The sequence below is a fragment of the Enterococcus sp. AMC2644 genome, assembly GCF_058216475.1.
Window position 1 is genome coordinate 1 of record NZ_CM177095.1, and the last position, 115,343, is coordinate 115,343.

At 35.0% G+C, this 115,343-nt stretch carries 99 protein-coding genes, 3 pseudogenes and 1 other annotated feature (1 of these 103 running past the window's edge); of the genes and pseudogenes, 30 read left to right on the forward strand and 72 right to left on the reverse strand.

The window, feature by feature from the left end; genetic code table 11:
* Positions 1-7: 7 nt before the first annotated feature.
* From AC4BC5_RS00005 to AC4BC5_RS00015, 3 genes are all read right to left on the reverse strand, one after another.
* Positions 8-892 carry a fructose bisphosphate aldolase gene (locus AC4BC5_RS00005; protein ID WP_490496138.1) on the reverse strand — a complete coding sequence of 295 codons (885 nt, stop codon included), beginning with the start codon at positions 890-892 and terminating at the stop codon, positions 8-10.
* A 250-nt stretch (positions 893-1,142) separates the two neighbouring features.
* Positions 1,143-2,270 (reverse strand): M20/M25/M40 family metallo-hydrolase, encoded by a 1,128-nt coding sequence (locus tag AC4BC5_RS00010; RefSeq protein WP_490496139.1) that lies wholly within the window; start codon positions 2,268-2,270, stop codon positions 1,143-1,145.
* 91 nt (positions 2,271-2,361) lie between these two features.
* A complete protein-coding gene (locus AC4BC5_RS00015; RefSeq protein ID WP_490496140.1) occupies positions 2,362-3,192 on the reverse strand; it encodes an exodeoxyribonuclease III in 831 nt (276 codons plus the stop codon).
* 307 nt (positions 3,193-3,499) lie between these two features.
* Here AC4BC5_RS00015 and AC4BC5_RS00020 point away from each other — a divergent pair, with 307 nt between their 5' ends.
* Positions 3,500-4,171, forward strand: coding sequence for a type 1 glutamine amidotransferase (locus AC4BC5_RS00020; protein WP_490496141.1), 672 nt, complete (start codon positions 3,500-3,502; stop codon positions 4,169-4,171).
* Positions 4,172-4,675: 504 nt separating this feature from the next.
* On the opposite strand, the gene AC4BC5_RS00025 is transcribed toward AC4BC5_RS00020, so the two are convergent.
* From AC4BC5_RS00025 to AC4BC5_RS00035, 3 genes are read right to left on the reverse strand one after another with little or no spacing between them, the layout of a single operon-like run.
* On the reverse strand, positions 4,676-5,518 hold the full coding sequence (locus tag AC4BC5_RS00025) for a M55 family metallopeptidase (protein ID WP_490496142.1): 843 nt from the start codon (positions 5,516-5,518) through the stop codon (positions 4,676-4,678).
* Position 5,519: 1 nt separating this feature from the next.
* On the reverse strand, positions 5,520-6,620 hold the full coding sequence (locus AC4BC5_RS00030) for a M42 family metallopeptidase (protein ID WP_490496143.1): 1,101 nt from the start codon (positions 6,618-6,620) through the stop codon (positions 5,520-5,522).
* A 31-nt stretch (positions 6,621-6,651) separates the two neighbouring features.
* Positions 6,652-8,268: a peptide ABC transporter substrate-binding protein gene (locus tag AC4BC5_RS00035; protein WP_490496144.1), complete on the reverse strand. Its 1,617-nt coding sequence runs from the start codon at positions 8,266-8,268 to the stop codon at positions 6,652-6,654.
* A gap of 78 nt (positions 8,269-8,346) precedes the next feature.
* On the opposite strand from AC4BC5_RS00035, the gene AC4BC5_RS00040 reads away from it, so the two are divergent.
* Positions 8,347-9,045 carry a MurR/RpiR family transcriptional regulator gene (locus AC4BC5_RS00040; protein ID WP_490496145.1) on the forward strand — a complete coding sequence of 233 codons (699 nt, stop codon included), beginning with the start codon at positions 8,347-8,349 and terminating at the stop codon, positions 9,043-9,045.
* A gap of 285 nt (positions 9,046-9,330) precedes the next feature.
* Here AC4BC5_RS00040 and AC4BC5_RS00045 read toward each other — a convergent pair whose 3' ends face one another.
* The 5 genes from AC4BC5_RS00045 to rhaB form a co-directional block, all read right to left on the reverse strand.
* Positions 9,331-9,498 carry a hypothetical protein gene (locus AC4BC5_RS00045; protein WP_490496146.1) on the reverse strand — a complete coding sequence of 56 codons (168 nt, stop codon included), beginning with the start codon at positions 9,496-9,498 and terminating at the stop codon, positions 9,331-9,333.
* A 173-nt stretch (positions 9,499-9,671) separates the two neighbouring features.
* A complete protein-coding gene (gene fucO / locus AC4BC5_RS00050) occupies positions 9,672-10,823 on the reverse strand; it encodes a lactaldehyde reductase (RefSeq protein ID WP_490496147.1) in 1,152 nt (383 codons plus the stop codon).
* A gap of 94 nt (positions 10,824-10,917) precedes the next feature.
* Complete coding sequence (gene rhaD, locus AC4BC5_RS00055; protein ID WP_490496148.1) at positions 10,918-11,739, reverse strand: rhamnulose-1-phosphate aldolase; 822 nt, start codon at positions 11,737-11,739, stop codon at positions 10,918-10,920.
* Positions 11,740-11,758: 19 nt separating this feature from the next.
* The gene (gene rhaA, locus AC4BC5_RS00060) at positions 11,759-13,006 is read right to left on the reverse strand and encodes an L-rhamnose isomerase (RefSeq protein WP_490496149.1); all 1,248 of its coding nucleotides are present in this window, start codon (positions 13,004-13,006) and stop codon (positions 11,759-11,761) included.
* The gene (gene rhaB / locus AC4BC5_RS00065) at positions 13,003-14,472 is read right to left on the reverse strand and encodes a rhamnulokinase (RefSeq protein ID WP_490497569.1); all 1,470 of its coding nucleotides are present in this window, start codon (positions 14,470-14,472) and stop codon (positions 13,003-13,005) included. The genes rhaA and rhaB overlap by 4 nt, the downstream gene beginning before the upstream one ends.
* 129 nt (positions 14,473-14,601) lie before the next feature.
* On the opposite strand from rhaB, the gene AC4BC5_RS00070 reads away from it, so the two are divergent.
* Positions 14,602-15,471, forward strand: a complete 870-nt coding sequence (locus tag AC4BC5_RS00070; protein WP_490496150.1) for an AraC family transcriptional regulator — start codon at positions 14,602-14,604, stop codon at positions 15,469-15,471.
* A gap of 284 nt (positions 15,472-15,755) precedes the next feature.
* A complete protein-coding gene (locus AC4BC5_RS00075) occupies positions 15,756-17,000 on the forward strand; it encodes an ISL3 family transposase (RefSeq protein WP_490497570.1) in 1,245 nt (414 codons plus the stop codon).
* Between the two features lie 100 nt (positions 17,001-17,100).
* On the opposite strand, the gene AC4BC5_RS00080 is transcribed toward AC4BC5_RS00075, so the two are convergent.
* Together AC4BC5_RS00080 and AC4BC5_RS00085 are read right to left on the reverse strand one after the other, a co-directional pair.
* The gene (locus AC4BC5_RS00080; protein ID WP_490496151.1) at positions 17,101-19,902 is read right to left on the reverse strand and encodes an alpha-L-rhamnosidase; all 2,802 of its coding nucleotides are present in this window, start codon (positions 19,900-19,902) and stop codon (positions 17,101-17,103) included.
* Positions 19,903-20,020: 118 nt separating this feature from the next.
* On the reverse strand, positions 20,021-21,718 hold the full coding sequence (locus tag AC4BC5_RS00085; protein ID WP_490496153.1) for a glycoside hydrolase family 3 protein: 1,698 nt from the start codon (positions 21,716-21,718) through the stop codon (positions 20,021-20,023).
* Positions 21,719-21,836: 118 nt separating this feature from the next.
* Between AC4BC5_RS00085 and AC4BC5_RS00090 the strand changes: the two genes are divergently transcribed.
* Entirely contained in the window at positions 21,837-22,838 is a 1,002-nt protein-coding gene (locus tag AC4BC5_RS00090) for an AraC family transcriptional regulator (RefSeq protein WP_490496154.1), read from the forward strand.
* A 46-nt stretch (positions 22,839-22,884) separates the two neighbouring features.
* Here AC4BC5_RS00090 and AC4BC5_RS00095 read toward each other — a convergent pair whose 3' ends face one another.
* The 6 genes from AC4BC5_RS00095 to AC4BC5_RS00120 all read right to left on the reverse strand — a co-directional run bounded on the left by AC4BC5_RS00095 (position 22,885) and on the right by AC4BC5_RS00120 (position 31,039).
* Positions 22,885-24,315: a glycoside hydrolase family 1 protein gene (locus AC4BC5_RS00095; protein WP_490496155.1), complete on the reverse strand. Its 1,431-nt coding sequence runs from the start codon at positions 24,313-24,315 to the stop codon at positions 22,885-22,887.
* Entirely contained in the window at positions 24,299-25,600 is a 1,302-nt protein-coding gene (locus AC4BC5_RS00100; RefSeq protein ID WP_490496156.1) for a PTS sugar transporter subunit IIC, read from the reverse strand. The genes AC4BC5_RS00095 and AC4BC5_RS00100 overlap by 17 nt, the downstream gene beginning before the upstream one ends.
* Before the next feature lie 579 nt (positions 25,601-26,179).
* Positions 26,180-26,497, reverse strand: a complete 318-nt coding sequence (locus tag AC4BC5_RS00105; RefSeq protein ID WP_490496157.1) for a PTS sugar transporter subunit IIB — start codon at positions 26,495-26,497, stop codon at positions 26,180-26,182.
* An 11-nt stretch (positions 26,498-26,508) separates the two neighbouring features.
* Entirely contained in the window at positions 26,509-26,829 is a 321-nt protein-coding gene (locus AC4BC5_RS00110) for a PTS lactose/cellobiose transporter subunit IIA (protein ID WP_490496158.1), read from the reverse strand.
* Between the two features lie 21 nt (positions 26,830-26,850).
* Positions 26,851-28,254, reverse strand: a complete 1,404-nt coding sequence (locus tag AC4BC5_RS00115; RefSeq protein ID WP_490496159.1) for a glycoside hydrolase family 1 protein — start codon at positions 28,252-28,254, stop codon at positions 26,851-26,853.
* 4 nt (positions 28,255-28,258) lie between these two features.
* Positions 28,259-31,039, reverse strand: coding sequence for an alpha-L-rhamnosidase (locus AC4BC5_RS00120; RefSeq protein ID WP_490496160.1), 2,781 nt, complete (start codon positions 31,037-31,039; stop codon positions 28,259-28,261).
* Positions 31,040-31,077: 38 nt separating this feature from the next.
* Here AC4BC5_RS00120 and AC4BC5_RS00125 point away from each other — a divergent pair, with 38 nt between their 5' ends.
* A complete protein-coding gene (locus AC4BC5_RS00125) occupies positions 31,078-32,094 on the forward strand; it encodes an AraC family transcriptional regulator (RefSeq protein WP_490496161.1) in 1,017 nt (338 codons plus the stop codon).
* 49 nt (positions 32,095-32,143) lie between these two features.
* Here AC4BC5_RS00125 and AC4BC5_RS00130 read toward each other — a convergent pair whose 3' ends face one another.
* Positions 32,144-33,409: a PTS sugar transporter subunit IIC gene (locus AC4BC5_RS00130; RefSeq protein ID WP_490496162.1), complete on the reverse strand. Its 1,266-nt coding sequence runs from the start codon at positions 33,407-33,409 to the stop codon at positions 32,144-32,146.
* A 290-nt stretch (positions 33,410-33,699) separates the two neighbouring features.
* Between AC4BC5_RS00130 and AC4BC5_RS00135 the strand changes: the two are divergent.
* A pseudogene (locus tag AC4BC5_RS00135) lies at positions 33,700-34,697 on the forward strand (IS30 family transposase).
* Between the two features lie 103 nt (positions 34,698-34,800).
* Here the strand turns inward: AC4BC5_RS00135 and AC4BC5_RS00140 are convergent.
* The 16 genes and pseudogenes from AC4BC5_RS00140 to AC4BC5_RS00215 all read right to left on the reverse strand — a co-directional run bounded on the left by AC4BC5_RS00140 (position 34,801) and on the right by AC4BC5_RS00215 (position 53,266).
* A pseudogene (locus tag AC4BC5_RS00140) lies at positions 34,801-35,953 on the reverse strand (IS3 family transposase).
* A gap of 78 nt (positions 35,954-36,031) precedes the next feature.
* Complete coding sequence (locus tag AC4BC5_RS00145; RefSeq protein ID WP_490496163.1) at positions 36,032-37,036, reverse strand: SIS domain-containing protein; 1,005 nt, start codon at positions 37,034-37,036, stop codon at positions 36,032-36,034.
* Positions 37,037-37,047: 11 nt separating this feature from the next.
* On the reverse strand, positions 37,048-38,097 hold the full coding sequence (locus AC4BC5_RS00150) for an SIS domain-containing protein (RefSeq protein ID WP_490496164.1): 1,050 nt from the start codon (positions 38,095-38,097) through the stop codon (positions 37,048-37,050).
* Positions 38,098-38,111: 14 nt separating this feature from the next.
* Complete coding sequence (locus AC4BC5_RS00155; protein ID WP_490496165.1) at positions 38,112-38,930, reverse strand: PTS system mannose/fructose/sorbose family transporter subunit IID; 819 nt, start codon at positions 38,928-38,930, stop codon at positions 38,112-38,114.
* Positions 38,914-39,693, reverse strand: coding sequence for a PTS mannose/fructose/sorbose/N-acetylgalactosamine transporter subunit IIC (locus AC4BC5_RS00160; protein WP_490496166.1), 780 nt, complete (start codon positions 39,691-39,693; stop codon positions 38,914-38,916). Before AC4BC5_RS00160 ends, AC4BC5_RS00155 begins: the two co-directional genes overlap by 17 nt.
* A gap of 18 nt (positions 39,694-39,711) precedes the next feature.
* Entirely contained in the window at positions 39,712-40,182 is a 471-nt protein-coding gene (locus tag AC4BC5_RS00165; protein WP_490496167.1) for a PTS sugar transporter subunit IIB, read from the reverse strand.
* A 12-nt stretch (positions 40,183-40,194) separates the two neighbouring features.
* On the reverse strand, positions 40,195-40,614 hold the full coding sequence (locus tag AC4BC5_RS00170; RefSeq protein WP_490497571.1) for a PTS sugar transporter subunit IIA: 420 nt from the start codon (positions 40,612-40,614) through the stop codon (positions 40,195-40,197).
* Between the two features lie 72 nt (positions 40,615-40,686).
* A complete protein-coding gene (locus tag AC4BC5_RS00175) occupies positions 40,687-43,461 on the reverse strand; it encodes a sigma-54-dependent transcriptional regulator (RefSeq protein WP_490496168.1) in 2,775 nt (924 codons plus the stop codon).
* 367 nt (positions 43,462-43,828) lie between these two features.
* Positions 43,829-44,884 (reverse strand): SIS domain-containing protein, encoded by a 1,056-nt coding sequence (locus AC4BC5_RS00180; RefSeq protein WP_490496169.1) that lies wholly within the window; start codon positions 44,882-44,884, stop codon positions 43,829-43,831.
* A gap of 26 nt (positions 44,885-44,910) precedes the next feature.
* Positions 44,911-45,711, reverse strand: coding sequence for a PTS system mannose/fructose/sorbose family transporter subunit IID (locus tag AC4BC5_RS00185; RefSeq protein WP_490497572.1), 801 nt, complete (start codon positions 45,709-45,711; stop codon positions 44,911-44,913).
* Positions 45,701-46,486, reverse strand: coding sequence for a PTS mannose/fructose/sorbose/N-acetylgalactosamine transporter subunit IIC (locus AC4BC5_RS00190; RefSeq protein WP_490496170.1), 786 nt, complete (start codon positions 46,484-46,486; stop codon positions 45,701-45,703). Before AC4BC5_RS00190 ends, AC4BC5_RS00185 begins: the two co-directional genes overlap by 11 nt.
* A gap of 22 nt (positions 46,487-46,508) precedes the next feature.
* Positions 46,509-46,991, reverse strand: a complete 483-nt coding sequence (locus tag AC4BC5_RS00195) for a PTS sugar transporter subunit IIB (protein ID WP_490496171.1) — start codon at positions 46,989-46,991, stop codon at positions 46,509-46,511.
* On the reverse strand, positions 46,966-47,397 hold the full coding sequence (locus AC4BC5_RS00200) for a PTS sugar transporter subunit IIA (RefSeq protein ID WP_490496172.1): 432 nt from the start codon (positions 47,395-47,397) through the stop codon (positions 46,966-46,968). The genes AC4BC5_RS00195 and AC4BC5_RS00200 overlap by 26 nt, the downstream gene beginning before the upstream one ends.
* 53 nt (positions 47,398-47,450) lie before the next feature.
* Entirely contained in the window at positions 47,451-50,174 is a 2,724-nt protein-coding gene (locus AC4BC5_RS00205; RefSeq protein WP_490496173.1) for a sigma 54-interacting transcriptional regulator, read from the reverse strand.
* 342 nt (positions 50,175-50,516) lie between these two features.
* Positions 50,517-51,818, reverse strand: a complete 1,302-nt coding sequence (locus AC4BC5_RS00210) for a PTS sugar transporter subunit IIC (protein WP_490496174.1) — start codon at positions 51,816-51,818, stop codon at positions 50,517-50,519.
* A gap of 2 nt (positions 51,819-51,820) precedes the next feature.
* Positions 51,821-53,266 (reverse strand): glycoside hydrolase family 1 protein, encoded by a 1,446-nt coding sequence (locus AC4BC5_RS00215; RefSeq protein ID WP_490496175.1) that lies wholly within the window; start codon positions 53,264-53,266, stop codon positions 51,821-51,823.
* 169 nt (positions 53,267-53,435) lie between these two features.
* Between AC4BC5_RS00215 and AC4BC5_RS00220 the strand changes: the two genes are divergently transcribed.
* Complete coding sequence (locus AC4BC5_RS00220; RefSeq protein WP_490497573.1) at positions 53,436-54,128, forward strand: GntR family transcriptional regulator; 693 nt, start codon at positions 53,436-53,438, stop codon at positions 54,126-54,128.
* Positions 54,129-54,459: 331 nt separating this feature from the next.
* Here the strand turns inward: AC4BC5_RS00220 and AC4BC5_RS00225 are convergent, their stop codons facing one another.
* On the reverse strand, positions 54,460-54,672 hold the full coding sequence (locus AC4BC5_RS00225) for a cysteine-rich KTR domain-containing protein (RefSeq protein ID WP_490497574.1): 213 nt from the start codon (positions 54,670-54,672) through the stop codon (positions 54,460-54,462).
* A gap of 251 nt (positions 54,673-54,923) precedes the next feature.
* Here AC4BC5_RS00225 and AC4BC5_RS00230 point away from each other — a divergent pair, with 251 nt between their 5' ends.
* Positions 54,924-56,138 (forward strand): IS110 family RNA-guided transposase, encoded by a 1,215-nt coding sequence (locus tag AC4BC5_RS00230; protein WP_490496176.1) that lies wholly within the window; start codon positions 54,924-54,926, stop codon positions 56,136-56,138.
* Positions 56,139-56,641: 503 nt separating this feature from the next.
* Here AC4BC5_RS00230 and rlmD read toward each other — a convergent pair.
* The 8 genes from rlmD to AC4BC5_RS00270 all read right to left on the reverse strand — a co-directional run bounded on the left by rlmD (position 56,642) and on the right by AC4BC5_RS00270 (position 68,592).
* Positions 56,642-58,009, reverse strand: a complete 1,368-nt coding sequence (gene rlmD, locus AC4BC5_RS00235; RefSeq protein ID WP_490496177.1) for a 23S rRNA (uracil(1939)-C(5))-methyltransferase RlmD — start codon at positions 58,007-58,009, stop codon at positions 56,642-56,644.
* A 97-nt stretch (positions 58,010-58,106) separates the two neighbouring features.
* Complete coding sequence (locus AC4BC5_RS00240) at positions 58,107-59,144, reverse strand: diacylglycerol kinase (RefSeq protein ID WP_490496178.1); 1,038 nt, start codon at positions 59,142-59,144, stop codon at positions 58,107-58,109.
* An 11-nt stretch (positions 59,145-59,155) separates the two neighbouring features.
* Positions 59,156-60,586: an Asp-tRNA(Asn)/Glu-tRNA(Gln) amidotransferase subunit GatB gene (gatB, locus tag AC4BC5_RS00245; protein WP_490496179.1), complete on the reverse strand. Its 1,431-nt coding sequence runs from the start codon at positions 60,584-60,586 to the stop codon at positions 59,156-59,158.
* Positions 60,586-62,055 carry an Asp-tRNA(Asn)/Glu-tRNA(Gln) amidotransferase subunit GatA gene (gene gatA / locus AC4BC5_RS00250; RefSeq protein WP_490496180.1) on the reverse strand — a complete coding sequence of 490 codons (1,470 nt, stop codon included), beginning with the start codon at positions 62,053-62,055 and terminating at the stop codon, positions 60,586-60,588. The genes gatB and gatA overlap by 1 nt, the downstream gene beginning before the upstream one ends.
* A complete protein-coding gene (gene gatC, locus AC4BC5_RS00255) occupies positions 62,055-62,360 on the reverse strand; it encodes an Asp-tRNA(Asn)/Glu-tRNA(Gln) amidotransferase subunit GatC (protein WP_490496181.1) in 306 nt (101 codons plus the stop codon). The genes gatA and gatC overlap by 1 nt, the downstream gene beginning before the upstream one ends.
* Before the next feature lie 333 nt (positions 62,361-62,693).
* Positions 62,694-64,718, reverse strand: a complete 2,025-nt coding sequence (gene ligA / locus AC4BC5_RS00260; RefSeq protein WP_490496182.1) for an NAD-dependent DNA ligase LigA — start codon at positions 64,716-64,718, stop codon at positions 62,694-62,696.
* Positions 64,719-64,736: 18 nt separating this feature from the next.
* The gene (gene pcrA / locus AC4BC5_RS00265) at positions 64,737-66,995 is read right to left on the reverse strand and encodes a DNA helicase PcrA (RefSeq protein WP_490496183.1); all 2,259 of its coding nucleotides are present in this window, start codon (positions 66,993-66,995) and stop codon (positions 64,737-64,739) included.
* A 133-nt stretch (positions 66,996-67,128) separates the two neighbouring features.
* Positions 67,129-68,592 carry an alpha-amylase gene (locus AC4BC5_RS00270; protein ID WP_490496184.1) on the reverse strand — a complete coding sequence of 488 codons (1,464 nt, stop codon included), beginning with the start codon at positions 68,590-68,592 and terminating at the stop codon, positions 67,129-67,131.
* 157 nt (positions 68,593-68,749) lie between these two features.
* On the opposite strand from AC4BC5_RS00270, the gene AC4BC5_RS00275 reads away from it, so the two are divergent.
* Genes AC4BC5_RS00275 through AC4BC5_RS00285 form a run of 3 tightly spaced genes read left to right on the forward strand, consistent with a single transcriptional unit; the run spans position 68,750 to position 72,345 of the window.
* Complete coding sequence (locus tag AC4BC5_RS00275) at positions 68,750-69,505, forward strand: DeoR/GlpR family DNA-binding transcription regulator (RefSeq protein WP_490496185.1); 756 nt, start codon at positions 68,750-68,752, stop codon at positions 69,503-69,505.
* Positions 69,502-70,413 (forward strand): 1-phosphofructokinase, encoded by a 912-nt coding sequence (pfkB, locus tag AC4BC5_RS00280; RefSeq protein WP_490496186.1) that lies wholly within the window; start codon positions 69,502-69,504, stop codon positions 70,411-70,413. The genes AC4BC5_RS00275 and pfkB overlap by 4 nt, the downstream gene beginning before the upstream one ends.
* A gap of 12 nt (positions 70,414-70,425) precedes the next feature.
* Positions 70,426-72,345, forward strand: a complete 1,920-nt coding sequence (locus AC4BC5_RS00285) for a PTS fructose transporter subunit IIABC (protein WP_490496187.1) — start codon at positions 70,426-70,428, stop codon at positions 72,343-72,345.
* A 19-nt stretch (positions 72,346-72,364) separates the two neighbouring features.
* Here AC4BC5_RS00285 and AC4BC5_RS00290 read toward each other — a convergent pair whose 3' ends face one another.
* Positions 72,365-73,687, reverse strand: a complete 1,323-nt coding sequence (locus AC4BC5_RS00290; protein ID WP_490496188.1) for a hypothetical protein — start codon at positions 73,685-73,687, stop codon at positions 72,365-72,367.
* Positions 73,688-73,817: 130 nt separating this feature from the next.
* On the opposite strand from AC4BC5_RS00290, the gene AC4BC5_RS00295 reads away from it, so the two are divergent.
* The gene (locus AC4BC5_RS00295) at positions 73,818-73,970 is read left to right on the forward strand and encodes an SPJ_0845 family protein (RefSeq protein ID WP_490496189.1); all 153 of its coding nucleotides are present in this window, start codon (positions 73,818-73,820) and stop codon (positions 73,968-73,970) included.
* A 44-nt stretch (positions 73,971-74,014) separates the two neighbouring features.
* On the opposite strand, the gene yihA is transcribed toward AC4BC5_RS00295, so the two are convergent.
* From yihA to AC4BC5_RS00315, 4 genes are all read right to left on the reverse strand, one after another.
* Entirely contained in the window at positions 74,015-74,599 is a 585-nt protein-coding gene (yihA, locus tag AC4BC5_RS00300) for a ribosome biogenesis GTP-binding protein YihA/YsxC (RefSeq protein WP_490496190.1), read from the reverse strand.
* A gap of 62 nt (positions 74,600-74,661) precedes the next feature.
* On the reverse strand, positions 74,662-75,906 hold the full coding sequence (gene clpX / locus AC4BC5_RS00305) for an ATP-dependent Clp protease ATP-binding subunit ClpX (RefSeq protein WP_490496191.1): 1,245 nt from the start codon (positions 75,904-75,906) through the stop codon (positions 74,662-74,664).
* A 198-nt stretch (positions 75,907-76,104) separates the two neighbouring features.
* Positions 76,105-77,178, reverse strand: a complete 1,074-nt coding sequence (locus tag AC4BC5_RS00310) for a zinc-ribbon domain-containing protein (protein WP_490496192.1) — start codon at positions 77,176-77,178, stop codon at positions 76,105-76,107.
* 18 nt (positions 77,179-77,196) lie between these two features.
* Positions 77,197-78,012, reverse strand: a complete 816-nt coding sequence (locus AC4BC5_RS00315; RefSeq protein WP_490496193.1) for a serine hydrolase — start codon at positions 78,010-78,012, stop codon at positions 77,197-77,199.
* A 203-nt stretch (positions 78,013-78,215) separates the two neighbouring features.
* Here AC4BC5_RS00315 and AC4BC5_RS00320 point away from each other — a divergent pair, with 203 nt between their 5' ends.
* Together AC4BC5_RS00320 and AC4BC5_RS00325 are read left to right on the forward strand one after the other, a co-directional pair.
* Positions 78,216-78,656, forward strand: a complete 441-nt coding sequence (locus AC4BC5_RS00320) for an NUDIX hydrolase (RefSeq protein ID WP_490496194.1) — start codon at positions 78,216-78,218, stop codon at positions 78,654-78,656.
* A gap of 209 nt (positions 78,657-78,865) precedes the next feature.
* Positions 78,866-79,039, forward strand: a pseudogene (locus AC4BC5_RS00325) (transposase); the annotation flags it as partial.
* A gap of 114 nt (positions 79,040-79,153) precedes the next feature.
* Here AC4BC5_RS00325 and tig read toward each other — a convergent pair.
* The 5 genes from tig to AC4BC5_RS00350 all read right to left on the reverse strand — a co-directional run bounded on the left by tig (position 79,154) and on the right by AC4BC5_RS00350 (position 83,578).
* Complete coding sequence (gene tig, locus AC4BC5_RS00330; RefSeq protein ID WP_490496195.1) at positions 79,154-80,434, reverse strand: trigger factor; 1,281 nt, start codon at positions 80,432-80,434, stop codon at positions 79,154-79,156.
* Positions 80,435-80,550: 116 nt separating this feature from the next.
* The gene (locus AC4BC5_RS00335) at positions 80,551-81,468 is read right to left on the reverse strand and encodes a hypothetical protein (protein ID WP_490496196.1); all 918 of its coding nucleotides are present in this window, start codon (positions 81,466-81,468) and stop codon (positions 80,551-80,553) included.
* A 150-nt stretch (positions 81,469-81,618) separates the two neighbouring features.
* Positions 81,619-82,272, reverse strand: coding sequence for an RDD family protein (locus tag AC4BC5_RS00340; protein WP_490497575.1), 654 nt, complete (start codon positions 82,270-82,272; stop codon positions 81,619-81,621).
* On the reverse strand, positions 82,256-83,278 hold the full coding sequence (sppA, locus tag AC4BC5_RS00345; protein ID WP_490496197.1) for a signal peptide peptidase SppA: 1,023 nt from the start codon (positions 83,276-83,278) through the stop codon (positions 82,256-82,258). Before sppA ends, AC4BC5_RS00340 begins: the two co-directional genes overlap by 17 nt.
* A 15-nt stretch (positions 83,279-83,293) precedes the next feature.
* A complete protein-coding gene (locus AC4BC5_RS00350) occupies positions 83,294-83,578 on the reverse strand; it encodes a hypothetical protein (RefSeq protein ID WP_490496198.1) in 285 nt (94 codons plus the stop codon).
* 383 nt (positions 83,579-83,961) lie between these two features.
* On the opposite strand from AC4BC5_RS00350, the gene glmS reads away from it, so the two are divergent.
* Complete coding sequence (gene glmS / locus AC4BC5_RS00355) at positions 83,962-85,773, forward strand: glutamine--fructose-6-phosphate transaminase (isomerizing) (protein WP_490496199.1); 1,812 nt, start codon at positions 83,962-83,964, stop codon at positions 85,771-85,773.
* Between the two features lie 40 nt (positions 85,774-85,813).
* Here glmS and namA read toward each other — a convergent pair whose 3' ends face one another.
* Both namA and AC4BC5_RS00365 read right to left on the reverse strand, forming a co-directional pair.
* Positions 85,814-86,830 carry an NADPH dehydrogenase NamA gene (namA, locus tag AC4BC5_RS00360; protein ID WP_490496200.1) on the reverse strand — a complete coding sequence of 339 codons (1,017 nt, stop codon included), beginning with the start codon at positions 86,828-86,830 and terminating at the stop codon, positions 85,814-85,816.
* A gap of 57 nt (positions 86,831-86,887) precedes the next feature.
* Positions 86,888-88,309, reverse strand: a complete 1,422-nt coding sequence (locus AC4BC5_RS00365) for a glycoside hydrolase family 1 protein (RefSeq protein WP_490496201.1) — start codon at positions 88,307-88,309, stop codon at positions 86,888-86,890.
* Positions 88,310-88,466: 157 nt separating this feature from the next.
* Between AC4BC5_RS00365 and AC4BC5_RS00370 the strand changes: the two genes are divergently transcribed.
* The 3 genes from AC4BC5_RS00370 (at position 88,467) to AC4BC5_RS00380 (ending at position 90,892) form a co-directional block, all read left to right on the forward strand.
* Complete coding sequence (locus AC4BC5_RS00370; RefSeq protein WP_490496202.1) at positions 88,467-89,225, forward strand: tyrosine-protein phosphatase; 759 nt, start codon at positions 88,467-88,469, stop codon at positions 89,223-89,225.
* A 178-nt stretch (positions 89,226-89,403) separates the two neighbouring features.
* Positions 89,404-89,645 (forward strand) — a binding site (T-box leader).
* Between the two features lie 48 nt (positions 89,646-89,693).
* The gene (locus AC4BC5_RS00375) at positions 89,694-90,518 is read left to right on the forward strand and encodes a MetQ/NlpA family ABC transporter substrate-binding protein (protein WP_490496203.1); all 825 of its coding nucleotides are present in this window, start codon (positions 89,694-89,696) and stop codon (positions 90,516-90,518) included.
* Positions 90,519-90,709: 191 nt separating this feature from the next.
* The gene (locus AC4BC5_RS00380; RefSeq protein WP_207940770.1) at positions 90,710-90,892 is read left to right on the forward strand and encodes a hypothetical protein; all 183 of its coding nucleotides are present in this window, start codon (positions 90,710-90,712) and stop codon (positions 90,890-90,892) included.
* A gap of 86 nt (positions 90,893-90,978) precedes the next feature.
* Here AC4BC5_RS00380 and thrC read toward each other — a convergent pair whose 3' ends face one another.
* Entirely contained in the window at positions 90,979-92,463 is a 1,485-nt protein-coding gene (gene thrC, locus AC4BC5_RS00385; RefSeq protein WP_490496204.1) for a threonine synthase, read from the reverse strand.
* 104 nt (positions 92,464-92,567) lie between these two features.
* The gene (locus AC4BC5_RS00390; RefSeq protein WP_490496205.1) at positions 92,568-93,788 is read right to left on the reverse strand and encodes a M28 family metallopeptidase; all 1,221 of its coding nucleotides are present in this window, start codon (positions 93,786-93,788) and stop codon (positions 92,568-92,570) included.
* 124 nt (positions 93,789-93,912) lie between these two features.
* Between AC4BC5_RS00390 and queG the strand changes: the two genes are divergently transcribed.
* Positions 93,913-95,070 carry a tRNA epoxyqueuosine(34) reductase QueG gene (queG, locus tag AC4BC5_RS00395; RefSeq protein ID WP_490496206.1) on the forward strand — a complete coding sequence of 386 codons (1,158 nt, stop codon included), beginning with the start codon at positions 93,913-93,915 and terminating at the stop codon, positions 95,068-95,070.
* Here queG and AC4BC5_RS00400 read toward each other — a convergent pair whose 3' ends face one another.
* Positions 95,071-95,598 carry an ECF transporter S component gene (locus tag AC4BC5_RS00400; RefSeq protein WP_490496207.1) on the reverse strand — a complete coding sequence of 176 codons (528 nt, stop codon included), beginning with the start codon at positions 95,596-95,598 and terminating at the stop codon, positions 95,071-95,073.
* 119 nt (positions 95,599-95,717) lie between these two features.
* Between AC4BC5_RS00400 and AC4BC5_RS00405 the strand changes: the two genes are divergently transcribed.
* On the forward strand, positions 95,718-96,656 hold the full coding sequence (locus AC4BC5_RS00405; protein WP_490496208.1) for a magnesium transporter CorA family protein: 939 nt from the start codon (positions 95,718-95,720) through the stop codon (positions 96,654-96,656).
* A gap of 66 nt (positions 96,657-96,722) precedes the next feature.
* Positions 96,723-96,953, forward strand: coding sequence for a hypothetical protein (locus AC4BC5_RS00410; protein WP_490496209.1), 231 nt, complete (start codon positions 96,723-96,725; stop codon positions 96,951-96,953).
* A gap of 38 nt (positions 96,954-96,991) precedes the next feature.
* On the opposite strand, the gene AC4BC5_RS00415 is transcribed toward AC4BC5_RS00410, so the two are convergent.
* The 4 genes from AC4BC5_RS00415 to AC4BC5_RS00430 form a co-directional block, all read right to left on the reverse strand.
* Entirely contained in the window at positions 96,992-97,885 is an 894-nt protein-coding gene (locus AC4BC5_RS00415) for an SDR family oxidoreductase (RefSeq protein WP_490496210.1), read from the reverse strand.
* Positions 97,886-98,018: 133 nt separating this feature from the next.
* Positions 98,019-98,684 (reverse strand): DUF2238 domain-containing protein, encoded by a 666-nt coding sequence (locus AC4BC5_RS00420; RefSeq protein ID WP_490496211.1) that lies wholly within the window; start codon positions 98,682-98,684, stop codon positions 98,019-98,021.
* A complete protein-coding gene (locus AC4BC5_RS00425) occupies positions 98,681-99,175 on the reverse strand; it encodes a nucleoside 2-deoxyribosyltransferase (protein WP_490496212.1) in 495 nt (164 codons plus the stop codon). Before AC4BC5_RS00425 ends, AC4BC5_RS00420 begins: the two co-directional genes overlap by 4 nt.
* Before the next feature lie 29 nt (positions 99,176-99,204).
* Positions 99,205-100,419: a GNAT family N-acetyltransferase gene (locus AC4BC5_RS00430; protein WP_490496213.1), complete on the reverse strand. Its 1,215-nt coding sequence runs from the start codon at positions 100,417-100,419 to the stop codon at positions 99,205-99,207.
* Positions 100,420-100,561: 142 nt separating this feature from the next.
* On the opposite strand from AC4BC5_RS00430, the gene lepA reads away from it, so the two are divergent.
* Positions 100,562-102,394: a translation elongation factor 4 gene (gene lepA, locus AC4BC5_RS00435; protein ID WP_490496214.1), complete on the forward strand. Its 1,833-nt coding sequence runs from the start codon at positions 100,562-100,564 to the stop codon at positions 102,392-102,394.
* Positions 102,395-102,530: 136 nt separating this feature from the next.
* On the opposite strand, the gene ykzS is transcribed toward lepA, so the two are convergent.
* Complete coding sequence (gene ykzS, locus AC4BC5_RS00440; RefSeq protein WP_490496215.1) at positions 102,531-102,716, reverse strand: protein YkzS; 186 nt, start codon at positions 102,714-102,716, stop codon at positions 102,531-102,533.
* A gap of 122 nt (positions 102,717-102,838) precedes the next feature.
* Between ykzS and AC4BC5_RS00445 the strand changes: the two genes are divergently transcribed.
* The 7 genes from AC4BC5_RS00445 (at position 102,839) to AC4BC5_RS00475 (ending at position 105,568) form a co-directional block, all read left to right on the forward strand.
* Positions 102,839-103,072 carry a hypothetical protein gene (locus AC4BC5_RS00445; protein ID WP_490496216.1) on the forward strand — a complete coding sequence of 78 codons (234 nt, stop codon included), beginning with the start codon at positions 102,839-102,841 and terminating at the stop codon, positions 103,070-103,072.
* Positions 103,069-103,356, forward strand: a complete 288-nt coding sequence (locus AC4BC5_RS00450) for a hypothetical protein (RefSeq protein WP_490496217.1) — start codon at positions 103,069-103,071, stop codon at positions 103,354-103,356. Before AC4BC5_RS00445 ends, AC4BC5_RS00450 begins: the two co-directional genes overlap by 4 nt.
* 111 nt (positions 103,357-103,467) lie before the next feature.
* Positions 103,468-103,893: a hypothetical protein gene (locus tag AC4BC5_RS00455; protein ID WP_490496218.1), complete on the forward strand. Its 426-nt coding sequence runs from the start codon at positions 103,468-103,470 to the stop codon at positions 103,891-103,893.
* Positions 103,894-103,992: 99 nt separating this feature from the next.
* Entirely contained in the window at positions 103,993-104,250 is a 258-nt protein-coding gene (locus AC4BC5_RS00460) for a hypothetical protein (protein WP_490496219.1), read from the forward strand.
* 40 nt (positions 104,251-104,290) lie between these two features.
* Positions 104,291-104,791, forward strand: coding sequence for a hypothetical protein (locus tag AC4BC5_RS00465; RefSeq protein WP_490496220.1), 501 nt, complete (start codon positions 104,291-104,293; stop codon positions 104,789-104,791).
* Positions 104,788-105,096 (forward strand): helix-turn-helix domain-containing protein, encoded by a 309-nt coding sequence (locus AC4BC5_RS00470; protein WP_490496221.1) that lies wholly within the window; start codon positions 104,788-104,790, stop codon positions 105,094-105,096. The genes AC4BC5_RS00465 and AC4BC5_RS00470 overlap by 4 nt, the downstream gene beginning before the upstream one ends.
* A gap of 7 nt (positions 105,097-105,103) precedes the next feature.
* Positions 105,104-105,568, forward strand: a complete 465-nt coding sequence (locus AC4BC5_RS00475; protein WP_490496222.1) for a hypothetical protein — start codon at positions 105,104-105,106, stop codon at positions 105,566-105,568.
* Positions 105,569-105,620: 52 nt separating this feature from the next.
* Here the strand turns inward: AC4BC5_RS00475 and AC4BC5_RS00480 are convergent, their stop codons facing one another.
* From AC4BC5_RS00480 to AC4BC5_RS00510, 7 genes are all read right to left on the reverse strand, one after another.
* Positions 105,621-106,595, reverse strand: coding sequence for an N-acetylmuramoyl-L-alanine amidase (locus AC4BC5_RS00480; RefSeq protein ID WP_490496223.1), 975 nt, complete (start codon positions 106,593-106,595; stop codon positions 105,621-105,623).
* 165 nt (positions 106,596-106,760) lie between these two features.
* On the reverse strand, positions 106,761-106,970 hold the full coding sequence (locus AC4BC5_RS00485) for a phage holin (protein WP_490496224.1): 210 nt from the start codon (positions 106,968-106,970) through the stop codon (positions 106,761-106,763).
* Between the two features lies 1 nt (position 106,971).
* Positions 106,972-107,325 carry a hypothetical protein gene (locus AC4BC5_RS00490; protein WP_490496225.1) on the reverse strand — a complete coding sequence of 118 codons (354 nt, stop codon included), beginning with the start codon at positions 107,323-107,325 and terminating at the stop codon, positions 106,972-106,974.
* A 98-nt stretch (positions 107,326-107,423) separates the two neighbouring features.
* Complete coding sequence (locus AC4BC5_RS00495; RefSeq protein WP_490496226.1) at positions 107,424-110,471, reverse strand: CotH kinase family protein; 3,048 nt, start codon at positions 110,469-110,471, stop codon at positions 107,424-107,426.
* Between the two features lie 15 nt (positions 110,472-110,486).
* Positions 110,487-112,886, reverse strand: coding sequence for a phage tail spike protein (locus AC4BC5_RS00500; RefSeq protein ID WP_490496227.1), 2,400 nt, complete (start codon positions 112,884-112,886; stop codon positions 110,487-110,489).
* A complete protein-coding gene (locus tag AC4BC5_RS00505; protein ID WP_490496228.1) occupies positions 112,886-113,602 on the reverse strand; it encodes a phage tail protein in 717 nt (238 codons plus the stop codon). The genes AC4BC5_RS00500 and AC4BC5_RS00505 overlap by 1 nt, the downstream gene beginning before the upstream one ends.
* Positions 113,599-115,343, reverse strand: partial view of a hypothetical protein gene (locus AC4BC5_RS00510; RefSeq protein WP_490496229.1) — the 3' end only. 2,995 nt of this gene lie beyond the right edge of the window; 1,745 of the gene's 4,740 nt are visible here — the last part of the coding sequence; the start codon falls outside the window, past its right edge — the gene reads right to left on this strand; its stop codon occupies positions 113,599-113,601. The genes AC4BC5_RS00505 and AC4BC5_RS00510 overlap by 4 nt, the downstream gene beginning before the upstream one ends.

A 115,343-nucleotide genomic window follows, 5' to 3' on the forward strand; every position in this document is an offset into this window, starting at 1 on the left:
TTTACCTTTACGTATTTGATGCTTCATAGATGGATTGAATAGAAGCTTCTAAACCTTCATTGAATGCTTGATCTGATTGTTGTACTGTAAGTTTTTCGACGAGTGCTCTTGAAAAACTAGCAATAAGGTGATGGTTTCGTGCCAATCGTTCATTTGCTTCCTCTCTAGAATAACCACCAGATAAGGCTACAATACGCACTACGTTATTTTTATCGATTAAATCCTCATAGAAGTTATCAATTGTTGGAATCGATAACTTAAGCATCACTTTCATATCTCCTAAAGTATCAAGGTGACGAATCAAGGATTCTTTAAGAAGTTCTTCGGCTTCTTTTTTATCTGGAATTGTAATATCTACTTCAGGTTCAATAATAGGAACTAAACCATATGCAGCAATTTTTTTAGCCGTATCAAATTGTTGCGCAACAACTGCTTCAATTCCTTCTGCTGTGGCTTTTTTAATAACCGAACGCATTTTTGTCCCAAAGATGTTTCGTTCCACCGCACGTTCTAGTAATTCTGTTAGTTGAGGCATCGGTTTCATTAACTGTACACCATTTTCCAAATCAGCTAAACCAGCATCAACCTTCAAAAATGGCACTATGCCTTTAACATTCCAAAGATAATCCGCTGTGTAGGTGTCTTCTATTTTACGATTCATTGTTTCTTCAAATAAAATAGCACCTAAAATTTTTTCTGAACTAAACGCAGGTGACGTAATAATACGCGTTCTCATTTGATGCACAAGATTAAACATTTCTTCTTCATTTTTATAAGATGTTTCCTCAATACCATACAGCTTCAAAGCTTTCGGAGTACTTCCACCACTTTGATCCAAGGCTGCAATAAATCCAGTACCTTCTTGCATTCTCAATAATTTCTTTGTATCCATTTCATTCACCCTTTCTAACACCATTATAGATCAATTATGATTTTCTTAAAAGAAATGACCCTTTTTTGATATTTATTCAGCCCATAAAAAATAGGGCCTGTAACACAAGGAAAAACATGACGAAAATATCCGAACGAAAAATCAAGGCGAAAGTTTGCCGAGAAACCAACTGAACCGCAGAAACAAGCTGTTATTGTTTGGATATTTCACTGTCAATCTACTTATATTACAGACCCTATAATCATCTTATTTATTCAGTCACAAGCCAAATGACTTGCTGTGTATTTCCTATAAATTCATCAATAATTAATCGTTCTTGCAATTCATGCGCATTTTCGCCACCAGCTGCTAAGACAATTGCATCAATCCCATTAAAGGTAAGTCCACTGACATCTGTACCGCCACGCATCACTAAGCTCTTATACTCGAGATTATGTCGCTCGCACATTTCTTTAAAACGTTTAATCACAGGATTATCGTCGGTATGATGATAGGCATGAAGGCTCTGCGATAGGTCATATTCCAATTTTGCTCCAAATTTATCAGCTGCACGTTCCAGTTCTTCAATAACATGCGCCAGTTGTTTCTTTCCGCTTTCATGGTCAAGACTTCGGACTTCCATTGCAAACGTTGTAATTTCTGGTACAACGTTTGTCGGATAATTGCAAATGACTTTCCCAATATTTGTGGTCGTATTATCATCGATTTTTAAAAGATTCATGTTAGAAATGGCCTCTGACATTACTTGTATTGATGAAATACCTAACTCAGGCGCTGCTCCAGCATGAGAGGCCTTTCCAGTGATTTGTCCGGTTATGTCATAATAATCTGGACCACCGATAACAGCAGTTCCTGGTCCACCACCGCCGTCTAATACAAAAGCAATTTTTCCTTCCAACAAATCTGTATCAACCGCAAAAGCTCCTAAAATCCCCACTTCTTCACAAATTGTAAATAATAATTCTAACGGTGGGTGAGCGATATTATTCTCACGTAGCACTGCTTCAACCTCAAGAATTTGAGCAATTCCTGCTTTATCATCGGCTCCTAGAATAGTCGAACCATCTGAGACAATATATTTCCCATCTTCTGTAATCGATGGTTTTACACTAATGCCAGGTTCTACGGTATCCATATGTGCTTCAAGAATCAATGGCTCGTTGTTTGCTAAAGTACCTACGCCTGGAATTTTAACAATCACATTTCCTGCATTTGACAAAGGTACTCTTTCGTTTGACTTTTTATCTTCGATGACTTCATAACCTAAACCATCAAAATGTTTGATTAAATAGTCGGCCACGCCCCGTTCGTTGTAGCTGACACTATCAATTTGGACAAGCTCCAAAAATTTATTAATCGCCCGCTCTTTATTTATCATTCTATCACCCTCCATTATTAAAAGGGTATCAACTAAGATACCCAACAAATTCTTGTTACCTAATATAAGGTTGAAGTTTACCTGTTCTTAATCAGTCTAACTCAATATCAAGCAGCAAAGGTGTATGATCTTGTCGTACTCCTGAATCAATCATTTCTGATGCTTGTATCTTGTCCGCTCCGTAATCGCTGACCAACCAATAGTCAATTCTCCAACCAGAGTTGTTCACCTTACTTGTTTTTACGCGTTGATTCCACCAACTATAAGCACCGGTTTTCTCTCCATTTAGATAACGAAAAGTATCTGTAAAACCAGCTTGCAAAAGATTCGTAAACCCTTGACGTTCTTCATCTGTAAATCCTGCTGAAAGATGATTTCTACTAGGATGAGCCAAATCAATTTCTTTATGAGCAACATTAAAATCACCGGTAGCCAAAACAAGTTTTTCTTTAGATAAAGACATCAAATACTCTTTATATTTTTCATCCCAAATTTGACGTTCTTTAAGACGAACTAATTCTGATCCCGAATTTGGAGTATAAACTTGCGTAACATAAAATTGTTCAAATTCAAGTGTTAAAATTCTTCCCTCTGCATCCATCGTACTCGGTGCACCAATTTCGGGAAATGAAACTTTTGGTTCTAAATGATTCTTATATAAAAACATTGTTCCAGCATAACTCTTTCTTGCTGGTTCATGTGAGCTATTCCATACTAAGTTATATTCAGGAAATTTTTCATTTAAAATTTCTAAATGTTTTTTAGTTGGACCCTTAGCAGATAATTTTGTTTCTTGAATTGCAATAATTGCCGGATCAAAATCAATAATCGTATCTAAAACACCTCTAGATAACACTGCTCTGGCTGAATCGCTAGTTAATGCTGCATTTAATGAATCAATATTCCATGAAATTAATCTCACTGTCATTCTCCTCACCATATAAAGTTGCAAATACATACTTTCGTTATATCTACAATTCTTTTATACTACTTTTTCTATAAATCTTCTACTTGAATAATATGATACCATAAGAAGAAGGAATATATTCGAGTGTTCTTATAAATCATTAGCAATAGATTGTTTTGAATAGATAATTCTAATCCCCAAAACCGCATCATTAAATCGAGCTTCTCATCAACTTACTTTCTTTAAATATCAGCGTTTCTTTAGAATTATGATATAATAATAAAAATTTTATTCATTAATTACTTTTACAAGGAGGATTATCATGCGAATTAATGTCTTACAACACACCCCTAATGAGGGACCTGGCACTATTAAATCATGGTCACAGGCACATAATCACGAAATGTTCACTTATCATCCTTATCAATTTGACGGTAATTTGCCTCGAGCAGAAGAAACTGACTTTTTAATTATTTTAGGTGGGCCAATGAGTCCAAATGATGATATTAGTTGGGTTAAAGCAGAAAGAAATCTAATTCTTGATTTGCTTAGCCAGGGGAAGCCTATCCTCGGTATATGTTTTGGTGCTCAACAAATTGCTAAAGCTTTAGGATACGAGATATCAAAAGCACCCTATAAAGAAGTTGGTTGGGCACCGATTTATCTTCAATCGCAAACAATCCCTAATCTTCCCGACGAACTTTTAGTCTTACATTGGCACGAAGACATGTTTGAGGTCCCACAAGAAGCCGAGTTATTATTCAGCAGTGACTTAGTTCGTAATCAAGGATTCTTACTTAAACCCAATGTGCTTGGATTACAGTTTCACTTTGAACCAGAAGCTGATAACGTCAGAGAAATTGTAATAAATGATGGACAATATGCTGAAGAGAGAAATTCTTTAAAACAGTCCGCTGAAAAAATTATTCAAACTGAAGTTCCCATAGAAAACAAGAAAGTATTGTATCAGTTGTTAGATTATATCAGCAACTAGCAACACTTTTTCAACAACTTTTGTAAGATGTATGACTGAAGTTCCTATTCTTTTCCTGACGATGACCTACTTCGCTAATCTCTTGTAATGGTGTATCTTTCATAAAACAATCAAATCCCCATTTTGCAAAATAAAAGTACAAATCCCTGTTATTTATCTCTAACTTTTTAAATGAAAAACTTAAGAGAAATTTTTTAATAAATCTTCAAGAAACTAAATTCATATAAACTATTTTCTCTTTATCGCGGGACAATAAATACTAAGCAAATACTGGTTTGAAGATAAGTTTGTTTACTTATTACATACTTTTACGATTATTTAAACTTATTTATACAATTTTCACAGAAATTTGATAGGAACTTATTTGGATCTTACACTTGATAAATAAGTCTATCAGATTTATTAAAGATTTATTTATATCTATAAATAAAGAACATCTAGAAACAAACTTTAATTTGCTTCTAGATGTTCTTTACTTGCTAATTCCTATTCAATTTATAACTACTAGTACGTTGTTCCACCTAACCCCACAACTGCTACAATCTCATTCATTGTTTCTTTCATTGTTGAACATTGAAATTCAATATTTCTTCCATCTAATCGCTCAATGTGTGATAACATTTCAATTCTATCAGCTTGAGCTGTTGTCGCACATTGAAGAGTTACCTTTGCAGGCATTTCAAAAGTGAAGAGTGATTTTTTATTTTTTTCTTTAGTAAACAGTTCTTTAGTTTTTTCAATAATCTCCAAACGAATTTTACGAATTGGATAAGATTGAATAGCATATCTCCCTAGAGAATGCTTTGTTGAAACATAAGAAACGTCTGCAAACATTCCTTCTTCGTGAAGTTGTTCTTTCAAGGCTGAATCTCCAATAATTAAACCCACTGGTACTCCTAGTTCGCCTGCATAAGCCGCGTTAATCGTTGTTTCATTAACATATTGTTCATTAATTTTTAAATCATACGCAACTTTAGCACTATAACCATGATCCATATTGCCATATTTTTTGCCTATTCCTGAATGATATCCTAAAAATATAACTGTATCATAGTCTGGAGTTAATCCACTCATCATATAATCCATGCGAGGGAACCCATTAATTAGTGAAATCCTTTCATCCATTTCTGATAATCGTAAATAAGACAAATTGACTCCTCGACTATGTGAATCAGAGAAAGTAATTTCTTCGATTTCATCGTTGCGTTCACTTGCTTGAATTCCTTCTATTAACCACTGAACATGTTGGTGGTACAATTCTTTGAAAGCAGTTGTATCTTCTTTTTCCATGTCAAAATCTGCAATGCCAGCTAAACCTTCAATATCACATGAAACATATATTTTCAACTTACTCACCTTCTTTTTCTAATGGATTAGTTAATATATCAAAAGTCTTTTGGCTTAAAGAGTTGATAATTTCTAAAACTAATTGTTTCGCATGGTAATAATCTTGATAATCAATATAACAATGATGTGTGTGTGCATAACGAACAGGAATTCCCACAACAATTGTAGGCGCTCCGTTCACTTGATTAATTGCAGCCCCATTGGTACCACCACCTCTTCTTACAGATACCTGTAGAGGAATACTATTTTTATTGCCAATTTGAATAGCATATTTTTGAAATTCAGGATTGGTAACCATTGAAATATCAAAATGACGAAGCATCGGGCCTTTACCCATAGCAGATTGAATCATATGTTCAGGCTCTAAACCATCATCAGCTGGACAACCTTCAAAAACAATTGCCAAATCACTTTGAATATGTTTTGCGGCAACGACAGCACCACGTTCTCCAACCTCTTCTTGAGAACTTAATGAAGCAACAATATCAAAATCGAATAATTTACCAGCTAACTCATCAAGAACATCAATCATACACGCACACCCAATACGACAATCAAATGCCTTCCCAAGAAATCTATCTGTCGTTTCCTGGTATTCACAATTTACAGCAGGCACAACCGGTGCACCAATTTCTATTTTGTATACACTATCTATTTCTTTGCTAGAAACAGCTCCAACATCAATAAATAATTCATTAATTGTTACAGGTTGATTTCTCTCTTCAGCCGTCATAAAATGAGGTGGTTTGCTCGTCACAACTCCACTTATATAATCCCCATCGCGATTCCTCACATGGATTTTTTGTGCAGAAATATTGTGTGGAATCCACCCACCTAAAGGGAGAAAATGCATTAGACCATTTGGCTTAATTGCTTGAATAATAAAACCTACTTCATCACTATGTGCATCTAATTGTAGGACTGGACGATTTTGTGTATTTTCATTTCTGTTAATATATAAATTTTTAATTGCATCTGTTTCTTGTGGTCCAATATGCTTAGTATTTTTTTTTACTAACTTGACAACTTCCTCTTCGAATCCAGAAACACCAGGTGCATCTGATAATTCCTTAATCAAAGATATCGCTTGTTTTTTTTCCATTAGTTATCACCTCTAGTTAATTTTATCTTTATCAATTTATTAAAGCATTTTTATAATAAATAGACCCCAACGGGCCAAATTCTATTCCTTCCACATGCTCATTAACAAGATATGCTTCTGAAATTTGATAAAGAGGGACTAGTGGTGCTTCTTCAGCTATGATTTTATCTGCATCTACCATCGCTTCCCACCGTTTTTGATTTTCAGTTGCAAAAGTTATATTGGCATCATCTACTAACTTATCCATTTTTTCATTTGAAAATTTACCAAAATTATTACTATTTTTTGAGTGTAATAAATTAAGGAAATCTACAGGATCTGCATAAACGGGTGTCCATCCGCCAATAACCATATCAAATTCACCTTCACGACTTTTTTCTAATCTGTTATTGAAAGGAACCGCTGAGATTTCTATATTAAGACCATCCAATTCACTTGTTGCACCTTGAATATATTCTGCTAATTTTTTAGCATTTTCACTATCTGAACACAAAAGCACTACATTAGTTTCAGTAATCTTTAGTTCTTTTTTTGCAACTTCCCACAGCTCTTTTGCTTCATCTAAATTATAATTGTTAATGTCCCCCACTTCTTCAGCAAAATCTTTCTTTGTTTCATGATTCAGAAAACCAGTAGGTACAAAACCTAAAGCTTTTTTTGACCCGTCATTTAAAACTTTAGTAGCAATTGCTTCTGAATCAATGGCTAATGAAATTGATTTTCTAGCATTTTTATTGCTAAAAATTTCACTTTGAGAGTTCAATTCAACATAATATGTTCCTGGAATTGATCGAATAGTTAATTCTTTTGTATCTTTTTTATGAGAAACAAGTTCCCCTGTTATTTTAACAAAATCTAAACTACCTGTTTCAAATAAATTGACTCCTGTAGCATTCTCTTTAATGACTTGTACATCAACTTGATCAATATTAACATTTTCTTTATCCCAGTATTGAGCATTTTTAATATATTTCCAGTTAATATTAGAACCTTCCCATCCTTCCATAGTAAAAGCACCATTATACAATGTTTTCTCAGAGCTCGTTCCATACTCCTTACCTTGTTCACTCACAAATTTTTCATTTAAAGGAAAGAATGCTGGGACTGCTAGTAATTGTTGGAAATAGCTCATAGGATACGCTAAATTAACTTCTAGTGTATGTTCATCTAGAGCTTTTACTCCTAAATTATCTGGTTCTATCTCACCACTTTCAATCTCTTTATAATTTTCAATCCCTTCAAAATAATAAGCTTGTGGCGAAGCTGTTTCTGGTGTTACTGTGCGTTTCCAAGAATATTCAAAATCATATGCAGTTACCGAGTCACCATTACTCCACTTTGCATCTTTTCGAAGAGTGAAGGTATATGTTTTTCCATTATTTGTGGGCTCAACAACTGATTGTGCTATCGCTGGTGAGGCTTCTCCAAATTCATTAAAAGAAAAAAGACCCTCTCCAACTTGACTCATTACACCAGCCGCTGTATTATCCATAGCTAAAGAAATATCTGCAGTTGAAAGTTCTGTCTCAATTCCAACTTTTAAAACTTTTTGTTCTTTATGATTACTTTGTGTATTATTGTTAGTAGAACAAGCAGTTAAAGTGACAACTGCTCCCAACATTAATGAAATAGCCCATTTTTTTTTCATTGTTCAAACACCTCTATTTTTATTTTTATGCAAAGTTTGTTAAAATTATTTTTATTTAGTAAATAAGGAGCGTACAAAATGAACTTAAACTATTTACAAGAGACCTATCTTTTAACTGCTAATGAGCTATCAATTCTTTCTTACCTAGACAAAAATTTAAATATGTCTACAGCACCTAGTATTCGAAGTGTAGCAAAAGATTGTTATACCTCTCCTTCTTCTATTGTTCGAATGGCTAAGAAATTAAATTTTTCTGGTTATAATGAATTGATTTACAAAATGAAAGAATCTCATTTACCTGTTCCTAAAAATACAAAAGATACTCCTACAGAAAAAGAAGTGATAGCATTTTGCACTCAAATGAAGGCAAACAGTGAATCTTTACTAGTAATTCTAGGCACTGGATTTTCATCTCAATTAGCTTCATTTATGAGTGAAGTTATGAATTTCCATCAAATTCCTAATGTAAATACAGAGCACACACAATTGCTTAATAGTCAGAAAAATCAGAAATTTCTTTTTATAACTGTCTCTCACTCTGGAGAAGATGAGTCATTAAAAAGAACAATAGATTTGGCAAAGAAAAAAGATTGTACAATTATTTCATTTGTTGGAAATAGAAATTCAACAATTGCTCAACTATCTAATTTAGTATTTTCTACTAATTCATATAGTCCGTTTTCCACTGATATTGCTCAACCACAGCTTTTTTTTGGGAAGACGCTGATTACTTTTGAATTTTTAATATGCGCATATATTAATTCAAAAAAGAAATAAAATAATTTCCTTCATTATAAGAGAATATAAATTAAATGAAAGGATTTACTACTAAATAGGAACAAGTACCTTTAGTAATGAAACCTGTTCCTGAGTAAAAAGTATATATTAATTGATGAAAGGTATCCTTTCTTTGAGATCTTAGAGACTCTGTTAGCTTTTTAATACTATCCTACCTATGCTCCTAAAGTGTAAGCTTCCTTTAAAATCGCCTATATTTAAAACTACAATTGCTTTATTTGAAATAGACATGTTTTCTCTGTTACATTTTATAGATATTTTAACTTATTCTACTTTACTCAAAAGAGATTTATTGACTTGTGCTAAATGCTCTTCTGAAACTGTGATAAACAGTAGCATCCCCAATCTACTATTTAATACTTCAGGATCTTTAAAAAAAGAGAAAACTAGATTCATCTTATCTAGTTCATTGACCAATTCAGCATCTTTCATAATGTATCCACTAAATAACATTCAACATAGTCGCTCGTAGTTGTAGGCTTATAAGAAATAGTATAGTTAAATTGAGCGATGACTTACTATAATTGTGACTTTATAATATCTTTGTTTCATCTTATAAAAAGCCAAATGACAGGACGTCATCTGGCTTTTTATTGATAATCGCTTTACATCAAACTCTGATATAGTTCAATAATTTCAGCAACTGTGGTTTCCCTAGGGTTTCCTGGCGTACACACATCTCTCAATGCATCTTCTGCAATTTGTGGTAAATCCTCTTCCTTCACACCTAATTCTGAAATAGTAAATGGGATGCCTACATCCTTGCTTAATTGATCGATAGCCAAACAAGCGACATCTCGAACATCTTCTATACTCATTGAATCAGCTCCATCAATTTTCAAAGCTTTAGCAATTTCACGGTATTTTTCACCAGTAAAGTCTTTATTGTATTTCATAATGGTTGGTAATAATGAAGCACAAGCTACACCGTGGGGAATATTGTACCAAGCAGATAATGGATGAGCCATCCCATGAACTAAGCCTAATCCCACATTTGAGAATCCCATACCTGCGATATATTGTCCAAGTGCCATTTCTTCTCGAGCTTCTTGATTTCCTGCTACGGAATCACGTAACGCTGCGCCAATGATTTCAATAGCTTTCAAATGAAGCATATCCGTCATTTCCCATGCACCTTGTGTAATAAAACCTTCAATTGCATGCGTCATCGCATCCATACCTGTTGCTGCGCACAATCCATGAGGCATCCCCATCATCATATCGCTATCTACAAACGCTACGATTGGAATATCGTGAGGATCCGCACAAACAAATTTACGATTATTGGCTTTGTCAGTGATTACGTAATTAATAGTCACTTCGGCTGCTGTTCCAGATGTTGTAGAGACGGCTAAAATTGGTAAGCAAGGATTTTTTGTGTTAACTACTCCCTCTAAGCTAACCACATCTGAAAATTCAGGATTTCGTACAATGATTCCAATAGCTTTAGCAGTATCGATTGGTGAACCTCCCCCAACTGCAATCAAACAATCTCCTTTTGCTTCTTTAACAAATGCCACACCTGCTTGAACATTTTCAATCGTTGGATTTGGTACAATGCCATCGTAAGTCACATAACTAATATTCGTTGCATCTAAATGCTTTGTTACTTTTTCAACAACTCCTAAGCGAACTAACTCTGTATCTGTAATAATCACTGGATGTTGAAAACCTCTCGCTAGAACTTCTGTTGCAACATGCGCTACCGCTCCTTTTCCAAAAAAAGATGTTTCATTTAAAATCATTCTGTTTACCATATTTATCCCTCCAATATACTTTATAATGTTAAAAAAATCACAATAAATTATATGAAACTTCCAATATTCAATTAGAAGATTGGAAGTCTATTTATTAATCTATATATCCTTCGCGAGGTTTCACGCCGAAGCCTTTTGCTAATTTCCACAAACTTTCATCGGTTATCGTTTGTTTCACACCACCTTGTGCTTGAACATACGTGTAAACCTTTGCTGCTTTTTCAGCAGTTTCAATTAAGCCAAATACTTCATCCATATCTTTACCTGCGCCATAGACACCATGTTGTGGCCACATTACCAAGCGTGTTTCTTTCATTTTCGTTGCAGTTGCTTCACCAATTTCATTGGTTCCTGGCACCATCCAAGGAATAATAGATACGCCCTCTGGAAAAACAACAAGACATTCTGTACACATTTGCCATAACGTACGAGTAAAAGCTCTTTCATCCAATTCATGAGTGAACGTCATTGCTAATAAATGTGTCGCATGATTGTGCATGATAATGCGATTTTCAGGATCCACTTCCAAACGAGAAATATGACTCATGAAATGACTTGGTAGTTCACTAGTTGGAACGGCATTATTTTCAAGTCCCCATAATAAATCAAGAGTTTTTCCATCCTCGCCAACACGAACAATGCCTAAGTTTGCAGCTGGATCTTCGACAACATTTTTGAAATATTTACCTGAACCAGTCACGATAAAAAATTTCCCACTTAATTGACTTGCATCAAAAATCATCGGAATCTGGCGAATCACATGAGTGACATCTAAAAATATTCCTACTTCTTCTTCTGTTAGCAAGTAAGAAATATTCCCCCCATTGCGTTCATCCCAACCAAGACGGTATAAATTTGAAGTTGTTTCCATCATTTCTTTGACAAAAGGTGCTTGTAAAATATCGATTTTTTTCATTTTTTATATCTCCTCTTTATTAACGTTTTAACAAAACATCTTTTTCGTATTGCTTTGCTTCTTTCAACCAATCCAATCCAATTGGAACTCCTTGTTGTTCACAGTAATAATTCCAGACATCGGCGTATGGGAAATCTTTCAACTCTTCAGTTAAAGCTAAACGAGTCGTAAAGTCTCCAGTTAATTCGACTTCTTTCAAGTATTCTGTGGGTTCAAGCATTGCCTTCATCACTGATTTGATGGTATTTCTAGTTCCAATTGCCCATGCAGCTACACGATTAATAGTTGCATCAAAGAAATCCAAACCGATATAAGTTTTTCCTAGTAAATCATTGCGAACCAGTTCTTTTCCAATTTCTTGTAGTTCGTCATCCATAATCACTACATGATCGGAATCCCAACGAACAGGTCTTGAAACGTGCAATAAAATTCCATCACCAAACAATGCTAAAGAAGATAGCTTGTTAGAAATGACTTCAGTTGGATGGAAATGTCCCGCATCCATACAAACTAATTTATCACGAGTTAAGCCATAGCCCATATAAAATTCATGAGATCCGACAGTATATGCCTCTGCTCCTAAACCAAACAATTTACTTTCAACGGCATCTAGCGTGTATTCTTTGTTTAATTTTTCAGCAAAGATTTCATCTAACGCTTCCATTAAACGTTTGCGAGGAGTATAACGATCAATTGGGTTGTCTTTGTATCCGTCTGGCATCCAGAAATTATTGACACAGACTTGTCCTAGTTCTTTTCCAAAATATTCGGCAATTTTACGGCTGCGTTTTCCGTGTTCAATCCAAAAATCACGTACTTCTTTATCAGGAGAAGCTAAGGTGAATCCGTCTTTAAACATTGGGTGCGAAAAGAAGGTTGGGTTAAAGTCTAGGCCTAGATTATTTTCTTTCGCCCAATCTACCCATCTAGCAAAATGTTTTGGTTCAATTTCATTTAAATCTACTTTTTCATCTGTATCTAAATAAATAGCATGTAGATTCACTTTGTGGTTTCCTGGAATGAAAGAAATTGCTTTTTCTAGATCTTGACGTAACTGATCGGGTGTTGTTGCTTTTCCTGGATAATCTCCTGTAACCGAGATTCCACCAGTTAACTCACCATCATTTAAAAAACCTTGCACGTCATCACCTTGCCAACAGTGCATCGAAATTTTCACTTTTTCAAGGTCTTTTAATACAGCATCTGTATCTACTCCAAGCTCTGCATATTTGGCTTTAGCTGCTAAATATTTTTCTGTTGTGTTCATTTACTTTCCTTCTTTCTTTGATATTCTTTCACACTTTGTTTATATCTTTTTACTAGAGATGAATCATACTGATTTGGACTGTGCGTTACAAATACAAAGGAGTGATGAATACATTCTCTCGCTTCTTCCACATTTTTCAGTTCTCCACTACTAATCATCTGTAACACAATATTTCCAATTGCTGTCGCCTCACCAGGTCCCGCTTCAACCATTATCTGGGCAACATCAGCCGTTAATTGGTTCAGCAAACGATTGTTCGATCCCCCTCCTACGATGTGTAGTTTATTAATCTTTCTAGTCGTCAATTCTTCCAGTTTTTCTAATTCCACTGCATAACAAAGTGCTAAGTTGTCATAGACACAGCGCGCAATTTCAGCTGGTGTTTCAGGAATTTTCTGATTGGATTCGCGACAATAATTTTGTAATTCAACAATCATATTTTCTGGATTTAAAAAGCGTGCATCATTCACGTCAATAAATTGTTGAAATGCAGGAACACTCATTGCTAGCTCCGCTAACTCTGCATAACTGTATTGGTAATCTTGCATTCGAGCAACTTCTTGAATTAACCACATTCCCATAATATTTTTTAAAAAACGAATCGTGTGATGCGCACCCCATTCATTGCTATAGTTGGAAGTAAAAGTGTCCGAGGAAACGATAGCTTCTGTACTTTCAATCCCTAATAAAGACCAAGTTCCACTACTAATATATGCCCAGTCATCTTCTTTTCCTGGAGTACCTAGCACTGCTGAGGCTGTATCATGACTGGCAATCGTAACGAATGTTGCATTCGGTAAATCATACTCTGCAAACTTTGCTTGATTAATTTCGCCTAAAATCGTACCTGCGTTTACTAATGGCGGAAATAGCGATTCAGTTACACCTACAGCTGCTAGCAATTCAGGATCCCACTGTTGCGTATCCACATTTAACAGTTGCATAGTGGAAGCATTCGTTTTTTCCATTACAGCTTTCCCCGTAAAGAAATAGCCTAAATAATCAGGAATGAGCAATAAAGTTTGTGCCTGCTGTAATGTTTCTGCCGTTTCCATAAATAATTGGAAAATAGTATTAAAAGGTTGAATTTGAATCCCTGTTTTCTCATATAATTTATCCAAAGTTATTTGATAGGTAAAATTAGACACTGCTTTATTTGTTCGGGCATCTCGATAAGCAATGGGTAGTTCAATGAGTTCACCTTTATTATCTAATAAACAATAATCAACCGCCCATGTATCAATACCTACGTAGCATTCTAAAACTCCTTGTTGTTTCGCAATAGCTAATCCTTTTAAAATTTCATCGGCTAAATAATTGACATCCCAACGATAATGATCATCTATCAAGTTGAAATCGTTCTTAAAACGATGAATCTCTTCCATGACAATTTGACCATTGACTAACTGACTTTTAATTAAACGTCCGCTAGAAGCACCTATGTCTACAGCAATATATGTTTCCATCATTTTTTCCTTCCTATTATTGTATATATATTTATCTATAGCCCTATAATAATCAATATGTTTACGTTTTCCATTAGATGATTTTGGTGTATAATTGCACTATCTTGGTAAATTATAGGAGGGATAAAAATGGCCTATTGGGAAAATGCCAATCATTCGTGGACACAAGATTCAGAGAGAGTTATCAATACCCCTTCAAATAAAAGCAAAGGACTTTTTTTCTATATTCAAGAAATTGGTTCTTTTAAAGCCTACAAACCTTATTATACTGAACGGGAAAATCTTCCTTCTTTTTTAATGAAATTCACACTGAGTGGAAAAGGCTTATTAAGCTATCGTGGGAAAGAATACATGTTGGAACAAGGGGATGTATTTTTAATTGATTGTCAACATTATCAGCATTATCAAACTATTAGCGAAGAACCTTGGGAGATGGACTGGATTCATTTTTATGGGGGGCAATCTATTCAACTGTATCAAGAGTTTATAAAAGATGGTCAACCTGTTTTTCACATTTCTGGTGTACCTACTGATAATGTCATCCATCATTTAATTCATCGAATGATTAAAGTGCAAACTCAAGCAAATGCCCGCACTGACTTTCAAAATTCAATTCTAGTCCACGAATTGTTAAATGAATTAATTGTTCAAAAATATCATCTTGACTTTCATGTAGATGATATTCCAGATTACGTGATTGCGTTAAAAAATTATTTGGATGAGCACTTGCATGCTGCAATTACTTTAGATAACCTAGAATATTCTTTTCATTTAAATAAATATCAATTGAATAAGGACTTTTCAAAATATATTGGCATCCCTCCCATTGATTACCTAATTACTAAAAAGATATCCTATGCCAAAGACTTACTAAGATATACGGACCTTTCTATTCAACAAATTTCTTTACAAATTGGCATAGAAAACTTTGCCTATTTTAGTCGTTTGTTTAAAAATAAAACTGGAATGACTCCGACATTTTATCGGAAGCAAGGGTAAAAATGTTTCTTCACTATTTTTAAACTAAATAACTTCAATAACTATAAAAACACGTCTCTAAATCAACAGAAGTTGCTACTTAGAGACGTGCTAAAATGGCTCTATAATATATGGGACTGATGAATCAGAAATGATTCTCCAGTCCCATCTTTCATTTTAGGTATTAAAAAACATATCGTTCTCTAGTATGATTAAATCACGACAAATAATTAACTGAGAGGACGATATGCTCTATGAATAATTCTATCAAAAAAATGCTACGAATTACAGACAAATAGTTAACAATTAATGATGTGACGTATGAAATGTGCCATCGTAAACAACACCTTGTCATTGAAGCCACCCTTTCTCCCTCTGCTCATGCTTGTACGAATTGTGGTTCTTCAGTGATTGATGGGGCAGGCAAGACCATCGTTGTCAAAAATGGCACAAAGAAAACCGTCGTCCGTTTTGATCAGTACCATCACATGCCGCTAGTGATGCATCTGAAAAAACAACGATATACATGTAAAAATTGCCACCATCATTGGACTGCCCAAAGTCACTTCGTTCGTCCAAGACATTCTATTTCCAATCAGGTGAAATTCAAAATTATCTCTTTATTGACCGAGAAGGTTTCATTGTCTTTTATTGCCAAGTTGTGTCATGTTTCTTTACCCACTGTCATTCGTACATTAAAAGAATTAAAAAGCTATTTACCGAATCATTCAAAGAAGAGCCTTCCTAAAGTGCTCATGGTCGATGAGTTTCGCTCGCATACTTCTTTAGAAGACAAAATGAGTTTCATTTGTGCAGATGGGGAAACTGGTCAATTAATCGATATTTTGCCTTCAAGAAAACTGACACGATTAACCACCTATTTTCTACAGTGTGCCAACCCCAAAGCCGTGGCGTTTTTAGTGACCGATATGAATGCCGCTTACTTTCAACTAACAAAAACCGTTTTTCCCAATGCCAAATTAGTGATTGATCGTTTTCACATCGTCAAACACATGAATCAAACATTTCAAGATTTTCGTGTCCGGTTGATGAAAGAACTCGACACATCCGGGCGTAAAACGGAGGCTCAAAAATTAAAAGCGAACTGGCGCTACCTTACTAAAAATAGGCAAAGAATCAATCACTCCAAATACAAGACATGGCGGAGTTTCCGTGCACCTAAATATCCGTTCCTTACCGAAGCAATGATGATAGACCGACTACTTGCCTATTCCGCTCCTTTGAAGGCAGCCTATGATATCTTTCATGAATTGACAGATGCTTTTCGAGACAAGGATCCTCAGCTTTTTTTCACACAGCTAAAAGAACTTCCAGAGACATTAGACGAGACGTTTCGAAACAAACTACAAAATCTTTTGGATTATGAAGAAGGGATTCGAAATGCCATGATTTACTCTTATTCGAATGGGAAAATAGAAGCGAAGAATACACATATAAAAACCTTAAAACGCGTATCTTATGGATTTAAATCATTTGAGAACATGAAAATAAGAATCTTTCTAATCAATCAATTGATTAAAGTAACATAACAAAAAAATCCAAACCAGAAGTTCTCACGTTCTGGTTTGGATTTACCTCAATCGAACTCATCAGTCCTTATTGACAAAGAGCCGCTAAAATTAAATTATTTCATTTTAAGATTTTTTTACTCACTATCGGCGTCTTAGCTAATAATTGATGAATTTGTTTCAAATTTTCATCAGAAATATTAACGAATGGAAGTATCTCGTTCAATTTCATCAACGACATCATTCCCAAACCATCTTCTAAAGCATCGTAATTTGTTTTAAAAAAAGATAGAACTGGATCAATCGCATCGATTTTTTTGACTAATTCTGTGTCTTGCATTATTTCAGATACAGATGTTCCTTCATGGTATCGCTCAATATAATCTCCGGTTGGTTGATAAGAAATAATGTATTGACCACCTACCAAATGAAGCGGACCTTCTTGACAAAATCCATTAACAACTACTTGTCTTGCTCTAGGTAACTCGACTTGCACATTCATTCCAAATGGGATTGAAAGATTTATTTGAATCGTATGTTCTTTATCTGTTTCAATCTGATAATCCATTATTAATTTACCATACGCTGTTTCGTAGTACCCTGTTACTTGATTGAATCGATAATCAAAACAAGGTGCTAAAATAATGGCCTGATAGCCAGCTTCTTTTCTTTGTATACCTAATAAATAACAATAGGCCCATTCCATTACAGCACCAATACTGTAATGATTTAAAGAATTCATCCCTGATGGATTTAGTGTTCCGTCAGGCTGAACAGAATCCCAACGTTCCCAAATGGTTGTAGCTCCTAAATTGACTGCATATAGCCAACTAGGTAAATCCTCTTGCAAGAAGATTTGTACTGCTCTTTTATGTTCCCCGTATTTTGATAACACTTGACAAATAAATGGCGTACCTACAAATCCCGTTTGCAAGTGATTTTGGTCTTTATCTAAACGTGTGAGTAAATCTTTGACTACTCGAGGTATATATTGTTCCTCAACAAGTTCAAAGTACAAAGCCAAAGCATAGGCAGTTTGGGTATCGATTGTTAAACGCCCTGTAGCTGAAATAAACTCTTCTCGAATGGCACGTTTGATACTATGCGCTAATTCTCGATAAGCTTGAAAATCTTGTTTTTTCTCTAACAAAATAGCCGTGTTAGCAACGATTTGTGCAGAGTAATAGTAATACACAGAAGCAATAAAATTTTCGTCCGTTTTTCCAGTTGGCAGAGCAGGATTCTCACCATCTAAAGCTAACCAATCTCCAAACTGAAAACTTCCGGTCCAAAGATAGCTAGTTGTTGTTTGGTGACTAATCCAATCCACCCATGCTTTCATTTCTGAATAGTTTTGTTTTAAAATCGCCAAATCTCCAGTTGTTTGATACATTTGCCAAGGAATAATAGTTGCAGCGTCACCCCAAACGGCTGGGCCACCACTAAGATTTCCAAATGCTGGGGCATACATTGGGGTACGTCCCTCATGTAGTTGTTGTTCGATAGCAATATCCTTCATATATTTTTTGAAGAAGGCAAATACATCCATGTTAAACGCAGCTGTACTAACAAAGACACTTGCATCCCCTGTCCATCCTAAACGTTCATCTCGTTGTGGACAATCAGTTGGTACATCAAAGAAGTTACTTTTTTGCCCCCACATCACATTTTGAAACAAACGATTTACTTTTGGGTTATTGGTAACAATGCCTCCTGTTGTTTTCATTTCTGAATACATCACTGCTGCGCAATAATCTTCTGGTCGTAAAGGTAAGGTTGTTCCCGACACTTTTACATACCGATAGCCATAATAAGTGAAATGTGGGCGAATCCAGCCATTTTCCCCATCCGAAATATACACAAATGCGGCACGAGCTTCTCGCAAATTTTCTCGATAAAAATTACCATTTTGCAAAATTTCGCCCATTTCAAAAATAATTCTCGTTCCTTTGGGTTCTCGATTATAAAACTCTATCCACCCTGCCTGATTTTGACCAAAATCAAGGACTTGCTCATTCAAAGGAGTTTCAATTATTTTTTCAACTGGTAAGCTATCCATTTTTTTAATTGGAAGACTTAAACGATCTTGCAATAGTGTTTTATCCTGCGAAAGAATATCCGCTGATTGCCAACCAGTCACTTCTTTAGTAGCGTCAAAGTCTTCCCCATAATAGATAGCTGATTTTGTTATCTTTCCATCGGTAGTTTGCCAGCTAGTATCCGTTCCGATAACTTCTTCCTGGCCATCTTCGTAGAGCAAATGATATTCAGCGATTGCCATTTGTTGTGAACCATATATTTTTTCTTGTCCACCTTCAAAACCCATTCTGCCTTTGAACCACCCATCGCCTAAAGAAATACATAATTCATGAATTCCAGAATGATCAAAGTAGCTGGTAATATCATATGTTTGAACCTGAATCCATTGATCATAAGCTGTGATTCCTGGTGCTAAAAACTCTTCTCCAACTTTTTGTTGATTAATCAATGTTTCGTATACACCTAATCCAGTCATATAAAGACGCGCTTGGATAATCTTCTTTGTTGTTCTTATTGCTTTCTTTAACAGTGTGTTTTGAAATTCTCCTTGAACTGAACCAATCCATTCGGCTTGAAAGGGTTCCTCTATTTTACCTGTTTCAAAAAAACTTTCGCCTTGAATAGTTTTCTCCGACGTAATCAATTCAACACCAACAAAATAACGCGTGCGAGGCTGTAAAGCTATCTCAATATCGAAAAAATTATTCGTATACTTTTCTTCCTTCTGAAAAATTGGTTCTTGAGCATCTGCTGTCCAAATCGATAGTTTTTTCTTCGCTTCTACAAATTCTTCAGCTATCACTTGAAATTCAATTCTTAAATCTTGTAACTGAAATCCCATAGGTTCATGCATATGATTGATTAAAATTTCTGAAATCTCCATAAATAATCCCTCATTTCTATTTTCACTGTTAATCTATCGTTAAAAAATTCTAATTTTACTTAGAATTTTTTATCCTATACAGTTTTTCGTAAAGTTTCTTCGATATTCGCATCTACATCTAGATAAAAGGATTTCCACAAAATGGATCAATTGGATTTATCCCTTCAAAAGGCTCTCTTCCTGAAATTTTATTCAAAACAGCATCAATACTCGGCTGATTTCCACTGTATGCATTGATATAAGTAGAAACATAGGGCACATCAAAGAGATGATAAGGATTGGCCATAGAGACAAATATAGTCGGAATCGATTGCACAAACCACGGAGCATCAGCTGCCATCAAATGAATCCAATCAATACGTGTTGTAGTTTGATTGCTAGCAGTTTCAACATTCGCTACATACAATGCCAAGTCAAATTTCTCTTCTAAATCACTGACTCCTTCTTCAAATATTTCATGAAAGTCCAATTTTTGATGATTAAACAAAGTAATCTTGAAGCCTAGTTGCTCCAATCCTTCTGCAAATTGCTCCGTAACTGAACCGCCTTCTTTGAATCCACCCGTATTTTGATCTCCAAGGACAATCAAACGGATTCGCGGATACTTCTCAGGTGTGATAGGTAGTAATTTTTTTGAATCTTTAACTAAAGTAACTGATTTTTTGGCTATTTTTTTAGCAATTTCTTGATGATTTATCAAAGGTAAGTTGATTTTATCAGGGACGAGAACTGTATACTTTCTGTCAGTATCCATAATTTCTTGTGCTACTTTTGTGCCAATGATTCTAGTTACCGCTTCGTCGAGTCTCTCATAGGAAATGTTGCCACTTTCAACTGCTTGACGAATAATTTGATAGTCTTCATCAATATTTTTATTAAATAACAACATATCTACACCCGCATTGATTGTTGCTGGTAGCAGCTCATGTCTTGGCAAAGCAACATTGTAGCCAATCATGGGGGTCGCATCACTGATTGCTAAGCCTTCAAAGCCAAGCTCTTGACGTAACAACCCATTAATTAGTAACGAAGATACCGAGGCTGGTAAATGTTCATGATTTGATAATTGTGGATTCAACGCTCGTTCCCAAGCAGGTTGCATGATATGACCAATCATAATACATGGAATCCCATCATCAATAAATTTTTGATAGAGGTGACCAAAAGTAGCAGACCATTCTTCTTTTGATAACGAATTAACTGAAGTAACTAAATGTTGATCGCGCTCATCCACTCCGTCTCCCGGAAAATGTTTGATAACAGGAACCACCTGATTTTCGACTAAACCTTTCATCTGTGCCGTCGCCATTTCTGAAATTCGTTGGATATCATTTCCAAACGTTCGAGTATTCGTTATGGGATTACGAAAATTTAAATCAATATCAATAATTGGTGAAAACGACATGTTACAAGCAACTTGATTGGCTTCAACACTCGAAATTCTACCAAGCTGATAGGCACTTTCTACATCATCTGATGCTGCTATCTGCAACGGCATTCCCACCCATGTTCCTTCTGTAATAATCCCATTACCACCAGATTCGAGATTGGCTGCTGTAAACAACGGCAAAGAACTTGATTGTTGAGCAACAGTTAACTTCCGTTTGATTTTTTTGGCAGAATCTGGTCGATACATCATACCACCCGGTTGATATTTTTGAACAAATTCTGCAATATTGGTTTGATTTTCATCTGGACCAATAACAAAAAAGAGCTGTCCTATTTTTTCTTCTACGCTCATTTCTGAAACAATTTTTTTGACTTTTTGAGAGTCCATTTGTGATAAATTATATGGTTTTAAAGTTAAGTCTATCATTCGTAGCTTACCTTCTTTCTTGATTGACTATTTTATTTATAAGTGACATACAAATATGATACTATTATAAAAAAGATGTATGGAATTGTATTATTTACAATAAAAAGGAGGAGTCTTTTTGAATTTAAATATTTTCGACATACTCAACAAATTAAAAGCACCCCGTGATTGGAATATATTGGTTCCTTCGATGAGTCCAAAAATTATAAGTCAGATAAATCAAGAACCTGTCTATGAATTTTTTTATACATTTGATAATTCTTTGGAAATTAGTCCCCATTCCATTGCTATTTCTGTTCAACCGGTTATTTCATATATTCCTTATCATATCCATAATTATGTAGAATTGATCATTCCTTTACAGGGAGATTGTACTGTACTCACTAAAAACGAATCGATTCATGTGAAACAAAATGATATTCTCATTGTCGGAAATCGAACAATTCACCGAGTAAAGACTATTCCCAAACAATCACTCGTTATGAATCTTACATTAAAAGATTCAGCTTTTTCACTTAACGATTTTGATTTCATGCGTAAAAATAAAAATATGCCTACTATCTCTACACTTTTATTTTCTCTACTTTCAAATGAAAATTTAGGCGATGAAACCTATAGTCTTTTTCAAACAAATCAGGAACAGAAAATCATAGAAAACGTTTTTTCAATTTTAGAAGAATACTATCAACCAGATGCGCAAAGCAATCAGATTATCCGCTTTGAAATTCTAACTCTTTTTACACGGTTAATTAGGGTAGCATCAAAAAATTCAGATATTGTAAAAACTCAAAAGAAAGACTCTAGTAACGTGTTGTCTTTACTTTTATATATTGAAAAAAATTATGCTACAATCACACTAGAACAAATGGCTACAGACTTCGGCTTTAATCCTAATTATCTTTCTTCCTATTTGAAGAAAAATACCGGCTACCCATTCATCAAACTGGTTCAAATCCAACGTGTGAATGTAGCAGCCGATTACCTTAGCTATACAAATGCTCCCATTGAACAAATTTCTTTAAAAGTAGGATATGAAAACCCATCCTATTTTTACAAAGTTTTTCGCAGGCAACTAGGCATTTCTCCAAATGAATATCGCGAGCGCAATCGTGATGCTTAAAAAGTGTTTTAATGGATAATCTTTTACACTAATTATGTTTCATCTTTTACTTTCTTTCAGAAAAAGTACTCATTCCGGTAATATTTTGTGCATTTGTTGCAATAACTTGTTGATAGAAAAAATAACTATCCTTTTTATAGCGCTTCAGATCAATTTCAGAATAATTGTCACGGTTGACAAAAACCAAGCCATACCGTTTATCCATTCCATCATTCACACTTAGCAAATCAATGAATGACCACGGATTGAAACTAATAACGTTTATACCATCTTTTATTGCTTCACGTAATTGGTAAATATGGTCATTTAGAAAAGCCACTCTTGTTGTATCATGAATATGACCATCCTCTGTTAGTTCTTCATGAGCCGACCATCCACATTCGGTAATCATGAGTGGTACACCTGGATAACGATCATGCACAACCTGCAAAGCATAACGTAACCCTACTGGATCAAAAGAAAAATCCCAATCAGTTTGGTGTAAAGCTGGATCTTTGAAGCGTTCGATTCCCCCCATAACTCCTTTAAGCATTTTAGAGTCTGCATCCGGTTTTTGTCGAAAAATACTTGTACAATACCAATTCAAGCCTAAGAAATCTGCCCTTCCTTTCGCAAAAGCTACTTCATCTTCAGGTTCGATTGGTAAAACAATTCCTTCTTCTGCTATTCTTCGCAAATAGTAGGTCGGAAATTCTCCTCGTATCGCTACATCCATGTTGATGAATCCAACTGTATCTTCGAGTGATTTTGATAAAAGAGCATCCGCCGAAGTATGATTATAGGGTAAATTCGTCATATAGGAAACAGCTGGACCAATAAAAGCACCTGGCAACATCTCATGACACAATTGAAAAGTCTGCGCTTGCGCTAAAAACATATGATAATTCGCTGATTCTCCAAGTTGTCGTAATTCTTTCATATTTTCAGCATGTAATCCAATCATACTTGGAACATTAGCTAATAAAGAATGCTCATTAATGGTAATCCAATAGCGAACTTTAGAACCAAACTCTTCAAAAAGAACTTTTGCATATTTCACATAATCAGCCACACAACGTCGATCAGCCCAACCATTGTATTCCTCCACTAACCCTTGAGGTAAATCGAAGTGAAAGATTGTCACGATTGGCTCAATGTCATTTTCTATTAACAGATTAATCAATTTATGATAGAAAGCTAAACCATTTATATTCGGGGTTTCTTCTGTCCCCCTTGGAAAAATTCGTGTCCAACTTATGGAGAAACGATAGGATTTTAGACCTAGTTCCTTCATCAAGAGAACATCCTCTTCTACACGATGGTAGTGATCTACACTAACTGATGTATCTAAATACTTACTTTTTCTAGAGCGCAAATCAGCAACGCTCTCACCTTTACCACCTTCAGAAGTAGCTCCCTCTACTTGAAAAGCAGAGGTACTGGCACCCCATAAAAAATCTTCTGGAAAATCTGATAATAGTTTAGTTACTAGACTCAATTTTTGCTTCCTCCTCTACTGCTTGGTTGTCTAAAACTTTGAAAAATGGATAATACAATACAGCTAACAAGAAGAAATTAATAATCCAAATAATTGGGCCTTGCCAGCCAACAGTAAATACACTTTGAATGACTTTGGGTAATGTCCAAGGCATTCCCAGACCAATCATTGGATTGTAATTAGTAATAAATCCAATTTTTACAGCTAAAAATGCAATTCCTCCAGAAACCAGACTTGATAGCGCAAAAGGAAGGAACATTAATGGATTCAAAACAATCGGCATTCCGAAAATAACCGGCTCATTGATATTGAATAAATTAGGGATTAATGAAATTTTGAAAAATTCTTTATAACGTTTGGATTTACCAAAAATAAGACCGACAAATAGTAGACTTAATGTTCCACCTGCAGCATCATTATTTACAAATCCAAAAACTGCCAAATTAGCTAAGTCAGGAATTCTTTCTCCAGCTTGAAATGCTGGTGCATTTCCAACCATCATAGATATGATAATTGGCATAATTGCTGCTTGAACAGCAGCTGGATGTATTCCAAATAAAAAAAGAATGTTAGACAAGACAAAGATAAGTAAAATGGCCGGTACAGAGCCACCAATATTCATTAATGGTTGAGCAATAATTTGATTGATAAAACCAAAAATAGTTTCGTAACTAGTATAATCAAAAATTGCACGGAGAATAAATACACCAAAAAATATTAGAATTCCTATCAAAAGAGGTTCTAAGGAAGAACTCACCATCGTGGGAACAGTTTCAGGCAACTTAATTTTTAAGCGTTCAATTTGACTTAATTTTGCATATAGAATGGCCACAACTACAGAAACAATAATGGCTACAATAATTCCTTCGCTACCTAAATAAATCATTGAAAAAGCATTGACTGCATTGTCACCTTCACCTACACTTTGAGGTGCTAACATGAAAAAACTAGCTAAACTAATAAGTCCTGAAACTGTCGGGTTTACTGAACTTCGTTGCGCATAAGCATACGCAATGCAAAAAGCAATAAAAACAGCTAAAATACTGGTTGAACCATTAACAATGGCATTCATTGAAGCAGAAATACCTATTGATTGAAACCATTCGTTGACTGCTTTAATCGGAAAATTAGCTAAAATAGAAAAAAATGAAGCGCCAATTGTCACTGGCAATGTCATAATCATTCCGGCAGAAATACTCTGCATCACTTTATTTTGACCTAATTTATTTGAGAATGGAACCAATGTTTTTTCCAATAATTGCTGGAATTTGTCTAAAAATTTCATATTGTTTTATTCCTTTCAAAACTTTTATTAGAATCTGACCGCGCTTTCAAATATCTATCGTTAGTATACATAACCAACAAGCGTTTCTCCATAGCCAAAATTCATGTAAATTGTGTTCATTTCACAGATGCCAACAAACTGTTAAAAATCATTTAAACCACTGATATAACAGCAATTACATTAATAATATTTTCTATTATAGTTCTTTATCGTTGATATATTTACTCTTGTTTATGAGCTATATTTTATTTAAAGTTATGCCCATTCAACTCTCAATCTAATTCGGCTTCCATATAGTATCCTTTCCCTTTTCAAAAGCGTTGATGGTAATTGTTGGTTCATTTGTATAAAATTCAGAAGTATAAGCTGCATTGACTTTTTCAGATACTGAAACTAAAATATCCGTTCACTTACTTCCAGTAAATAATTTTCTTGGTAGCATTTTGGTTCTTAATGCCTATTTTTATCGTTACAGTTAACTTCCTAATCATCATGTAAAAAAGCCTGTCTGATATTAAAAATCAAACAGGCTTAAATATTTGCTAGAATTATAGTTTTCAAAAGAATCCTACTCTAATTCTATGGTATCAATTCCAATGCTACTTTCAAAACATTTTCCCCATTCATCATGCCATAATCAGACATATTAATAATCGCACAGGGGATTTTTTTAGGTGCTAATTTTTCCTTAAATTGCTTCTCCATAAAGCGAACTTGAGGGCCTAACAAGACAACGTCAATTGCTTTACTCTCCAAATTTTGATCTGCTTCTGAAGCAGATGTTGCAAAAATCTCAGTATCAACATTTTTGGCTTTGGCCGCTTGCTCCATTTTTGTGACCAACATGCTTGTACTCATACCTGCTGAACAAACCAACATAATTACTTTTTTTTCCATAATATTTCCTCCTAAAATTCTTTGCTAATTTTCCGATAAATATCAATAACTTCTTTGGCTAAATCAGTAAAGGCAATTGCTGTCATCAAATGATCCTGACTATGAACTGCTAATAAAGTGACCGTCATATGATTTCCTTGTGCTTCTTGAGTTAGTAGACCTGTTTGTGAATGATGGGCTAAAACCAAGCTATCATTGGCTGATTTGATTTTTTCGTCGGCTAATTCAAAATTTCCTTCCTTAGCGGCTGCAATTGCTTCCATTGCATCACTTTTGGCATTGCCACTATTCATAATTAAACCCATTATCGATTCTAAATTTTTTTCGTCCATTTCTGATTCTCCTCTTATTTTTTAGTTGAACAGTTTATCATTTGAAGCTAAATATTCTTTGTACCAATAATAGGACTTTTTTGGGATACGTTTAAACGATCCCTTGCCTTCATCGTCTAAATCCACATACACAAATCCATATCTTTTTGACATTTGCCCGGTTGAAGCACTGTTGATATCGAGACCACTCCAATTTAAGTAACCTAATAAATCAACGCCATCTTCCTCTACAGCCAATTCAACTTGTTGCAAATGAGCTTTTAAAAAATCAATTCGATAACTATCATCAATCTGACCCTCGATTACAACATCTTTTGCTCCTAAACCATTTTCTACAATCATCAATGGTTTTTGATATCGGTCATACAATGTGTTCATTGTAATTCTTAAGCCAACTGGATCAATTTGCCAACCCCAATCAGTCTCTGAAAGATAGGGATTTTTTAGTGTTGCAAATACATTTCCCGATTGATTGCTTTCTTGATTTTTATCACTGGAACACATTCTAGAGTTGTAGTAGCTGAATGAGATGAAATCAATTGTATTTTCCTTCAACAATTTGATATCTTCCTCAGATATTTCAAATTCAACTTCTTTTGACTCTAATTGTTTTAAATAATAGCTTGGATACATTCCTCTACTTTGAACATCTAAAAAGATCAAATTTTCCTGATCCTTTTTAATTGAAAGTAGCACATCTTCGGGATTCGAAGTAGCAGGATAAGTATTTCCTGCTGCTACCATTCCTCCAATTTGAATTGCTGGATTAATTTCTTTAGCTATCTTTTTAGTCATAGCATTTGCCGTGAGCAAATGGTGGATTGCTTGGACAACATGGTCATTGCTATGATTTTGTAATCCTGCTCCGACATAAGGTAAATGACTGGCCATATTAATTTCATTGCATGGAATCCAGTACTTTACTTGTTTTCCATAACGAGTTAACAAGACTTTTGCATATTTTATAAAGGCGTCTTTCGTTACTACATTGGACCAACCATTATATTCTTTTGAAAGGTAATAAGGCGTATCAAAGTGATTCATTGTAATAATAGGTGTAATTTGATATTTTTCTAATTCTTGAAATACCGAATCATAAAATAACAACCCTTGTTCATTTGCTTCTTCCTCAATTCCGTTTGGAAAAATTCTTGGCCAACTAATCGAAAGACGTAAAGCATTAATTCCCATTTCACTGAGCAATTTGATATCTTCTTTATAAAATTCATAGAATTTTATCCCGTGATGACTAGGATAAAATGTATGAGTTGTCTCCGCATTGTTTTCTGGATTACTCATTACTTTAAATCGTTCTTTACCAGCTGGTAATCTATCCACGATACTTTCGCCCTTACCATCTGAAAGGAATGCTCCTTCGGACTGATTCGCAGCCAAAGCAGTTCCCCATAAAAATTTTTTCTTCATGACTCTACCCTCTCATCCGATTTAGTTTATCAATAAAATGCAACATATCTTTTTCTTCAATGACATGAATCGCTACTAGTTCTTTTAACGAATGCTGTTTATATCTTCTTTTCGAACTATCAGATAGTAGTTTATGGCTCTTAAAATGTTGGTGTAAATAACTTGAAGTCAATGGGTCCTCTAACAAATGTACTAGTAAAACTTCGCGATCAAAAGGTCGTACTAAATTTTCAGTAGATGGATAATGGAAACTATATTTTCCGTTCACTAATTTTAATTGTTTTTTCTCTCTATCATATTCAGCTATTTGTTGAAGATTTTGCTCAGAAATATACGGTAATTGAACAATCGCTTCCGTATTAAAAGGAATTTCCATGTTCATCGTAATATTATTTTGATCATCTAGTTGCCAATGGACAAACACTTTACCATTTGCTGTCTCAAAAGATCCTTTTGCCTCACTCAAACTCCAATGAATTTCTGGGGCAATAATGATTTCATGAAAACCCGCACTAGCTGAGCGAATTCCTAAAACATATTCATATAACCATTGTCCTATCGCTCCATAGGCATAGTGATTCAAGGAGTTCATTCCTTGTGGATTCATCGTACCGTCAGGCAGCACGGAATTCCATCTTTCCCAAATAGTAGTAGCTCCAAGGTTAATTGCATAGAGCCAACTAGGGTAATCCTCGTTTAATAATAAAGTGTAGGCAATATCATTTAAACCTGAATCACTTAAAACTAAATTTAAAAACGGTGTTCCTACAAAACCTGTTTTCAGGTGATAGTTATCTTTTGCTAGTCTTATTCTCAATTTTTCAATCATAGCTAGTCGTGCATTTTCAGGAATTAAATCAAAATATAATGTTAAGACATAACCGGTTTGTGTATCCATCGCTAGTCGACCATTTTTAGTTAAATATTCATTTTGAATTGCTTTTTGTAATTCTTCACTTCTCTCTTTGTATACAGAACTGTCTTCTCCTATAATTCTAGACACTTCTTTCATAATTCTTAAAGAATACAGAATAAAAACATTTGCAACAAATTGCTCTTCGGTTCCTCCAAAAGGCGACAATAGACTTTCACCATCTAAAGCTAACCAGTCGCCAAACTGGAAGTCATTTACCCATAAGCCTTTATAAAATTCACGAGAATATACGTAGTCGATCCACGCTTTCATACTATTAAATTGTGATTTAAGAATACGGATATCTCCAGTGACTTGATAGACATTCCATGGAATAATTGTTGCTGCATCGCCCCAAACTCCGGCAGCTACACTTCCTTTATTCATATCTGATGGGACATCTGGAATAGTCATTGTTGGGGCGCCTTGATGATTGATTTGTTCTGAATACATATCTCGTCCGTATTTTGCAAAAAAAGCTGCTGTATGATAGTTATACATGGCTGTTTTAGAAAAAATTTGCGCATCCCCTGTCCATCCCATTCGTTCATCACGTTGTGGACAATCCATTGGTACCTCTAGAAAGTTTCCTTTTTGTGACCAAATAATATTTTCATATAATCGATTCAATTTTTCATTACTTGTTTCAAAGGTACCTGTTCGCTTCATTTCAGAATAAATTACTTGCCCAATTACTCTTTTTGTATCAAATTCAATGTTTTCTGGCCAACCGCTAACTTTCACATAGCGAAAACCAAAAAAGCTAAAGTGCGGATGTACCCACTTTTCTTCGCCATTCGATACATAATCAAATGCTGCCCGTGCTTCACGGAGATTTTCACGGTAAAATTGACCATTTACTAATGTTTCAGCAAATTCAAATTTTATCTTTGCCCCTTTTGGTAATGTATTAAAGAATTTAATCCAACCTACCATATTTTGTCCCATATCAAGAACCATCTCTGGATTATAACTAACTGATTGGACCGGTAATTCTTCCATAATTTTTACTGGAGGACTCATTCTTTCTCGTAATTTACTTGTTGGCCCATTCACAACTTCTACATCTGAAAGAAAACGATTGTCAATAGTATCATCAATATCCTCACCATAATAAATTGAATTCTCTTGAATAGTTGATTCAGTTGACTTCCAACTTGAATCAGTGGTAAATACCTCTTCACTCCCATCCTTATAGACGATTCTTAATTCAGCGGTTAATAAAAATTGATTGCCGTAAATATTCTCTGATCCACCATGAAAACCAAAATTACCTAAGTACCAACCTTTACCAAGAATAACTTCGATCAAATTGTCCTTTTTCAAATAATTAGTCACGTCATAACTTTGGTATTGAATCCATTCATGATAATTATTGTATCCCGGAGTAAACAGTTCTTCACTAATTTTTTCATTGTTTAAATACGCCTCGTATAAACCCAATCCCACAATATATAGTCGGGCCGTTTTAATTTCTTTTTTCGTTTGAAAGCTAGCGAACAATTTGGGCGCGCTATAATTTTTATTTTTCGGTGAAATCCACTGACTCTGCCATTTTTCATTTAATTTACCTGTTTCAAACCAACTGGTACTACTCGATGACACTCCTAAATCATTCCAAACCGATATTCTCCAATAATACCGAGTTCTTGAAGCAAATTTCTGCTCAACATAAAATAATGGGATTTTGGTTTCTTTATTATTGTTAGTGTATAATATATCTGTAAAGTCGCTATCACTAGCAATGTCTAGCTGATGCGCTACAGCTTTACTTCCTTTATCATCATTTACCTTATATGAAAAACTTGAGCTAGAAAAATCATAACCAATTGGTGTTTCTAAATAATTAACTGTCAAATCAAAAATTTTCATAATTTTTACCTCTTTCAGAAAAAACTGGAGTTGATAGAATGAATAAAAACGAATTACAAAATTTGCTAAATGAACTCACTACAAAAGAAATTGAATATCAGAATCATCCTGAAAACAGAGACTCTTTTTTTAAAACAATATCCTTGGAGGAAACTCCAATATTTGATTTAACAAATTCTCTTCATCAAAATAAGTTTTTTCAAAATGACCCACAACGATCCTTTTTTACTTATAATGATATCGAGTTTGTGCAACATACGCGTTTCACAGAACCTCCTCTGCACAAACATAGTCATATAGAATTGACCTATGTATATCAAGGCTCTTGTAAACAAATTTTTGAAGAAAAAACAATTTCACTCACTCAGGGTGACTTATGTCTTCTTGATTCTAATGTTGTTCATACGATTGGTGAAGTTTTTGAAAATGATATTGTTATAAACATTATAATGAAAAAATCTTTTTTCAATGATGCTTTTTTAAATCGTCTCTCAAAATTTAGTTTTATCCCTGAGTTTATTTTACAAGCAATTTCCGAAGATAACACAAATGAGAAATTTATGATTTTTCATCCCAACAATCAATTTCATATCAATGAAATTGTAGAGAATATGCTAATCGAATACATGAAGAATGATTTCTATTCAGAAGAAACCATTAAATCTTATTTGATCATATTTTTCGCTGAATTAATTCGTAATCATGAATTAATTGAACAAAGAAATATATCTGAACCTGCAACAGTTCTCTCTATATTAAAGTATATAGAAGAAAACTATTTAGATATAGATTTAAATCAACTCTCAAATGTGTTTAACTATCACCCAAATTACATTGCTCGTCTCCTAAAAACTCATACCAATCGAACATTTAAGGAGCTAGTGATTAATCATAAGATCAATAAAGCTGTTTTCTTATTAAAAAATACTGACCTCTCAGTTGAAGAAGTTGCAGCAACTGTTGGTTACCATAATCAAACTTTTTTTTATAAAAAATTTAAAGAATATATGGGTTGCACTCCCTATTATTTCCGCAAACATCGTACAGCGGATTAAATTGATAAAAGATAGAAAGGCTAATTAAATCAACCTTCTATCTTCATTTTTATCTCTCTTCTTTAAGAGCTCTGCTATCGAGGATTTTAAAGAATGGGTAATAAATAGCTACTGATAAAAGAATCGTAAAAATTTGGAAAAGTGTTAAACGCCAACCGCCATTCAAAAAGGCATTTAGAATAATCGGCATTCCCATAGCTCCAGCTCCATTAGAAACAGGTAAGATCCCTGCAACAGTTAGGAAATAACCAAGCAAGACATTGATTACCGGAGTAAAAATAAATGGGATAGCTAGCGTTGCATTTAATACCATTGGAAAACCAAATACAACTGGTTCATTAATGTTAAAAAGTGACGGAATAAAAGCAATTTTTCCGAAAGATTTATATTGTTGACTCTTTGCAAAGAATACGGCTAGAATAATTAACCCAATCGTAGCCCCACTCCCTCCTGGAGAAGAGACTGTATTAATCCAGCTATAGGTAATAATATTTGGTGCTAGCTCACCTGCAGAAAGAGCTGCGATGTTTGCTGCATCCGCACCAATCCAGATTGGCATCACAACACTGATCACAGCAATTCCATGAATACCGAAAAACCAGCAAAGTCCTGATAACATATAAATAAGTGCCGATGCCCAAACACTAACTCCGATATTACTCAACGGAACTTGAATAATTGAATAAATCGCATCATGTAGATCCCCATAAGGTGTTAATGAGAACAAGAAGGCAAGTAAACCAAATAATACAATAAGAATAAATCCTGGAACAATTGCTGCAAATGATTTTGATACAAATGGCGGCACACTATCGGGTAATTTAATCGTTAAATTATTTTTTACAATCCAATGATAAATCATCGTTGTAAAAATAGAAACAATCATTGCTGCGAATAACCCTTTTGCTCCTAACCAACTGAGTGGTAAATTAGTTACTGCTGCAAAACCTTCACCAGTAATTTCCATCGGTGTTACAACGAAAAAATTCATTAATGCCAGTAAAGCACAAACAAATCCATCGATTTTTAACATTTTGGCATAAGTATAACTAATTGCTGCTACCACATAAACTGCTAACATATTTGTTGTAACATTAACAATTGAAGTTAAACTAGTTCCTAAATAAGTAGTACTAATAAACTCTTGATAAGCAGTAATCGGGAAATTTTGAAAAATTGATGCAATCGCTCCAATCATAATTATCGGCATACATACCATTAACCCTTTTGATATCGATTGAATAATACGATTGTTACTTAACCAAGATGCAACTGGTGCAATAAACTTTTCCAATTTAGTAATAAAAGTATCCATTTATTTTCCTCCTAAAAAGTATATAATAGCGCTACCACTACTGTATATTAACACCTATCTACACTATAGATAATATCTACTTTTAACGATAAAACTAACCAAATCAAATATAAATACAAAAAGTTTTATAGTATTTAGTGTTGATAGAAAACTTTCTGATTTTCTACCAACACTTTTTTACTAGCTTGAATATACATTTTAAGTGCAACACCTAAAAGATAAAAAAGGACTCATAGTAAACTTCCAGTTAGAATAGGTTTGTCGAGAACACTATTGAGAGGAAGATTACTATGAATCACTATAACTATCTTACAATATTTGAACGAGAAAAAATATACTTATTGTCTAATCAAGGATTCTCCATGCGAAAATTGCACAGATTATCCATCGTAGTCCTTCAACTGTTTCTAGAGAATTAAAACGAAACACACGAAAACAGTGTTACTCACCATCTACAGCACAAAGCTTTTACTCTTTAAGAAAACAAAAATGTGGACGGAAATCACTCTTATCAAACCCTACAATTTGGGCATTGGTTCGAAAACTATTTGTTGAACAACAATGGTCGCCAGAAGAGATTTCTTTTCGTATAAAGAGGGAAAAGAAAGATTTTTCAATTAGTTATTCGACCATTTATCGAGGAATTTATCATGGGCTTTTAGAAACAACACCTTTAAAAGAGGGGAATCGAGGACTTGTTCGCTCTTTACGACATCGTGGGAAAACACGTCATACAAAAGAACACATAGAAAAGAGAGGGAAAATACGGATTACGCATACGATTCATGAGCGTTCTCAAAAAGCAAAGGATCGTTCTGAAATCGGACATTGGGAAGCGGATACAGTCGCTGGGAAAACAGGACGTGCCTGTTTGGTCACGTTGACAGATCGGAAAACAAGATTCTTATTAAGTGGTAAAATTGAAAAGAAGTTATCAGAACTAGTTAAGAATAAAATAATCGCATTATTTTCTACTATTCCTAAAAACTATCTTAAGTCTATTACTCCGGATCGTGGAAAAGAATTTTCAAAACATCCAGAGATTACAAATGAACTTCATCAAATCCCATTTTATTTTCCTGATCCTCACGCCCCTTGGCAAAGAGGAACAAACGAAAATACAAATGGTTTATTACGAGAATACTTCCCAAAATTTCAAGAAATAGATTCTATCCCTAATGAAGTCATTCAGGGCTATATTGAGAGGTTAAATCTACGACCAAGAAAATGTTTAAACTGGAAAACACCGTATGAAGCTTTTTATAATGTTTCGTTGCACTTAATTTGATAATTCAAGGTGTAAAAAATATATAGGATATTATTTATCAAAAAAGACCTGTGTATGGTGATACCCAAAAGTTAGACTGGAGTTGTCAAGAAAAACTGGACACTTAGTTAAGAGAATAAGTGGAATTTTTTTCAAAGTCTTTAGGAGATTGATAGCCAAGGGCAGAATATATACGTTTTGTGTTATAGTAAGTTTCAATATATTTAAATAGTTCTATTTGATCCTAATCGATATCTCTGAATTGAGCGTCATTAATCAGCTCTCTTTTATTGTTTTATAAAAAGATTCTATTAAGACATTATCGTAAGGATTTCCTTTTCGACTCCTACTAGAAATTTCCGCTTTTTTCTTAGTTCTGCTTGGAATTTCGTACTTGTATATCGCTTGATCTGTGTGAACAATTAATCCTGGCTCAGGATGCTCTTTTCCAAATGCTTGAAGGAACGAGTCTACAACTAATTAATCTTTCATTCTAGGTAACATATACCAACCAAGAATTTTTCTCTTGCAGACATCAATGAAGAAAAACAAATAAAGTGCGCCTTTTCTCAGAGAAGTGGATGTAGTATCTCCTAGCCAAATTTTATTTTTTTCTGGCGCTTGAAACATTTGGTTAATAAGATTGGGGCGAGTAAGAGAAAGCGCTATTCGGTTATAATACTTATATCTATAGGTACTTTCCTTGGCATATAGTCCGAGTTGATGGAGTAGCTTTCCGATAGGTTTTCGATTAACGATAATTCCTTTTTTATTTAATACTTGAGTTATTCGAATTGCCCCGTATCTTCCATGGTATTCTTGAGCAATAGTAACGATTCCTTCTTTTAAAATTTCTTTCTCTTTTTTTCTTTTGGATGGTTTTCTTTTAAGAAACTCATAAAAACCAGCTTTTGAAACATTCAATGTCTGGCAAGCTCTTCGAATATTCGACTCATTTTTATGCTCTTTTAAGAACTGAAATCGGATATCTTGTTTGATTTCAAGAACAATTGGAACCTTTTTAAAAATTGTATCTCCTCTCTTAGGTAACGATTTTCTTGTTCTAATTTCTTTATTTCACAATGGACGTCAAAAAGTGCGCTCTCTTTTCCGAGTAACGCACTTTCTCCATATTTTTCAACTTCTTGAATCCATCAATACAAGCTATTAGCGTGAACTTCTAACTGTAGACTAACCTCTTTTACAGAAAATCCTTCTTCCATCACTAGCTTTACAGCGGCAATTTTAAATGCTTTATCAAATGAACGTCTGGACATCATCTAGATTCTCGCTTTCCTTTATCTTTTTGTCTAGCTTTTGGTAGTCAATTCAGTCTAAGAAGAAATTTTCTATTTTTAATAATCAAATTGACGATAGTATCGACGAATGTCTAATGGATGACAATTTAATTTTTCAACATACGCATCAATCCTTTGAGTTACACAATGCATTAATAAGTGAGATAAGATTCTACCACGATATTTTTCACTAATGCCTTCTACTGGATAATCTTTCGTATCAATCAATGTGTAGTTTGCACAAATACGTGGTAACAAAGCAGCTACACGCTCACTTAGTGGACGTTGCTCATCTTCTCCTAAAAAGACTGTAACCGGTGTAGTTTCATCAATAATTTCTAAGGTACCGTGTAAAAATTCTGCAGCATGAATAGATTTTGAACGTAACCAGCTTTGTTCTTCCCAATAACACATAGCATAAGAGTAAACTGCTCCCCATTGGTTTCCTGCACCGATAAAGTAATGCATCGCATCGTGACGATGCTTTTCAGCAAATTCTTTTCCAAATGCCTCAGCTTTTTTTTCTGCTTCAACTAACCCTACAGCAAGATGTTTATCTAATTCGCTATAATATTCTTCATAATCTTCAAAATCACCATTTAATTGCATCAAACGGTCTGCTATCATAAAAAATTTTAATTGTTCTGTTCCTGGTGCTGGATACGTAATTACATAATCAGATAGATTTGCTAAAGGTGTTGCTTCTGTATCAATAAAACCAATAACCGTTGCCCCTACTTTCTTTATTTCTTCTAATGCTCTCACTACTTCTTGAGTTGTTCCAGTTACAGAAGAAACAATTACAACAGAATCTTTTGTTAATCGACGATTTCCTGTTGTATAATACTCAGCCGCATGTTGAACAAATGCTGGTAAATTACTTTTACCATTCAAATAAGTAACAGCTTGCATAGCAGAAGCGTATGTCCCACCAATACCTAAATAATAAATATTATCGAAACCTTTTTTAAAAGTTTCATCTACAATTTTTTCTACTTGTGAACGTAATTCTAAAGCTCCTTGAATATTATTAATTTGTGTTTTTTCATCAAATTTTAACATGTTATCCACTCCTATACTTTACTTTTTAATACTTGATCAAAATCATCAAAAATACGTTTACTTAAATCAATTCCTTTAACTCTTGCCGTTTGATAAGCAAAAACTTGGAAAGGAATGACTAAAATCAAAGGTGTTAAATTTTCATCAATTGCAATGTTTAACGAAAGTGCTTGCTCATTCTCCACTTCTTCAGTAGTAATCGTCATCGTATGCCCCACATACTGAGACATATATTCTCTTAATTTTGTAGAACGTCGGGCGTTAACACTATTATTCTCTACAAGAAATAGAAGATGTTCTGCATCAGCCTCTAAATAAGGTCCATGCATATATGCTTCTAATTCAAATCCACTGGATGGTTTACGAACGGTTTCTGTAAATTTTGTTTCAAACTCTTTGACTGTTCCCCAGTTTGCACCATATCCTATACCAATAAAGCGAGTGGCCAAACGGAAAATTGATTCATTTTTTTCAAAAAATTCCTGACTTTTTTCAATTACAGTTGGAATATGTTCAACTAAATGTTGCAGTTGTATTATATATTCGTTCACTTCGGTTTCACTCAACTTGTCTTTACTAGCACCAATTGTCAGTCCTAATAACATCAGCTGTAATACAGTTGCAACATAGCCTTTAGTTACAAATCCTACTTTTTCAATGCCAATATCTAAATCAATTACATAATCAGAAAGTTTTGCAATCGGGCTATTGGTATCACTAGTTAAGATAATTTGAATGTCTCCTTTTTTTTGAAATTTTTGCAATGCGTCAATTGTAGAAGCGCTTTTGCCACTTTGCGACACAGCAATAATTCCGTCCACTGCTGCGGGTAATTTTCCATAATGTTGAAAATGATATGGTTCTTCAATAGTTACGGTAGTTCCACTAACTTTTTCGAAGAATACCTTTGCTGCGAGACAGGCATTGTATGAAGAACCTGTCGCAAGAATCAATATCTGTTTTGGTTTGGCTAGCTTTTCATTTTTTTGATATCGATACTTTGCGATAATTGATGAAAGTGTTTCTTGTTCTTCTTGAATATAATCCAGCATTGTAACCATTTATATCTAACCTCCTAAAAGATACCAATTAATGAACCTAAAATCCCTACTACTGCTAAAATCAGCAGAACTGCCAACGGTTTAATTTCTTTTTTCAACAGATAGAATACTGCACCGAAGACTCCTAGATTCAAGATGTGGGGAACAATGTCATCAAAAATACTTTGAACCGTTACAGCATTCTCTCCCTCGCCAATTTTCAATGGGATAGTAATATCAATCATCGTAGCAGTCATTCCCCCTACTACCATTAATCCAATAATTGAGGCACCTAAAGTAAGGCTTGTCATTAAACCATTTTCTTGAATTTTTTTCAAGAAACCTGTTCCTAATTTATATCCCCAACCTGTTGCAAAATAACGGAAAAGTACGTGAGGAATATTGAAAATCAACAAGAATAAAATGGGGCCTAAAATATTTCCTTGTAAAGCTAAAGAAGTGCCTACTCCTGTAGCAATCAATCGTAATGTTCCCCAAAAGAAAGAATCACCGATACCAGCTAAAGGACCCATTAAAGATGTTTTAATACTATCGATTGCACTAACATCGAAGGATTCATCTTCTACATTCTCTTGTTCCATAGCTGCATTGATACCTAAAATTAAAGTAACTATATGTGGAGTAGTATTAAAAAACTCTAAATGACGTTTTAAAGCATTCGCCATGTCTTCTTTTTTCGTATAAAGCTTTTTCAAAATCGGGATCATCGCATAAACATAAGCTAAACTCATTTGACGTTCATAATTCCAAGAAAACTCCATTTGAAATGAGCGCCAAAATACTTTATTTAAATCTTTCTTCGTAATTTCATTTGATTTAGAAGTCTTCGTCATCGTCTATTACCTCCCCTGTACTTGTTTGTACTGCACTACGAATATTCATAATATTTACTATAATCACTGCTAAAATTGCCCCAAAAATCGCAACCCCAGTTACAGGGATAGATAGATACGCCGCTAAAGCAAAACCTAAGAAAAAATAGGGTGCGACTTGCTTATTAATCAACAAACGAGCTAACATAGCAAAACCAAGTGCTGGAATTAAACCTGTTGCTACAGACAAACCATGTTGAATAAATCCAGGAATCATTTCTAATAAATTACTAACTGTTTTACTTCCAACTAAAAATGACAATGTAACAACTAACGCCAACATCAGTGATAAACCAAAGCCAGCAAACAAGTGCATACGTTCTACACCTTTGTAATCTGCTTTTTCAGCGTAGGCATCGGCTTTATGATTCATCATTGGAATCAATAATCCTAGGTAAACATTCTTCAAAATCAGTGTCAATGTTGCAATCGGTAGGCCAAGAAGTAAAGCAGTTTCAGTGCCAGCACCCGCTGTAATTGCAAAAGCTGTACCAAGAATTCCGCCTGTCACAACATCTGGTGGAATCGATGCACCTACAGAAAATGAACCAATAAATGCGAGCTCTAATGTTGCACCCATGATAACCCCAGTTTTTATATCTCCTAATACAATTCCTGTAAACAGCCCTGTTACAATGGGCCGTGATAATAATGACGTTCCCAATGCATATTCCGATTGAGCAATAAATGCCACAACGCCTAATAAAATTGCTTGAACAACCATTTTTTCACTTCCTTTTCTTTATAGCACTTCAGTTACAGCTACTTTTTTATCATTTGGTACTTGTCTGATTTCGACTTCAATCCCCTTTTCTACTAGTTCTTTTAATAATGTTTCTTCTTCTGATAAAATGTTTACGGCTTTTCCAATATTTCGAGCACCTTCTTTTGCTTTTATTCCTCCTAGATTAATTTGTTTAATTTCAGGGTAAGAGGTTGCTAACTTATAAGCATCTTCAATCGATTCTACGACGATAAATAACTTATATTTATCAGTTACACCACTTTTTAGAGAATTGATAGCATCTTCAATATTTTTAATAACTAATTTTACCCCTTGAGGTTTAGCTAATTTGATTGTTGTTTTGCGAATTTCATTGTTAGGTACGTCATCATTTGCTATCAAAATACAATCTGCACCTATATTTTGTGTCCATGAAAAAGCAACTTGACCATGTAACAATCGATGATCAACACGTGTTAATAAAATCATAATTTTTTCCTCCTAAAATTCTTCTTCTTCGACTTCTTGGTTGATGGTATCATTACAAAACTGAATAGATTCTTTAGCACTTATTAATGCTTGTTTGATAGCAGTATCTGTTGATTCAATAAGATTGATTTTCGTCACTAATTCAATTAGAAACGGTAAATTTAATCCAGCGACTACATAAAAATCTGATCTCTTGATATAACGTAGAAACTCATTATTAACACTTCCGCCAAACACATCTGTAATTACAATTAACTCCTGGGCTGGATAGTCTGAAATTATTCGATCGACAGCTTGGCTTAAGTTAAAAGATTCAGTTATGTAACAATCCATCGCAATAATCCCTTCTTGTTTTCCACAAATCAATTCTAATGATGTCAAGATTCCTGATGCAAATTTGCCATGGGATGCTAAAATAATTTTTCTAGTCATTTCGTTCACCTCGCTTACACTTAAATAAAAGCAAGTTGCGTGCCAACTTTAGTGGCAAACAACTTGCTTTTATTAAAAATCTTCTTCAATTGTTGATAAATCAGTCTTTTTAAATAGAATGTCATAAATATAGGCAAGTTCCGAGTCAGGGATTTTGACACTATAGTCAGTTTCTATGACACTAAAGGCTTGTTTAATTTGTGAAAGTGTTTTTCTTTGACACTGACTCAATTCATCATATCTTTCATACGTTTCTATAGGGACGTTACGAATTAGCCTTTCAATTAAACAACTAACATGTACGTATAGAGCTAACTTTTGTGCATTAGGTATTGGACAATTCGTAGCTGTTTCTAAGTCACGCATAAATAGTTCAATTTCACTCATAACTTTTTCAGTATCTAAGATAGTTACGGAATCAATAACTTTTTCTAGTGAAAAGTTACGGATTACATTAGCTAAAAAAATGGTATTCTCTTCTTTCGTCATAACTGATTCTAGCCACTCACCTAGAATCTGATTTTCACTCCCTGAAATTAATTCCTCTAAAGATAAATAAGGAACATCTTCAATTTCAGGATTGTCTGTTCCAATAATCCCTAATACATCATACATTGAGAAAACAGTCTCTTCCCTTTTCTTTTCTCGTAAAACATCAAATTCATAAGGAAGAATAGTTAAATTTGCAGAAGTTAGCAAACTTTTTTCCAGTAAATGAGAAATATGAGTCGCTGTACCAATCCCAGTCAAACAAGTGGTAATCAACGCTTTCATTTTATTCTTTTCAGGATAAATAATTTCCCAATCGAGTTTTGCTGTTTCTGCTGCATTAGTAATCATCTCTTTTAAAGGTATATTCTTTTGTAAATTTTCACCTATTGCAATTGCTAAAGTTGTTGTCACATTGTTCATAATCACAATTGGTGAAGTAATTTGTTTAGGAAAATACTGATAAATTTCTTTTAAAGAACCCATATCTACTAAAATTACTAAACCATTCGAAATGTCATTGTATTCACTATAATCTAAAATTTCTTCAGCAATTCGTTGAGGTGAAACAGCTAATGGCATATCAAATGATTCAAAAATATCCTTTTCTAATAAACGATTAGCTACGTTGGCAATACTACTTGCAGTAGCATAACCGTGAGCAACAATCACCGCTTTAGGTATCACCAATTCACGTGTCCAATCTACTCGTTTTAAATAAATCGTCAATAAAACTTTATCCATTGATGATATTTCCAAATCAATTTTTGGTTGGCATACTTCTAAAATTCGTTGAACATAATGATAGCTAATCGGATAGGCTCTTTCAACTTGTTCTTCTAACTCTTGAATCAGCCGTGAAATCATGGGGTCTTCAGGAAACCAACGACTGCTACTTCTTTGAAAAAGATAATAACTAATCGCATACATACTGTTCCCATTAAATTTAATTTGATAGGCTGCTTCCATCTGCTTAAGTGCTTCCCTAATATATTGAGTTAAATAAATTAGGGTTTCATGACGTTGCTGACGATCTGTTTCAAATAGTAAAAAGTCAAACAGATGATCTACTTCCTTGATAAACTGTTCTTCACAATCCTCTAGTTGGCAATTGTTTTGTTGGAAGGTAGTGAGTAAATGTTCAAAAGATAGAATCACCCGCTGTTGTTGTGGTTGACTTTTCTTTATTAGTTGTTCAATAACACTCAATTCATTGAAAGCAACTTCTTCATACATATAACTTTGTTTATTTGAATTAGATGCTATTAATAATTTTTCAGGTAAATGGTAGATAGTCAAGTGAACTTCTTCTTGCCTTTGGTTTTGTTCTGCAAAAGCTTTAGCTACCGTCACTTTAACAATATTTTTTAATTCACCAATGTTTCCTTTAAAGTCACTACTCGTTAACAAGGTTACAACTTGTCCTGTCACACGTAATGGATATTTAATTTTATGTTGCTCCTGTAATAAAAAACGATAAACTAATTCCAAACGTTCGTTATGGCTACGTTCTGAAATAGCTGGTAACTCCACTTGAATCGGAATTCTTCGAATAAACGTAGTTAAAAAGTTACTTTCTAAATTTTCAGTCGTCGCAAAGAAAATACGTGTTTGGATGGGGATTGGATGATTCGTATCGCCCATTCGATAAATAACTCCTTGATCGAGAAATGTAAATAACTTTTCTTGTCCTTCTGCATTCAAACGATGAACCTCATCCAAAAAAAGAACTCCCTGATTTGCAGCTTCAAAAGCACCTTGCTTATCTTGTTCGGCACCTGTAAAAGCCCCTTTTATATGACCAAATAAATTACTCGTTAACAATTCAGGATTATTTGCATATTGCGCACAATTTACTGTAACAAAAGGGGCTTCTTCATTAATCAATTGATTTTCACAACAATAGCGATAAATTAAGTTAACTAAAAAACTTTTTCCAGTCCCACTTTCTCCGGTAATTAATGCTGGTAATCCATTTTCAGGATAATACAAAGCCATTTTAATTTGTTCAATACAGCGGCTTAGACTTTTATCATGTCCAATTAATAGCGAAAATAAATCTCTTTGCTGTTCAAATAATGGTCGCTCACTAAGAATATCTTCTACATTTTGATACAGAATTTGATTTAAGGGGTAAAATTGACTTTCAAAAGCTTCTTTATGAAAAAAATAAACTGGGCGGGAATTAATCTTAATCAAAAAGCCCTCTTCATGTAGCTGATTCAAATAATGACTAATCGTATTTCGTTTCACATTAAAAATATAAGCTAGTTCTTTTGCAGTAAAAAGCTTATTAATAGCTAATAAATCAATGAAAGCGGTTTGATTTTCTAGGTAGCTCAATAATTCTTCTTTCACTTTATGTTCACCTCTTTCAAACGTTATTGTACAGAAAATTTTAAGTTTTAGCAAAAACAATTGTCAAGTTTCTGTTCGTAGGGTCGATAGATTTGCTACATCACTTCCTTTACTCTGTCATCACTGACTTCGACTTGTGGTTCGCTACTCTTGTCAGTAATTACTCACGAATGGACTTGCATCACTAGTTGAATGCCACACATGATTCACGAGAAAGACTAATCGTAAACATCGAATGAGTTTGGTAAAAAGTTGCATAAAATAAAACAATACATGAAACCTGTTTTCAATTGATTTCATGCATTGTTTTGATTTTTCTTATGAATAAAACTTGGTAATTTTTTCCCAATCTCATTCCCTATTAATTTTATTTGTTAAACTTTTTTGATCCTAACTTCATATGGAATTTTGGATCTTTGGGTGTTGAAGGATTTACTCCTCGTAGTGTAGGAATTTTCGCACAAATTAATTGTAGAGGAATAATAAAGTTGAATGTTAAGAAATCTTTGTTCTGTGTTGTCGGTAATACTAAATCAGCAGCTTCATAGTCATAATTAGTTATAAGATAAATATTATCTGACCAATCAGAAAGGACTTCTTTCATTTTTGTAGATCGTGATTCACTTCCATCATCTAGAATAAAGACTGTTGATTTTTCATTAATTGCGTTGTAGATACCATGTATAAACTCCTCGAATTCATAACCTGTAACTGGACAGCGCATCGTTTCTAACAATTTCAAAGCACTTTCTAAAATATCACCATATGAATTGGCTGGTCCTGTAATTCTGATTTCTTCTGCATTTGTCAAAACTTCTTTATGATCTTCAATCCATTTCTCAGAAACGTCATACACTTCTTTGAAATATCCCGCAGCATTTTTCGCCTTTTCAATGTTCTCATTAAATACAGTTGAGTTAATACGACCTTGTTCTAAGCCTATATACAAACTAAGTAGTAATAGGTTTAGTTTAGTACAGTAAAATCCTTTTGTTTTTGCACCTGCAAGTTCTTCTCCACAATAAACAGTTAAAATATAATCTGCTACTTCATCGATAAACGCATTTGGCCCACCTGCCATTGAAGCTGTTAGACACCCTTTGTTTCTTGCTAATTTCATTGCGTTATAAGTGGAATAGCTACTACCTCCTTGTGAAATTCCAACAACTAAAGTTTGTTCATTATCTTGTAGGAAAGTGTCCTCATTTATGGCAAATGGATAAATTGCTGTCACTTCCATTTGAAGTAAATGCTTCATTTGCTTACTCATTTGTAAGGCAGAATGGTAACTAGTCCCAGACCCCGTAATAATAATTTTCTTGATATCTGCTTTTTTAACTTCTGAAAATAGATCCTCTGAACGCTCAATAATCTCCAACATTTTTTCTGGTGTTTCTAACATATAACTTTCAATTGTAGCCATAATCTTCCTCCTAAAAAAATTTTATTTTATAAAATATTAAATAGATGCATCACGATTCCAAAAATTATGATACCTATTGTTAACCAAGCCACACTCACTTTTTTTAGTAACTTATAGATGACAAAAGTAAAAGCCAACGGTAACATTTTTGGTAAAATTTGATCCAAAATATCTTGGACAATAATCTCTGCACCGCTGATATTCCATTGTAAAGGTGTGGTAATGTTCAACATAGTTGCAACCATACCACCTACAACAGACAAACCGATAATTGTTGCTACTGACATAATTTTATCCATCAAACCTTCTTTTTGAATACGATCTAATGAGTTAACTCCGACTTGATAACCAAAATTCAAACCAAAAATTCGTAGAGCAAAATTAGGGATGTTATAAATTAGGAAAAACAGTAATGGACCAAATAGATTCCCATCGGCAGCAAGCGATACGCCAATACCAGCTGCAATAATTCGTAACGTCCCCCAAAATATAGAATCCCCAATCCCAGCTAAAGGTCCCATTAAAGAAGCTTTCACTGCCCCAATCGATTGTTCATCAAATACAGGATTATTAGTATTTTCTTCTTCCATTGCTGATGAAATTCCCAATATAAATGGTACTACCACTGGCGTAGTATTAAATATTTCTAGATGACGATCTAAAGCCTGTACTTGGTCTTCTTTTTTTGTGTATAGTTTTTTAATTACCGGAACCATTGAGTAAGCATATCCAATATTCTGCATCCGTTCGTAGTTAAACGCTCCTTGTAATGCAAATGATCGCCAGAAAACACTTCTTAATTCTTGATTAGATACTTTAGTCAAAATCAATCTCTCCTTCCGTTAAATTATCAGCTGTATTATTATCGTCTGCTTTTTTCGGCTCAATATAAAAATGTAAAACAAATGCAATACATACTGAGAACAATGCAATTGCAGTAATATCAATCCCTAAAAATGCTGCCCCCAGAAAACCAAAGAAGAAAAATGGTGCCATCTTTTTAGAAAATAACATATCCATCAATAAAGCAAATCCAATCGCTGGTAAAAGTGATCCGGCTACAGCCAATCCATCTAAAAGAACACTTGGAATAGCTTCTATTAATCCAGAGACCTTATCGGCACCTAACAGAATCGCTAAAAAAGTTGGAACAAAGGTACTTAAGAAGAATAGTAGAACTGGTATCCACATAGCAAAAGCAATTCCTTTAAAATTAGCTTCCTGTGCATATTTATCTGCTTTATGAGCAAAGTATGTGTTGACTACTCGAACCAAAACTCCTAATGACTGAGCTAAAACTGCTATTGGTACAGCTAAAGCTAAAGCAACTTCAACACCACTACCGGAAATGATAGCAAATGCTGTTCCCAGGATACCTCCAGTAACAATATCTGGAGGTGTTGCAGCTCCAATACCTGCAATTCCCATCCAAATTAACTCTAATTGAGCCCCAATTATAATTCCTTGTTTCATATCTCCTAAAATCAAACCAACAAATACCCCTGTTACTAGTGGGCGATCAAACATCATTTGGCCAAAAATGCGACCATCTAAAATCCCTATACCTGCGAGTAAACCTAACATCAATGCTTGTGCTAACATCCGTTATCCTCCTTTCACTTATTTAAATATTAAAGTCACTTAGTACTCTCCGCTTGTCTCTAGGTAACATTCTGAATTCAACTTCTACACCCATATCACGAATGGCTTTTAAATTTTCTACATCTTGTTCATCAACAGCTACTAAATCTGTCAACTTTTTCTTTCCGTCAGAATATCTTAAACCACCAATATTGATTTCAGTAACAACATCACCAGCATTTTCTAACAATTTTCGCGTATCTTCTGTATTTTTGGTTAATACTAAAACCTTACTTTTTTTAGAGGTTTGGAATTTTTGTAAAATCTCTCCCGACTCTTCAACTCCGCGAATATACAAATTAACATTACTTGGCTTAGCTAAGTTCAATGCCATTGCTTTCATTTGATCATTTTTTGCTTCATCATTTACCACTAAAATTGTATTAACACCTAAAGATGACGTCCATCCAAATGCAACTTGTCCATGAATCAAACGGTCATCAATCCTCAATAATGATATCGTCATTGTCTATCCCTCCTTGATTAACTAATAATTCATTAATATGAATTATTCCTTTTTTTGCTTCTTCTACTCCTAAGGAAACAATATTTTCAGAATCGCCTTCTTCTGATAGTAACATTGTTAGTACCATAGGAAGATTTACTCCCGTCACTAATTGAAATGAATAACCTTCTAGTAATAGATTGGTAAAAAGATTAGTTACACTCCCTCCAAATACATCAGTTAAGACAATAATCTCTTGGTTTTCTTTTTGTTTTAAGTATTCTGTAACCTCCACCTTGGCATCTTCTGCTGATTTAGATATCGTCATTGAAAAGTAATCAATTTCATTATCCTTCCCAACAATCAATTTAGCAGCATCAATCAGTCCTTTAGAAAATTCTCCGTGGGTCGCAATTAAATAATTCATACTCTTCCTCCTTTACAAAGATATAAGCAAAAAGCGTGCCAATTAGTGACACGCTAATCAAGATACAGAATATTGTGAATATAACAAATTTCTTCCAGAGGGATTGTCACACTATAGATAGGCCCAAGCACACTAAATACATCTTGAATCACACGAATTTCTTTCTGATTATCGAATGAAAACTGCGCTAAATCTGGAAAATCAGAGATCTCTGAATGACGAATTAATCTTTCTATCATACAACTAACATGTACATACATAGCTACCTTCCGTGGATTAGATAATGTTAACTGTAGTCTAGCTTCCAATTTTTGAATACATGATTCAACTAACTCCATGATTTTTTTTGTATCTAGAATCGTCAACGAATCTATCACTCGTATCAATGAAAAATTCTTTACTAATCGATTGTTTACCTCACAAATTTCTTGTTCAGATAACATATCTTCAAAGAGTTTATTTAGTTTTCCATCCCCCGAAATAATTTCTTCTAAATATAAAAAATTAACGTCTGGAATTTGTAAATTATTTGTACCAATTATTGATACGATATCATATTTTGTTCTTAGAGCTTCTGTGATTCCTTTCGATTTCAGTTCGTGAAACTCTATAGGGATAATATCGATATCAAGAATACCATCTAAACAATCATACAATAATTTTTGAATTTGAATAGCAATTCCTAAACCTGAAAAACACGTTGTAATAACTGCTTTGCGTTTACTTTGTTCTGGTTGGAAAATTTGGATATTTGGTATAATAGATTCAGACATACTGTCCGCAATTTGGACTAATGTCCGATTTTGCTGTATTAAATTTCCGACTTCTAGTGCCATAGGCGTACTTAATTGATCAATAAATAGAATTGGAATCTTTACATTTTGTTTCAGTTCCTCATAAATCATGTTCAATGAGCCCATATCAATCATTAAGACCAAACCTTGTTCCACTTGGTTACTCTCTATATATAGTTTTACTTTTTCTGAAATATCATGAATTGTAGCCTCAATAGGCATGTCTATACCAGTAAATATTGCTTGACCTAACAATCGATTACAAACATTCGAAATACTACTTGCAGTTGCGTATCCATGTGCAATTATAATTGCATCAAATTCCATACCTTTATTAGTACTTTTTAATGTTGATAAGAAGAGTACAAATAAGATTTTATCAATCTCAGCAAACGTAATATCTAATCTTTTTTCAATTGATGGTAAAAATTGAAGAAGGGCATTCATTTCTAGTTTATAATTCTTTTTGATAAAGTGTATCAACTCACTTTTAATAGACTTATTTACATTGACCCCTTTCAAGATATAACTATAAATGTAATGAGATAAGAATAACACAACATTACCATCATATTGGAATTTAGTTTGATGCTCAATTTCTCTAAAAATATCTTGCATTGTAGACAAAATAAACTTCTCTAATGCAACTTGTTTCATCTGCATCTCTTTAAAAATCAGCTCATCCATAAACTTTATTATCTGTTGTAATAGTCGCTGTTGTATTTCATAATGAGTTTTACCATCAAACTGGGTAAAAATTATATTCAAATAGTCTATAAATTTTTGTAATTCTTTAACGTTATTAGAAAATTCGGAAATTTCTCCTTTTGTCGAGAAAAGTAAATTTTCACCATCAGAACTGACAATAAGTTCCTTTTTCTCAATAGCAGCATATATTTTTTGGGGAATGTCACGGATTTTAATTTGAATTCTTTCGGTTGAGTCATTTTGAGATATTGCACTTCCGCAAGCGTACTTGATTGTATTTTCCAGTTCCCCTATATTTCCTTTATAAGTTGTTTGCAATAAAATATTCATTACACCCGGAGTAATTTCAATCATTTTTTGAACTTTTCCACTCTCTTTTTTAAATAAATACTCAATAATTTGTCGTTTTTCTAATATACTTCGCTCATTAATAGTCGGAATATAAATTTGTATCGGAATCCTTCTTAAAAATGTTTGTAAAAATATATCTGCTTGCTCTGTTGTAGCAAAAACTAGGCGAACTTTTGCTTTACGTTCTTTTGTTTCTCCAATTCTAGAAAAAGATCCTTTATCCATAAATGTAAAAAGTTTTTCTTGCCCTTCTGCATTTAGACGATGTACTTCATCCAAAAACAATAAACCATTATCAGCTTCTTCCAATAAACCTTTTCGATTCTCATAAGCACCGGTAAAAGCCCCCTTTGAATATCCAAACAACAATCCAGATAACAACTCCGGGTTATTGTAGTATTGTGCACAATTAAGTGTAATAAAAGGAGCTTTTTCATTTATTAGATTACTTTTTATAATGTATTCAAATAGAATTTGCACAAAATAACTCTTTCCTACACCTGTTTCTCCCATCAACATTATAGGTAAACCATTTTCTGGATAGTGCATAGCTGTCTTTAATTGCTCAATCGCTTCATACAAACTTCCATCATATCCAATCATTTGTTCAAACACTACTTCATCAGGCGTGTCCACAATTTCTTGTTTTAACTGATTCAAGCTCTCATATTCTTGCTTAACTGAAAACATATATTTTTCTTTAAAGACATCAGTAAGAGAAAAAAGTACTGGACGAGAATTGATTTTAAATAGAATTCTTTGATTCACTAAGCTATTAGCAGCACGGCTTGCTTGTGTTCTGCTAATTGAAAACTCTCTTTCTAAGTCAACTGTTGTAAAAAAAGCTGAATCTAATTCTTCTATCGCTATTTCATTACATTTATCTTTTGCAAAGTTCAAAACTTTTTCTTCTAACAGACTCATCGTATCACTCCCTTTGTTCAATTATTTTAGCGACAATAACAAACATTTACAATCATCTACAATTTTCAATCAAGTGAAAGATTCCCACATCTTTCAAAAAATCAACTCATTCATACAAAAATAGCTTAGGGTATATTTTCTTCATTTTTTATTGAAGTTTCTTTGATACTTTAAAATTAATCTATATCGATCAGTAAGGATACTATGTTAGAAATGGCTCTGAGCATTGAATTAAATGGACCTCGTAATGTATGTATCTCATTCGCCTATATCTTCTCTCTGTTCTGTTAAAACAAACGGCTATGACAAACACTCTTGAGCGTTTGCCATAGCCTTATTCATTTATTTAACTTCTTTATTTGCATTTTCTACTTTCAATAATTGATGTTCGTAAATTTTTAAGAATGGATAATATATTAACATATCAATGATAATTAGAACAACTATCAAGATACTTGCCTTAACATCTAAAGTAGCAAAAAAACCACCTAAAATCGAAGGCATATTCCATGAAACCATTGAAAATGTTTTTTCTATCAAACCAACATTCATACAAATATAGGTAATTACTGCATTTGCTGTTGGGGCTAGAATAAATGGAATAAAGAATAATGGATTCAACATTAACGGAACACCGAAAATAATAGGTTCAGAAATTCCAAACAATGAAGGTAGAAATCCTAATCGACCAACAATTTTTAATTGTTTTACTTTAGATACAGATAGAAGCAGCGTCAGACCTAAAACAGCTCCCGCACCACCAATTACAATAAAATAGACATAGTAAGAAGTGGTAAAAATATGTGGGATTTCTTGACCCGCCAAACGAGCAGAAGCATTTATAGAAAGATTTCCATCACGTAATGGTCCTAAGATACCGGCTAATGCTGCATCATGTAGACCAAAGAACCAGAAAAAGTGAACAACCACTGAAATCAGAATGACTGAAGGTAGACTGTCTGCTAACCTAAATGCTGGAGATACACTTTCTAACAACCAGGCTGGCATACTTTGATTCATTGCGTTGAAAATTCCATAAATGAAAGCATAGAATGCAATCAAAATCATTCCTGGAATCATTGAAGCAAATACTGCTGATAAGCTAGATGGCACACTGTCGGGTAATTTAATTCGACCGAAGTCTTTTTGAATCATCCAACGATATAGTTCAGCTGTTGAGATAGCAATAAACATTGCTGGTAAGATACCCTTTCCGTCGATATAAGTAAAGTCTAAACTTTTCATTTCAAAAGATAGTTCAACAGGAATAGTCACAATTATCATAAATCCAATTAGAGATAAGATAACTGGAATAATTGTGTCGATTTTGTAGGATTTAACCAAAAAGTGCGTTAAAGCAACACAGATATAGAGCGACATTGCACCTAAGGTAAATGAATACATCCAATCGAGAAAAAAACCATTTGATTCAGAAAAATTTTTCCATGCTAGTAAGAACCCATTTGTTGTCTCATCTGTTACTGGCGGAGATTTTAAAATAGCAAAAATCCCTCCCATAAGGTTGACAGACAATAGACTTAAAAAAGAATCCCGAATTGCCACAAGATGACGTTGTGTGCCTAAGCGATTTGCTAGTGGCATCATTTTTTCTTCAATGAGGGTTCCCCAATTTTTTTTGTTCATTCTTATTTTCCCTCCATAAGAGAAAGCGTATTGATATAATTGCTATGGTACACTCGCTCACTTTCGATATTTTTTCCTTGGTTTGAGCAAACATCTTTATACCAGTAGTAGGACTTTTTAGGTCGTCTGATAAAACCATTCTCAAAGTCTACGGCAACTAATCCATATCTTTTATCTGTTCCATTTTTCCATGAGTATAGATCCATGGTAGACCATACATAGTAACCTCTAACATCCGCGCCATCTGCTATGCTTCGTTGGATTGCATCAATGTGGTCATTTAGAAAAGAAATCCGATAATCATCTTCGATTTCTTTTGTGGCATCTTCATACACGCCTATCCCATTCTCTGTAATATAGATTGGAATATTATATTTTTTATATGCCATCATAATTCCGTCATATAGGCCTTGTGGAAAAATTTCGACATCCCAGTCTGTATATTCAGTATCTGGTAAATCAAAGATTTGCTCAAACCAATTTTTCACAATAATCCTACTAGAACCTTTGCCAGATTTCCCACTATTATTGATGTTTAAAACAGTTTCTCCCTCTACATAAGGGCCTATCATCACTCGCGCATAGTAGTTTAGGCCAATAAAATCAACCGTGTTTTGTTTAAATACATCTTTGTCTTCCGGATGAACAAAATCAAGATTGATTCCAGATTCGATTATCTTGTCTACAAGATCCTGAGGAAATTCACCTAAAATTGCTGTATCTAAAATCCAATTATTATAATAATTATCCCCATCTCGCATGGCTTGCCGAGTGGCTAATGAGTCATCAATGCCATAAATCGGACCATAGCTATGAACAATACCAATTTCACCGAACAATTGAAGCTTACGGAATAATTCAACTGCTTTTGCATTTGCCAACATCATGTGATAAGCAGCTTCCGTTGTTTTTTGTGCATCGTTTAGTCCCGGTGGATAATTACCAATAAAATAGCCACTAAAGACATAATATCTCGGTTCATTAAAGGTGGTCCATAGTCTAACTTTTTCTCCATATTCCTTGAAAATAACTTTACAAAAATCAAGATAAAACTGAATAACTGCTCGATTCAACCAACCTCCCTTTTGCTCAAGAAAATTAGGTAAATCCCAATGAAAAATCGTAATCAACGGTTCAATACCCATTTTCAAACATTCATCAATAACTTGGTGATAAAAATCAATACCTTTGGGATTTATTGTCCCCTTGTCATCCACAATAATCCGACTCCAGGATAAAGAAAAACGATAGCTTGTTTGTCCCGATTCTTTCATCATACGAATATCTTCTTTAAATCGATGATAAAAATCAGATGCGTTATCCCCACTCTCCAGATGATTTTTATGCAGATATTCATCCCACAATGACGGTACTCGACCATCCTCATTCCAAGCACCTTCACATTGATATGAAGCGGTCGCACTACCCCACAAAAATTTTTCGTTCATAAGCTCCTCCTTTTAATACTTATTTGTATTATAAATTACTAACATTAATATAAGGAATTATTAATTAATTAACAAGATTTATATCTAAAAAAATGGTATTATTTTACATAACGTTCGGATTTTTAAAAGTTAGGAGGGAACTATTATCCAAAAAGAAACAAAATCTCAAATTGCCTATGATTATATTTATTCTCTAATTTCGACTGGAACAATCCCGTGTGGTGGGAAACTCCCAAATGAAATAGAACTGGCTGATTCACTTGAAATGAGCCGGGTCACTATTCGTCGTGCTCTAGATCTTTTAAAAGAAGATGGCATTATAAAAGGAAAACGAGGACTTGGTAATTTTGTAATCAAAGATCTTGCAAACCCAAACCAAAGTGGATTGGAAAAACTTGAAAATCCCATCTATGGTAGCTTAAATTCTGAAATATCGAATGTTCAAATTGAATATTTGAAAGATACAGTAAACGAACATGACAATTCAACGATCCAGATTCAATCAAAGCAGGTTATGAGAATCAAGCGCTGGTATCAATCTGAAGAAAAAAATATAGTGGTCTGCCACTCAATTGTTGATCCAGAATTTATAGAAGCACGCCTCCCTTTTGATTCAGAAAAACATTTATTGGCATTTATGGAAGAATCCATCTACCTTTTCAGTCACATGGCTCACTACGAATTTCTTTTTGTTCACGTCCAAGAAGAAGAGTTCGAGAGACCATTTGAAAACTCAATAAAAAATCACTTCATTCTTCTTAGAGAGATTCTTTCAACGAATGATGGGATAAAAATTGCCGAAAATAAATTTTATATTCCTCTAACACAAGCAAGAGTTCAAGTTAACGTACACAAAAAATAAAAAATAGGTACTTCAAGAAAACCAACATTCCAAAAAATATAATTTGTCTCTTATGATTTTTTTACGATCTCCTCTTTAAGCGAACAGTGGCATACTTATCTGTAAAATTGCTCGTTTCTAAAACTTGTTAGAATTCTTATTCTGAAACTTTGATTTTCTGCACGTTCGAACCAATTTCTTAATCATTCAATCATTCCAAGGAGTTTTTTATTGCTAAAGCTACTTAATCCATGCTTATAAGCACGCGTTTTTTTGTTTCACATGCTTTGCGAGTGAAACAGATTAAAGCCATTAACAAAAAGGCCGATAAAATGAGAATGTTCATCTCAAATTATCGGCTCTGCGTCTTTGCGTCTGGCTCTTCAATTATCGTCAATTTCAATGACTCGACACTTATTAATGTTTCACGCTTACATTTCGGACATAACAAAGGAAAGTTCATTATTACGGTTTCTTTACATATTTTTAGTCGTGTTTTATTCCCGCAACGAGGACAGTTTAACCAGTATTTATTCCCATTTAAATCACTCCTCGTATAACAAATTTGTCAGTAATCACTGACAGGATATTCTTTAAATCATTTATTTGGTTTAAACTTGTAGTAAGCAGATAGAGGTCGTAGGCTCACTCCTTGAAGCATTGTCTTCCTTCGAAAGTCTGACGCCTCTTCTCTTGCGACAGTGTATGAATGAGCTAGATAGAACGTCGTTTCTGAATATCGAACGAGGCTATACCGTCCAAGAGTAGAGAGGATAACCACTATCTGAAATCCTTATTTGAAAGGTTTGGTTGCGTATGTTTTTTATGGGTATTGATATTGGTAAACGACATCATGAGATTGCGCTGTTAGACAATCAAGGGAAATTAATTGCTAAAACGTTGCGCATTGCCAATTCAAAACAAGGCAGTGAAAAGCTTTTACAATTTATCAACCAACATCAGTTACTTCCTGAAAACACATTAATTGGCATGGAAGCAACGGGACATTACTGGCTATCCCTTTACTCATTTCTTCATGGACTCTATTTTCAAGTAACAGCGTTCAACCCTATTCAATCTGACGTATTACGAGATTTCTATATTCGTAAGACTAAGACTGATACCGTTGATGCTGTGTTGATTGCGCAAGTGATTCGCTTGGATTTGCCTGATGCTACGAAGTTACCAAGTGAAGATATTTTTCAATTGAAGCAACTTGAACGTTTTCGCTACAGTTTAGTTGATCGAACATCTGAATTGAAAAATAAAGTGATTGCTTGTTTGGATCAAGTATTCCCTGAATATGACAAGCTTTTTTCCGATACCTTTGGTTGTTCTTCAACGCAAGTCTTGCTTCAATCGCCTTTGCCCGAAGACTTACTTCAAATTGATACATCCAAACTAATTGAACTTATCAACTCAGCTAGCGGAAAGCGTTTGGGTAAAGTTCGAGCGAAAACCAAAGCGACACAACTTAAGGAACTAGCTGCTACCTCTTTTGGCGTTTCAATCGCCACCGATGTCTTCAAATTGGAAATCCAATTGATGTTGGAACAAATTGCTTTATTAGAAAACCAGCTAAACAAGGTTGAAGCTGAAATGAGTACACTAGTCGACAAACAAAACAACTATTTGACCACTATTACCGGCATTGGTGAAGTTACCGCTGCTGTAATTATGGGCGAAGTTGGGGATATCCACCGCTTTGAACGTCCAAATCAATTACTTGCTTTTGCTGGTCTGGATGCATCTGTTCATCAATCAGGTGATTTCACTGGAACGAAAAATAAACTATCTAAGCGTGGCTCACCATATTTAAGACGTGCCATTTGGCAAGCTGCCTTTATTGCCTCTAACAAAGACCCCGCTCTGTCAATTTATTATCAGAAACTGCGAAATAGAGGCAAATCACATGGGACTGCGATTGGTGCAGTCGCTCGAAAGCTAGTGAATATTATTTTTGCCGTTTGGACACAAAACAAACCTTATGAAGTCCACCTCCCACAACAAGTTGAATTGAGCGAACCATAATTTTTAAAATTTGATTCATTTCAGCTTATTTTGTGCGCTCTTTTTTCTATCGCTGGCTTTACATATTTTTCGCAAGATTTTTCTTGACTAATTAATAGCTAGCTTTCGATTTGATAAGCGGTTGGTAGCCACTTATTAGTATATCGAAAGGAGTTTTTTATCGCTAAAGCTACTTCGTCCACGCCTATAAGTGTGCGTTTTTTTGTTTTACACGCTCTGCGAGTGAAACAGACTAAAGTCATTAACAAAAAAATCCAAACTAGAAGTTCTCACCTTCTGGTTTGGATTTACCTCAATCTAATTCATCAGTTCTTATTGACAAAGAGCCAATGAACGTCTTTCCATAATAAATCAAATTTCCTCTTCTTTTGTGTTCCCACTTACTAGATCCATAACTACCGACACATTAATGTCGTCTTGAATCTCCTTATTTCGTATTTTATCCCCCTCACCAGTGAAGACGATATGCTTATAAAACTGCCTAAAATTAAGGATTTCTAGATCTAGCGTCTTTGTAGCAACGTCACTGTCTCCACATGTGTTGTCTGTGGGAATAAATCAACAGGTTGCACTGTATCAGTTGCGTAACCTAATTCTGCAAAATAAGCTAAATCACGAGCCATCGTAGCTGGATTACAAGAGATATAAACAATTTTTTCTGGTTTCATATCACAGGTTGCTTGAATGAAAGTTTGCTCTAAGCCTTTACGTGGTGGATCTACAAAGATTACATTTGGTGCTATGTCCTCTTTTGCCCATTGTGGCATTATTTTTTCTGCACGTCCAACTAAATAAGTCGCATTATCAATATTGTTTAGTTTAGCATTATCACGTGCATCATCGACTGCTTCGCTAATTGTTTCCATTCCATATACATGATCTACTTTATCAGCAATAGACAAACCAATTGTACCAATTCCAGCATAAGCATCAATGACCACATCAGTTGTTTGCAAATCAGCTAACTCAATTGCTTTTTGATAAAGAACCTCGGTTTGTTTTGTATTCACTTGATAGAATGATTTAGCAGAAATGTGGAATTTTTTCCCTAACAACTCATCTTCAATATATCCTTTGCCAAATAAAACTTTTTCTTCTTTTCCTAAAATGACATTAGTTTTTTCTTCATTAACATTTTGGATAACTGAAACAACTTCTGGTAATTCATCATGAATTACTTGAGCAATTTCTTTTCCTTTAAAGAATTTAGCCTTACGAGTGACTAAGACCACCATCATTTCATGTGAATAATGACCACGACGAATAACAATATGTCGCATAAAGCCTTCGTTAAATTCTTCGTTATACGCTTTGATATTGAAGCGTTGTAAAATATTACGAACAGTAACAATCGCTGCATCGATAGCTGGGTCTTGAATAAAGAAATCTTCATTTGGAATTAATTGATGACTATTTTTACGGTAAAAACCTGTGGCCAATTGACCTTCGATTTTGCGAACTGGAATTTGTGCTTTATTCCGATAAGCAGATGGTGTTTCCATACCTAAAGTTGGTAAAACAGTAATTTCTGGCATTTTAGCAACTTTAGTTAAAACATTTTGGACTTGGTGTTGCTTAAATTCTAATTGCTTTTCATAACGTAAATGGCTTAATGGTGCAATTCCTGTCCGCAACAAGTCTTCATTTGCCACTGTTTGACGATCTGGACTAGCTTTTAAAATTTCTACTACTTTACCAAAACCAAATTTATTGCCAACTTTTAAAATTTTTACTCGTACTTCTTCTTCCGGTAAAGCATTTTCAATAAAAATGGGATAACCATCAACTTTGGCAATGCCCATTCCTTCATGTGATAAGTCGACAATTGTTGCTTCAATTTGTTGGTTTTTTGTTACTGGATATTGTTTCATTCTTTTTCTCCTTAATGTTTAAGCTTTTCTACACTTACTAACAACCCTAAAAAACTAGAACATTCTCAAAAACGTTCTAGTTTTAAAGTTAAATAATTTATTCTTTTTCATCTGCAATGCGACCATCACCATCAATATCTTCGTCATTCAAACGTTCTACTTCAAGAATTAATTCTTTACTAATCACATCAAATGGATCAATTGCACCTGTGACAGAATCGTCTGGGATTTGATCAACGTTAGCATAAAATTCAATATGCTGATGAAGATTTTCGAAACGCATTGGGGCATCGCCACCATACTCACCGTCCAAATTAATCATTAGTCGTTCATTTGCATCAGATGTTGAAACTTCTAAATGCGATGTCTTGGTATAGATAATTCGTGGATCATTGACATGTTTTCCTTTATTCAACATTAAACCCACTAGATGAACAATTTCAAAAATATTTGCTGTTTTAACAATAATTAATGAGAATTTTCCATCATCTAATTTTGCATCTGGAACAATTTGTTCAAAACCACCAACAGAATTCGTTAAGCCCAGGAAGAACATAGAGGCATTTCCATTGTATTCTCCTGTATCGTATTTAAAATGCATATTTATTGGTTTGATGCGTGGTAACAGTTCTGCACCCTTAGCTAAATATGCCAAATAGCCAAAAATACTCTTTAACTCTGAAGGAACGTCATAAGTCAGTTCAGTCAAATGACCACCAGCTGCAATATTAATAAAATACGAGCTTGGTGTTTTTCCAATATCCATTTTAACTGTTTGTTTTTTCAAAATGACTTCTGTTGCAGCTTTGATATTATCTCGCGGTATCTTTAATGCTCGGGCATAATCATTCGTTGTTCCACCAGGAATAATCGCCATTTTAGGACGTTTTTCCAATGGAGCAATACCATTAACGACTTCGTTAATGGTACCATCTCCTCCAGCAGCAACAACGAGATCAAAGCCAGCTTCTCCAGCTCTTCTTGCTTCATCTCTAGCAGAAAATGGAGTGGGGGTTGTTGCAAATGCACTTGCCTCATAACCAGCTTTTTCTAAAACATCTAATATATCTGCTAGACTTTTTTTCACCAATTCTTTTCCTGAAGTGGGGTTATAAATGACGCGTGCTCTTTTCATAACATTCCCTCTTATCGTTTTGCTAATTCTTCTTGTAACAGTTTATTAACCACACCTGGGTTGGCTTGCCCTTTAGTTGCTTTCATAATTTGACCAACTAAGAAACCAACTGCACGATCTTTTCCATTTTTAAAGTCATCAACAGATTGTTGATTATTATCTAATACTTCGTTAATGATTGGTAGTAATTGTGCAGGATCTGATAGTTGAACTAAACCTTTTGCTTTAACAACTTCTTTTGCATCGCCACCATTTGTAATCAGTTCACGGAAGACTTTCTTCGCAATTTTAGAACTAATTGTTCCATCTGCAACTAAGGTAATCATCCCCGCTAAATTACTTGGTGTTAGTTTTGTTTCAGCTAATTCTAGTTTTTCACTATTTAAGTACGCGGATACTTCACCCATTAACCAGTTTGATGCTTGTTTCGCATCTGCCCCAGCTGCAACCGCTTGGTCGAAGAAGTCAGACATTTCTTTGGTTAATGTCAAGACCATAGCATCATACTCTGGTAAACCTAAATCGTTCATATAACGAGCGCGACGAGATTGTGGCATCTCTGGTAATGTTTCGCGTACACGTTCAATCCATTCATCATCAATCGCAAAACGCGGAATATCCGGCTCTGGGAAGTAACGATAATCTGAAGATCCTTCTTTCACACGCATCAACGCTGTTTTATTGGTTGTTTCATCAAAACGACGTGTTTCTTGTTGAATTTCACCGCCTGAAAGTAAAACCTTTGCTTGGCGTTTTTCTTCAAAAGCTAGTCCTTTTTTAACAAAGTTCATTGAGTTTAAGTTTTTCAACTCTGTTTTTGTTCCAAACTCTTCTTGACCGTAAGGACGTAAAGAAATATTCGCATCACAGCGCATTGACCCTTCTTCCATCTTCACATCAGAAACTTCTGTAAATAAGATGATAGAACGTAATGCTTCTAAATATGCATAGGCTTCTTCTGGAGAACGCATATCTGCTTCAGAAACGATTTCAATTAGTGGTGTTCCTTGACGGTTTAAATCAACATGAGAATAACCACCAATTCCGTGCATATTTTTACCCGCATCTTCTTCTAAATGAACGCGTTCAATGCGGATTTTTTTCTTTTTACCTTCCACTTCAATTTCAATCCAACCGTCATGTCCAATTGGTTGATCAAATTGAGAAATTTGGTAAGCTTTTGGATTATCTGGATAGAAGTAGTTTTTGCGGTCAAAATGTGTATCTTTTGAAATTTCACAATTCAATGCAAGAGCTGCTTTCATCCCAAATTCTAAAGCAGTTTTATTCATCACAGGCAACACACCTGGGTAACCCCAGTCAATGATGTGTGTATTGCTATTTGGTTCTGCTCCAAAATGTGCTGGAGCAGGAGAGAAAATTTTCGAGTTTGTTTTTAATTCTACGTGGACTTCAAGCCCAATGACTGTTTCGAAGTTCATTAGCTATTTCCTCCTAAAATCACTGGTTTTTTTGTATGGAAATCAGTTGCTTGCTCAAACGCATATGCAGCTTTGTACATCGTATTTTCATCAAAATGTTTACCGATTAATTGTAAGCCAATTGGTAAGCCTTCTGAGAAACCTGCTGGCAATGACATTCCCGGTAAACCAGCTAAGTTTACTGGAATCGTTAAAATATCACTCATATACATTTTAATTGGATCATTAATATTTTCACCAATACCATACGCAACGTTTGGTGACGATGGTCCCATGATTAAATCATAATCAGCAAAGACTTTATCGAAGTCTTGTTTAATTAACGTACGGACTTGGCCAGCTTTTTTGAAGTAAGCATCATAATAACCCGCACTTAGTGAGAATGTTCCTAACATAATACGACGTTTTACTTCTGTACCAAACCCTTCACTACGAGAGTTTACATAAACATCATCTAAACTATTCACATTTTCTGAACGATAGCCATAACGAATACCATCAAAACGTTGTAAGTTTGAACTAGCTTCTGAAGAGGCAATAATATAATATACGGCTACACCATATTTTGAATGTGGCAAGCTGACTTCTTCAACAGTTGCTCCTAACGCACGGAACGTCTCTGCGGCTTTAAGGATGGCTGCTTTCACATCAGCATCGACTCCTTCACCCAAATATTCTTTTGGTAAAGCAATTTTCATGCCTTTAATATCGCCTGTTAAGCCAGCTGTAAAATCAGGAACGCTAACACCTGCTGAAGTTCCATCTTTTGGATCATAACCACTAATAGCGTTCAATGCTAAGGCGTTATCTTTAACATTGCGAGTCAACGGGCCAATTTGATCTAGCGAAGATGCAAAAGCGATTAAACCAAAACGTGAAACACGACCATATGTTGGTTTCATTCCAACAATCCCATTAAATGAAGCTGGTTGGCGAATTGAACCACCTGTATCTGTTCCTAGAGCAACAGGAACTTGACCAGAAGCAACAGCGGCTGCTGAACCACCAGATGATCCACCAGGTACTTTTGTATGATCCCATGCATTTTTAGTTTTCTTGAAGTGAGAAGTTTCTGAACTTCCGCCCATTGCAAATTCGTCCATGTTTAATTTACCAACAGGAATCATATCAGCTTGATAGACTTTATCCATAACAGTTGCATCATAGATTGGATCGAAGTTATAAAGCATTTTTGATGCAGCAGTTGTTAAGATGTCACGAGTCACAATATTATCTTTAATACCAATTGGAATACCTGATAAAACAGCTTCTTCTGATACACCTTTCAAATCAATTGCTTTAGCTAATTCTAGTGCTTTTTCTTCACTAATTGTAATAAATGATTCAACTTGAGGTTCTGTTTCTTTGATACGTTCTAATGTTGCTTGAGTTAGGTCAGTTGCAGTAATTTCTTTAGAAACCAATAGAGAATGCAATTCTTCTAGACTTTTATCGTATAATTTTGTCATTATGCTCCTGCCTCCCCATTATCAATAATTGCAGGTACTTTAATAAAGCCATTTTCTGATTCGGGAACATTGCGCATTAATTCATCGCGATTCCAGCCTTCAACTGCTTCATCTTTTCTTAATACATTGATTGTATCTACAACATTTGAAGTAAATGGTACACCTTCTGTATCCACTTCTCCTAACGTTTCCACCATATCAATAATTTTTCCTAATTGTACGGTAAAGTCTTGTAGCTCATCATCTGAAAAAGATAATTTTGCTAACTTGGCAACATGCTTTACTTGTTCTTCACTAATCGCCATAATGTCCTCCTTTTAGTTTTCATGCTTTGATTTAGCATTTTGTTTTCACTGTATTGTATCACTTTATTGAAAATCAATAAATAACTATCATGAATGTTTTCTGTTTAATTGAAAACATATAAAATAATTACTTTGTTTAGACTTCCAGCAAAAATAGTTGAACTTTCCTCAATGAATCTGCCTAGTTCCATTGAGGAAAGTTATTTCTTTGGTTAACTCTATAATTATTCTCTTATTAATAATATTGGGAATCTATCTAAATTGTCAATATTTGGCACTTATCATTAAAACAATTTTTTAAGTTATGGCATTTAACTATTAATTTCCCTGCTTTTATTCTTCACTTGCATAACTACCTTCAATCGCCTCAATCATTTGCGCTTCATTCCAAACGGTGACACCTAAACTTTCAGCTTTTGTTAATTTACTACCAGCTTCTTCTCCCGCAACAACGATATCCGTTTTTTTGGAAACACTTCCCGTAACTTTACCGCCAAGATTCTCAATCTTTTCTTTGGCATCTTGACGTGTATAAGTCGTTAATTTCCCTGTTAAAACGACTGTTTTATCTTTAAAAAGGGATTCTACTCCTGCTATTTGATTCATCGTTCGTCCTAAATAATTAAAATTAACTCCTGCAGCTGCTAATTCGTCCAGTAATTCATGAACTTCATTATTTTCAAAATATGTCACTATACTGTCAGCAATGGTCGTTCCCATACTATGCAAGTTTAAAATTTCTTCATCAGTTGCTTGACTTAGCTTTCGAATATCTTCAAAATGCTCCATTAAAATCTTGGCAGCTTTAGCTCCGACATGTCGGATACCTAAGCCAAAAACCAGACGCTCAGCTGAATTGGTCTTACTTGCTTCAATTGCAGATAAAATATTATTGGCTGATTTCTCTTTGATTTTATCTAAGGTTAATAAGTCTTCTTCCTTTAAAAAATACAGATCCGCTACATCTTTCACTAATTCTTTGTCATACATCTGTGCCAAGACACGAGGGCCTAGTCCTTCAATATTCATCGCATTCCGCGAAACAAAGTGGCTTAGACCTTCTTTGATTTGTGCTGGACATTTAGGATTAATACAACGCAATGCTACCTCTTCGTCTAAATGAATTAATTCACTGTCGCAAATCGGACAATGAGTTGGCATTTCATAAGGCGCACTATCTACAGCACGTTTATCCAAAACAACTTGGGCAACTTCAGGAATAATATCACCCGCTTTGTAAATAATCACGGTATCGCGTAAACGAATATCTTTCATTTCAATGTAATCACTATTGTGCAAGCTTGCTCGACTAACAGTTGTCCCCGCTACACGAACAGGTGTCATCACCGCAGTCGGTGTCACAACACCTGTTCGGCCAATTGTCCACTCAATATCTTCAATAATCGTTTGCGCTTCTTCGGGTGGAAATTTATAAGCAGCCGCCCAGCGAGGTGCTTTGACAGTAAAACCTAATTCTTCTTGTAAATGGAAGTCATTGACTTTAATAACCACGCCATCTATTTCATAAGGTAGTTTAGTTCGACGTTCGTGAAGCTCTTCAATATACGCCCAAACTTCAGCAATTGTTTGACATAATCGACTCTCTGTATTAATACGAAATCCCAGTTGATCTAATTCTGCTAGCATGTCATGTTGGGTTTCTGCTTCCAGTGGTGCAACATCGGCTACAGCATATAAGAAAGTACTTAAATTTCGCTTGGCTGTTACACTGGAATCCAATTGACGCAAGCTACCTGCAGCAGCATTACGTGGATTGGCAAAAATATCTAAACCTGCTTCTTCACGTTCTTGATTCAAACGTAAAAAAGACGCTTTAGGCATGTAACATTCACCACGAACTTCAATCGTAATTGGTTCACGCAAAGTCATTGGAATAGATTTCACTGTTTTTAAATTTTCCGTAATATTCTCTCCGACACTACCATCTCCACGAGTAGCACCACGAATAAATTTGCCATCTTCATAACGCAAGGAAATAGACAAACCATCTATTTTCAATTCACATGTATAAGTAACAGGATGACCTACAGCTTTTTGAACGCGTTGATCAAAGGCTAAAATTTCTTCTTTGCTAAACACATCATTTAAACTATACAACGGAATATCATGAGCCGCTTTTTCAAAACCTTCTAAAACAACTCCACCTACACGTTGCGTTGGTGAATCATCTGTAACTAGTTCAGGATATTGTGTCTCTAATTCAACTAGTTCCCGATAAAGCGTATCATACAGATTATCTTCGACAGATGGTTGGTCTTTGACATAATATTCATACGCATATTGATTTAATTGTGTTTTTAATGTTTCAATTCTTTGCGCAACTAAAGACTCTGCCATTTAATTGTGCTCCTTTACTTATAATTTTTCGATTGGGGCAAAAGCTGCGAGTAGACGTTTCACACCTTGTTGGGCAAATGCAACATCTAACTCCATATCTTTAGCAGTTCCACTGACTCGTACAACTGTTCCAACGCCCCATTTTTTATGGCTGACTTTATCGCCAGCCTTCCAATTTCCAGCATCGCCTCCTGTTTCTCTTTTGGTAGAAACAGCAGGTTTAGTTGGTTGTGCTTGTTGGTAAGTAGGTTTAAACACTTTCGGATTAAATGTACCTCGAGCCCCTTTTGTTTGAATAGGTTGCGCTGATCTAGCACTAGTAGCTTCTACTAAATCAGATTCAATCTCTGCTACAAAACGTGAAGGCTGATTGTATTGGGTACGGCCATATAACGTACGTGAGAATGCATTAGTGAAGTATAATTTTTCTTCTGCCCGAGTAATTCCCACATAAGCCAAACGTCGTTCTTCTTCTAATTCACTTTCTTCCATTAATGAACGAGAAAGTGGAAATAAATTTTCTTCCATGCCAACTAAAAATACCACTGGAAATTCTAGTCCCTTAGCTGCATGTAAGGTCATTAAAGTTACTTGCGTTGTTTCTTCTGCATAGTTATCTAAATCTGAAAATAGTGCTAAATCATTTAAGAAAATAGACAATTTATCTTCAGGGGCATCGCCTTCTTCTTCAGAACGATTTTCATACTGTTTATCGAATTCTTTAGTAACTGTTAAAAATTCTTCCAAGTTTTCTAAGCGTGCTTGTGACTCTAATGTATTTTGAATACGTAATTCGTCTTTATAGCCACTTTTTCCTAAAACTTCTTCGGTCAATTCGGTAATTGTTAAATATGGAATCATTTGATGAAATTCTGCCATGATTTGGCCAAATTTTCCAAGTTCTTTGGCTGCCTTACCAGTAACATTACTCAATTCAATATTTTGAGCGGCTTCCAATAATGGAAATCCATGTAATTCTGCAAATTGACGCAATTTATCTAAAGAACCTGGTCCAACACCTCGTTTTGGCACATTAATAATTCGCTCTAAGCTAAGTGAATCATCAGGATTGGCAATCGCACTTAAATACGCTAAGATGTCTTTAATTTCTTTCCGCTCGTAGAATTTATGTCCTCCTACCATAGTATACGGAATATTTGATTTGACCAAAATGTCCTCGACAGCACGTGATTGCGCATTCGTACGATAAAGGACTGCAAAATCTCCATAATCACGCCCTTCATCGGCAATTTGATTTTGAATTTCACGCACAATAAACTGGCCTTCATCGCGTTCAGTTTGGCCACGATAATATTTGATACGCGGGCCTTCTTGATTTTCTGTCCATAAATTTTTATCGCGACGATTGCGATTATTTTGAATAACTTGGTTCGCCGCTTCTAAAATTGTTTTTGTTGAACGATAATTTTGTTCTAACAAAATGACAGCTGCTTCTGGATAGTCCTTTTCAAAATCCAAAATATTTTGCATATCGGCGCCACGCCAACCATAAATACTTTGATCAGCATCCCCAACAACACATAAATTTTTAAAACGAGCTGCCAACATATTGACTAGTGTATATTGTGCATGGTTGGTATCTTGGTATTCATCTACATGAATATATTGAAATTTATTTTGATAAAATGCTAAGGCTTCTGAATTTTCTCTAAATAAACGAATCGTATTCATAATTAAATCATCAAAATCCATACATTGATTTTGACGTAATTCTTTTTGGTAGATTTCATAACAGCGACCAACAATCTGCTCAAAAAAATCACCCTGTAAATCTCGGTAGTCAGCGGGTGTTTGTAACGCATTTTTTGCATTCGAGATTGCACCTAAAATTGAACGCGGATCATATTTCTTCGGATCAATATTTAACTCTTTCAGCACTCGTTTCATCAATGTAAGCTGTTCAGATGAATCAATAATAGTGAAATTTCGTGAGTAACCAATATGATCAACATCCCGTCGTAAAATCCGAACACACATCGAGTGAAATGTAGATACCCAGACATCTTCGCCTTCCATACCTAATAAGTCTTTCACACGTTCTTTCATTTCTTTGGCCGCTTTATTGGTAAAGGTAATGGCTAAAATATTCCAAGGATTGATTCCTTTTTCTTCAATTAGATACGCAATGCGATGAGTTAATACACGCGTCTTTCCACTTCCGGCACCAGCCATTAATAAGAGCGGTCCTTCTGTGTAGACTACCGCTTCTTTTTGTTTGGGATTCATTCCATTTAATAGTCTTTCTTTGGATGACATTCGACAAACATCCTTTCTTTATCAATCCTCTCAATTATAGCATTATCCATCATTTCATAAAACCGAACAACCTGATTTACCAGAAAATTTACAAAAAAACTGACTACTTCTTTCAAAAATAGTCAGTTTGTATTTATTGCCATTGTTTGGCAACATCTTCTTGCACATAGACAGAAACTTGTCCATCGTTTACAGGAAAGACACCTTTTCCAGTTTTATCAAGAACAACTTTTGCTTCATTATTTCCTAAGATATCAACAAAGGTTTTATCACGATGAATAGCACTAACAGTCATTTCTTTTTCACTGCCTTTACCATTAGTCATAACAACAGCTATCCCTGAGTCTGAATCTTCGAAGTCACCAGTTAACACCCAACCAATACAGTCTGGATTATCGAAATAATCAATTTGATTTCCAAAATCTGTTTCATTCCGCAATTTTAGTAAGGCCTGTAAATCATCCCCTACTGGTTGAATATCTTGTGCAGGAATTCCGTATAAATCCCCCCAGAAAACAACAGGTATTCCCTGTTTACGAAGAAGCGTTAAAGTATACGCATGAACTTTAAACCAACCATCAATCCATGATTCCAAGCTTTGACCTTTTTGCGTATCATGATTATCAACAAACGTTACTGCAAAGTCTTCACGAGAATCAACAAGTGTATGATTAAAAATTTGCGTCATATCAAACTCACCATTGGAATTTGCTGCTTCAAAAAAATTAAAATGCAATGGTACATCAAACAAGTAAATCAAATTCCCTGATGAATCAAGATATGTTTCCAATTTTTCTAAATCATTCGACCAGTATTCACCAACGACAAAAATACTGTTTCCTTTCTCTTCGCGTCGATTGATTAACCAATCAACATAATAATCAAATTGTATATGTTTCACGGCATCTAAGCGATAACCATCCACATTAGTTAGTTCTTGATACCATTTCCCCCACCTATCCAACTGTTCAACAGTCTCAGGATTTTCCATATCTAAGTCGCAACCCATTAAGTAATCAAAATTACCATCTTCTTTATCGACCGCTTCATCCCATCCTTTATCGGCAAAATTAAAAATAGCATGTTCTTTTGTCCGTGCATCGTAATCAACACCTGAAAAATTCTTCCACGTCCAGACATAATCATTATATTTACCTTTTCGACCAGGATAAGTAAATTTTGTCCAGGCTTCAATTTCTTCTTCAGCACTGACCGCTTTTGTCCGATCATCTGCACTGTATTGAACAGCTGGAACGGTCTCTGTTTCATCAGCACCCATCAAATGATTAAAAACAATATCTGCATACACTTCTAATTCATTTTCATGCAAAGCTTGAATTGCTTGAAGATATTCCTCTTTAGTCCCGTATTTGGTAGGAATAGTTCCTTTTTGATTAAATTCACCTAAATCGTAATGATCATAAACACCATAGCCTACATCTTCAATTCCTGATGATGCTTTGTAAGCTGGTGGTAACCACACAGCTGTAAAACCTAAATCATGAAGCTCTTTTGCTTTTTTTTGAATTGTTTGCCAATGTGTCGCATCGCCAGGTAAATCCCATTCGAAACCTTGTAAAATTGTTTTATTTTTCATATGATGACCTCCCATATCTTCATTAAGCAAATTTTCTTTTTATTTGTCAAATAATTGCTTGTTTGGAAGAAATGATTTATTTTGACTGGTTTCTACTGTTTTTGATTGATTTAAGCAAATAGGCATGTTAAAATACTCGATGAAGAGGTGATTGAAAATGCTTACAGAAGAGAGATATCAACATATCTTATCAAAAGTGGAAGAAAATGACATCATTACGATTAATGAACTTCTGCTACCGTTAAAAGCATCGGAATCTACCATTCGTCGAGATTTACAAAATCTGGAAAACCAAGGATTGCTCACTCGTATCCATGGCGGTGCCAAAAAACGACCACGGTTGAATTTCGAAGCCACAATGAATGAGAAACAGCAACAGTTTCATGCTGAGAAGGTTGCTATCGCAAAAGCGGCAGCGAACTTAATTACTAGAGAAGACGTTATTTACTTGGATGCTGGCACAACAACAATTGAAATGATTCCATTTATTCCAAATGATTTATCCATTAAGGTTGTGACCAATTCAGTGAAACACGCTTCCCTTTTAGTTGATCGAGAAATCGAAACAATTATCCTCGGCGGTGCAATCAAACTTTCTACAAATGCGACACTAGGATATGAAACCGTGCGTCAATTGAAGCAGTTTCATTTTAGCAAAGCCTTTATGGGAATGAATGGTGCACATCTAGAAGCTGGTTTTACAACTCCTGATCCAGAAGAGGCCGTCGTTAAGAAAATTGCTATGTCACAAAGTCAAACTGCTTTTGTTTTGTTGGATTGTTACAAATTTCAACAAACAACCTTTACTCAAGTTGCACCATTAAAAGCAGCAGAAATTATTACAAATAAATGTTCAAAAGATATTTATCGTAAATTTCAACTGCAAACTAAAATTATGGAGGTAAAATCATGATCTACACAATGACTTTAAACCCTTCGATTGATTACATCGTTCATGTGAAGGATTTAAAAATGGGTGATGTCAATCGTATGTCACAAGACTTCAAACTTCCTGGTGGAAAAGGAATCAACGTTTCTCGCATCTTACAGAGAATCGATTCAACTTCTACTGCTCTAGGATTTTTAGGAGGATTTACTGGTTCTTTCATTGAAAGCTGGTTAAAAGAAGAAGGCGTTGATTGTCAATTCACACCTGTTAAAGAAGATACACGAATTAACGTCAAACTAAAGGCAGAAGAAGAAACAGAAATTAATGGATTAGGTCCCGCACTTTCTGACGAAGAAATCCAAAACTTGAAAGACGCTCTTTCAATCGTCTCTTCTGGCGATATTGTTGTTCTTTCAGGAAGCACTCCAGCAGGCTTGCGCAAAGGTTTCTATCAAGAATTAATTCAATTAATTGAAGAAAAAGGCGCAGAATTTGTAATTGACACGACTGGTGATGATTTATTACAAGCGTTAACTCACCATCCATTATTAGTAAAACCTAATAATCATGAATTAGCTGATTTATATCACACAACGTTCGAGTCAATTGATGATATTATCGAACATGGAAAAAAATTATTAGCAGAAGGCGCAAAAAATGTTTTAATTTCAATGGCTGGCGATGGTGCTCTTTTGATTACAGAAGATGGTACTTATCAATCAAATGTTTTAAAACGTGAATTGAAAAATTCTGTAGGCGCTGGTGATTCCATGATTGCAGGTTTTATCGGACAATATGCAAAAACACAAGATTCAGTTGAGGCATTCAAATGGGGTGTTGCTTGTGGTAGTGCCACTGCTTTTTCTGACGACTTAGCTGAAGCTGCCTTTATTCAGGAACTACTTCCAGAAGTAGAAATCACAAAATTATAGGAGGTCTATACCATGCAAATTAATGACTTATTAATCAAAGACGCAATGATCATGGATTTACAAGCAACTGATAAAAAGGGTGCTATCGATGAAATGATTCAAAAAATGTACGATGCTGGCAGAATTTCTGATATCGAAACTTATAAAGAAGGAATTCTTGCTCGTGAAGCTCAAACTTCTACAGGCTTAGGTGATGGAATTGCCATGCCTCACGCAAAAAACGCGGCTGTTAAAGAAGCGACAGTTTTATTTGCTAAAAGCAAACATGGAGTTGACTACGAAGCCTTAGATGGTCAACCAACTTATCTATTCTTTATGATTGCCGCTCCAGAAGGCGCCAACGATACTCATTTACAAGCGTTAGCTGCGTTATCTCGTCAGCTAATCAACCCTGATTTTGTTGCAAAACTAAAAACTGCTAAGACTCCTGAAGAAGTTCAAGCAACATTTGCCGAAGCTGAGAAAGTTGAAGCTGAAGAAAAAGCTGCCGAACAAGCAGCCACAACAACTGAAACAACAAGTGATCGTCCACTGATTGTAGCTGTAACAGCTTGCCCGACTGGTATTGCTCATACGTATATGGCAGAAGATTCTTTGAAGAAAAAAGCAAAGGAAATGGGTGTAGATATCCGAGTTGAAACAAATGGTTCTGAAGGAATTAAAAACCGTTTGACAGCTCAAGATATTGAGCGTGCCGCTGGCGTTATCGTTGCAGCTGATAAAAAAGTTGAAATGGCTCGTTTTGATGGCAAACATTTAGTTAACCGTCCAGTTGGTGATGGTATTCGTAAAACAGAAGAATTAATTAATCTTGCTTTAAGTGGTTCTGCTCCAATTTATCATGGCGACGGTAGTGCTTCTTCTGAAGAATCAAATGAAACAGGTTCTGTTGGACAAGAAATCTACAAAAACTTAATGAATGGTGTTTCTCATATGTTACCATTCGTAATTGCTGGTGGTATTTTAATTGCGATTGCCTTTATGGTAGATAATTTCCTTGGTGTTCCTCAAACACAAGAAGCCTTATCTCAATTAGGTAGCTACAATGAAGCTGCAAGATGGTTTAAACAAATTGGTGATGCTGCATTTGGCTTTATGTTACCGATCTTAGCTGGTTTTATCGCAATGAGTATTGGTGATCGTCCTGGTTTGGTTGCAGGTTTCGCTGCAGGTGCCTTAGCTAATGCTGGTGGTGCTGGATTTTTAGGCGCCCTACTTGGTGGTTTCATTGCAGGTTATGTTATCGTCTTCTTACGTAAATCATTAAAAGGTCTACCAAAATCATTAGACGGTATCAAAGCTATTTTATTCTATCCTTTCTTTGGATTATTAATTACTGGTTTTATTATGTTATTAGTAAATGTTCCAATGAAAGCAATCAATGATGGCTTAAACGGCTTCTTACAAAGTTTAGATGGTGCCAATGCTGCATTATTGGGTGCATTACTAGCTGGTATGATGGCAGCCGATTTAGGTGGACCAATCAACAAAGCAGCTTACGTATTTGGTACAGGTACAATCGCTGCAACTGTTGCTCAAGGTGGTAGTGTTGTAATGGCTGCTGTTATGGCAGGCGGTATGGTTCCTCCATTGTCAATTTTCGTTGCAACTCGTTTATTTAAAAACAAATTTACTAAACAAGAAAATGAAGCTGGTTTGACAAACATTATTATGGGATTATCCTTTGTAACTGAGGGTGCTATTCCATTTGCTGCAGCTGATCCATTACGCACAATTCCAAGTTTTATTGTTGGATCAGCATTAACTGGTGGTCTAGTTGGTGCATTTGGTATTCGTTTAATGGCTCCTCACGGTGGTATCTTCGTAGTGCCACTATTATCAAATCCTTTATTATATTTAGGCTTTGTAGTTATTGGTGCTATTGTATCTGGTATCTTATTAGGTACTTTAAGAAAACCAGTCGCAAAATAAGAAGAAGCGTCGAGTATACTTACATACTCGGCGCTTTTTCTATAGGGTAAATGGAACTCAGCGGTAAAAGTTCGACTTGCAGCTGAACTTCTCCTTTTTTAACAGAAAACCCGCTTTTTTTTCTTCCCACTTTTTCTTTGCTAAATAAAACATCTGACATCTGCTCTTTTAGTTTTGATAAAGGAACTTTACTAACATATTCATCGGGTAAAAAAAAGGTAATAACTGGTGTATAATACTTATATTTTTTATCTTTAAAATCAACGGCTAAATATTGACGCAAATAAAATTCATACGCTTCTAACCCTTCATCAACTGTTTGATCCACAAATAACGTTATCACAGTCTTCATCTTGCGCTGTCGCTCATTAATTAAAGGGAAATACGCTTGTGTATTTAAAGCACCTTTTATTCGACTGACCTTTTCTTCTTTTGTCATTGGATTATACATACGCGTAACAAAATGTGTAGCTTGACTTTTTGGAGTTGGTTGTAAAAAATCGTTTTGATATTGAATAATTTGCAATAAATTAGACGAAGTGCGGTATTCCACAAAAGGTTCCCGTAATACCCCTACACTATTTAACCAACTCAATTGATCAATTCCTAATTGATTACGGAACATTCGTTGAAAATATAAATTTGCTGGTGTATCCCAACGATAGGGATCTTTATATAATTCTACTAAAATTGTGCCATTCGTAAATTCGTCTACTCTATCAACTTGCTGAACTTCTCTAATCAAATCCAGAGGCAAAATCGCGCTATACGAAGGACTAAAGTACATTCTCCAACAAGAAGTTAAGCAAAATCCAATATGAAAAATATCAAATCCCGCAAAATAATTCCCATCAATAATCACTTCACCTTGTATATTTTTCTTTTTCGGATAGTTTACCATTTCTTCTTCGGATTCAATTATTTTTCGGTAATTGGGTTGTTCAATATTGTGATATAAAAATTCATCATAGGAACGAATATAAGCAAAGATAGCTCTTTCCATACGAATGCTTACATAATCAAAAATCATTTGACGCTGTTGCTCAAATTGTTCTTTAGTAAAATAATGACGTTCAAACAACACTCCATTATGGCATTGAATAACGCTTTCACTCCATTGGTCATGTATTCTTAAGACAAAATTATCCATAGTCACCGCAGATTCAATCATATTGTCCTGGTTCTTTACTGAAAAAGGTAAAATTTGTTGATTAAGCTCAATATATAAAGGATCAAATACAATCCGACCGAATGATAAGCCATTTCTAAGCCATTCATGATACCGCTTCCCTTTTTGCGGTACAGTTTGTATGTAGCAATACATTTTCTCTGTCAGTTGCATTTAATCACCTCCTAAATGTCTCTTTCCTATTTATTGTAACATATGTATTTTCTTTCAGTGGAATGAAAAAGATTTTTTACGTGTATCTTCAGACTTTTCATGCTAAACTTTCTTTAGTGGAGGTGACAACATGAGTTTAAAATTCCAACGTGATGATTCTTTGGATAAGAAATTTGAAGAATTTGCATTTTTTCCTGATGAGAAGAAAGAAGATAAGCCTGACATTGAGCGTTTCTTAAATCCGACACCTAAGAAAAAAGAGACTGATGAAAAAGATAAATAAAAAAGAAGTGTTACAAACAGACTATTTCTGAATGTAACACTTCTTTATTTAATTGCTTCTTCAATCGCTTGCCAAGCTTCATCTTTTCCTTGTTTTGTAACTGATGAAAAAAGAATAAATGTGTCTGTTTTATCAAAATCTAACGCTTTTTTGATAACACTTTCATGCTTATTCCACTTTCCACGTGGAATTTTATCAGCTTTTGTCGCAACAACAATCACAGGGATTTCATAGTATTTCAAGAATTGATACATTTGAATATCCTCTTGGCTTGGTGCATGACGCAAATCAACTAACGAAACAACTGCTCGTAATTGTTCACGTTGTGTTAAATATGTTTCAATCATTTTACCCCATTTTGCACGCTCTGTTTTAGAAACTTTTGCGTAACCATACCCAGGTACATCTACAAAATGTAACGCATCTTCAATTAAGTAAAAATTCAGTGTTTGTGTTTTACCTGGTTTTGAAGAAGTTCGCGCCAAGTTCTTTCTATTAATTAATGTATTAATGAAAGAGGATTTTCCAACATTCGAACGCCCTGCTAAAGCAATTTCAGGTAATTCTGTATCTGGATATTGTGCTGGAGCTACAGCACTAATCACAATATCGGCTGAATGAACTTTCATATTAGCCATCCTTTCTTAAAAACAGGAAACCGGATAGAAAAATCACTATCCGGTTTATTACCTTACCCTGCTTTTTTTTCTTCTTTGTAACTGATTACTGGTTCTGCTTCACCTTTAGCAGCAGCTTCGGTAATAGTTACTTTTTCAATTTCAGCTTTTGATGGAGCTTCAAACATAACATCCATCATAATGTCTTCAATAATTGAACGTAGACCACGAGCACCTGTATTGCGTTCGATAGCTTTTTTCGCAATAGCTACTAATGCGCCATCTTCAAATTCAAGTTCGGTATCATCTAATGACATTAGTTTTTTATATTGTTTTACTAAGGCATTTTTAGGCTCGGTTAAAATATGAACCAAATCATTCGTAGTTAATTTATCTAAAGCTGCCATAACTGGTAAACGCCCGATAAATTCTGGAATTAAACCAAATTTCAACAAATCTTCTGGAATGATATGTTTCATCACACTCTCATCGTCAGCAATTTTTTGATTGTTTGAACCAAAACCAATTGTTTTTTCACCCATTCGGTTTTTAACAATCGTTTCAATCCCATCAAATGCTCCACCTACAATAAAGAGAATATTAGTTGTATCAATTTGAATCATTTCTTGATGTGGATGTTTACGGCCACCTTGAGGAGGAACGCTTGCTGTGGTTCCTTCTAAAATTTTAAGCAACGCTTGTTGTACACCTTCACCAGAAACATCACGTGTAATTGATACATTTTCACTTTTACGCGCAATTTTGTCAATTTCATCGATGTAAATAATCCCTTTTTCAGCACGCTCTACATTATAGTCAGCTGATTGTAACAGCTTCAACAGGATGTTTTCAACATCTTCACCAACATAACCAGCTTCCGTTAAACTTGTTGCATCTGCAATTGCAAATGGCACATTTAAACTTCTAGCTAAGGTTTGCGCTAAAAATGTTTTACCAGACCCAGTTGGTCCGATAAGACAAATGTTACTTTTTTGCAGTTCTACATCGTCTTCTTCTGTTTTTTCTACATTTACGCGTTTATAATGGTTGTAAACCGCAACGGCTAATGCACGTTTCGCACGATCTTGTCCAATCACGTATTCATTTAAGACATCCAGAATTTCTTTTGGTTTTGGTACTTCCATAAATTCACGAATCGCTTCTTCGTAGAACTCTTCGTCAATGATTTCTTTACATAATTCAATGCATTCATCACAAATGTAGACACCAGGACCAGCTACGATTTTCTTCACTTCTTCTTGTGCTTTTCCACAAAAAGAACAGCGTATCGGTTCATTTCCGTTAGTATTGTCGTACATGGTGTTCACCCCTTGATTTTTCTTTCCGACTGGAAAAAAACATTTCTGACTTTAACAGTCTTTATCCATTTTAGCATAGTTTTCTAGAAAGAAAAAGCCTTTAAGCCTTGATAATTAAGCTTTCTTAATCTAAAAATTTTCTGATAATAAATGTGTATGATAAAAAGACCAAGCGATTTTTTTCGCTTGATCTTTTCTTTAATTAGTAATCCATACTTCATTGACACCATTGCCTTTAGCTGACCCGTCAGTCAGAACTAAGCGTCCGGTAAATGAAGTATAACCATATAAGACTTGGCTTCCACCATTCTCCCATTTAATTGTGATTCTCGCGTTTGGATGAACTGTTTTCGTTGCAGGCATTTTCGTTGGGTTTTGTTCATTGGTTTCATAACTCAAGACATCGCCGCTATAATTTTCGACAGCTGCTTTTCCAGCTTGCGATCCCTTTGATACTTTACCATCTACACCAATCGTTAATGATGCTTGTCCTTGTCCTTCTACGAAATAAACACCGTATCCCGTTGCCCATTGTGCAAATTCTCCAACAAAGACAGGCTCACCTTTTTCTTCTTTCTTTTCCGCTTTTTCTTTTTTTGCTTGTTCTTCTTTAGCTTTTTGTTCTTGTTCCGCTTTTTTCTCTTCTGCTGCTTCTTTTGCCTTTTCAGCTTCAATTGCTGGTTGGTTTTGTGCATGAATTTGATCCACAATTTTTTTCACTGAGGCATATTCTGAACGCGCTAAGACATCTTCTGGAATGGCACTTAATTCTAACTCCGATTCTGAATAATTTCCTTCGTCGGCCAAACGTTGAGCATTTTCAAGAATATCATCATATTTAGCACTCACAGGTTCTTCTGAACTGACAGTTGTTGATTCGACTGTACTTGAAGTGGTCGAAAGACTCATTGTTTCAGTCGTTGAGAAACCAGTAGCTTCTGTCTCACCTGCTTCTGGTTTTGTTATAAAAACAGATAATAAAAACCACACTGCTAAACAAATGCCACAGACAATTAAAAGCAGCGTAATAATTAATGGATACAGCCTTTTCTTCTTAGCTAATTCTTTTCGCTCAGCTTTAATTGGTGAAATTTTTTTTGCAACCACTGGGTTAGGTGACGTTTTTTCAGGTATTTCCTTAGGTGCCTCTTTCATTGCTTTTTCTATCACTGGTACTTCTTTTGGGATTTCTTTTTCCACTTTTGTTCCACATTGACCGCAAAAATTTGCTCCTTCAAGTAATTCTTCGCCACAATTCGGACAGTACTTCATTTTTTACACTTCCTTTTACTAATCATGCCACGCTTCTAACGCAAAGTTACCAATCGCTTCACGCACAACCCCATTACCATAAATATCTGTTGTTAAAACAACAATAGCCATTGGGGTTTCATCGTCTAGAATCAAGGCTATATCATTTTCAACATGTTCCAGTTCACCAGTCTTATTGGCAATCACTACGTCCTCAGGAAACTTACTAGGTATTTTAGTCCGAACTGTTTGACCCAATAATAATTGCAACATTTCCGCATAGGGAGACTGGTCTTGATGAATATAAATATTTTCTAAAAAGGTCAAAACATCTTTGACTGAGGTATAATTTTCCAAGCCTTGTGCTTGCGCTGCTTCATCTAGCATTCTTCTTTGCAATTTTGTTGATGGATATTGGTTAATAATTTCTTCATTTAATGTTTCCAAACCAATATAATCAATCAAGATATTAGTTGCTTGATTATCACTAGTTTGAATCATTAAGCGAACTAATTCCTCAATCGGGTAGCCAGAAATCTCCAAGGTACGATCTAGATGCTTATAAACATATTCCATGATAAATACTTTAATCACACTAGCAGCGACAAAAGGCTCTTCTTTAGAATGGGATAGTTCTTTCTTTTCGTTAAAATAATACACTCCATATGCAACTTTTTCAGCGCTAGCAAACAGCTCACTGTCATCCAATAAATTCTCTTGAAAACTACTTGAAGATGGTATTGCTGTTTCTAAAGTTTCTTCACGACTAGAATTGGTTGTTTCATTAATAGTTGCTTGGGTCTCTTGTACATCTCTTGTTTTTTGAGAATAGATACCACTGCCAATGGCAAGCACCAGGAAAATTATTCCAAGTTTTTTTAATTTGATGTTTGCACACTCCTTTAAACGAAACAAAAATAATTATCACTATAGAATTATACCGTAACAAAACGATGAAAAGCAAACTGTTCCCTGTTTTTGTAAAAACAAAGAAATATTGTCTTTTAATTTATTTAAGAATATGATAAAAATGACTTACTTAAAAGGAGGTTTTTTTTATGGATGATTTAACACTTGAAATAGCAGGTGGAAAACTGAATATCCGCGTTGCCGCATGGATTGAAAAAGAAAACCAGTTACTCGTAGCTATGTATCCCGATGGTACTATCTCTTTACCTGGTGGTCGTCTTAAATTTTCTGAAACAACATTAGAAGGGATTTGTCGTGAAATATTCGAAGAAACTGGTGAGCAATTAATGGAAGCAAAGCTGTGGGCAATTATCGAAAATTTCTTTCAACAGGAAAAAAAGCAGTATCATGAATTGCTCTACGTCTATCGTGGCACAATTTCAACTAAAGAAGGGTATATGAGCGAGTCTGAAGAAGAACTTATTCGCTGGATGCCTAAAAATAAACTCACTACACTAAAACCTCATTGCCTCCAAAAACTAAGTTCAGCTAATACCTCTTTACTCATTCATTTAGTAAATATTGATTAGCAAAAAAAAGCACTGCACTATAGGGGCTGATGAATCAGAAAGGATTCGCCAGCCCCCTTCATTCACTTTAGATATCAAAACATATCATTCTTCTGTATGATTAAATCACAACAAAATAATTTACTGAGAGGACGATATGTTCTATAAATAATCCTATCAAAAAAACGTCTCTAAAGATTAGATGAGACATTTACAGTCAACCTCTATAAAATCTTTTAAATCATGAAGAAGGGATTCGTAATGCCCTGATTTCTCCTTATTCCAATAGCAAAATAGACGCGAAGAATACACATACAAAAACACTAAAATGCGTATCTTATGGATTTAAATCATTTAAGAATATGAAAATAAGAAGCTTGCTACTCAATCAGTTGATTAAAGTAAACAAAAAAAATCCAAAACAGAAGCTTTCACTTTCTGTTTTGGATTTCCTTCAGTCTAACTCATCAATTCTTATTGACAAAGAGTCAAAAAACCAAATCGTTTTGAACTTAAAATTATGCTTCAACAGCAGTAGAAGTGATTAAATCTACAGCTTTCTTCATGTTGATGTCATGTTTTAACATGTCTTCTGTAAGTACACGACGTACTTGAGCTTCTGGCATGTTATAAGCTTCTGATAATTCTTTAATTTCTGCTTCAACTTCTTCTTCAGTAGCTTCTAAGCCTTCAGCAGCCACGATAGCTTCAATTACAAGGTTAGTTTTCACACGAGTATCAGCTTCGCCTTCGAATTGTTTGTGTAAGTCAGCTTCAGTAGAACCAGTTAATTGGTAGTACATTTCTGGGTTAATCCCTTGGCGTTGCATGTTATTTAAGAATTCATCCATTGCACGGTGAACTTCATCGTGAACCATTACATGTGGTAGTTCAACGATTTCAGCATTTTCAACCGCTTGACGAATAGCTGCTTCTTCAACGGCTTCTTTCGCTGCTTTTTCTTTATTTTCTTGGATTTCAGCACGGAATTTTTCTTTTAATTCTGCTAAAGTTTCAACGCTATCGTCAACATCTTTTGCAAATTCATCGTCTAATTCTGGAACTTCTTTACCTTTTACTTCATGTACAGTTACTTTGAAGACAGCTTCTTTACCAGCTAAATCTTCTGCTTGGTAATCTTCTGGGAAAGTAACAGTTACTTCTGTGTTATCGCCAGCTTTTTTACCAACTAATTGTTCTTCAAAACCTGGGATGAATGAACCTGAACCTAATTCAAGTGAATAATTTTCGCCTTTTCCACCTTCAAAAGCTTCATCGCCTAAGAATCCTTCAAAATCAATCACTACTGTATCACCTTCAACAGCAGCGTCTTCTTTGATGACTAATTCAGCTTGTTGTTCTTGTTCGCGTTTTAAGCGAGCATCCACATCTTCTTCTGTTACTTCACTATCTTGTTTTTCAACAGTTAGATTTTTGTATTCGCCTAACTTAACTTCAGGTTTAACTGTTACTTCAGCTTTAATTACCCAAGCTTCACCTTTTTCCATGCTTTCAACATCGATTTTAGGTTGAGCTACTGGATCAATACCAGCTTCTTGGACAGCTGCTTCATAAGCTTCTGGCAATACAGCGTTTAAAGCATCTTCATATAATGCTTCTTCACCGTACATACGATTAAATACTGTACGAGATACTTTACCTTTACGGAACCCTGGTACACTAAGGTTTCCTTTCACACGATTGAAGGCTGTTGTTAAGCCTTTTTGAATTTCTTCTTGAGCAATTGAAAAAGTTAATTCACCATTATTGGTGCCTGTTTTTTCCCATTTTGCAGTCATGTATTTCCCTCCGAATTAACAAATAAATTTACATATGAAATAGTTTCATGCATACCTTTAAATAGTACACTATGCCTTGAAAAATGTAAACATTTTGAATGCAACTTCCAATTTTTCTACAGCAATTTTTGATAAATTTCTCTAAGCTCCTGCTTTTTCAATTGAATTCTTTCATAGTTTTGCAATTGTTCAGCAGCTGTTTCATCGCCAAAGAGGCTTTTATATTCTAATAAATAGCTTTCTAACCATAATGCGACATCGGATTCATCAGGTAAAAAAGGATACATCAAAGCAAAATGTGCCTGGATTTCAGCAATAAGCATTTCTTCTAATTGAACATCTTTTAATGCCTTTTTCTTCAATAATTTATACACTTCTTGCAACGTAGCTGTTTTTTCTAATAAGACTAATTCAGAAAGATGAACTATTTTGCCATGAATCATCACTTCATCATCTGCTCCAATTTTCACTAACTCTTCTACAAGTTTAGGAATTATAAAAGGATTTTGCGCTATCGGTAGAAATTCTTGGCACATCCGCAAGAAATTAGAAAATGAACTGTTTTTCAACCATTCATTCCAGTCTTTCTGAGGCACTGGATATCCACTACTCTCCCACTGTTGCAATTGTTGCTTTTTCACCACTTGCTCATTAGTCCCGATAACTTCTTGAGCAAATTCTAATTTTTCCAAATCTTGTCTCAGTTCGTTCAAAGGCAATGAAGTCTGTTGCAACCAGCTATGTACAGCTAAATATTGACCATCTAACATCAATAAACGCAAATACATTTCAAAACTAGTTGGATTATTCAAGAAATCTTCTAAATAATCTTCAGCTAATTCCAATGCTTTTGTAAATTCACCTAAATTTTGCAAAGTTTCTACTAATCTTTGGCAGTGTCGGAAGGTCGGTTCTAATTGGTACAATTGTTCGAATAATCGTTTAGCTGTTAAAAATTCTTGTTCTTCGATTTTTTTATTTCCATTTACCCATAAGCGTTCAGCTTCATTAGGAAAGGATAAAATTTCTGACATTCTATTACCTTCTTTCTTTTCAAATATAAGTAGAATGGTCGCTTGAGTTACTTTAAGAATGAAATATCCGAACTATTAAGAGTTTGCTTTGAATCGCAAATCCACTTTATAGCTCGGGTATCTTTCTATCTTTATTCAAGTCAGAATGGCTTAAATTTGAACTTGCTTATTAAAAGCCTTAATCATATTTAACGTCACCACACTCGTATCTGTTAAGTAATCACCTGCATGTTGTTTACGTTTAGTAAAAGCCGTAGGTAAATAACCTAAATATAAAAACGGATTTGCTTGTAAAACAAAACGGCAAGCAACTTCACGGACTAGGACCGTTTGCCAAGAAAGTTCTTCTTCTTTCAAAGCAATTACTCGAATCCCAAAAATCATTTTCCCAATGGTTTGACCATGATTTAATTTCGTTAGTAATGTGAAATAAGCTAAATAGATGCTTATACTCAATAATCCATAAACACTAAATAATGAGGTAGATATTGGTAAGTGTAACGCTCGAAAAATGACATTAATTAAAATTTCGGTAATAGCAGAAATACAGAGAATATCAATTAAAAATGCCCAAAAGCGAATCCAAAACCCCGCATAAAAATAGGTGGGAAAGTCATTGATTGGTGGTTCTTTGGATGATTCCTCAAAACGTTTCCACGCTACTTGTTTCTGTTCAATCTCTTCTTCTGTATATTCTTTCTCTTTAAAAGAAGTGAGTATTTGTTGATAAAAATCATCTGGATGATCAGGAGTAGCTGATTTTTTCTTATCTTCCAACGGATTCATATTATTCACCTCCATAATAATATAAAGGTTTCGGGGCATCTGGTGTGCCAATACTTTCAATAATATTCAACACTCGACTACTTTCAGATGGTTTCAACCCTTGAACCTCAGCTAATTTTGAGCCAAACCAAGTATTTGCAAAACCCGTTGCTGAAAGCTCATATTCAATTAATTCAGCATTTTCTAGTTGTTGCTCTGTTCGTAATGCTTCAAGTGCTTCTTCTGGGAAACCTAACGCGTCTATCAAGCCATTATCCAGAGCTTGTTGGCCATCATAAATACGACCATCCGCAATTTTCCGCACTTGTTCTTCTGGCATTTGACGACCTTCTGAGACAATTTTTACAAAACGATTATAGGAATTATTTACAAATGTTTGCAATACTTCTTTATCAGCAGTTGTTGGCTTTCTTGCACCAGAACCGACATCTTTTAATGCACCACTTTTATAAGTCGCATCCTCAATACCTAATTTTTCAAATAATCCCGCATAGTTGATTCCGCTCATAATGACACCAATAGAGCCTGTAATTGTTTCCTCTGTGGCAAAAATTTTATCAGCCGAGGCGGAGATATAGTAACCACCACTTGCAGCCATTTGCGTCATTGTTACGTAAATTGGCACATCTAATTCTTGAATTTTACGAATTTCTTTAGCAATCTCTGCACTTTGATAGACGCCCCCGCCTGGTGAATTTACTTCTAATAGTACACCAGCAATCGTTGGATCATTTTGAATTTGTTTTAACTGCTCTAAAAAAACTTGGTGATTATATCCTTCTGTTGCAAACAGACTACTACCTGTATCAGAAATTTCACCTTCTACATAAAGATGCGCAATTCGCTGCTGCTCATCTCCAGGTTCAACCACATACTCAGCTAGTTCATTGGTTCCATAAAGCAGGGCATTTAAACCACTTAGAGTATCCGTCTCCTCTTGTTTAGGCTTTATTAACACTGCAATTCCTGAAAAAATAAATAATCCAACGGCAATTGCTACCGCAACCCATCTCCTTGTATTCATTGACAGCCTCCTTTATCAATATAAATTTTCAATGACAATTACTTCTTCTATTGGTCCATCTGCATTCATTTTTTCTGCTTTTTCAACCAATGCATATCCTCCAAAAAATTCTTCTGTTAAGACATCTTGCACTTTAAACGAACGTGATTTCTTAACTTGAATTGATTCTGGCAAAATTTCTTGTAGGCTATCCCAACCAGTATCTAACATGACTTTTGTCTCATCAGATATATTCGCATTTTCTAACTTCTGTACAATTTCTTTTAACTCTTTAAAAGTCATTGCTTGAACTTCTGACATACAATCCCCTCTTTCTCTCTTATTGTATCGAATTCGCTTAAATTTTGATAGAGAAAACCTGTTTTCTTGCGTTTTTAATACCTTTATTTTTAGACCAATTTAATTTTATTTATTTTTTTATTGACTTATAACGCGATTATGTATATGATTACCAATGTATTTCTAAAAAAACATCAACTATCAAAAGACTATACCAATTAAAAGCGCCAGATCTATTACCAAACATTTAATAGATGACGAGGACAGAGCTTATCGAATATTCGGCGGGTGGCTCTAGGGTCTGCACTCTACAGACAAGTACAAAAAAGGCTGTGAAGTCTTCACAAAAAACTTGTCGTGCAGTTAGAAATACATAATGACAAAAAGAAAGTAGGAAACTCATTATGTGCGGAATTGTAGGAATCGTAGGAAAAGAACATGCAGAAAAAATTATTATTAGCGGATTGGAACGTTTAGAGTATCGTGGGTACGACTCAGCAGGTTTATTTGTTTCTGACAAACAAAACAACCATTTAATTAAAGCACAAGGTCGTATTAAAAATTTAGAAGAAAAAATGACAGAAGAAGTTAACGGAACAATCGGTATTGGTCATACTCGTTGGGCAACACATGGAAAACCATCCGAAGAGAACGCCCATCCACACACTTCACAAAATGGTCGCTTGGTCCTTGTTCATAATGGTGTAATTGAAAACTTTGAAGAAATTCGTCAGATGTACTTAACAGATGATACCTTTTATGGTGAAACAGATACTGAAATTGCCGTTCATCTAGTTGCAACTCTAATGGAAAATGAACAACTTTCAACAAAAGAAGCTTTTCAAAAAGCCCTAACAATTATTCAAGGCTCCTATGCTTTTGCTTTAGTGGACAAAGAGGACGGCGAAACAATCTACGTTGCCAAAAATAAAAGCCCACTATTAATCGGTCTAGGTGATGGTTTTAACGTTATTTGTAGTGACGCTTTAGCAATGTTGGATCAAACAAGTCATTTTGTGGAAATTGTTGATGGCGAAATGGTTACTGTGACTGCTGAAGGTATCCAAATTGAAGACGAAAAAGGGAACAATGTTTATCGCGAATCTTATGAAGCACAGTTGGATTTAACAGATATTGAAAAAGGTACCTATCCTTATTACATGCTAAAAGAAATCGATGAACAACCTGCCGTTATGCGTCGCTTGGTTCAAGAATATCAAGCAGAGAATGGCGAAACTAAATTAGATCAAGAATTAGTTGATGAAGTCATTACTAGTGATCGTATTTACATCGTTGCTTGTGGAACTAGTTACAATGCTGGTTTAGCTGCCAAACAATTGATTGAAAAAACAACAGAAATTCCTGTTGAAGTTCACCTATCAAGTGAGTTTGGTTACAACATGCCATTATTGTCGCAAAAACCATTCTTCATTTTCTTAACACAAAGTGGTGAAACAGCAGATAGTCGTCAAGTATTGGTACAAATTAATCGTTTAAACCATCCTTCATTAACTATTACAAACGTGCCTGGCTCAACTCTTTCACGTGAAGCAAAATACACTTTATTACTACATGCTGGTCCAGAAATTGCCGTAGCCTCAACAAAAGCTTATACTGGACAAATTGCTGTTTTAGCTTTATTTGCTAAAGGTATTGGTGAAGTTAAACAAATCGCAGCTGCCCAAGAATTTGATGTCTTCCATGAATTAGCATTGGTTGCTTCTGCTATGGAAACAATGATTAGTGAAAAAGCGATGATTTCACAATTAGCAGAAGACTATTTGACAGGAACACGGAATGCTTTTTATATTGGTCGTGGAAATGATTATTATGTTTCCTGCGAAGCTTCTTTAAAATTAAAAGAGATTTCATATATCCAAGCAGAAGGTTTTGCAGCGGGTGAATTAAAGCATGGAACTATTGCCTTGATTGAAGATGGTACACCAGTTATCGGGGTCATCACTGAAGCTCATACAGGTGCTCATACACGTGGTAACCTAAAAGAAGTTGAAAGTCGTGGTGCAAAAACGGTTGTGATTGTTAGTGAAGATTTAGCGAAGCCAACTGATCAATTAGTTTTACCAAATGTACACCCATTATTAACTTCTCTAGTTTCTGTTATCCCGACACAACTAATCGCTTATTTCGCTACTTTACAACGTGGTTACGATGTTGATAAACCTCGTAACTTAGCAAAATCCGTTACTGTAGAATAATCAAAAAGCTTGTCAGCAATCGCCTGACAAGCTTTTTTTGTTAAAACAACCAACCACGACGATATTGCTCAAGTCCTTCTATTTCTGTATGCAGTTCCTTGGCAGCCTGATATGCCCAATAAGGATTGCGTAACAGCTCTCTACCTAAAAAAATTAAATCAGCGCGTTCATTTTTTAAAATTTCTTCTGCTTGTATCCCTGTTTGAATTAAACCGACAGCTCCAGTTGGTATTTCAGCTTCTTTACGAATCAATTCTGCAAATGGAACTTGATATCCTGGATAAACGTCAATCGATGTCGACACAACAGCACCTGAACTAACATCAACTAAATCTACAGCTTGCGCTTTTAACCATTGAGCAATAGGAACATAGTCAGTTGGTGTCATACCACCTTTTACATAATCATTAGCGGATATACGCACAAAAAGAGCTTTATCCCACACCTCACGAACCGCATAAACAACTTCTTTTAACAAGCGATAACGATTTTCTAAAGAGCCACCATATTCATCTTTACGATGATTTGCCAAAGGTGATAAAAATTCATTAATTAAATACCCATGTGCTGCATGGATTTCCACCATATCAAAGCCCGCTTTTTGAGCACGAATTGCCGCTTGACGAAAGGCTGTGACAACGTCTTGAATATCTGCTACAGTCATCTCTTGTGGTGTTTTTGACTGCGCATCAAATGCAATTGCTGATGGTGCAAAAATCGTTCCAGGTAGTTCAGCTTTTCTGCCTGCATGTGCTAATTGAATGCCCACAGCAGCACCACTGTCTTTCACCTCGTTTGTAATCTTTTGTAATCCTTTAATCTGTTGATCTGACCAGATACCTAAGTCATTCACACTGATACGCCCTTCTGGTTTAATTGCTGTAGCTTCTAGAATTACTAAACCCACTTGTCCTACCGCACGTGAAGCATAATGCGTAACATGCCAAGGCGTTACTTCTCCGTTTTCTGCGGAATACATGCACATCGGCGACATCACAATACGATTCTTTAATTTTAAATTTCGAAATTCAATTGGTTCAAATAATTTTTTGGTCATCCCTTTTTTCTCCCTGCGATTGAAAAACACTCCCTAAAACTAGGAAGTGCTTAACAATTATTTTTCTCTCAAGCTTTCACCATTTGTTTCGATCACTTTTTTATACCAGTTAAAGCTTTTTTTCTTGTAACGCTTTAATGAACCTGAACCGTCATCGTTGCGATCAACATAAATGAAACCATAACGTTTTGACATTTGGGCAGTCGATGCGCTTACTAAGTCAATACATCCCCAAGAAGTATATCCCATTACTTCTACGCCATCTTCAATTGCTCTACCAACTTGTACCAAATGATCATTCATATAATCAATTCGGTAATCATCAATAACCGTTAATTCTCCATCTGCTCCTTCAATTAATTTATCCGCAGCTCCTAACCCATTTTCAACAATAAATAATGGTACTTGGTAACGATCATAAAATTCATTTAAGACAACATATAACCCTTTAGGATCAATTTGCCAACCCCAATCAGAAGCTTCTAAATATGGATTGGGGAAACCGCCTAAGATATTCCCCCGACCGCGTTCATACTTTTCTGGTGTTGCAGTTGCTGTGATACTCATATAATAACTAAATGAGATAAAGTCCACAGTGTGTGTTGCTAATAACTCTTCATCACCTTCAGCAAATTGAATTTCAATGTTGTTATTTTCAAAATACTTTTTAATGTAATTCGGATATTTTCCACGTACATGAATATCTGAAAATAAATAGTTTTGACGATCCGCTTCTAATTTTGCTACTACATCATCTGGGTTAGGGGTCATCGGATAAGTAGGCATTGCCAAAACCATACAACCAATTTGGAAATCTGGATTAATTTCATGACCAATCTTAGTTGCCAGGGCACTTGCCACTAATTCATGGTGAATTGCTTGGTATAAGTCTTGTTTTGATAATTTTTCTGGAGGTGTTGCAATTCCCCCACTCATAAAAGGTGCATGTAAAACAGAATTTATTTCATTAAAGGTTAACCAATACTTCACTTTATCCTTATAACGTGTGAAAATAGTACGCACATATGTTTCATAAAAATCAATCAATTTACGATTTGTCCAACCGTCATATTTACGAGCTAAGTGTAATGGCGTTTCATAATGTGAAATTGTAATTAAGGGCTCAATACCATATTTTAAACATTCATCAAATACTTTATCATAGAAAGCTAAGCCAGCTTCATTTGGCTCACTTTCATCTCCTTTTGGAAAGATACGTGACCATGCAATAGACGTACGATAAACTTTAAAACCCATCTCTGCTAACAATTTAATATCTTCTTTATAGTGATTATAAAAATCAATTCCAACTAATTTTAAATTATCTTCTGTTGGCTCATCAGTAATTGGTCCAAAACCACCTTTTGGCGTTACGTCTTGAACTGACCAACCTTTTCCATCTGCATCATAGGCTCCTTCATATTGGTTTGCAGCTGTAGCTCCACCCCACAAGAAGTTCTCCGGAAATTTTTTAACCATTTCCCCACGTCCTTTCAAATTTTAATACGTTGTAAACACATCCATTATAATCATTTTATAATAAATATTCAAAATTATTTTTAGCTCACACTTTTTTAAATTATGTTATGATACTCTATATAAATAATTAGTAAATTGATATAAAGGAGGCCAACTAATGAAAACTATTACAAATTTTCGAGATTTAGGCGGATTAGTCAATCGCCAAGGTCAAACTATTTTACCTAAAAAATTATTACGATCAGGCGAACTCTCACGTATTTCTCTAGAGGAACAAGCGCAATTAATTAACAACTATCAATTGGAAAAAATTGTAGATTTGCGCTCCCAAGAAGAAGTGATTGAACGACCGGATAAAGCATTTAATAACATAGATTATATCCATATTGATATTTTCCAAAATATCAATGATGAAGGTGCAAGTTTAGGAGATTTTATTAAAATTGGCTCTGCCGAACGAGCACGTGAGTACATGCATGAAATTTATCATACAATGACGATAAATCCTGGTGCTCAAGCTGGTTTTTCAAAAATGATTGAAGCTGCCTTAAGTGTCTCAGAAAAAAATAGTTTCTTATTTCATTGTTTTGCAGGAAAAGATCGAACTGGTATATCTGCCGCTTTGTTGTTAGAAATATTAGATATCCCGCAATCCACGATTTATCAAGATTATTTAGAAACAAATACCTTACGTGTCAAAGAAAATCAAGAAATTATTCAGCTTACCAAAGACAATGGCGCTCCTAAAGAAGTAACAGATGCGCTAGATGTCGCACTAAATGTTGAGACGGAATTTTTAGATACATTTTATCAGACTGTTACTAATGAATTTGGCAGTATGGACAATTACCTAACTAATACATTGCATATTTCAAAAAATATGCAGAAAGATTTACGTACATTATTGCTTGATTGATTTATTGTATTGCTCATACTCCTTTCTCTGATTTCAGAAATAACTTGAAAGACTATCCGTTTATTCGATAGTCTTTTTTTACGATAACAAAAAGCTATCATAACTCTGAAACCCTTGCTATTTAGACTTATCTCCGTTGACACGCTATTTTTCCTTTGTTATGATTCAAATCAAATCAACAAACACGTTGATAAAGAGAGTAGCACCTATCCTTTTTCCAACAGAGAGTCTCGGTAGCTGAGAAGAGATGAAAATGTAGGTGTGAACATGACTTTGGAGTGATTGCGATGACTCATCCATGATAGTCGCAAGCGGATGCTTCCGTTATCAAGCAGAAGTAAGAACCTTTACTTCATGAGTTGCGTGATTGTGAAATGCGCATAAATCAAGGTGGTAACATGTCATCCGTACATCCTTAGAAGAATGAATTCTTCTAGGGATTTTTTTATTACACAAGGAGGAAATTAAATGAAAAAATCAGTATTAAGTGGGATTGTCGGTTTAGTTGGAACGGTGCTTTTATTATCGGGATGTGGCAATACAAATCAAACTGAAAGCACCAACATTCGTGTTGGAACCTCTCCAGGACCTTACAGTGAATTATTTTTAGAAGGTATCAAACCTATCTTAGAAAAGAAAGGTTATCAAGTAACTGAAACAGCTTTTGATGCCCTTTTACAAGCAGATGTTGCACTCAATGAAGGGGAAATTGATGTCAATGTGGACCAGCACACGGCTTATCTAGAAAACTTTAATGAAAACAGTGAAGCAAATTTAGTTGGCTTGGTCTCTATTCCAACAGTTCCTGCTGGGCTTTTTGGCGGACGCAAAGACAGCTTGAAGCAAGTTGGAGAAGGCGATACAATCGCTATTCCTGAAGACGCATCCAACACTGCTCGGGCGTTACTCCTATTAGAAAAAGCAGGTTGGATTAAACTAGATGAAACGATTGAACCAGTGGCGGCAACAACCAGTAATATTAAAGAAAACACCTTAGATTTAGATATTGTTGCTATGGATTCTGCTCAAATCCCTCGAAGCCTACAAGATATTGATTTTGGCGTAATTCCCGGAAGCATTGTGTATAGTGCTGAAATTCCTGCTGAAAATAGTTTATTAAGCGAAGATATTTTAAAAGAATATGAATTAGTGGTCACTGTCGATAAACAGAATGCGAATGAACAATGGGCAAAAGATATTGTTGCTGCCTATAAATCTGATGAATTTACAGATTTTTTAAAAGGAAAAAATCAAGATAATTATTGGTTCATTCCAGCTGATTTGCAAAAGTAAGAATTTTAAGTGATGCACACAGATGTACTGATGATAACTCAACTAAAACTGTTTCTCTTTGCTGACATTTGATACTAGCAAAGAAAAATATGAGCAGCTTTAATTTATGACTTGAAATGGGAAATAAAGTAGAATTTTAAAAGATTATTAGATACAATAAAACCATCCTAGTAAAGATAGAAGGTTTTTAAATGTCTGCAAAACGTTTTATTCAGTTATTTGTTTGCTATTTTGCTTCAATCGTTGTCGCAATCTTATTGGCAAACGTATTTCCCATTACAAATCAATGGGTATATATGCTAGTCGTTAGTATAATTGGTTATATTGTATTAACTGTGCCACTTACTATCATGACTGTTATGAAGAAAAAATAAATGCAGTTGCCGCAAAGCAAAATAAACGATCCGAGCAATAGAACTGAAATGCAGTCTCTATTATTCGGATCGTTATTTTTAATTGATTAGTTCACGCCTAAGATATCTTCCACACAGGCTTTCATATCGCCTACTGCAATCACACGCTTATGAAGAATTGGCGCATCATCAAGCTCCGTTACCGCTTTTGGAATTATTACATTGGATAATTCATTTAATTCATGAACTAATTCAAAATCATCCTTATCTGTTACAGTGTTAGTTAAAGCTTCAACAACTACACGAGGGAATTTATAAGGACTGGCAGTTGAAACAATTAATGCTGGTAAATCTGATTTTTGTTGATATTTGTCTAAGACACCTACTGCCACGGCAGTATGCGGATCAATCACATAATTAGCTTCTTGATATACTTTTTTAATCGCTTGTTTTGTTTCTTCTTCCGTTGCAAAATCACCGTAAAACTCAGCTAATTTTTCTTTCATCTCCGGCGTAATTTCATACGAACCAGCTACACTTAATTGGTCCATTAATTCTTTGGTTTTTGTTACATCATCGCCTGTTAGATGGAAAATTAAACGTTCTAAGTTACTTGAAATCAAAATATCCATCGATGGTGAAGAAGTAACAAAAAATGGACGATTGCGGTCGTAAACACCAGTTTGAAAGAAATCCGTTAATACTTTATTAGGATTTGATGCACAAATCAACTGATTAAACGGTACACCCAATTGTTTGGCATAATACCCTGCTAAGATATTACCAAAATTTCCAGTAGGCACTGAAACATTGATTTGTTCGCCATTTTTAATTTCTCCAGCTTTGACTAATTGTGCATAGGCGTATACATAATAAACTACTTGTGGAATCAAACGACCAATATTAATCGAATTCGCAGAAGAGAACTGTTTACCATTTTCTGCTAATTTTTGTTTTAAAGCTTCATCATTAAATAAAGCTTTAACAGTTGATTGAGCATCATCAAAATTCCCATCAATGGCCACAACATACGTATTGTCACCTTTTTGCGTAACCATTTGTTTTTCTTGAATTTTGCTGACGCCATCTCTTGGATAAAAGACAATAATTTTTGTTCCTGGAACATCTGCAAAGCCAGCCATTGCTGCTTTTCCTGTATCGCCAGAAGTAGCTGTCAAAATAACAATTTCTGAATCAACACCATTTTTTTTGGCAGAAGTTGTCATCAAATACGGTAAAATTGATAATGCCATATCTTTAAAAGCAATTGTTGAACCATGGAATAATTCTAAATAATACTGATTATCTTTTTTTACTACAGGTGCAACTGCTGCATCATCAAATTTTTCATCATATGCTGAATTAATACAATGACGTAATTCTTCTTCTGTAAAGTCAGGATAAAATGCGCTCATAATAGTAAAAGCGATTTCTTGGTAGCTTTGTTTTGCTAATTCATCAAAATTTAATGTAAGTTTTGGTAATTCCGTTGGCACATACAAGCCACCATCTGTCGCTAAACCTTGTAGAATTGCTTGCGAAGCTGATACGATGTTTTGTGCATCTCGTGTGCTTCTATATAATAAAGTCATACATTGCTCTCCCTTAGAAAAATTTTATTTTAATTATTTTATCATTTTTTAGGAAAATAGACTACAACGAAGCAGGTTTTTTATGAAAAAGTTTTATTTTCTTTTCATTTTTCTTTTCTTAATAAATAGACATCTAGCTCTTCTTTCATCTTTTCTGAAATTTCTCTTGAGATTGGCATGACTTGTGCATTAATAATTCGTGAAGCAAAGGCAACAATAAAAGCAACACTTTTATTAAAAGAATCTATACTTAGAAAATCAATCACATCTTTTTTTGAATGAATCACTGGACCACCCGGAGCAGCACCTCTAGCAAAAGTCACAGCAGGCACGCCACCGTCTGCAAAAGGAGTAGAATCACTTGGATAAACACCTTGACTCGTTTTAATTCCATGCCCTAGCTCATTCGCCACAAAATCAATAAAATGAATCACAGCTTCTGTTGCAGTTGCACATGCCACATCATGTCCCAAAACGGCACCAAGCATATCAATATTGATGACTAAACGATAATTAGATAATTCTTCCTGATGGGCTTTCACATAGGCTGTTGATCCACAAAGCCCACGCTCTTCTGCACCACACCAAATAAATTTCAGCGTACGCTTGGGTTTTGTTTTTATAAAATGAGTCAAAAAGTCAAAAACTGCCAACACTCCTGTTGCATTATCATAAACGCCTTTTGAATGCCGAACTGAATCATAATGTGCAGTAAAAGCAACGACTTCTTGACTTTCTCCAGGAATTGTTGCCACAATATTATGTGAGGTTCGCAGGTTTTCTTTACTAATTATATTCATTTTAACTTTTTGAGGATTCATCCGGACCAATCTCTCAGCATCGTTAATACTCATCGTAACTCCAGGTATTTTCCCAAGTTCTTGTAATTTTGGACGTAAATAACGTTCTTCAATATCTGTGTACTCATCGTAACAGTCGCCATTAAAAGTAATAAAGCCTGCAACCTCCGCTTCGATAATTTTTTTATATGAAGCATACGTAATTCCACCATTAAACAAGACAATTTTATTTTTTGCTTGTACCAAATTAATTGAATCTAACGCATCAATATAAAGGAATTCGGCTTCTACCTCTCCAACTCCGCCCATACCGACACCAGTTACTTCAAATATTTCATTAACTGGAGTGACAACTTCAAAGGTAGCCTTCATTTCTTCTGCAAAATCAATTGTAAATGGTTCAAGTTCAACTTTAACACCATATTTCTCAACTTCCTCTTTAATGATGGCCATTGCTTGATATTCTTCTGCTGAACCAGCAACACGTTCGAAAGATAATTTTTCTAATAAATCAAAATTTTCCATACGTTTCCCTCCTCACTATTAGTATACGAAGCAAAGTTTAGATGAACAATGTGTTTTTCTAGGATAGAATCCAACAATCTATGTTATAGTTAGTGCAGATAATGAACAAAATGGAGTGTGTTTGATGTTAACCTTAAAAGAAAAAATTATTGCCGAAAGTAAAAAAATAGGCATTGATAAAATTGGTTTTACAACAGCTGAACCATTCGAATACTTAAAAGACTCTTTAATCGAGCAACGAGAAGCTGGTCATACCTCAGGCTTTGAACACCAAGTGATTGATGAGCGAATTTATCCTGAAAAGACGTTTGAAAATCCTCAAAGTATCATTGCGATTGCTTTAGCATACCCGACTCGAATTCACGAAGAAGTCCCTCGTGATGAAAAACGCGGACAATTTGCTCGAGCATCTTGGGGGATTGATTATCATAACATTCTAAAAGACCGTTTAGAACGCTTAATCGACTATATTAAAACAGAAGCTGCTTCTGAGCAAGAAGAAGCAAACTGGCGATTTGCACCGCAAGTTGATACTGGTGAATTAGTGGACGTTGCGGTTGCGCAGCGTGCAGGTTTAGGCTTCATTGGTAAAAATGGCTTACTAATTACGGAAGAATATGGATCTTTTGTCTATTTAGGTGAAATCATTACCAATATTCAATTTGAGCCAGATACCCCTGTACCAAATGGTTGTGGTGATTGTACACGTTGTATTACAGGTTGTCCGACAGGTGCTTTATTAGGGGATGGACGAATGAATGCCAAAAAATGTCTATCTTATCAGACACAAACCAAAGGCATGATGCCTAAAGAATATCGCCGTAAAATCCGTAATACTATTTATGGATGCGATATTTGCCAACTAGTTTGTCCCTATAACAAAGGAAAAGATTTTCATTTTCATAAAGAAATGGAACCAAAACCAGATGAAGTTTTCCCGAAACTAACGCCTATGCTTTCTATTTCTAATAAACAATTTAAAGCACAATTTGGGCATTTAGCCGGATCATGGCGTGGGAAAAAGCCTTTACAACGCAATGCACTAATTGCTCTTGCTAATCTCGGTGGCCGTGAAGCACTTCCTGACATTGTTAAATGTTTGGAGGACCAACGCCCTGTTATTCGCGGGACAGCAGTTTGGGCAATCGGACAATTAACAAAGCGAAATCCCGAACAATATCTATCACAGTTGCAATCAATGCAAGAAAAAGAAACTGATGAAGAGGTCATCTTGGAACTAGAAGAAACCTTAGAGCTACTTACAAATAAAGAGAAGGCCTAACTAAGCCTTCTCTTTTATTTGATAAAATAATTGCTGAAAAATCGGAGCTAATAAAAAATAAAAAACGCCATTGCCTAGGCCATGTAAGAAATCAAAATATAAACCTGCAAAATAATATGGCCAAAATTGGGGGATTCCATAGATTTGCACATCAATCCCAGCAATAACAAAACCATACAAAAAACCTGAAATCACGCTAAAAATCACTTGTAAACTACGCTTTTTACGAAAAAGAGACCAGCGACACAATAGACCCATACATAAAATAATAACGCTGAATGAAAGAATTTGAGAAATCGTCCATATCCCCATCCCCATGTATAAATTAGTAATAATTAATGACAAAACATTCACTACCAACCCTCGTGAAATCCCTAATTGATACGTTAAAATCAAAAAAATAGCAGTCATTGGTTGGATATTAGGAATAAATTGAAATAAGGTTCTGCCAACTACACAAGCAGCCACTGTCATCGCTAAATACGCAATTTCATATGTTGAAAAAAAGGAGTGTTGTTCATTTTTCATAAGATAATTCCTTTCTCATTCTATGTTTTTAGTATAACTTAGTTTCCAAGTCCATGCATCCTATCTAACAGGAAAAATATGGTATGCTAACAGTAACAAATAACAAATGAGGTGAGTAGATGTTAGCTTATTATACGATTGATAAAGACCATGGTTTACAAAACGGAAGCTCCGAAAATCACAATTGGCTTGTTTTTGATCAAGAAGAAGATGCGACAATCGAACAGCTTTTAACAGATTTTTCATTACCTGATGATATTTTCATCGGTGCCGATGATTCAGGTGAAGTTTCGCGTATTGAATATTTAAAAGACACTAAGCTATCTAACCCTATATCAGTTGTATTATTGAATCTTTCTTCTGAATATCAAAATATTGAACAACGAATCGAGCCTATTTCTTTTATATTATCTGAGGATCTTTTAATTACTTATATTGGTAAGAATAGCCATTTTATTCAACATTTATTAGAAAAAAAAACTTCGTTTCGTTCATTTGAACAAGTTTTACTTACTGCTCTTTTAACAAGCTATCGTCATTTTATTGCAGGATTAAAAGAATTAAAAACAGAAATAGATGACCTGGATACAGCTGCGCGCCAAACGACAGATAGTAAACGCTTGTTCCAATTAGCTGATGTCGATCGAGCAATTATTTTTATCGATCATACTCTTGCTGATCAAAATCAAATGTTAGATAAACTTTTGGAAGATGAATGCCTACTTCAAAAAGTAAATAACCCTGCTCTAATTCACGATGTCAAATTACAACAAAAACAAGCATTAAAATTAGTTCAAATTTATCATGATTTAATTAACACAATTGGCAGTCTTTTTGCCAGTATGATTGATAACAACTTAAACCATCTGATGAAATACCTGGAATCAGCAGCACTAGTTTTGTCTATACCTACTGTTATCGCAGGTATTTGGGGAATGAATACAGGTGGTCTCCCTTGGGCAAAATCTTCGTTAGGTTTTGGTATTGTCATGCTATTCACCATCATTTTAACTATCTTAACTGGTATTTACCTAAAAAATAAAAACTATTTCAAATAAAAGAAAGCCCTTTCTTTTGTCATCTATACACTATTTTGTTATCATAAAAGAAAGGAGGAATGAACTATGACGAACCCTGATGATAAGTTAAAAAAATTGGCGGAAGAACGTAAAGAACACAATCCTTTTGATAAAATCGATGACATCGAAAAAGAATATAATTTGGATGAAAAACCGCAAGTAACCGAAGATGACGAAGTCGATGAACATTTGGATAAAGTTCCAATTGAAGAAGATCCTATTGTAAAACTTGCAATGGCAGAACAGCGACTACACAATAACCAAACGCCAAAATAAAACGAAGGTCTGATTCGTCAGACCTTCGTTTATTGTTTCTATAAATTTATCGCAGTTCCACCAGTTACACCATAGGTTTGAGCTGTTACATAACTAGCTTCATTTGAGGCTAAAAAGACATATACTGGAGCTAATTCTACTGGTTGGCCCGCACGTTCTAATAAAGAATCCTGTCCAAACTCAGATAGTGCACCTGGAAGCTGTCCTTCAGCTAATTGCAGTGGTGTCCAAATTGGGCCAGGAGCAACGCCATTAACTCGAATTCCTTTTTTAGCAAATTGGGTTGCTAAATTAACTGTAAAATTGCTAATAGCAGCTTTAGTTGCAGCATAGTCTAATAAGTTGTCACTTGGATCAGTCGCTTGTACCGAAGTAGTTGTAACGATAGCACCTCCTGCTGGCAAATAAGGTTCTGCCTCTTTAACTAAAGCAAACATGGCAATAATATTGACTGTAAAGGTATCGCTAACTTGTTGAATCCCCAACTCACTGATTGATTTACGAGCGAATTGTTGCGCAGCATTTAAAACCAATGTGTCTAAACCACCTAATTCTTTCACGGCCTGTTTAATAATTTCATGTGGTGATTGTTCATTGCGTAAATCATACGGCAGTAAAACAACTTTTCTTCCTGCTTTTTTGATGTATTCAGCAACTTCATTCGCATCTTTTTCTTCTCCAGGTAAAAAATGAAGTGCAACATCGGCACCTTCTCTCGCAAACGCAATGGCAACAGCTCGTCCAATACCAGAATCTGCTCCTGTAATTAATACCCGGCGATTTTCTAGCCGATTATTTCCCTGGTAACTTTCTTCTCCACAATCAGGTTGAATAACCATGTCTTCTTCTAAGGCTGGAGTGTCTTGATCCTGTTTCGAAAACTTTCCTGTATGATACATCTTTCTCGGGTCTTTTAAAACTGGTTCTGTCATACCGTAGCTCCTCCTTTTCAATACTACTTCTATTGTAACGAAAAAAATTTTAACTGCCTATTAATTGTCATGTTCACTTTTTAATCTATAGTAGACAAAAATGACCAATCTTTTAAAAGACTGGTCATTTTTCTTATTTCAGAATTTGAATTTGATACCCTTCAAAATATTTTGTATTTTTGCGATACTGATTCCAAGAGAATACACCCATAATTACTGCGCCAATCGTATTGATTAACAAATCCCCCATCGTATCAGATAAAGCTGCATGTCCAACAAATTCCACACCATCGATTGTCATGTAACGTTGTAGATTCATATTGCCTATCGCATCCCATGACCATTCCCAAAACTCCCAAAAAACACCGCATACACCAGCAAATGAAAAGCCAAACAGTAAGAAAACCCATGGTGAAATATCACTGACTTCATTATCCAGGCTACCTAACAACGTGCAGATTATTCCATATCCTACAGCGGTTAAAATCATTGGACTAGTCATATGCAAAATTTTATCCCAAAATGGGATAATATCCATCATATGCAAACAGGTTCCGATAAAAACTGAAAGTAATAAGAAGAACCAATAAAAATAAACAATTGATGGTGGAAAGACAATCTTAAAAAAACTTTTTAAAAACTGTGGACCATAAATTAAAGCAATCCCCATAAGGCATTCCATAATAGTAACTAATGCTGCAAGTGGTGGTACTCCTAAAAATAATTCTCCAACATTAAACGCTAATGTGAATAAACCAATAATTAATAAGCTTCGTCTTAATTTTGTTTCAAATGTCATTTGGATGCCTCGCTACTTTCCATATGCGCAGCCAAGCCTGTTAAAAGATCTTCTTCAGATGAATAAATTTCACCTTTTAGTTTAACTAAGCCCACTGTATATAAATTTAAGTAATGAAACTGATTTTCACCTACAGTTTGCAATGCAGCCAACTTTTTAGGATGTTCCCCACCCTGTTGACGCGTATCTGTGTATAATCCTAGTATAGGGATATCTTTTGCATAGGCAATCCCAATCTCTGAAGCAACACCAGCATCAATGGTCATACCATCTAATACTGCAATCATCAACTGACTTTCTAAAACTTTCTCTGTATCAGCTAACGCAATCATTTTACTATCTGCATAAGCTGCTTTATTATTAATTGCTGCATTTTCCTGAGGTAAATAAATGTTGACTTCAGGATATCTCTCTCGAATCATTTTTACTAAATAAGCATTGTAAACTAAATCGCTTTTTGCAAACATTGGTGCTGCAAAATAAATATTCATGGTTTTCCCTCCAAAATTATAAAAGTTTTTTAAAAGTCATCACTAAAATATGCTGCCATATCAGGGATTATTCGCTCTAATGTTCGTAATGTCTCTTTATCAGTATCAATTCGCTCAATTTGAGCTAAGTAAGCAGCACGACGGTAATTCATTAATAAGCAAGTTAATGTTTGAATATCGAGATAAACCGGCTCTCCCACAGCTTCTCTTACTACCTGCAACTGTTCGTTTTCCCATATTAAACCAAAGATACCATTATTCCATTGAGCTAACGGATCGCTGACCACAAAATGGAAGTTTTTTCTGAAAGGTTTGAAAGGAAACACCTTTAGAAATTCTTCAACATCAACAATTCTTGCCATGAAATAGGGTTCAATCGTCTCACGAATTTGCCCGTCTTCCAATAAAAAGGCTAATGGTTCATTTTTGTAAATATTTCCTTGAATCCAATAAACCATTGAAAAATGTGCAGTAATAAAATTCCATAGGCCATTACGTGCTTCTTGATTCAAATAAAACATCTCTTTAATGTGAAAAACCTCTTCAGCAATCCAATAAAACAACACCCCTTTAGGATTGCCGGCTTCATCATAATAAATTGCTGCTGTACGCTGTTCTTCATTCTCATAACGCCAATACTCTTCCCAATTAAACTTTGTTCGTTGCAAGGCACCATGGTTTTCTTTAGCAAATTGATTATACACTTTATAAACATCTTCATGATCAACTTCTTGACGCTCTACCATCCCCGATACATTGACGTTCTTAGGTAATTGCGTATCTCGAATTTTAAACGTCAATTTATCCGACATGATTTCCCATCCCTTACGACGATAATAAGGAATGCTATACGGATATAAATAAGAAATCCATTGTTGATTTTCACGCATGTTCTCTAAGGATACCCGAACTAGTTCATTCATTAAACCATGACCAGCATACTCAGGATAAGTACCTACACCTGTTACACCTCCCATTTTGTAAAGTGTTCCATGAATATTTACTTCACAAGGGTAAATCGCAATTTGTGAAACTAATTGCTCATTATTAAACCATCCAAAGACTTTTGATAATTCTAAGATTGGTTTTTTAGACTTAATCATTTCTCGTTTGTTTTCAAAGCCACTTTCTTCAATGTCTGATTTTGTCACTTGAAAGACATAACTCAGTAATTCATTAAATTGCGCCACATCTTTTTCTTCAACTGGGCGAATTTTTAAATTATGATTGAAAGGTTTATCCATAATTCCAACTCCATCTCTTGTTTTTTATAGTATAACAAACTCATAGAAATTTTGTCAGTTTAAGGTATAACAAAACTCTTTAAATCTATTACTTTCGTTGGTATAATATAAAGGCTGACTATAAGAAATGAGGAATTTATCCATGCATAATTTAGAAGAAATGAAAAAGCGTCAAAAAAAGATTCGTAACTTTTCCATTATCGCACATATTGACCACGGAAAATCGACTTTAGCTGATCGTATTTTAGAAAAAACGAATACTGTAAGTTCACGAGAAATGCAAGCGCAACTCCTTGATTCCATGGATTTAGAAAGAGAACGTGGAATTACTATTAAACTGAATGCTGTTGAATTGAACTTTACTTCCAAAAATGGTGAAACTTATATCTTTCACTTGATTGATACGCCAGGACATGTCGATTTCACATATGAAGTTTCCAGAAGTTTAGCTGCTTGTGAAGGAGCTGTCCTAGTGGTTGATGCTGCCCAGGGTATTGAAGCCCAAACACTAGCAAATGTTTATTTAGCATTAGATAACGATTTGGAAATCTTGCCTGTTATTAACAAAATTGATTTACCTGCCGCTGATCCAGAACGTGTTCGTAAAGAAATTGAAGATGTTATCGGTATCGATGCTAGCGAAGCGGTATTAGCCAGTGCAAAAGCAGGGATTGGTATTGAAGATATTTTAGAACAAATCGTTGAATACGTCCCACAACCACAAGGTGATTTAGAAGCACCTTTAAAAGCGCTAATCTTTGATTCAGTTTATGATGCTTATCGCGGAGTTGTTTTAAATGTCCGCGTGATGGATGGTGTTATTCGCCCAGGTGATAAAATCCAAATGATGAGTAACGGAAAAACATTTGATGTAACTGAAGTTGGTGTTTTTTCACCAAAAGCCATTCAACGTGATTATTTAATGGTTGGAGATGTTGGCTATGTGACAGCAGCCATTAAAACTGTACAAGACACACGTGTTGGTGACACAATTACTTTAGCCAATAATCCAGCGACAGACGCTCTTGAAGGCTATCGTCAAATGAATCCTATGGTTTATTGTGGTCTCTACCCTATCGACACTTCTCGTTATAACGATTTGCGTGAAGCATTAGAGAAATTACAATTAAATGATGCTGCATTACAATTTGAACCAGAAACTTCTCAAGCATTAGGTTTTGGGTTCCGTTGTGGTTTCCTAGGTTTGCTTCACATGGATGTTATTCAAGAACGCCTAGAACGTGAATTCAATTTAGAATTAATTACAACTGCTCCATCAGTAATCTATCATGTTAATAAAACAGATGGCTCCACTGTAATTGTCGATAACCCTGCTGAATTTCCAGAACCAGTAACTATTGACAGCGTGGAAGAACCTTATGTCAAAGCACAAATTATGGTACCTAATGATTATGTAGGAGCAGTAATGGAATTAGCACAACGTAAACGTGGTGATTTTGTGACAATGGACTATTTAGATGATTACCGTGTAAATGTTATTTATGAAATTCCTTTATCAGAAATTGTTTTTGATTTCTTTGATAAGTTAAAATCAAGTACTAAAGGCTATGCTTCTTTAGATTACGAAATGTCTGGTTACCGAACAAGTCGTCTAGTGAAAATGGACATTTTATTAAATAGCGAAAAAGTAGACGCTCTAAGCTTTATCGTCCATCGTGATTTCGCTTTTGAACGTGGAAAAGCAATCGTTGAAAAGTTGAAAAAACTGATTCCTCGTCAACAATTTGAAGTTCCTGTTCAAGCTGCTATTGGACAAAAAATTGTTGCTCGCTCGGATATTAAAGCCCTGCGTAAAAATGTTTTAGCAAAATGCTATGGCGGTGACGTCTCTCGGAAACGTAAATTACTTGAGAAGCAAAAAGAAGGTAAAAAACGAATGAAACAAATCGGTTCAGTCGAAGTTCCACAAGACGCCTTCATGGCAGTTCTTAAGATGGATGATGATGCAAAGTAAGTCACATCAACTTTTTACTAGTTTTTAAATGATAAATAATTACTATTTAAAAGAGTTTTGCCAACATTTTGCCAACATTGAAATAGATGTTGGCAAAAATAAAAAAAAGAAGGCCCGATTTAGGAGCCTTCTTTTTTTATAATACTGTTGGATCATAACGATAAGTAACATTTCCGTGATGTGCTGCTTCACCGACAATATATTTTCTATCTTCACGTTCTTTCCACGCTTCTATAAATGTCATTACATTTTCTCGTTCAACCTTTATCTCTTCTATTTCGCCATCTACAAGTCTTTGAATAAGTTCTTTGTACGGATTCATGGTACACCTCTGTTAGTTATTTTTAACTATTATACCATCAATCTTAATAATTTGTTCGCTTGATTAAACGAACATACGTTTGTATAATCGTACTAAATTAATCTATTGTAGGAGTGATATCTATGCAAACAATTAAAGGTACTGTTAGTAAAATCAAAGTTTTAAAGCTGTCTGCCTCCCCTCTTGTCAGATTTAACGTCGGTGATATCAACTGTTTGATTGCGCAACACAGTCTTAATTTTATGTATGATATCATGGAAGATTCCGAAATTGTTGTCAGTGGTATATATAATAGTAGGAAACAATTTGTTGTTAAACGTTACTGTGTATTAAATAAAGGCATGGTGTCTTCATGAGAGCACAAGAATTGTTAACTGCTTTAAGTACAAAAGTTTTTACAACTGAGTATGAAGGTATCTACTATAATAAAGACAAACAGATTATCCCTTTTACTACTATTGATATAGACGGAGTAGGAAATCTAGTTTTGTACCAAGAAGCACATAGACAACCCTTGTTGATTAAAGACTTACTTACTAAATTGATGCTCAACAAAAAGCGTCAAATCACGTTTTGGGACGGTGAAGAAAAGTTAATCATGTTTGGCTATAAAATTGATGACGATAAGATAATTGTTTAGACCTGGCAACAGGTCTTTTTTTATTTTAAACTTTTTTACACAAAACCCTTTACTTTTGTACGCAATGCGTATATAATAGGTATATAAGATAAAGAGACGGAGGAAAAGAAAATGAAAAAATTTAACGTAAAATCAATTATGGAAATGGCTTGGAGATTAGCTAGAACTTGGGCGAACAATAAAGGTGGAAAAGCAATTGAGTATATCAGCGCTGCAATGAAACAAGCATGGAGAGTTGCAAAAGTTGATTACATCAATGCAAATGGCTTGCAAGGTGTAGAAGGTAACACAATCTACCTAACTGGATCTAAACGCCAACCAATGTATTTAGCAATCGTAGATGGATTAAGCGAAAAATTTGGTTTAAACAGAAAATTCATTCCAGCTCCAAATCGTGGAACAACTTCTCACGAATTCACTTTGGAAAACGGAAAAGTTTATAACTGGAAAGAAAGTCGCGAACAACGTTTTGGAAAATTCGAAAACGGTCAAATGATTCCATTAAGTCAACAAGAAGTAACAGCTATTTTTTCGTAATAAAAAAGCAATCACCCAACCGACCAAAGTTAAGTAATTGCTAAAGGCTAAAACCTTTAGCTCTATAATAACATAAAATAAGAAATGGAGCGATTTAATATGAAACAATTTACAGTAAACTACGGACAAGGAAATATCGAGGAAAGAGAAGCTAATAACGTTTGGGAACTAGCAGAAGAAATCAATCAAGAAGGATTACCTTATAATCAATCGTCAGTCAAAATCTTAGATCAAGATGACAACGAAATTTTAATCGCCGACTGGTGGGGAGTAGAACCCGATGAAGATGATGACATACTTCAACAAATCGGAACATTCGGGTTCTTTAGTCCTTGGAGAGAAGCTGACAACTATTGAGAGGGTTTTTCCCTCTCTACTTATAAAAAGGAGTGAAGACATGCCGAATGAAACTAAAAATTTAACTGGCATGAAATTTGGTAGATTGACCGCTTTAGAACCGACCGACAAACGTAATCGAGGGAGTGTTGTTTGGAAATGTCAGTGTTCGTGTGTTGATAAAACGATTGTTTATCGCCACGCTTCTCAACTTTTAGATGGAGACATAAATAGTTGCGGTTGTCTCAAACGAGAACAGGACAAACGGAACCTAAAAGGACAGCCCAAAGGAAATTACGAACACTTACGCCACGCGCTTCAAAATCAAAAAGTGGATGGTGTTGCTGTACAGTTTTTTACAGACAAGCCAAATAGAAACAACACGTCTGGATATAAAGGCGTGGTAAAAAAAGGGCCTAATAATTACCAAGCTAGAATTAAGGTCAATGGAAAAAATTACTTTAAATATGGCTTTAAAACTGCTGAGGAAGCCTATTATAAAGGCAGATTAGTATTGGAAAAAGAGCACCTACCTAACAAAAGAAAAGAGGAAAACAAATGAAATTTGAACTGTTTAAACAACTATACTCAGAAGCTTTGGAGTATGAGGAGATAGATATGTACATTGCAGAACGAGGTTGGCAAGAGTGGATGGAAGAGTTTGAACCATCTACTATACTACCTGCCATTTATGAGTTGGCAACATCTACAATTAAAGAAAATCGTGAACGCATTGACCTTAGTCGTGATGGATTGGCAAATCTGGTGGTTATCCCTTATCGCACATTACAAGATTGGGAACTCGGAAACAGAAAATACCCAACTTACGTAAAATTATTGATTGACTACGCACTGTTTATGAGGTGATACCACTATGGCGAAGAAAAAAGAATTATTAAAACCTGGTCAGCGGATTGAAGGTTCTAGATTGACAGTCATCAAAGAAGTTGCGCCTCGTAGAAATAGTCGTTATTTTTTGTGCCAATGCGATTGTGGAAGTAAACCAAAAGAAATACAATACTCCACTTTAAAAACTGGAACAACAAAAAGCTGTGGATGTTTACATAGCGAAATTGTGAAAAATCGTGTTTTTTCAGAAGAGACAAAAGAAAAAATGACTAAATTCCAAGAAAAATCTAAGTACAAACGAAAAGCGCGATCAGATAGTGCCACTGGATTTAATGGTGTTTCCTATAGTAAAAAAAGAAACATTTACAGTGCATATATATATGTTAAAGGCAAGAAATATTTAGGTGGTGATTTCGAAACTTTAGAAGGAGCAGTCGAAGCTAGAAGAAAATTAGAAGCAAAATATGCTACAAACAAAAAAACGGAGTAACCAACTAAGGCTACACCGCTTTTACATAAGATAAATGACCTATTTACATTTTTTATTTATACTTAGCTACTGTATCTTTACGAGTAGTGATATACAATCCAGATTTAAGTTTAAAACGTGGATATTTACCGCTGTACTCAATATTGGTAACAGTAAGGATAGTACCTTTTTTGACTTTGTTTCCAACTCGATTTTTTAGCGATACCTCTTTATAAGCATAATCGTCCTTGACTAGCTTAATTTGCGCAAATTTGGTTGTGTGGTAGTTATTGATGTCAAAAATCGGTGAGGCATCTTTGACTAACTCAATATCGTTTTCGTGCGCCCAGCCACTAAATCCATTTCCAACAATGTGATACTTCTTACCCTTTTTTGCGATTTTTTGAATAGTACCTTGCTTACCACGGCTAGCAGTGGAACGACCAACTCCTGTCGAGTCTTTGTATAACGCATCAATTACTTTTACTTGATCGCCTTTTTCAAAACTTTTAGTTGTTGGTTTAGATGTGCTGGTACCTTTACCATTTAGTTTGTTAAGCTCTGCCTGCACCATGTTTAAAAATCTTTGCCAACCAAGGTCTAACGTACGATGTGGACAATATTTATAGTAAGTACCTTGCCAATAGTCTTGGTGTTTCCCAACTTTGTTGATTCCCCATCCTTTTGATTTAAGGATTCGAGCAACTAGTTCAGCCGCATTTTTCTCTGCTTTCGTAAAACGAGTGCCACCGCTTTTCGAATAACAAATTTCTACGCCAATTGTTTTTCTATTACCTTTGCCACTTCCACCATCACCAGCGTGCCATCCATTACGGTTTAAAGGTAAACCTTGTACTGCACGAATGTCATCGACTGCATAATGAAAAGAAACTTCGTAAGGATTTCCTTGCATGTATGATACTTCTGCCATTGCGCTAGCATCATTTGCAGTATTGTGCATTGTAATTCCATCAGGATCCATCGCAAATGGGCATTTAGTGTTGTATTGTGATTGCGGTAAATTGACTTGTGTGATTGTTAAACTCATTATTTACCATCCTTTCCGTCAGACCCACGATTAAACGTGTTTTCTTTGATATTTTGTTCATATTTTTTTTGCTCAAAATCTACTGTTTCTGTCGGTTTTAATAAGTCTTTTTCTACCATTTAAATCTCCTCCTAGTTTTTAGTACGAAAAAAGGACTAGCAATCGCTAATCCTCTTTACTCTTGTTGTAGTTTAATTGACTAACGCCTGTCACAGCTCCTAAGAATACCGCTACGGCATTGATTGTTAAGACGGTTAAATCTGTATACACGAAATTGTAAGCTTGCCCTAACGCTCCTACAAGTACAGATAAAGCAGGTAATACCGTTAGCACTCCCCACTTAATGATTTGATATTGTTTATCTTTTAAAATCATGTTATTTTCCTCCGAAAAATTTTATTAATTCTAATACAAATGCAAAAACCACTCCTGCAGAAGCGCCAATCCCAAAAATCATCTTCCACATGTTCGTTTTATCAAGCATCTTTAGTGCATAATTTCTTTCTTCCGATTTTTCATTGCGATTTAAAACCGCGTTTAAAATATCGACGTTTTGTTCTGATTGACGCATATTCTGTTCACGTAAAAACTTATTAGATTCGTCAACTCTCGCCAAGCCCTCATTCATGCCTTTTTGCATCTCTAACAAATTATCGTTGATTCGACTGATTTCTTTGTCATGTTGCTCTAGTTTTTTACCATGTCCTTCGATAATCTTTTCTAATTCCATTTGACACCTCCAACTAAACTATTAAAATCCCGACCACTAACCAAAAGACGACCAATCCGATTAGGATTAGTCGCCATGCTTGGTTTTTTTCATTTTTATCAATCCTTTATAAATTGATTCAATTTTTCTAGCGTCATCTCTTCCTCGACAAAATCCCAACGATTGATAATGTTCTGTTTGATATCTTTAAAACTATTTAAATCATGATATGGTTGGGTCGGCCATCGCTTATGATTTTTCTCGTAATTATCAGCTCCGACACTTAACCAAAAGTTTTCGAAATGATCTAAAATATCAATTAGACTACGATGAGCGACAAATTTTTGATAACGAGTCACAATCTCCTGTTGAATCAATCCGTTTTCGAACAATCGTTGTATTAGCTTATGTTTGTTAATCATTGTACTAGTAGTTAAACTACGCATATTTTTGTTGTAACTTATCCCTCTAAAGTCACTACCATACGCTAAATCATGATCGTAACAAACAACATTCCATTTCACACCATCTCTGGTTTCGAAAATCGTATTTTTAGTCCAAACATCGCTAATACAATAAATCATATACGCTAAAAATGCATTTGCTACACTAGGTATATTCACTTTATTTCCGATATTTGCTACAAACTCGGCATCGGTTCCGCTATTCGTTAACGCCATTAATTCTTCAAAACTTGCTTTTAATTCTGGTGTTAAGTCATCAGGTACTTCCACTACAAAATCAATATCTTCGTCAAATGCTGCTGTATCTGACCTAAAAGCAGTCACGTCGGAATTTATCGAGCCTTGAATAGCGCATTGCAATGGGTCTTCATCGTCCGCGTTGATTGCATCGGTTTTTTTTGTACTCAAACCAAATAAGCCATAATACCCCTCTCTCATAAACAAACTACAAGGATAACCTACGACTTGCTCTTGATTGACATCAAAAACCTGTTTTGGATCTAATCCCTCATTATTAATCAATGTTAATTTACGTATCTCATCACTTATTACAAGATTGTTTGAGATTGTCCAATCGACCCAATACGCTTTTAAGTTGCAGTCGCTTGTTGGTTTCGCTCCCGTTACCCATTGTATTTTTTTCTTTTTTGTGTAGGTATCGTCTGTAAATGCCCGTAATCGGAACGATTTTTTTTGAAAGTTTAAACTGCTATCACCTTGATAACTTGCATCTACGTACTCGGTCACTAAATTCCCATCGCCATCAACCCATTGCATGGTTGTATGATGTTTATTACCGTCTGCTAATTCGCTGTCTGTAATATCTACATTTATAGCAAACAAACTATCACCTTTTAGTTTTTGAGCGAGAGACGTATCATCATCTTCGTTTCGTTGATTAAAAGTAGCTACGTCAAAATCTATATCTGCAATACTAAAATCAGTTAACACATTGTTTCGCTTTGTTACAAAAATCAATGCACGATACAACTCTGACGTTGGTTGCGGTAATTTAAAATCTATTGTTGCTTTATTGTACACACCAGCAGTCTGATTTAGAGTTTTGATTTTTAAATCAGACGCCACTGAGCTACCTAAATAATGGTATCTTAGATAAACGGACAACTCAACATCTTCTGCGGATTGGATTAAAAAGGAAGTTCTCAATGTTTGACCAAAACTTTTTTCATTCAGATATTTTCCGGGTATTTCGATGAAAATGCCTTCCCAATCTTCATTTTTCGTTCCGTGAGCTCTGATAAATTTTTTGCCAACTTTACTCTCGATTGATAAATTGACTTGTTTAGATGGTGAAATATTGCCTGGATAATCGGAATGCTCTGTTTTTAAATCAATATCTGTCAAATAAAAAATGTTATTTTGATTACGACACTCAACGACAATTCTTTTTTTAATAACATTTTCAATTTTTTCAAAAAATAAATTGGTCGTTATCTGATTAATGTCATTTGCTTTTACGTTAAATACATTTTTGATTGGCTTTTTATACACGCTTGTTTCCGTGAGATACTCAACGTATATTATAAACTGCGCATCATATTCGCTTAGCAACGTAAAATTAAAATCGTAATCTCTTGAAATACCTAACTGATTGTCAGTTACATCAAAAATAACACTTTGGTTAGCTACATTGTGTTGTAGCTTTATCCATTTTTTACCTAGTTTGTTCACAATATTTTTTGTACTGTTTAGAGTATTTGTAACATTGGTTGTTTTATCCCATTTCATGTAGTTTGGCGCTAAATTCAACCGTGCGACATCAAAATCGCAAGGTTTGTCACCACGCTGTTGGATAACAATTTGGATATTCGAAAAACTATCTACATCTTTCGGGATAGGGAAATAAAACTCTTGATCAATCGCTAAGATTTGACCTATTTCAGGCGTTAAATTATCGACTAAATCCGCATATTGGAACGGATTTAATGAACCATCTTTATTTAAATATCTAAACCCCACCGTTAATCTGGAATATTTATTCGTTCTCACTAGGGCACTAAACCGATAGGTTTCACCAAATTTGATGGTGTTTGCATTCAAATTATAAGATACGCCTTGATAGTCTAGCTCGTTCGTGCCTTCAACATGTAGCCAGTTTCTGTCACTATTTACAACCCTAGTTATTTTAGCTTCATTTGTTCCCCAAAATTTTGATATATCCGCAGATTCTAACCATCCATTTTTCAATAAATTTCCATAATCTTGTACAACTTCCATGATAGGTGCCAATAGATAAGCACCTAAGTCAGTCCAAACACCATCTTTCCACATATAACTATGCGCACCATCTTGATGCGAACTATCAAATACTAAATAAGTTCCTTCTTTTCCGTTTGGATATTTAGATTTCAGAGCGCCTAATGAGTAAAAAAGTTCTTTGGGTCCTCCAGTACTAATAGATGCTATTACTGCATCTACATAACTTTTGTCTGATTTCTGTGTTAAACGATAATCAATATCGTTTAATCTGTCTTTAAGTAAATCAAATAGCCCCCTTGCTTCTGATACCTCCATATTTGCATTACCAGTCTTACTTGCGTCCTCGTAAACTCTCTCTAATGCTTTAGCAATAGATTCCCTCACATCAATTCCAAACATTTTCTCTCGTATAAACTTAACTAATTGCGTGATGGAAAAATTCTCATTTGGGTCTAAATGATTTGGATCACGATAATCTGCCATTAATTATTTCCTCCTTTAATAATTTATTGTACTATCAGTCGCGCGACCAAATCCACGTAACTTTATCACGCGATTAGTAGCGTCTATGGATATAACTGTTTGTGCATCTTCTGTTACAACATTTTGTTGATTGCCTGCATTACCAACACTGTGTAAACATTCCACGATTTTAATACCATCCCAATCATTAACTGCTTCCCTGTGCGTGTGACCACTAAACCATGCCACAAAATTACAAGACCCTTGGTCAGTAAAATCATAATTTGCAGTCAAAGGAAAATCAGGATTAGATGATGAAGCATTACATGCGCCACCAGTTTTAAATGCTTTAAGGACTTGCTGGACAATATTTTGATTAATATACTGTGGACGATTTATCCAATCCTCACGTAAAGGACAATGTGCCACAACTAATGTGTGGTAGTCAGCAGGAACATTTCGCAATGCAACGTTTGCCAACCAGTCAAGTTGAGCTTGTCTGATAGTATGCAAATTAAGACGACGATACTTCAAAAAGCCTTCGCTATTCGTCATCGTCTCGTTAATATCACTTGTGTTCAGACCAATTAATCTAATTTTTTTATTGGGATAATCTTTGTAATAATAAAGACTATCGCCATTATTGCGCGTCTCACCAAATTTTCGTTCAGACGTTTGTAATAACGACCTAAACTCGGCATCTTTGATGAACCCGTCTGTAATAGGAACATTATTTTCATTCAGCCCTGGTCGACTGCTACCGTCATCGTGATTACCAATATGCACAAATACATCTGACGAATAAGTACGACTAGTCATAGCATTTACTAAATCGGTGTACTCTGATTTAATATCAGTCAATTCGGGATAAATGGCATGTAAATTATCGCCATTGATAATAGTCGTATCAACTTTATCGCTAAAATACATCAAATTAGCTAGATGTGAATAAGCGTTTTTAGTATTAACGCCATACGAAGATGTTTGTGTCTGATCGCAGTGGAAATCAGTTCCCAATGCCAAATTAAAATCTGATTCAAGCAATCGTGATTTAATTCGTGCTAAGTCATTGCGAAAAATCGACCGAACCTCTTTAGGAAAAACATTCGGTAACTCTGGTGATACTCCACCTTCTAATTTTTTAATCCGATTAGCCAAATCATCATTGATGGTATTCAAAATAACCACATCGTCTGACACAGAATTTTCAAGATTATTTAATCGTTCTTTTTCCGCTGCTAACAAACGTTTTTGCCGCGCTAAATCATTCTCTAGCACGGCAATTTTTTGGATATTCTTTTTATTTTGTGATTGATATTGCGACAAAGTCATTTGCTTTTCGCCAAATGATAATTCAGTTTGTTCTGGTGCATTGATATTGATATTCATGTCAATAATACGTAATTTTTCATTCACATTCATTAGTGGATTAACCACTAGGTGAGTATTGCCAATCCAATATCTATGAGGGTCAATATTTAACAATGACAAATCTAATGCACGAATAGTAAACTTCCCAGTCGCAATTAATTGATTATCTAACCATTTTTGTCCCGTTGTTTTTAAATTGCTAGCTTGCGTAATATCATCCCAAGTGATTGCCTCCGCTTGATAGCCAAATTCATCGATTAATTCTTGTTTGGCCAACAAATATTCTTTGTTGTTATTAACAGACGATATCGTTAAACGAGGTCTCGATACATCATCGTTACCTTCTGTTTCTACCGTCTGACCGCGTGGATATAAGACTGTTACAACAGATGTTGGATCGATTTCTTTTGTCATTTCTAACAAGTTTTTTTGCAAGGAAATTGGTGTATCTTTCTCTTCACCGATTTTTCTTACCCAATCGATATAACGAACACCATTTTCTTTTCGAACTCGAATCTCTCCACCTATAGAGTCGTTTGACAATAATTTTTCAGTGATGGTATCAAATGTTTTCTGTGTATCGTCAATAAACCGAACATGATTTGATAGCTCTGGAATATCAACTATGCCTACAGTAAAGCGTTTGTATTCTTCAACTTGTTCGTTGTGAACACGAATCGCTTCACGAAACAACTGTTCGCCTGTTTGATTTCCAGTAAATTTTTTAAATGATTGAATACTATCATGTAAATAAGCTTTTTCATCCTCACATAAGTAGCTTTCACTAAGTATGCCATCCTGTCCTTGATTCGACGTAGGAATCAATACCCGTCCTTCGAAAATTACGAATTGATGTTTCGTATCATCTACTCTGATCAAAGTTTTCAGTGGTTTTATTTTCCCCCATCCAGGGCTATTAGGATAAATCGTAAATGTAAATGTTCCAATAGCATTGATAGAGGGTTTTAAACTATCCGATTTTATTTTGAGCCCATCAGAATAAGGTGAATGAATTTGAATGCCCGAACTATCATTCTCATTTTCAAAAATCGTCACTCGATACATTAAATCAACTCCTTATGCCACAAAAATTCGATTGTTCCATTTCCAACAATACGCAATTCATTTATTCTTTCGGTCAATTTAAAGTCCACAGATTGCGTCGTTCCGGATGAAAATTTATAAGTAACGTCTTTATAAATAATGTCCATCTGAGCTGTACATTTAACGGTCGGTCTACTATTAACGATACTGTCATTAATTAATAAAATTGTTTTCGTGCCTACAACATCGAATTTAGTCATTTGAGCAATGTCGAAGTCAAAATCGAACGTATCCCAAATGTCATCGCCTTCGTATTTGTTGTAAATCATGTATCTGTAACACTCAAAAACAACCGTCATAGTCCCTAAACCTCTTGTTTCATTAAATGTTGGTCGCTCTCTAACCTCTGCTAAAAAATGGAATCCAGGATAGTCGTCGTCATATAATTCAATCAATTTATTGGTCCTCATAAAATGATTTAAAGCTTTCGTTTTTAAACGATTCATGGCCAACTTTGAATGCGTTCTTGCATCGAAAACGTTGAAGGTATAAGACAATTGGCGATTGGTCAGTGATTGTTCGCCATAAAGTTCAGAAAAATCATATTCCATATCAGAAAAAGGCACTTTCACAAGCACCTTCTCCTTTTCCGGATTGCCAATTACTTTTTCCTTGATGGTTAAATCTAAATCTCTGTATGAGTGTAGACCATTATAAATTATTCCCGCTCTACTCATTTAATATTCAACCCCCTGTCAATCAACTTACTACGTTCTCCTTGATTTTCATCGTTATACGGTGCTTGATTTTTACTAACTTTTTCACCGTCCAAGATAACACTAGGGTCTTTTTCCTTTATTTTTTCTAAAACATCGCGATTATCTGCTAGTAAACGATTGTTTTCTTTTAGTAAAGCGATAATTTGAGATAATTCAGAACCGTTTGTCGAATCAAACGAAAGAGCACCTGTGTTGTAGCCGACAGCATCTAAAAGATTTAACGTCATTCCTGCAGCGGCTTGTTTAATATTCGTGCTAGCATTTTGCAAAATATCGGTACCATTTGCCGATAAATAACTCATCGCTTGCATGATTAATTCAATCGCACGTTGTGGTTTTGTTAACGGAATAACCATTTCTGGTTTATTTCCCTCTCCCATACGATATAAGCCATCTTGCGTAACTAAACCACCGTTTTCATACCCTCGTAATCGACGACCAGTTGGCCCCCAACCGATACCTAATCCAATTCGTTCATTTCGCCAATTCGAATTATTGAAGAAAGCCAATAATTGATGGAAACCATTCATGATATTCCCATAACCTCGAACGGCATACGCTCGGAAAGTTTGTGGAATATACTGCAATAAACCTCTAGCAGGGTTGCCGTTTGCCATATTGACATCCCAAACGGCAGACGATTGAATCAAACTTTGGTCTCCGCCTGATTCTGTTTGAATTTGTTTAATAATACGATTAATTTCGCTGTTATTAATCGATTGCCCCATCATTTTAGCTGCAGCAACAATTTGACCTCGCCATGCAGAAGCACTACTTCCAGCTCGAGGGATACCTTGAGAACTTGTTGCACTGTAAATGTCCCCTGCTCCCATTGCTCCAGATAAATGAATATGGTCATAGTGATCGTTGTCTGGCCATCGTACCCAGTTCCCGGAAGAACCTGTTCCAGAGTACCCTGAACGGTCTCTTACTCGGCCATTCGTAATAACGTAGGCAATCTGATTTCTAAACTTATCAAAAGCCCAGTTCGCTGCTTCGGTATATTTTGATGAACCTACAACACCTGGATAAGCAATATCGATTGCTTGATGCTTTCCATGATGATAAGGATCATTAGGTCTATAACCCGATGTCGGAACAAGTCCTGGAAACTTTGCGATGACTTTTCTAGCAACATCTACTAAGTATTTGTAGACATTATTATAATGACCACCTTCCATCGACATGCTTCCGTCAAAACCTTCTGGCATAAATGATGCAGATTCAGTTTCGAACCAATCTTTTATCCACCCAACTGATTTCTTAATTAAAGAACTACCCCAGCTAGTAACAGGCTCTCCAAATTCGCTTAAATCTGGCACAAATTCTTTGAAGAGTGCCCCTATCATCGAAAGTGGGTCATCAATAAAATCAAGAACATCACCTGTCCATTTTTTTATGTTATTCCAACCACTTTTAGCAAAATCGCCAATAGCGCTTAACCAATTAGGCGAACCATCCTTAAAATGAGGGAACAAATCTTTTGTTGCTCCTGCAGGTATAATCTGCGTACCTTTGCGAATAGGTAGAACGACATTTCTTCCTCTAGGAATGAACGGTTTTCCTTCTCCTTTTGGAGGTATAACTAACTCTCTATACGTTTGACCCTGCTGATCGTTTACAACACCGAAAGTATCAAATGGGACTCCGGATGAACCGTGCTCAAATTTTGGTAAAGATACTCTACCAGGTTCTTTAA

Coding starts and splice junctions, on each gene's coding strand:
- AC4BC5_RS00420 (WP_490496211.1), bottom strand. CDS start 98,684: ATGACATTTGAAACAAAATTAAGACGAAGCTTATTAATTATTGGTTTA.
- AC4BC5_RS00470 (WP_490496221.1), top strand. CDS start 104,788: ATGAAATTTGAACTGTTTAAACAACTATACTCAGAAGCTTTGGAGTAT.
- AC4BC5_RS00125 (WP_490496161.1), top strand. CDS start 31,078: ATGAATAAAAACGAATTACAAAATTTGCTAAATGAACTCACTACAAAA.
- glmS (WP_490496199.1), top strand. CDS start 83,962: ATGTGCGGAATTGTAGGAATCGTAGGAAAAGAACATGCAGAAAAAATT.
- AC4BC5_RS00105 (WP_490496157.1), bottom strand. CDS start 26,497: ATGGAAAAAAAAGTAATTATGTTGGTTTGTTCAGCAGGTATGAGTACA.
- AC4BC5_RS00080 (WP_490496151.1), bottom strand. CDS start 19,902: ATGGAGATTTCAGAAATTTTAATCAATCATATGCATGAACCTATGGGA.
- AC4BC5_RS00295 (WP_490496189.1), top strand. CDS start 73,818: ATGAGTTTAAAATTCCAACGTGATGATTCTTTGGATAAGAAATTTGAA.
- yihA (WP_490496190.1), bottom strand. CDS start 74,599: ATGAAAGTTCATTCAGCCGATATTGTGATTAGTGCTGTAGCTCCAGCA.
- lepA (WP_490496214.1), top strand. CDS start 100,562: ATGCATAATTTAGAAGAAATGAAAAAGCGTCAAAAAAAGATTCGTAAC.
- AC4BC5_RS00380 (WP_207940770.1), top strand. CDS start 90,710: ATGTCTGCAAAACGTTTTATTCAGTTATTTGTTTGCTATTTTGCTTCA.
- AC4BC5_RS00215 (WP_490496175.1), bottom strand. CDS start 53,266: ATGAACGAAAAATTTTTGTGGGGTAGTGCGACCGCTTCATATCAATGT.
- queG (WP_490496206.1), top strand. CDS start 93,913: ATGTTAACCTTAAAAGAAAAAATTATTGCCGAAAGTAAAAAAATAGGC.
- AC4BC5_RS00480 (WP_490496223.1), bottom strand. CDS start 106,595: ATGAGTTTAACAATCACACAAGTCAATTTACCGCAATCACAATACAAC.
- AC4BC5_RS00160 (WP_490496166.1), bottom strand. CDS start 39,693: ATGGTTGTTCAAGCAATTTTATTAGGCGTTGTGGCATTTATTGCTCAA.
- AC4BC5_RS00130 (WP_490496162.1), bottom strand. CDS start 33,409: ATGGATACTTTTATTACTAAATTGGAAAAGTTTATTGCACCAGTTGCA.
- clpX (WP_490496191.1), bottom strand. CDS start 75,906: ATGTACGACAATACTAACGGAAATGAACCGATACGCTGTTCTTTTTGT.
- AC4BC5_RS00505 (WP_490496228.1), bottom strand. CDS start 113,602: ATGAGTAGAGCGGGAATAATTTATAATGGTCTACACTCATACAGAGAT.
- AC4BC5_RS00115 (WP_490496159.1), bottom strand. CDS start 28,254: ATGAAGAAAAAATTTTTATGGGGAACTGCTTTGGCTGCGAATCAGTCC.
- AC4BC5_RS00085 (WP_490496153.1), bottom strand. CDS start 21,718: ATGATAGACTTAACTTTAAAACCATATAATTTATCACAAATGGACTCT.
- AC4BC5_RS00035 (WP_490496144.1), bottom strand. CDS start 8,268: ATGAAAAAAAAATGGGCTATTTCATTAATGTTGGGAGCAGTTGTCACT.
- AC4BC5_RS00495 (WP_490496226.1), bottom strand. CDS start 110,471: ATGGCAGATTATCGTGATCCAAATCATTTAGACCCAAATGAGAATTTT.
- AC4BC5_RS00145 (WP_490496163.1), bottom strand. CDS start 37,036: ATGTTAAAATTTGATGAAAAAACACAAATTAATAATATTCAAGGAGCT.
- AC4BC5_RS00460 (WP_490496219.1), top strand. CDS start 103,993: ATGAAACAATTTACAGTAAACTACGGACAAGGAAATATCGAGGAAAGA.
- AC4BC5_RS00195 (WP_490496171.1), bottom strand. CDS start 46,991: ATGACGATATCATTATTGAGGATTGATGACCGTTTGATTCATGGACAA.
- tig (WP_490496195.1), bottom strand. CDS start 80,434: ATGACTGCAAAATGGGAAAAAACAGGCACCAATAATGGTGAATTAACT.
- AC4BC5_RS00285 (WP_490496187.1), top strand. CDS start 70,426: ATGCAAATTAATGACTTATTAATCAAAGACGCAATGATCATGGATTTA.
- AC4BC5_RS00405 (WP_490496208.1), top strand. CDS start 95,718: ATGTTAGCTTATTATACGATTGATAAAGACCATGGTTTACAAAACGGA.
- AC4BC5_RS00170 (WP_490497571.1), bottom strand. CDS start 40,614: ATGACTAGAAAAATTATTTTAGCATCCCATGGCAAATTTGCATCAGGA.
- rhaB (WP_490497569.1), bottom strand. CDS start 14,472: ATGGAAACATATATTGCTGTAGACATAGGTGCTTCTAGCGGACGTTTA.
- AC4BC5_RS00010 (WP_490496139.1), bottom strand. CDS start 2,270: ATGATAAATAAAGAGCGGGCGATTAATAAATTTTTGGAGCTTGTCCAA.
- AC4BC5_RS00290 (WP_490496188.1), bottom strand. CDS start 73,687: ATGCAACTGACAGAGAAAATGTATTGCTACATACAAACTGTACCGCAA.
- pcrA (WP_490496183.1), bottom strand. CDS start 66,995: ATGTCATCCAAAGAAAGACTATTAAATGGAATGAATCCCAAACAAAAA.
- gatC (WP_490496181.1), bottom strand. CDS start 62,360: ATGGCGATTAGTGAAGAACAAGTAAAGCATGTTGCCAAGTTAGCAAAA.
- namA (WP_490496200.1), bottom strand. CDS start 86,830: ATGACCAAAAAATTATTTGAACCAATTGAATTTCGAAATTTAAAATTA.
- AC4BC5_RS00500 (WP_490496227.1), bottom strand. CDS start 112,886: ATGTATCGAGTGACGATTTTTGAAAATGAGAATGATAGTTCGGGCATT.
- AC4BC5_RS00030 (WP_490496143.1), bottom strand. CDS start 6,620: ATGGAAAAAAAACAAGCGATATCTTTGATTAAGGAATTATCAGATGCA.
- AC4BC5_RS00230 (WP_490496176.1), top strand. CDS start 54,924: ATGTTTTTTATGGGTATTGATATTGGTAAACGACATCATGAGATTGCG.
- AC4BC5_RS00415 (WP_490496210.1), bottom strand. CDS start 97,885: ATGACAGAACCAGTTTTAAAAGACCCGAGAAAGATGTATCATACAGGA.
- AC4BC5_RS00485 (WP_490496224.1), bottom strand. CDS start 106,970: ATGATTTTAAAAGATAAACAATATCAAATCATTAAGTGGGGAGTGCTA.
- AC4BC5_RS00200 (WP_490496172.1), bottom strand. CDS start 47,397: ATGAATTATTTAATTGCGACCCACGGAGAATTTTCTAAAGGACTGATT.
- AC4BC5_RS00350 (WP_490496198.1), bottom strand. CDS start 83,578: ATGTCAGAAGTTCAAGCAATGACTTTTAAAGAGTTAAAAGAAATTGTA.
- gatB (WP_490496179.1), bottom strand. CDS start 60,586: ATGAACTTCGAAACAGTCATTGGGCTTGAAGTCCACGTAGAATTAAAA.
- AC4BC5_RS00180 (WP_490496169.1), bottom strand. CDS start 44,884: ATGGCTACAATTGAAAGTTATATGTTAGAAACACCAGAAAAAATGTTG.
- pfkB (WP_490496186.1), top strand. CDS start 69,502: ATGATCTACACAATGACTTTAAACCCTTCGATTGATTACATCGTTCAT.
- AC4BC5_RS00310 (WP_490496192.1), bottom strand. CDS start 77,178: ATGAAGTACTGTCCGAATTGTGGCGAAGAATTACTTGAAGGAGCAAAT.
- AC4BC5_RS00040 (WP_490496145.1), top strand. CDS start 8,347: ATGAACTTAAACTATTTACAAGAGACCTATCTTTTAACTGCTAATGAG.
- AC4BC5_RS00270 (WP_490496184.1), bottom strand. CDS start 68,592: ATGAAAAATAAAACAATTTTACAAGGTTTCGAATGGGATTTACCTGGC.
- AC4BC5_RS00365 (WP_490496201.1), bottom strand. CDS start 88,309: ATGGTTAAAAAATTTCCGGAGAACTTCTTGTGGGGTGGAGCTACAGCT.
- AC4BC5_RS00155 (WP_490496165.1), bottom strand. CDS start 38,930: ATGACGAAGACTTCTAAATCAAATGAAATTACGAAGAAAGATTTAAAT.
- AC4BC5_RS00490 (WP_490496225.1), bottom strand. CDS start 107,325: ATGGAATTAGAAAAGATTATCGAAGGACATGGTAAAAAACTAGAGCAA.
- AC4BC5_RS00150 (WP_490496164.1), bottom strand. CDS start 38,097: ATGGTTACAATGCTGGATTATATTCAAGAAGAACAAGAAACACTTTCA.
- AC4BC5_RS00455 (WP_490496218.1), top strand. CDS start 103,468: ATGAAAAAATTTAACGTAAAATCAATTATGGAAATGGCTTGGAGATTA.
- AC4BC5_RS00430 (WP_490496213.1), bottom strand. CDS start 100,419: ATGGATAAACCTTTCAATCATAATTTAAAAATTCGCCCAGTTGAAGAA.
- AC4BC5_RS00475 (WP_490496222.1), top strand. CDS start 105,104: ATGGCGAAGAAAAAAGAATTATTAAAACCTGGTCAGCGGATTGAAGGT.
- AC4BC5_RS00400 (WP_490496207.1), bottom strand. CDS start 95,598: ATGAAAAATGAACAACACTCCTTTTTTTCAACATATGAAATTGCGTAT.
- AC4BC5_RS00120 (WP_490496160.1), bottom strand. CDS start 31,039: ATGAAAATTTTTGATTTGACAGTTAATTATTTAGAAACACCAATTGGT.
- rlmD (WP_490496177.1), bottom strand. CDS start 58,009: ATGAAACAATATCCAGTAACAAAAAACCAACAAATTGAAGCAACAATT.
- AC4BC5_RS00410 (WP_490496209.1), top strand. CDS start 96,723: ATGACGAACCCTGATGATAAGTTAAAAAAATTGGCGGAAGAACGTAAA.
- AC4BC5_RS00335 (WP_490496196.1), bottom strand. CDS start 81,468: ATGTCAGAAATTTTATCCTTTCCTAATGAAGCTGAACGCTTATGGGTA.
- AC4BC5_RS00190 (WP_490496170.1), bottom strand. CDS start 46,486: ATGTTAGCACAAGCATTGATGTTAGGTTTACTCGCAGGTATAGGGATT.
- AC4BC5_RS00110 (WP_490496158.1), bottom strand. CDS start 26,829: ATGGACGAAAAAAATTTAGAATCGATAATGGGTTTAATTATGAATAGT.
- AC4BC5_RS00390 (WP_490496205.1), bottom strand. CDS start 93,788: ATGGAAAATTTTGATTTATTAGAAAAATTATCTTTCGAACGTGTTGCT.
- sppA (WP_490496197.1), bottom strand. CDS start 83,278: ATGAATACAAGGAGATGGGTTGCGGTAGCAATTGCCGTTGGATTATTT.
- gatA (WP_490496180.1), bottom strand. CDS start 62,055: ATGACAAAATTATACGATAAAAGTCTAGAAGAATTGCATTCTCTATTG.
- AC4BC5_RS00005 (WP_490496138.1), bottom strand. CDS start 892: ATGGATACAAAGAAATTATTGAGAATGCAAGAAGGTACTGGATTTATT.
- AC4BC5_RS00320 (WP_490496194.1), top strand. CDS start 78,216: ATGGATGATTTAACACTTGAAATAGCAGGTGGAAAACTGAATATCCGC.
- rhaA (WP_490496149.1), bottom strand. CDS start 13,006: ATGAACACAACAGAAAAATATTTAGCAGCTAAAGCCAAATATGCAGAG.
- AC4BC5_RS00210 (WP_490496174.1), bottom strand. CDS start 51,818: ATGAACAAAAAAAATTGGGGAACCCTCATTGAAGAAAAAATGATGCCA.
- AC4BC5_RS00450 (WP_490496217.1), top strand. CDS start 103,069: ATGAGAGCACAAGAATTGTTAACTGCTTTAAGTACAAAAGTTTTTACA.
- thrC (WP_490496204.1), bottom strand. CDS start 92,463: ATGACTTTATTATATAGAAGCACACGAGATGCACAAAACATCGTATCA.
- AC4BC5_RS00045 (WP_490496146.1), bottom strand. CDS start 9,498: ATGAAAGATGCTGAATTGGTCAATGAACTAGATAAGATGAATCTAGTT.
- AC4BC5_RS00240 (WP_490496178.1), bottom strand. CDS start 59,144: ATGAAAAGAGCACGCGTCATTTATAACCCCACTTCAGGAAAAGAATTG.
- ykzS (WP_490496215.1), bottom strand. CDS start 102,716: ATGAATCCGTACAAAGAACTTATTCAAAGACTTGTAGATGGCGAAATA.
- AC4BC5_RS00425 (WP_490496212.1), bottom strand. CDS start 99,175: ATGAATATTTATTTTGCAGCACCAATGTTTGCAAAAAGCGATTTAGTT.
- AC4BC5_RS00370 (WP_490496202.1), top strand. CDS start 88,467: ATGAAAACTATTACAAATTTTCGAGATTTAGGCGGATTAGTCAATCGC.
- AC4BC5_RS00205 (WP_490496173.1), bottom strand. CDS start 50,174: ATGAGTCTGTTAGAAGAAAAAGTTTTGAACTTTGCAAAAGATAAATGT.
- ligA (WP_490496182.1), bottom strand. CDS start 64,718: ATGGCAGAGTCTTTAGTTGCGCAAAGAATTGAAACATTAAAAACACAA.
- AC4BC5_RS00275 (WP_490496185.1), top strand. CDS start 68,750: ATGCTTACAGAAGAGAGATATCAACATATCTTATCAAAAGTGGAAGAA.
- AC4BC5_RS00020 (WP_490496141.1), top strand. CDS start 3,500: ATGCGAATTAATGTCTTACAACACACCCCTAATGAGGGACCTGGCACT.
- fucO (WP_490496147.1), bottom strand. CDS start 10,823: ATGGTAAACAGAATGATTTTAAATGAAACATCTTTTTTTGGAAAAGGA.
- AC4BC5_RS00100 (WP_490496156.1), bottom strand. CDS start 25,600: ATGAAATTTTTAGACAAATTCCAGCAATTATTGGAAAAAACATTGGTT.
- rhaD (WP_490496148.1), bottom strand. CDS start 11,739: ATGAAAAAAATCGATATTTTACAAGCACCTTTTGTCAAAGAAATGATG.
- AC4BC5_RS00465 (WP_490496220.1), top strand. CDS start 104,291: ATGCCGAATGAAACTAAAAATTTAACTGGCATGAAATTTGGTAGATTG.
- AC4BC5_RS00165 (WP_490496167.1), bottom strand. CDS start 40,182: ATGATTTTATTAACACGTGTTGATCATCGATTGTTACATGGTCAAGTT.
- AC4BC5_RS00070 (WP_490496150.1), top strand. CDS start 14,602: ATGGCCTATTGGGAAAATGCCAATCATTCGTGGACACAAGATTCAGAG.
- AC4BC5_RS00445 (WP_490496216.1), top strand. CDS start 102,839: ATGCAAACAATTAAAGGTACTGTTAGTAAAATCAAAGTTTTAAAGCTG.
- AC4BC5_RS00375 (WP_490496203.1), top strand. CDS start 89,694: ATGAAAAAATCAGTATTAAGTGGGATTGTCGGTTTAGTTGGAACGGTG.